The organism is Streptomyces megasporus (assembly GCF_000718985.1).
Classification (GTDB): Bacteria; Actinomycetota; Actinomycetes; order Streptomycetales; family Streptomycetaceae; genus Streptomyces; species Streptomyces megasporus.
This window is the reverse complement of the sequence record NZ_JODL01000001.1, coordinates 228,280-343,622: the sequence shown is the minus strand read 5'-3', so window position 1 is coordinate 343,622 and position 115,343 is coordinate 228,280. Positions and strand designations below refer to the sequence as shown.

The following is a 115,343-nucleotide window of genomic DNA, read 5'->3' as shown; positions in this document are numbered from 1 at the left end:
CGACCCGGTGCGCGCCCTGCTGCACCGGCACCGGGAACTGTGTGAACGGGCCGTGGACCCGTTGGAGATCGCCGCGGCCCTGGAGGCACATGGGATCACCGACCGCACCGCGGCGCGCTACCGGCACCGGGACGTCTTCTCGCTCGCCGAGGAGCTGTACGCCAGGACGCCCCGTGCCGACGAGCCCCCGACCGCCCCTCCCGCACCCTCTCCGAACCCCTCCCGGGAGCCCTCCCGGGGTCGGCGGGCGGAGCGGGCACGGACGGTACTGCTGCCCCTCCTGCCCGCCGGGGCGTGCGCCGCGACGCTGGGCGCCGTGACCCACACCCCGGACGCCCCGCACTCCGTCCGGCTCGCCGTCGTGGCGGCGGGGGCGCTGTCGGTGGCGGTGTCGGTGTGGCTGTGTCTGCGCCTGTGCCTGCGCCTGCGCCCGGGGCCGAGGGGAGCGGCCCTGCCCCGGAGCGCCGTGTGGGGAGGCTGCTGGCTGGCCGGCTACGCCCTCGTCGGCGACCGGCTGCTGGCCGAGGTCCTGGGCGGCGGGACGCCCACCGCCGCGCCGCTCGCCGAACGGTGCGTGCCGCTCGGCCTGACCGCGGCCGTCGCACCCGCCGTGTGGTGCGCCCGCTGGTTCGCCGCGCGGGCACGGCGACGGCTCCGCGCCGGCCGCAGTCTGGAGGAGTTCGCGACCCGGACGCGCCCGCTGGTCGTCGGGGTCGTCGCGGTCTTCGCCGCCCTCCTGCTCGCCGTCCTCACCGCCGCCCACGTCACCGTGGACGGCGGCACCGTGGCGGACGCGGTCGGCGTGCCCGCCGCCGCCACGACCGCGCTCGGGGCGCTGTTGTTCACCGCGGTGCTGCTGGCCGCCCACGGCTTCCCGACCGCCGCCGCCGGCGGCGTCGTCGCGGCCTGCGCGCTGGAGGCCGCGGCCCTCGCCGCCGCGGCGGTCGAGCGGATCGGCCCCGTCCACCCGGCCCGTCTCGTGGAGGCGGCCGTGACCGCCTGGGGACCGGCCGGCATCCCCGCCCTGGCCTGCGCCGCCGCGGCCCTCGCCCTGCTGGCCTTCGCCGGCGGCGCCCTCACGGGCGTCTCAGCCCACCACCGGGACGGACCGTGACCCCACACCGACCCGTCCCCTCACGCCCCGCGCCGGCGCACCGTCCGTGCCCGTCGCGCACCACCGATGAAGGAGCACACCCCATGACCGTTCCGCGCGCCACAGGCGTCACCGCACCAGCGCGGGAGGACGCCCGATGAGAGTGCTGCTGATCGGAGCCAACGGATACCTCGGCCGCCACGTCGCCGACCGTCTGCTCGCCGACCCCGCCGTCCAGCTCACCGCGCTCGGCCGGGGCGACGACGCCGACGTCCGCTTCGACCTGTCCACCGGCAGCCCGGGGGCGCTCACCCGCTTCCTGGACGCGGTGCACCCCGGCGTCGTCATCAACTGCGCGGGCACCACTCGCGGCGCCGCCCGGGAACTCATCCGGCACAACACCGTGGCCACCGCCACCATCTGCGAGTCCCTGCGCCGCAGCGGCTGCGGGGCCCGGCTGGTCCACCTCGGCTGCGCCGCCGAGTACGGCCCCTCCCCGGCCGGCTCCTCGACCGGCGAGGACGCCGTGCCACGCCCAGGCAGCCCGTACGGCGTGAGCAAGCTCGCCGCCAGCGAACTGGTCCTGGGCTCCGGCCTGGACGCCATCGTGCTGCGCGTGTTCTCGCCGACCGGCCCCGGCACCCCCACCGGCTCGCCGCTGGGGCGGCTGGCCGAGGCCATGCGCCGGGTGATGCAGCAGGGGGAGGGCGAACTGAGGCTCGCCGGACTCGGGGTCCAGCGCGACTTCGTGGACGTGCGGGACGTGGCGCGCGCCGTGCACGCCGCCGCGCTCTCGGCCGCCCAGGGCGTGGTCAACATCGGCACCGGACGCGCGGTGCGGCTGCGGGAGGTGATCTCCGTGCTGACCCGCGTCGCCGGATACACCGGGGCGGTGTACGAGCCGGACGAGACGCACCCGATGGGCGGCGGCGCGCAGTTGCCCCCGCCGTACCCCGACGGCTGCGGCCCCTGGCAGCAGGCGGACGTCCGCAGCGCGCGCGACCGGCTCGGGTGGCGACCCCGGATCGGTCTGGAGGAGTCGCTGGCGGACATCTGGATGGAGGCGGCGTGCCGTATCTGACCAGCTCCGGCAGACGCCGCCCGGCCGCCGGGGCCCCCGGACGGCTCGGCGTCGGGGCCCCCGGTCACGCGCACCCGTTGGTGGCCCCCGGCGAGTGGGCCGCGCTGGCCCGTCCGGGGGCCCCGGTCCACTGGGCGGTGCTCGACGTGTCGGACGGGCCGGGGACGTGCCCCGACCCGCACTGCGTGGCCGCGGCGTCCTCCCTGCACACGGCCGGGATCCGGGTGCTCGGCCGGCTGGACCTGCGGTACGGCGTCCGCGACTTCGGGCCGCTCGTCTGCGAAGCGCGCCGCTTCCTCGACTGGTACGGGGTGGACGGCTTCTACCTGGACCGCTGCCCCGGCGACCGCGCGACCCTGCCGGAGGTGGGCCGGGTGGCGATCACGCTGCGTGCCCTGCGCGACGACGCCCACCTCGTCCTCGGCCACGGCGCGCACCCCTTCCCCGGCTACGCGGAGGTGGGCGACCAGCTCGTGACGTTCTCCGGGCCGTGGACGGACTACCGCTGGTCACAGGCGGCGGAGTGGACGGCGGACCACACGCCGGACCGCTTCTGCCACCTGGTCCACGGCGTGCCGCGCACGCATCTGGAGGAGGCGGTCCGCATCGCCCGCTGGCAGGGGGCGGGCACGGTGTGGTTCACGGACCGTACACACCGCGGACGGCGCGGGGAGGCCGTGGACCCCTGGGAGGCGATGCCCGGGTACTGGGATGAAATCGTCTCGCGCCTCGGACCTGGAGTCTCGGAATGAGACCGGGCGTGGCAGTGTTACGAGAGGAACAACCGTCCACCGACCAACCCTGTTGAGGTCTCCGTGTCGCTGCCACCCCTGGTCGAACCGGCCTCCGAACTCACCGTCGACGAGGTCCGCAGATACTCCCGCCACCTGATCATCCCGGATGTCGGGATGGACGGGCAGAAGCGGTTGAAGAACGCCAAGGTCCTCAGCGTGGGCGCGGGCGGTCTCGGCTCGCCCACCCTGATGTACCTGGCCGCGGCGGGTGTGGGCACTCTGGGCATCATCGACTTCGACGAGGTCGACGAGTCCAACCTCCAGCGCCAGGTCATCCACAGCCAGGCCGACATCGGTCGTTCCAAGGCCGAGTCCGCGCAGGAGACGGTGCTCGGGATCAACCCGTACGTGAAGGTCAACCTCCACAAGGAGCGGCTGGACTCCTCCAACGCCCTGGAGATCTTCGCCCAGTACGACCTGATCGTGGACGGCACCGACAACTTCGCCACCCGCTACCTGGTCAACGACGCGTGCGTGCTGCTGAACAAGCCGTACGTGTGGGGCTCGATCTACCGGTTCGACGGCCAGGCGTCGGTCTTCTGGAGCGAGCACGGTCCGTGCTACCGCTGCCTGTACCCGGAGCCCCCGCCGCCCGGCATGGTCCCGAGCTGCGCCGAGGGCGGCGTGCTGGGCGTGCTGTGCGCGTCCGTCGGGTCGATCCAGACCACCGAGGCGATCAAGCTCCTGGCAGGCGTCGGCGACCCGCTGGTCGGCCGCCTGATGATCTACGACGCCCTGGAGATGTCCTACCGCCAGGTCAAGGTCCGCAAGGACCCGGAGTGCGCGGTCTGCGGCAAGAACCCGACGGTCACCGAACTGATCGACTACGAGGCGTTCTGCGGTGTGGTCTCCGACGAGGCCCAGGAGGCGGCGATGGGCTCGACCATCACCCCGCAGCAGCTCAAGGAGTGGATCGACGAGGGCGAGAACCTCGACATCATCGACGTCCGCGAGCCCAACGAGCACGAGATCGTCGCGATCCCGGGCGCCCGTCTGATCCCGAAGGACGAGTTCCTTATGGGCAACGCCCTGGAGAAGCTGACGCAGGACAAGCGGATCGTCCTGCACTGCAAGACGGGTGTCCGCAGTGCGGAAGTGCTCGCGGTCCTGAAGAACGCGGGCTTCGCCGACGCGGTCCACGTCGGCGGCGGCGTCATCGGCTGGGTCAACCAGATCGAGCCGGAGAAGCCGGTCTACTGAGCCGGCGGGCGGTGTTCCACCGCGCCGGCGCGCGAGTACACGCCGGACACGGCCCCGGAGGTTCGCCTCCGGGGCCGTGTCCGCATGCCGTGGTCGGGGTGCCGAGGGGCGTCGGGGGTGTGTCACCGGGCGTGTCCCAGCCACCGGCCGCGCAGGGCGACCAGGACGGCCGCCGCCACGACGAGGAGCAGCAGGGAGACCGAGGTCGCGGCCGACGGGTCCCGCTGGAGGAGCAGGTACACCTGGAGCGGCAGGGTCTGGGTGACCCCCGGCAGGTTGCCCGCGAAGGTGATCGTCGCGCCGAACTCGCCCAGCGCCCGCGCCCAGCACAGCGCGGCGCCCGAGGCCAGGGACGGCATCACCATGGGCAGGGTGACGTACCGCAGCGTCTGGGGAAGGGTGGCGCCCATGGTGGCGGCGGCCTCCTCGTAGCGCGGGTGGATTCCGTTCAGGGCGCCCTCCAGGCTGATCACCAGGAACGGCATCGCCACGAAGACGGCGGCGACCACCGCGCCCGCCGTGGAGAACGGCAGCGTCACCCCGAGCGCCTCCAGCGGCCCGCCCAGCAGCCCGTTCCGTCCGAAGCCGCGCAGCAGGGCGGTGCCGGCGACGGTCGGCGGCAGCACCATCGGCAGCAGCACCAGGGCGCGCACCAGCGCCTTGCCGGGGAAGTCCACCCGGGCGAGCAGCCAGGCCAGCGGCACGCCCACGGCGAGCGAGACCAGCAGGGCCCACCCGGAGACCAGCAGGGACAGGCCCAGGGCTTGGGCCACGGCGGGGGAGGAGAGCTGTCCGGCGAGGTCCGGCCAGGGCGTGTGGGCCAGCACCCCGGCCAGGGGCACGGCCAGGAAGACCGCCGCGAGCACGGCGGGCAGCGCGAGCGCGGCGGGCGGGCGCGTACGACGACGGTGATGACGGTCGGCGCGGCCGGGGACGCCGCCGGGGGCGGGGGTCACGGCAGCGAGAAGCCGGCGTCGCGCAGGATGCGGCGGGCCGGCTCGGAGCCCAGCCACGCGATGACGTCCTCGGCCTCCTCGGGGTGCGGGGCGTCCCTCAGCGGGGCGGCGGGGTAGCGCACGGCGGCGCCTCTCTCGTCGGGGAGGGGCACGGTGTGGACCGCGTCCCCGGCCGCGGCGGCGTCGGTGACGTACACCAGCCCCGCGTCGGCCTCGCCCAGCTCCACCTTGCTCAGCACGGCGCGGACGCTCGGCTCCCGCGAGACCGGCCGCACGGTGACGCCCCGCCTCTCCAGGAGGCTCTGCCCGTACCGGCCGGCGGGGACCTCGGAGTCGGCGAGCACGACCTTCACGTCCGCGCGGGCGAGGTCGTCGAGCGAGTCGACGCCCAAGGGGTTGCCGGGGGCGGTGGCGATGGCGAGCCGGTTGTGGGCGACCACGGTGGCCGGGCCGGTCACGTCCCGCAGGGCGTCCATGGTGACGGTGTCGGCGGTGACGATCAGGTCGGCGGGCATGCCCTGGCGGACCTGTGCGGCGAGTTCCTGGGAACCGGCGAAGGAGAAGCGGAGTCGGACGTCGGGGTGCTCCTCCTCGTAGACGCCGCCGGCCTCGGTGAGGACGTCGGTGAGGGAGGAGGCCGCCAGCACCGTCACGGTCGTCCGCTCGCCGCCGGCCGGGCCCGCGAGCGCGCCGCCCCCGCAGGCGGACACCAGGAGGGACACCAGGAGGACCGACAGCGCCGACAGCAGGACCGGGAAGGCCCGCAGGGCGGTGGCGAGCCGGGCCCGAGGACGCGCGGCGGACGGGGCGGGAAGGACCACGGGCCGCCTCACACCCGGTCGACGTGCACGTTGGTGGCCTTCACCCGTGCCACGGCCTCCACACCGACCTCCAGCCCCAGCTCCTCCACGGCCTCCCGGGTGAGCAGGGAGACCAACCGGTGGGGCCCGGCCTGGATCTCGACCTGGGCGGCGACGTCGCCGAGGGTGACGGCGGTGACGATTCCGGGGAAGGCGTTGCGGGCGCTGGTGCGGGGCTCGGCGTCCCCTCCGCCGCCTGCTCCGTCCGCGGCGAGCGCGACGGCGAAGGCGGCGAGGTCCGCTCCCGCCACGAGCCGTTTGCCGGTGTCGTCCCGGCGCGTCGGCAGTCGCCCGGAGTCGGCCCAGCGGCGCACCGTGTCGGCGCTGACCCCGAGCAACCGGGCCGCCCGGCCCATGGAGTAGGAAGGCATGTGCAAGACGTTAGGGCATATGGACCGGCAGGAGCAAGGCGATACCGGTCGCTCGCCTGGCATCCGCGAGCCGGGAGCGGACCGTTCCCGTGCCGTGCGTCGCGGTACGGCTCAGAGCGCTTCCTTGCGGGTCAGGTGGGTGAAGGAGAGCCAGCCGGGAAGGACGGGCAGCCAGAAGGTCATCAGTCGGAAGAGCAGGACCGCCGGGGTGGCGATCTCCTTCTCCAGGCCGAAGGCGATCAGGCCCGCGATCAGGGCCGCCTCCACCGCGCCCAGACCGCCCGGGGTGGGCGCGGCGGACCCCAGCGCGTTGCCGGCGAGGAAGACGACGGCGATGCTCGCATAGCTCAGCTCGCCGCCGAAGGCCCGGATCGAGACGTCCAGGCACATCACGAACGAGACCGTCAACAGCAGCATCCCGCCGATGCCGCTGAGCAGTTTCTGCGGGCGCTGGACGACGTCCAGCATCCGCGGGACGACCCCCGCGAACAGCGCCCGCACCCGCTCGACGACGAACTTCCGCAACACCGGGACCGCCGCCACGACCAGGGCCAGCACGGCCGCCGTCAGCAGCCCCGCGATGACCGCGCGGGACGGGGAGAGGGTCGGGGTGTGCTCCGTGCCCGTCAGGTAGCCGAAGACCAGCAGCAGGATGATGTGGCAGCCCAGGCCGAAGAGTTGGGAGGCGCCGACGCTGGCGACCGCGTGGCCGGGACGGACCCCGGCGCGCTGCAGGAACCGCGTGTTGAGCGCGACGCCGCCGACCGCCGCCGGCGCGACCAGCTTGACGAAGGAGCCCGCCACCTGGGCGATCACCGTGCGGACGAACGGGACCCGCTCCGGCACGAAGCCGAGCAGGCTCAACGCCGCCGCGATGTACGTCAGCGCGGCGAAGAACAGCGCGGCGGCCACCCACGCCCAGTTCGCCCCGCCGACGACCTGCCGGGGGTCCACGTGGGTGAGCTGCGAGAGCAGGAAGTACGCGGCGAAGCCGCCCGCGACGAAACTGACCACGGTGCGCGGCCTGACCCGTTCCAGACGGGCCGGCTGGATCGGCGCCTGCGGACGGACGAGCAGCACCTGCCGGCGGATCTGCGCCAGGAGATCCTCCTCGCGGACCTCCTCCAGCGCCTCCGTGACGGCCTGCTTCTCGGCCCGCTCGGCGTGCTTCTCCGCCCGCGGGGACCTGCCGCCGGCGGCCTCCAGCTCCCCGGCCTGCGCCTCCCGGCCGGCGCGGGACGCCTCGATGGCCGCCTCCCGCTCGCGCTGGGCGCGCTCCTTGGCCAGCCGGCGCAGGGTGGCGCGGGTGTTGCGGTTGAGGGCGATGGGCTGGAGCAGCGGGAGGCTGTCGGCCACCGCGTCCGGGCCCAGCACCGCGACCGCCGCCGCGACCGAGCGCTCGGCGCCGACCCGCAGACCGAAGGTGGTCAGCAACTGCGCGACGTCCATCCGCAGCACGAGGTCGCCGGCCGCGATCTCGCCGCCGCTGAAGTCCGTGAGGAAGACCGTGCCGGAGCGGTCCACCAACACCGCGTCGTCCTCCAGCCGCCGGTGGGCGATCCGCCGTGACTGGAGCGCTTTGACCTGCCGCCACACCGCGCACATCAGCTCGTCGGTGATCTCCTCGTCCGGCAGGGCGTTCAATCCGCGACCGTCGATGTGCTCGTAGACGAGCATCACCGCGTCGGGTCCCAGCTCGGAGGTGGCGATCAGACGGGGGGCGTTGGCTCCGGCGGCGATGGCCGCGTACGCCAGCAGGGCCTCCTGCTCCAGGGCCTGGCGCAGCGACTGGAGGCTGCGGCGCTGAGTGATGCCGCGCAGCGCGAAACGGCGCCAGGCGCGGTAGTAGAAGCCGTGCGCCTGCTGCTCGCGGTCCACGAGGGTGACGTCGAGCGGCGGGCCGTCCTCCAGGGTGACCAGATAGCGGCGTCCCCGGTCGTTCTGGTCGGCGCGGTCGGCGTCCGGCGGGTCCTCGCGCAGCGCTTTGACCGGTTTGAAGCCGACGCGCCGCAGCCCGCCCAGCAGTTGTCGGGCGGTGGGGCGGACGTTGGGGGAGCCGACCGTGTAGAGCGTGCCGTAGGCGACGGTCCACCCGATCAGCACGGTGACCAGGATCGAGAACGGCGTGGTGTAGCCGCCGACCAGCACCGCGAAGGAGTCCAGCAGCAGCACCGCCCACAGCAGGACGCGCCACCGGGGGCGCCGCGCCATGCCGACGGCCGTCATGTAGGCGATGACGGGGGCGAGGTAGCCGTGCACCGGGTCGGTGAGCCCGCCGCCCGGGGCCGGCTCGGTCAGAGCGTTCTGGATGGACACCGGGGCCTGCTCGGCCACCCACAGGTCGGTGGCGAGGGAGACGCCGTGCGCCAGGACGGCGGCGAGCACGCCGTCGGCGATCCGCAGCCCGTCCCGTTTGATCAGCCGCTCGACGGCGAAGGCGACCGGCACGATGAGCACCGCGACGCTGGAGGCGAACCCGGCGAAGCTGATCAGCAGCGGCGGGGCCTGACCCGCGCCCTTCTCGATGTCCTGCTCCAGACCCGCGGTGGTGCCGTGGGCGAAGGCCGCGACGATCAGCACGATCGCGATGCCGAGGATGCCGAGCAGCAGCCGCAGCAGGTCCGAGGGGCGGTGCACCCGGGCGGGGAGGATCGGCTCGTGACCCTCCAGGTGGTCCTGGGACGCCTCGTCCTGCCCGGTGGCCTCCCCACCCGGTTTCCGCACGGCGGAATCGGAGCGGGGCCCTTCCCGCGGAGGGGGCTCGCTCTGGTGCTCTTCGGTCTCTTTTTGCTCGCGTATCACCTGTCACCGCCGGGACGAATGGTGGCACGAGGGGGGAGGGGGAGGACGCACGAGGTCTCTTTTCTCCACCGAAGGCGGATTTTGCGTGTGTCGTGACGGACTCCGTACCCCGCCCGCGGCACCGGGACGCCCGGGCCCGACAGCGGAACCGGCACGGGCCGTCGGTGGCATGGGGCACCATGGCCGCCATGGACGGACCCGTCGGCGAGCTGCCGGAGTACGCGGAGAGGGTGCTGGCCGTGGTGGAGAGCATCCCGCCCGGCCGGGTGATGACGTACGGCGACATCGCCGAGTGGCTGGGGGAGGGCGGGCCGCGGCAGGTGGGGCGGGTGATGGCGCTCTACGGCGGAGCGGTGCCCTGGTGGCGCGTCGTCCGGGCCGGCGGGGCGCCGCCCGTCTGTCACGAGGGACGGGCGCTGGCCCACTACCGCGAGGAGGGCACTCCGCTGCGCACGGGGGCCGGCGGCGCGCCGGAACGCGACCCGGCGGCCGTACGGATCGACATGCGCCGTGCCCGTTGGGACGGAGGCGTGGACGACTTCGCCGCCGGCGACGACGGGGCCGGACTCTGACACCTCCCGCATAGGACTCCTCACACGTACCAGCTTCCGTCATGGCGTCGCCGTCCAGGGGGCGAGCCGTCCGAACGTGGTACGAACGAGACAAGCCGCGCCCCAGGGGGCGACCGGTGTACCGTCCGCACCATCCAGCACAGCGACCAGGACCGGCGATCCACGTGAGTTCCTCCCACACGTCCACCACGTACCGTCTGGTGCGCACTCCGCCCGGCGCGACGAGCCCCCCTGCCTTGGACGCACGGCAGCGCGCGGTGGTTGACCACGCCGGCGGACCGCTGCTCGTCCTGGCCGGTCCCGGCACCGGCAAGACCACCACCCTGGTGGAGTCCGTCGCCGAGAGGCTGCGGCGCGGCGGCGACCCGGAACGCGTCCTGGTGCTGACCTTCAGCCGCAAGGCGGCGGTCGAGCTGAGGGACCGGATGGCGACCCGGATGCGGGGCGTCACCCCCCAGGCGACGACGTTCCACTCGTACTGCTACGCGCTGGTCCGGGCCCATCAGGACGCCGATCTGTTCGCCGAACCGCTGCGCCTGCTCTCCGGCCCCGAGCAGGATCTGCGCATCCGCGAGCTGCTGGCGGGACAGGCCGAACTGGAGGACGCCGGTCGGGACCGGGCCGGGTGGCCCGACGAGCTGCGCGCCTGCCTGACCACGCGCGGTTTCGCGGACGAGCTGCGCGCGGTGCTGGCCCGCAGCCGGGAGCTGGGCCTGGGCCCGGACGCCCTGGACGACTTCGCCCGCCGCGCCGGCCGTCCCGACTGGCGGGCCGCGGCGGCCTTCATGGCCGAGTACCTCGACGTGCTGGACCTGCAGGGCGTGCTCGACTACGCGGAGCTGGTGCACCGCGCGGTGCTGCTCGCCGAGCGGGACGAGGTCGGCGCGCGGCTGGCCGCCCGGTACGACGCGATCTACGTCGACGAGTACCAGGACACCGACCCGGCGCAGGTGAGGCTGTTGCGTGCGCTGGCCGGGGACGGCCGCACCCTGGTCGCCTTCGGCGACCCCGACCAGTCGATCTACGCCTTCCGCGGGTCCGACGTGAACGGCATCCTCGACTTCCCGCGGATCTTCCGGCGGCGCGACGGCGCCCCGGCCCCGGTCCGGGTGCTGCGCGTCAACCGCCGCTCGGGCTCGACGCTGTTGGAGGCCACCCGACGGCTCGCCCGCCGCATGCCGCTCACCCGGCTGCCCGTCGAGGCCGTCCGCGCGCACCGCGAGCAGACCGCCGTGCGGGAGGGCGGCCGGGTGGAGGTCCTCACCCACCCCACCCCGGGCGCCGAGTTGGACAACATCGCCGACCTGCTGCGCCGCGCCCACCTGGAGGAGGGCGTCCCGTGGCGGGAGATGGCCGTGCTGGTCCGCGCCGGACACCGCACCCTCCCCTCCGTGCGGCGCGCGCTGACCTCCGCCGGCGTCCCGGTGGAGATGGACGGCGACGAGGTCCCGCTGAGCCGGGAGCCCGCCGTCGTGCCGCTGCTGACCGCGCTGCGCGTGGCGGCTCGGGCCGCCGTGTCCGACGCGGCGGGCACCGGCACCCCGCGGCGGTGGATCGACGTGGAGACCGCGCTCACCCTGCTGACCTCCCCGCTCGGCGGCATGGACGGCGCCGACCTGCGCCGCCTGGGCCGCGCGCTGCGGGAGGAGGAGCGGGTCGCGGGCCGTGCCGTGCCTCGCCCCTCGGACGAGCTGCTGGCCGAGGCGCTGGCCGAGCCCGAGCGGCTGGTCGTCCACGACCCGTCCCACGCGCACGGCGCCCGGCGGCTCGGGCTGCTGCTGCGCGCCGCGCGCGAGGCGCTGGCGAAGGGAGCCACGGCGGAGGAGGCGCTCTGGGGACTGTGGGACGGCACCCCGTGGCCGGACCGGCTGGAGCGGGCCGCCCTGCGCGGGGGCCCCGCCGGCCGCAACGCCGACCGCGACCTGGACGCCGTCTGCGCCCTGTTCGCCGCCGCGGCCCGCGCCGAGGAGCGCGTCGGCGGGCGTGGCGCGCTCAACTTCCTGGAGGAGCTGGACGCCCAGGACATCGCCGGCGACACCATCGCCCCCCGCGCGTTGCGCCCCGACGCGGTACGGCTGATGACCGCGCACCGCTCCAAGGGCCTGCAGTGGCGGCTGGTGGTCGTCGCCGGCGTGCAGGAAGGACTCTGGCCCGACCTGCGGCGCCGCGGCTCCCTCCTGGAACCCGACCGGATAGGCCGCGACGGACTGGCCGAACCGCTCACGCCCGGCGCGATGCTGGCCGAGGAGCGCCGGCTGTTCTACGTGGCGGCCACCCGAGCCGCCGACCGCCTGGTCGTCACCGCCGTCAAGGCCGCCGCGGAGGACGGCGACCAGCCCTCCCGCTTCCTGACCGAACTCGGCGTCGAGCCCAGGGACGTCACAACCCGTCCCAAGCGTCCGCTGTCCGTCTCCGCGCTGGTGGCCGAACTGCGCGCCGCCACCGTCGACCCCAAGTCCTCCCCCGCGCTGCGCGAGGCGGCCGCACGGCGACTGGCGAAGCTGGCGGCGCTGCGCGACGACGACGGCAGCGCCCTCGTCCCCGCCGCGCACCCGCACCGCTGGTGGGGCCTGTACGAGCCGACCCGCTCGCGGGTGCCGCTGCGCGACCGCGACAAACCGGTCGTCCTCTCGGGCAGCGCCCTGCACCAACTGGCCGACACCTGCGCCCTCCAGTGGTTCCTGGGGCGCGAGGTGAAGGCCGAGCCGCCCGCCACCGCCGCCCAGGGGTTCGGCAACGTGCTGCACGTCCTGGCCGACGAGGTCGCCTCCGGCGGCACCCCCGCCGATCTGTCCGTGCTGCTGGAACGGCTGGACTCGGTGTGGGACTCGCTCGCCTTCGAGGCCCCCTGGAAGTCGCGGCAGGAGAAGGAGAACGCCCGCGCCGCGCTGGAGCGCTTCCTGCGCTGGCACGTCATGGAACGGGACCTCGGGCGCGAGACGGTCGCCACCGAGCACCGCTTCGACGTGACGCTGGAGGCGGGCGGCCGGCAGGTCCGCGTCCGCGGCACCATGGACCGCGTCGAGCGCGGCCCGGACGGCCGGGCGTACGTCGTCGACTTCAAGACGGGGAAGAGCAAGCCGACCGCCGCCGAGGTCGAACACCACCCCCAACTGGCCGTCTACCAGCTCGCGGTGCGCGAGGGCGCCCTCGACGACGTCGGCGAGCGGATGGAGCCGGGCGGCGCGGAACTGGTCCAACTGCGGATCGGCGCGCCGAAGAAGGAGGGCGGCGACGAGTTCCCAGCCGTCCAGCGACAGCGGGCCCTGTCGTCGTACGGCGAGGACGGGGACGGGGACGGGGACTGGATCGGCGACCTGCTGGCCGACGCCGCCGGCCGCGTCCTGGACGAGCGGTTCACGCCCTCTCCCGGACGGCACTGTGACACCTGCTCCTTCAAGGCCGCGTGCAGCGCCCGGGCGGAGGGCCGGCACGTGGTGGACTGACCCCGGTGCGTCCGATATCGGTGCGGTGTGCTCCCAGATGGGGAAAGTGCGAGGCATGCGAGGAGAGGGGGCGCGACCGTGGCGGCCAAGAGGAGAATCCCGACGGCGACGGCGGTGCCGGCCCTGACCCCGGGAGCCGCGGGCTGTTCGAGCGAGGACAGCGGGGCAGGGTCGGACGCATCGGACAACGGCGCCGAAAGGGTCGCCACGGAACTGGAGAAGAGCTCTCCCCGCGAGACGGCCGACCGGGCGGTCAAGGCGACGAAGGCGGCCGATTCGCTGCGCGTCGAGGCCGAGATCACCACCGACGAGGGCAGGCTCGACATGAACAGGGGGCTCGCCAGGGACGGCAGGTGCACCGGATCGGTGACGGTGGACGGCGCCACCGCCGACGTCATCGGCGTCGGCGTCGGCGAGTTCCGCGACCTCGAAGCGCTGCCGGACGACATGGACTCGGGCGACCTCGACATCGCCGACAAGGGCGAGGTGACCGACCTCGACGGTCGGCCGGTCATCCCGCTGACCGACGAGGGGGACGGCGGCACCGCCACGGTCCACGTCGCCAACGACGACGACAAGCCCTACATCCTCCGGGCGAAGAACGAGGGCGGCGACGAGCCGGGCGTGATGGACTTCACCGACTACGACAAGCCGCTCGTCATCGAGGAGCCGGACCCGGACGAGGTCGTCGACACGAGCGAACTCCAGCGCAGGTAGAGGGAGTTGGCCGCCGGACGCGCGCACGTTTGGCGGTCGGCGCCCGTCCGCTCGGTCCACCGCGCCGCCACGGGCGTCGGCGAAGGGCGCTAGCGTCTTGCGGGTGCCCGTTCAGCTCACCGACCCCGACGACCTCAGGCGGCTGCTCGACATCCCCTTCACCGCCGAGCAGGTGGAGTGCATCACCGCCCCGCCCGCCCCGCAGGTCATCGTGGCCGGAGCCGGGTCGGGCAAGACGACGGTGATGGCCGCCCGCGTGGTCTGGCTGGTGGGCACCGGGCAGGTCGCGCCCGACCAGGTGCTCGGCCTGACCTTCACCAACAAGGCGGCCGGTGAACTGACCGACCGCGTGCGCAAGGCCCTGACCAGGGCCGGGGTGCTCGACCCGGACCCGGCCGACCCCGACCAGGCGCCCGGCGAGCCGCGGATCTCCACCTACCACGCCTTCGCCGGACAACTGCTGACCGAGCACGGCCTGCGGCTGGGCATCGAGCCGTCCGCCCGGCTGCTGGCCGACGCCACGCGCTACCAGCTCGCCGCCTCGGTGCTGCGCACCGCGCCCGGCCCCTTCACGGCGCTCACCAAGTCCGTCGGCGAACTCGTCCGCGACCTGCTCGCGCTCGACGCCGAACTCTCCGAGCACCTGGTGGAACCCGAGAGGCTGCGGGAGTACGACACCGAACTGCTGGCCCTGCTCACCGGCGGCGAGGTGAAGCTCACCAACGCCGCCCTGCGCAAGGTGCCCGAGACGGCGCGGGGCCGCCTGGAGCTGCTGGAGCTCGTCGAGGAGTACCGCCGACGCAAGCGGGAGCGCGAACTGCTCGACTTCGGCGACCAGATGGCCCTGTCGGCCAGGCTGGCGCGCGACGCCCCCGAGGTCGGGCGGATCCTCCGCGAGGAGTACGCGGTGGTGCTGCTGGACGAGTACCAGGACACCTCCGTCGCCCAACGCGTCCTGCTGTCCGGCTTGTTCGGGTCGGGCACCGGCCACGCCGTCACCGCCGTCGGCGACCCCTGCCAGGCGATCTACGGCTGGCGCGGCGCGTCCGTGGCCAACCTCGACGACTTCCCCGAGCACTTCCCCCACGCCGACGGCACCCCCGCCCGCCGGTACGCCCTGAGCGAGAACCGTCGCAGCGGCGGACGGCTGCTCCACCTGGCCAACACCCTGGCCGCGCCGCTGCGCGCCCGCCACGCCGGAGTGGAGGCGCTGCGCCCCGCCCCCGGAGCCGAACACGACGGACTGGTGCGCTGCGCCCTGCTGCGCACCCACGCCGAGGAGATCGACTGGCTGGCCGACTCCATCGCCCACCTGGTGAACACCGGCACCCGGCCCGGCGAGATTGCCGTGCTGTGCCGCACCGCCGGCGACTTCGCCGAGATCCAGGGCGCGCTGGTGGCCCGCGACGTCCCCGTCGAGGTCGTCGGCCTGTCGGGGCTGCTGCACCTGCCGGAGATCGCCGATCTGGTCGCCATGTGCGAGGTCCTCCAGGACCCGACCGCCAACGCCTCCCTGGTGCGGCTGCTCACCGGGCCGCGCTGGCGCATCGGCCCGCGCGACCTGGCGCTGCTGGGCCGGCGCGCCCGACTGCTGGTCCCCGGCGGGCCGCGCACGGAGGACGGCGAGGTGGACGTCGAGAGGCGGCTGGCCGCCGCGGTGGAGGGCACCGACCCGGCCGAGGTGATCTCGTTGGCCGACGCGCTCGACACCTTCCTGGACCCCGGCGGCCACGAGGACGAGCTGCCCTTCTCGCCCGAGGCGCGGGTGCGCTTCGCACGGCTGGCCGCCGAGATCAGGGAGTTGCGGCGCTCCCTGGCCGACCCGCTGATGGACGTCCTCCACCGGGTGCTGTCCGTCACCGGCCTGGAGGTCGAACTCTCCGCCTCGCCACACGCGCTGGCCGCCCGTCGCCGGGAGACGCTGGGCACCTTCCTGGACATCGCGGCCGGATTCGCGTCGTTGGACGGCCAGTCCACCCTCCAGGCGTTCCTGGGCTTCCTGCGCGCGGCCGTCGAGTACGAGAAGGGGCTGGACGGTTCGCTGCCCGGCGGCGAGAACACCGTGAAGGTGCTCACCGCGCACAAGTCCAAGGGACTGGAGTGGGACGTGGTGGCCGTCCCCGGACTGGTGCGGAAGAACTTCCCCAGCGAACAGGCCCGCGAGTCGTGGCTCAGCCGTCCCAGGGTGCTGCCGCCCGCCCTGCGCGGCGACGCGGCCACCCTGCCCGAGTTGAAGGGGTGGACGGCCAAGGACCGAAAGGACTACGACGAGGCGGTCAAGGAGCACCAGTACACCGAGGAACTGCGCCTGGGCTACGTCACCTTCACCCGACCGCGTTCCCTGCTGCTCGGCTCGGGCCACTGGTGGGGGCCGAGCCAGAAGACGCCGCGCGGCCCCTCGTCGTTCCTGGAGGCCCTGCGCGAGCACTGCGAGGCCGACCCGTGGCACGGCGAGGTCGAGCACTGGGCCGAGGAGCCGGAGGAGGGCGAGGAGAACCCGGCCCTGGCGGAGGCGGCCGAGGAGCGGGCGTGGCCCCTGCCGCTGGACGAGGACGCCCTGGCGCGCCGCCGTGCCGCCGCCGACCTGGTCACGGCCCATCTGGACGGGTACCGGAACGGGCCCTTGGAAGGGAAGGAAGGGGAGCGGGCACCGGACGGACCGGACGCGCGGCCGGCGGACCGGAGGCTGCCCCGACCCCGGACGGCCTCGGCGGACGAGACGGACGGCCCGGACGGCACGGAGGGCACAGCGGGCACGGAACCGGCGGAGCCGGATTCGGAGAGGCCGGAGCCGGAGGGACTGGACCCGGATGACGCGCGGACCGTCGCCTCCTGGGACCGGGACCTGGACGCGCTCGTCGCGGAACTGCGCCGGGCGCGGTCGGGGGTGCGCGAGGTGCCGCTGCCCGCCTCGCTGTCCGCGACCCAGCTCGTGCGTCTCGCCGCCGACCCCGAGGGCTTCGCGAAGGACCTGATCCGGCCCATGCCGAGCCCGCCGCGGCCCGCCGCCGCCCGACGCGGCACCCGGTTCCACGCCTGGGTGCAGTCCCGCTTCGAGGAGCTGGAACTGCCTCTGCTCGGCCCCGAGGAGCTGCCGGGCGGCGAGGAGGACGAGGGGGCCCACGGCTCCGGCACCCCCACGGAGATCGCCGACGAACAGGACCTGGCCGCGCTCAAGGAGGCGTTCGCCCGCACCCCCTACGCCCACCGCACTCCGTACCGGGTCGAGGTGCCCTTCCGGATCGTGCTCGCCGGGCGGGTGATCCGAGGCCGGATCGACGCGGTCTACCGGGACGAGGACGGTCGGGGCTTCGAGATCGTCGACTGGAAGACCGGGCACTCCCGGACGGCCGACCCCCTCCAGCTCGCCGTCTACCGCCTCGCCTGGGCCGAGCGGCGCGGGCTGCCGCTTCGGGCCGTGCGCGCCGCCTTCCTGTACGTGCGCACCGGTGAACTGGTCCACCCCGCCCACCTGCCGGACAGGGCGGAACTGGAACGGTTGCTGCTGCACGGGCCGCAGGAGCACGCTCCGGACAGAGGTGCCGAAGGCAGGGAGACAAGGGAGACAAGGGAGAACAGGGGCGAAGGGGGCGGAAGCGGCGGGAACGGCGGTGCGGTCGTGAGCGAGAGCGGGGAGCCCGACGCCCGGGAGGGCACGGCGGCCGATTCCAGGACGGGTGGGACGGCCGGATAGGCTCGGAGCATGAGCTCCGCCCCGGCCGCTCGCGGACACCGCGGTCCGAGAGCACACCACAGGCCGGTACCCCGTCCGCGGGGTGCGCGGGCGCCCTGCTCTCCCCACGGTCGGGCACCGGCCCGTCGCAGCACGTACACGAACCACCGCTCACGCCGCAGGGGAAGTTGGAAGCAGCCGTGATCACCTGGCCCGACCGCGCCGCAGCTCACCGTCCGATCACGCTCACCGCCACCGGCGGCATCGACCGCGCCGTGCACCACCGCATGGACGAGGCCTGGCTCGCGGCGGCCTGGAGTCACCCCACGACCCGCTGCTTCGTGGTCTCCGGCGGACGGGTGCTGATCGAGGACACCGGCGACGGCGGGGCCGAGCTGGTGACCATGCCCTCCTTCGACGCCCCGCTGACCGAGGCGCACCGCTACTTCCTCGGCGTCGACGAGGACGGCGTGCGCTACTTCGCGCTCCAGAAGGACTCCCTGCCGGGCCGGATGGACGACGCGGCCCGCCCCGCGGGACTGCGGGAGGCGGGCGCGCTGCTCTCCGAGCGCGACGCGCGCCTGATGGTGCACGCGGTGGCCCTGGAGAACTGGCAGCGGATGCACCGCTTCTGCTCGCGCTGCGGCGAGCGCACCGTCATCGCCGCGGCCGGCCACGTCCGCCGCTGCCCGGCCTGCGGGGCCGAGCACTACCCGCGTACCGACCCCGCCGTGATCATGCTGGTGACGGACGCCGACGACCGCGCGCTGCTGGGCCGCCAGGTGCACTGGCCCAGAGGCCGGTTCTCCACGCTCGCGGGCTTCGTGGAGCCGGGGGAGTCCATCGAACAGGCGGTCGTGCGGGAGGCGGGCGAGGAGGTCGGCGTCGAGATCGGCGAGGTGGAGTACGTCGCCAGCCAGCCGTGGCCCTTCCCCTCCAGCCTGATGCTGGGCTTCGTGGCGCGCGCCACCTCCACCGAGATCCGGGTGGACGGCGAGGAGATCGAGGAGGCCCGCTGGTTCTCGCGGGAGGAACTGCGCGCCGCGTTCGCCTCCGGCGAGGTCCTGCCGCCGTCCGGCATCTCCATCGCGGCCCGTCTGATCGAGCTGTGGTACGGCGAGCCGCTGCCGTGACGGCCGCGTGGCGGCGACGCGCCACGGGGCGGCCGTCACGGCCGGCAGGGCCGTGGCGACCGCCGCGTGGCGGAAACCTCGCTCCGCTCAGGCGCCGACCTTCTGCTTGACCTGCGCGATCGACGGGTTGGGGAGGGCCGAGCCGTCGGGGAAGAGCACGGTCGGGACGAGCTGGTTGCCGTTGTTGACCTTCTCGACGAAGGCCGCGGCCTCCGGGTCCTGCTCGATGTTGACCTCGGTGTACGCGATTCCCTCGCGGTCCATCTGGCCCTTGAGCCGTCGGCAGTAACCACACCAGGTGGTGCTGTACATCGTCACCGTTCCCGCCATGGGTCCTCGCGCTCCTTCGTCTCGACGTCTTGGCATCGTTGGAACGTTCAACCGCCCGGGACCATTCCCGGACCGGGCCGATCATCGCCGTGAGGCGCGTCTCCCCCGCGCCCTCCGGGGCCCCTCGCGCACCCTCGAACCCCACGCGGGCACCGGTACGACGAACTCCCACCGCCTGTGGACGACGGTTATGGACGCCCTCGGCGACCTGGCAGCATGGCGGGGTGACAGCAGCAACGCCCTCCCCTCTGTTCCCAGCCGTCCCCGACTCGCCGGACGCGGTGCTCGATGGGCTCGACCCCGAGCAGCGCGAGGTGGCCACGGCGTTGCACGGCCCGGTGTGCGTGCTGGCGGGGGCGGGCACGGGCAAGACCCGGGCCATCACGCACCGGATCGCGTACGGGGTGCGGGCCGGGGTGTACCAGCCGGCGAGCGTGCTGGCCGTCACCTTCACCAACCGCGCCGCGGGGGAGATGCGCGGGCGGCTGCGCGGGCTCGGCGCCAATGGCGTCCAGGCGCGCACCTTCCACTCCGCCGCGCTGCGACAGTTGCAGTTCTTCTGGCCCAAGGCGGTCGGCGGCGAACTGCCGCGCCTGGTGGAGCGCAAGGTGCAGCTCGTCGCGGAGGCCGCGGCCCGCTGCCGCGTCCGGCTCGACCGCAACGAGCTGCGCGACGTGACGGCGGAGATCGAGTGGGCCAAGGTCACGCAGACCGTGCCGGAGGACTACCCGGCCGCGGTGGCCAAGTCCGCCCGCGAGGCCCCGCGGGACGCGGCCGAGATCGGCCGGATCTACGGGCTCTACGAGCAGCTCAAGCGCGACCGCGCGGTGATCGACTTCGAGGACGTGCTGCTGCTCACGGTCGGCATCCTGGAGGAGCGCCCCGACATCGCGGACACCGTGCGGCGGCAGTACCGGCACTTCGTCGTGGACGAGTACCAGGACGTCAGCCCGCTCCAGCAGCGACTGCTGGAACTGTGGCTGGGGGACCGGGACTCGATCTGCGTGGTCGGCGACGCCTCCCAGACGATCTACTCCTTCGCCGGCGCCACCCCCGACCACCTGCTGAACTTCCGCACCCGACACCCCCACGCCACGGTGGTGAAACTGGTGCGCGACTACCGCTCCACGCCCCAGGTGGTGCACCTGGCCAACGGGCTGCTGGCCCAGGCGCGGGGCCGGGCCGCCGAGCACCGGCTCGAACTGGTCTCCCAGCGCGAGGTCGGGCCGGAGCCCGTCTACACCGAGTACGCCGACGAGCCCGCCGAGGCCGAGGGCGTCGCCCGCCGCATCCGGGAACTGTTGGACGCCGGGGTCCCCGCGAGCGAGATCGCGGTGCTCTACCGCGTCAACGCCCAGTCCGAGATCTACGAACAGGCCCTCGCCGACGCGTCGGTTCCCTACCAGTTGCGTGGCGCCGAGCGGTTCTTCGAGCGGCCCGAGGTGCGCGAGGCGGGCCTCGCCCTGCGCGGCGCCGCGCGCGCCGGGGGGAACGACACGCTGCTGACCGACGCCGTCGACCTCCCCTCCCAGGTCCGGGCGGTGCTCGGCGGCATCGGCTGGACGCCCGATCCCCCCGCCGGATCGGGCGCGGTGCGCGATCGCTGGGAGTCGCTGGCCGCCCTGGTGCGGCTCGCCGAGGAGTTCGCCCGGGCCCGGTCGGGGGCGACCCTGGCCGACTTCGTGGCCGAGTTGGACGAGCGGGCGAACGCCCAGCACGCCCCCACCGTCGAGGGCGTCACCCTCGCCTCGCTGCACGCCGCCAAGGGCCTGGAGTGGGACGCGGTCTTCCTGGTCGGGTTGACGGACGGAACGGTGCCGATCACCTACGCCAGGACCGACGAGCAGATCGAGGAGGAGCGCCGACTGCTCTACGTCGGCGTCACCCGCGCCCGGCGCCACCTGTCGCTGTCCTGGGCGCTGTCCCGCTCGCCGGGCGGTCGGGGAGGGCGCCGCCCGAGCCGGTTCCTGGAGGGGTTGCGCCCCGGTTCCCCGACGGGGGGCGGCCGTACGGGTGGAGGCGGCGGCGTCGAGCGCGCCGGCGCCGGGCGGACGCGCAGGCGGCGCGGTCCGGTGCGGTGCCGGGTCTGTGGGCGTACCCTCACCGACCCGGGCGAGATGAAGCTGATGCGCTGCGAGGGGTGCCCCTCGGACCTGGACGAGGAGCTGTACGAGCGGCTGCGGGAGTGGCGTTCGATCCGGGCCCGGGAACTGGGGCAGCCCGCGTACTGCGTGTTCACCGACAAGACGCTCATGGCGATCGCCGAGAACCTGCCCGACAGCGAGGCCGAACTGGCGCGGATCCCGGGCGTGGGCGGGCGCAAGCTCCAGCGGTTCGGCGCCGACGTGTTGGCCCTGTGCGCCGGTGAGGAGATCGGAGCGGACGACCGCGCGGACGCCGGGGAACACACACACGAACAAGCGGACGAAGATGTTCCGGAAAGTGTCACAGAGGCTGTTACGAACCTGCCCGAAAAATAGTTTGCGCGCGCCGTGTGAAGCCTCATAGCCTTCCGAGCGTGGATGAGGCGGGGCTGTTCGCTCCACCACATCCATGCTGTACTAACCCTTGAACGCCCGGATCGACACACCCGGTCGATCCCCCGAGACGCCGAGAGGAGGCGAGCTTCGATGACCACCCTGACGACCAAAGAGCTGACCGGTCTCGAGGCCATTGCCTCCTGCCTGCTCGGCTCCTGCCTGTCCGGCACCGGTGTCTCCGGTGTCACGGTCGCGCGTCCGGCGTCCCGTGTGGTCCTGCCGACCCGTGAGCGAGCCGCTGAGCGACCGATCCAGGCACTTGAGGCAGCGGTGGAGGCACAGGCGGATGCCTATGTCTTTACCAGCGTGGCCAATGGTGCCGAAAACGGACAGAAGCAGTCGCACCACCGCACGATGTGGGCCTTCCGTGGGCTCGAACCCTGGAGAGATCCAGCCTGATCGGCACGATCAGGTCGGCACCTTCCAGGGCCGCGGAACCCACACCGGGATCCGCGGCCCTTCTGTTTTCCCCAAGTGGCCCGGCCACCAGCCGGGGCGAAGAGACGACACAGACGAGGAACTTCACCGCCGTGCACATCCAGACGCACGCCCCGTCAGTACAGCCCGACCCGATCCGCCCGTCCGACTCCACGGAGGACTCCTTGACAGCCCTCACCACGCTCACCGAGCTCGACGACGCGATCGAGCGTCTCGGTGTGGCCGTGCCCTGCCGCAGCTACGACCCGGAGGTCTTCTTCGCCGAGTCGCCCGCCGACGTCGAGTACGCCAAGTCCCTCTGCCGGACCTGCCCGCTGCGCGAGGCCTGCCTCGCCGGCGCCAAGGACCGCCGGGAGCCCTGGGGCGTCTGGGGCGGCGAGCTGTTCGTCCAGGGTGTCGTGGTGCCCCGGAAGCGGCCGCGTGGTCGCCCCCGCAAGAACCCGGTCACGGCATGAACACCGCCGGCACGATCGACCGACCCGCGACGCACGATCCCGCGCTGCGTCCCTTCCCTGATTGGGAGCCCACGATGACCCTCAACGCCGAGAACCGCGCAAGCAAGCCCTCCGACGCGACCGCCTCCCACCAGAACAGGACCCGTGACATGCAACTCATCCCAGAAGCCATGGCCCGCGCCCATATGCACGAACGCATGCAGGAGGCCGAGTCCGAACAACGGGCTCACCGGCTGCTGGCCGCTCGCCGCATGCAGCGCCGCGCCGAACGGGCCTCCCTGCGGGCCCGCCGCGCGCTGGCCATGGCCGTGATGCAGTGACCGGCGACGGCCGCCACTGACCGCCGGTTCCGGTGACCGGCGCCGACAACCGATCACGGGGGACGGAGGGACCGGGGCGACACCGCCCCGGTCCCTCCCGTTGTCGGGCACTCGTCGGGTGCTTGTCGGGCGCCGACGTCTTGGGACGTCCCGGCGCCCACGGCGAGGACCGGACTCCGGGGCGGGCCGTTCAGGCGGAGGTCTCCGTCACCTCCGCTGCCTCCTGTTCTTCCTCGTCCGAGCCGTCGAAGTCCGCCTCGGCGTCCTCCTCCGGAAGGAGACCCGGCACCCACTCCTCCATCTCCTCGCGCATCCGGACCCGCGCGCCGAGCTGGCACAGCACTCCGATCGTGCTGAGCGTCACCCGGTGGATCAGCAGGTACGAGGGAGGCAGGTTGAGCTGCTTGCCCAACTGGTAGGCGGGGGACCGCGGATCGGCGAGCCGTGCCGCCTGCTCCCGCATCCAGTTCCGGGAGAAGGCGAACTCGTCCACCTGCGCGGGTTCGATGATGGGCAGGAGGTAGTCCAGCACCGCCTCGGGGTCCAGCTCGACCGTCGGCTTGACGAAGCCCTCGTCGCACAGCAGCTCGTACACCGTCTCGGCGTCGCCGTCGAGCGCCATCCGCAGCGCGACGCCGATCGTCGGCGGCAGACCCTCCGGAAGTCGGTCGACCGTGCCGAAGTCCATCACGCCCAGCCGCCACTTCTCCGGGGGGCCGTCGGGGGCGTCGTCGGTCAGCAGCCGGAAGTTCCCCGGATGCGGGTCGGCGTGGAGCAGCCCTGTCCGGGCCGTGCCCGAGAAGAGGAAACGCGCCAGGAGCTGCCCGGCCCGATCCCGCTCCTCCCGGCTGCCGTCACTGATCACCTGGGACAGGGGCACTCCGTCCATCCACTCGGTGATCAGGACCTGGTCGCACTGGTACACCACGTCCGGCACCCGCACGTCCGGATCGTCGGCGAACTCGGCCGCGTACGCCCGCTGCGCTCGGGCCTCCAGGTCGTAGTCCAACTCCTCGCTGATCCGGTCGCGCAGCTCGGAGACGAGCGGCTTGATGTCCACCCCGGGAATGAGCGGGCCCAACAGCCGGACGAAGCGCCCCAACTGGTTCAGGTCCGACAGCAGTGCCTCGCCCGCCCCCGGGTACTGCACCTTCACCGCCACCGAGCGCCCGTCGTGCCAGACGCCGCGGTGCACCTGTCCTATCGAGGCCGCCGCCGAGGGCTTGTCCTCGAACTCCTCGAACAGATCCCGCCAGTCCTCGCCCATCCGCTCGGCCAGCGCGGCGTGCACGGTGGACACGGGCATCGGCGGCGCGGCCTCCTGGAGCTTGGTCAGCGCCGCGCGGTACGGCTTGGCGACCTCTTCCGGGAGTGCCGACTCGAAGACCGACAGCGCCTGGCCGAACTTCATGGCACCCCCTTTCAACTCCCCGAGGACCTTGAACAACTGCTCGGCGGTGCGCTGCTGCAGCTCGCTTCCGACCAACTCCGCGGAGTAGCCGCCGATCCGCTTGCCCAGCCCCCAGGTCGCGCGTCCCGCCATCCCCAGCGGCAGCGCGGCCAGCTTGGCGGTACGGGTGACGGCCTTGCGTGGAAGATCCGACATGTGCCCCTCCAACTTCCCGACAGCACGACCAGGTGGCAGCGCCGAGGACAGCGGTCATGTGGCCATTGTGGACCTCCGACCCCCATCCGCCGAGAGCGGGCGGTCACCGGAGACGGAAGCCGCGCCGCACGGGCACCCCGCGTGGGCGGGCACCGGATCCGACTCGGAACGCAACTCCGGCAGAACCCACTGGCGGCGGGTGTTCGCCGCCCAGGTCTCGTCCCCGTCCAGGAATCCCAGGGCGCAGGAGGCGGTGGCCCCCGCGACCACCGTCGCCAGCGCCACGTCACAGGCGGGCACCCCCGACCGCCGTGCCGACCGCCACTGCGCCACCAGCAGCGGCCACGTCGGCTCCCGGTCCGAACGCCCGCGCACCAGGCACTCCGCACACGCGGTGGAGCCCGGCAGCACCAGTGGCCCCACGAAGCCGGTGCCCTCGACCACCCCGGCGTAGAGGTGGGGGTGACCACCGGCGACCAGTTCCTCGGCGGCGGCGGGATCGGGGGCGTAGGCGGAGAGTCCGTCGCGCGGTGCCAGAACGACCAGACCGAGACCCGCTTCGGGCTCCCCGGGGCCGGGGCGGGACGACCGCCCGCCCGCGGTCGCGCGCCGTACCGCCCTGGTCGCCGCCGAGGCCCGCCGTTCCCCGGTCCGCTCGGCCGCGATGCCGCCCGGCGCGGTGTCCCACGGCGCCACGCACCCCCCGTCCACCACGTCGACCTGCCCCACCCCGGCCGCCGACAGCAACGCCGCCACCGTCGCCCCGACGCGGCCCGCACCGCGCACCTGAACCCGGGCCGCCGCCCGGGCGGCCAACCGTCGCACTCCTCCGCCCGGCTCCGGGTGGAGCACCGAGAGCGACCCCAGATCCGGGCGCAGCCGATCCTCCACCCGGAACGCCGTCTGTCGGTGCGCGGTGGCGTCGTCCAGCAGTCCGGCGGCCGTCAGCCGCGCGACCATCCGCTCGGCCGTATCCGCCCCGAGCCCCATCGCCTCCGCCGCCTCCCGCAACCGCGGCAGACTGCGCGTGCCGTCGAACAGGTCCAGGAAGCTGCCGGTCGCGGTGTCCACCGGCCCCAGCAGCACCGCGTGCGCGGGGGTCACCCCGTACTGCACGGTGTGCCTGTCCCGCCACGCGCGCCGCAGCGCGGGCTTGATCATCGGATGCATGTCGGACCCTCTCGACCCCATGGACGCCGCGGACGGACCACCTCCGTGGCCCCCGTGATCGCCCACCGAACACCGGACGGGCCCAGCATGCGTCCCCGACCGTGATCGCCGCGGAGAGTTGTCCACAGCCGACGGCGTTCGTCATACCGCGTCTCCTGGACGTCATACCGGCCCGGCGCACGACCGGGGCCCGAGCGCCCCGGGGGCGCGAGGCGGCTCACATGGCGTGGCGCGGTGTGGCGGGGTGTGGTGTTTCCCGATGAAGCGTCCCGGAGGGGAGACTTCCGCCGACGCCGGCGGGTAACGTCGTGACGTGTCCGTCGACCCGCTGAACAGCGTCGAACCACCGCACCACGGAGCCGAGCCGAACGGTGCGGTGCCGAACGGTGCGGTAGCGGACGGCGCGGTGGCGGACGGGGTGGGCGCCGCGCCGGGCGAGGTGGAGGTCCGCCGCAGCTCACGCCGCCGACGCACGGTCTCCGCCTACCGCGAGGGCGGTCGCACCGTCGTCCTCATCCCGGCCCGGATGTCGAAGGACGAGGAGCGGCGCTGGGTGAGCGTCATGCTCGACAAGCTGGCCGCCCAGGAGAGCAGGAGGATGCTCGACGACGGCGAGCTGGCCCGGCGCGCGGACCGGCTCTCCCGGCAGTACCTCCAAGGGCGGGCCCGACCGGCCACGGTGCGCTGGGTCACCAACCAGAACACCCGCTGGGGCTCGTGCACCCCCGCCGAGGGCAGCATCCGCCTCTCGCACCGGCTGCAGGGCATGCCGGATTACGTTCTGGACTACGTCCTCCTGCACGAGTTGGCGCATCTGTTGGTTCCCGGCCACGGCCCGCGATTCTGGCGGCTGTTGGAGGCCTACCCGCGCACCGAAAGGGCCCGCGGATTCCTGGAGGGCGTGGTCGCCGCCGACAGGCTGCCGAATGTTCCCTCTCCCCGGGGCGAGTGAGCCGGCAGAGGGAGCGGTTAGCCTGGCGCAACGCACATCATCGCATCGGATGGGGGACGGTCGTTACGTATGGCCAGGGAATTCCAACGCGGCCACAAGGCCAAGATCAGCGATCTTACCGCGGGAACGGATCTGTATGTGGGAGTTCGGATCTCGGCTCCGGGACTGACCTTCGACATCAGTTGCTTCGGCCTCGACGCCGATGAACGGCTCTCGGACGACCGTTACTTCGTCTTTTTCAACCAGCCCAAGTCGCCCGAGGAGGCGATCCGACTCCTGGGCCCGCAGGCGGGCGACACCGAATCCTTCAGAGTGACGCTGGACCGCATTCCCGGGCACATCCAGAAGCTCTCCTTCACCGCGACGATCGACGGTGCCGGGCAGATGTCCCAACTCGACCCCGGTTATCTGCGGATCGTCGCCGGGGGCGAGGAAGTCGCCCGTTACGCGTTCGACGGCTCTGAGTTCACCACCGAGCGGGCCGTGATGCTCGGCGACATCTACCTCAAGGACGTCTGGCGTTTCGCGGCGGTCGGGCAGGGCTTCGACGGCGGGCTGGAGGCGCTGCTGAAGAACTTCGGCGGCGAGGTCCTGGAGGAGGAGCCCGCGCCCACGGCCCCCGCCCCCGCCCCCGGTCCCGCGCCGGGCTTCGCCCCGCCCGCGGGACCGGCGCCGGGCTTCGCCCCGCCCGCGGGACCGGCGCCGGGCTTCGCTCCACCCGCGGCCCCCGCGCCGCAGGCCCCCGCGCCCGCACCCGTCCCCCCTCCGGCACCGGCGACGCCTCCCGCACCGGCGACGCCTTCGGCTCCCGCCCCGGCCTTCGGACAGCCCACCCCGCCCCCCTACGGAGGCGGGCCGGGCATGCCCACCCAGCCGGGCTTCCCCGGGCAGGCGGCTCCGCCCGGCCCACCGCCGGCTCCCGCGCCGATGCCCCCGGCGCCCACCGTCCCCGGCCAACCCCTGCCCAACCCCTTCGGGCAGCCGCAGGCCCCGCAGCAGCCCTTCGGCCCACCCCACCAGCAGCCCTTCGGACAGATCCCCGGCCAGGCGGTGCCCCAGGGCCCCGCGGCCGGAATCGGCGTCGCGCTGCAGAAGTACCGGGAGGCGCCCACCGGCCAGCGCTGGACGCTGCAGAACGCCTCGCTCATCCGGGCCGACCTCGGCCACGACGGTCAACCCGTCCTCGCCCGTCAGGGCAGCATGGTGCTGTACCAGGGCAAGATCGACTTCTCCTACAAGGGCGCCGGGCTCGCCGGTCGGATCGTGGGCAACGCCACCGGCCAGGAGCTGCAACTGATGCGTTGCAGCGGTCGCGGCCAGGTGTTCTTCGCCGAGAACGCCGCCCACGTCCACCCCATCGAACTCCAGGGCGACGCCGTCTGCGTCTCCGCCGAGAACGTCCTGGCCTTCGACGAGACCCTCCAGTACGAGGTCCGCCGGATCGAGGGCCACGGCATTCCCGGCGGTGCGCTGTTCACCATGCAGTTCCAGGGCACCGGCACCGTCGTGGTCAAGACGCAGGGCACCCCGGTCGTCCTGCCCGTGACGCCGACCACCTTCGCCGACTGCCAGGCCGTCGTCGCCTGGTCCGCCGGCGCCCAGGTGATCATCTCCAGCCAGGTCCGACTGCGCCGCAACGCCTACCCGGGACACAGCGGCGAGACCGTGAACCTCCAGTTCCGCGGCGCGCCCGGAAACTTCATCGTCGTCCAGCCCTACGAGGTCTGAGGGAGCCCGCAATGAACCAGCCAGTGATCTCGGGCCACGCCCCGACCCCGCCCGCCGCCCGCATGGAGAACCATGGCGCGCACATGGTGAAGATCGCCATGGCCACCGGCCAGGACGTCTTCGCCCGCACGGGATCGATGATCGCCTACGAGGGATTCGTCCAGTACGAACCCAACCCGCCGGCCGTCCGTCAGATGGCCTCGCAGTGGCTCACCGGCGAGGGCGCCCCGCTGATGAGGTGCAGCGGCGACGGGCTGCTCTACCTCGCCGACTACGGGGCCGACGTCGTCTGCCTCAACCTCGACAACGAGGCCATCTCCGTCAACGGCACCAACCTCCTCGCCTTCGACGCCCACCTCCAGTGGGGCGTCGAGCGCGTCAAGGGGCTGGCGAAGTTCGCCGGACAGGGCCTGTTCAACGTCGGGATCTCCGGTACCGGCTGGGTCGCCCTCACCTCCCGCGGCACGCCCATCGTGGTGGACTGCGGACGCGGTGAGGACGAGACCTACGTCGACCCCGACGCCCTCGTCGCCTGGTCGACCGGTCTGAGGATGAAGAGCAAGCGGACCATGAAGGCGAGCGCGCTGATCGGCCGCGGCAGCGGAGAGGCGTACCAGATCGCCTTCTCCGGACAGGGGTTCGTCGTCGTACAGCCCAGCGAGGACAGCACCGACCGGCTGCGCGTCCGGGGCTGAGGGGGAAGGAAGACATGCAGAGTCCGCTCTTCGGCCACACCGAGGTCCAGACCCAGGACCGCTACGCCCTGCAGAACCCACAACTGCTGCGGGTCCGACTCGACGGCCAGGACGATGTGCTCGCCCGCAAGGGCGCGATGGTGGCCTACCAGGGGTTGCTGGAGTTCGACGGCGAGTACCAGTCGCGCGAACAGCGCCGCAGGCGCGCGAGGACCGGCGAGAACCTGGAGCTGATGCGCTGCTCCGGGCAGGGCACGGTCTACCTGGCGAACCTCGCCCAGTACGTCCACATCATGGACGTGGAGCCGGAAGGACTGACGGTCGACAGCTCCTACGTCCTGGCCCTCGACTCCTCCCTGCACTGGGAGGTGATCGCGGTGGACAGCCAGTTCGGCATCTCCGGCTCCGGCGCGTACAACCTCAACATCACCGGGCAGGGCAAGGTCGCCCTGATGACGTCCGGCCTGCCGCTGGCCCTCCAGGTCACCCCGGACAGGTACGTCAACGCCGACTCCGACGCGGTGGTCGCCTGGTCCGGCTCACTGCGGGTGCAGATGCAGGCCCAGACCAGCTCCCAGAGCGTGTTCCGGCGGCGCGGCACCACGGGAGAGGGCTGGGAGCTGAGCTTCATGGGCCAGGGGTACGCCCTCGTCCAGCCCAGTGAGCTGCTTCCCCCGCAGAACGCGGTGAGCGGTCAGGGGCTGCGCGCGCAGTACGGCGTGCACGGCCAGAACCAGAACAACCGCTGGGGCTGACCAGGGCGCGTGGGCCGCACCCACGCGCCCTGCCTCACAGCAGTGCGCGGGTGCGGTCCACCAGCCGTACGACGGAGTCGTCGGCCACGGACGCCACCTCGTCGTAGGCGAACCAGCCGAGCTCCAACGACTCCTCGCCGACGACCTCCGACACCCCCTCGGGCGCCAGGACGGCGTACTGCACGTCCAGGTGCCAGGCGCAGGGCGTCAGATGCCGGTCCAGCCGTACAGGGCCGCCCGGCAGCAGGGTGAGCCCGGCGATGCCCGACTCCTCGGTCGCCTCCCGCAGGGCGGCGCCGGCGAGCGTGGTGTCGCCGGGTTCGCAGTGTCCGCCCGTCTGGAGCCACATCCGCAGTTTGCGGTGGTGGGTGAGGAGCACCCGGCCGCGGCGAGGGTCCACCACGAGCGCGCTCGCGGTGACGTGGCCGTCCGCGCAGGACCTCCACATCCCGTCCGGACGGGCGGCCAGGTGATCGCCGTACGCCAGGCGCAGCGCGTTCTGCGCCTCGTCGGGCGCGGACCACTCCCGGAGGACCCGCACCGCGTCCCCGTGCAGGCTCACCGGGCGCCGCCGTCGCCGCCGTTCTCGTCCTCCGCGTCGGTGTTCCCCGAGTCGGCGTCCCCGCGGCCCTCTTCGCGCTTCTCGCCGTCCTCGCCCTTGCGGAGCAGCCCCTCCAGCTCCGAGAAGTCGAGCTGCTCGCGGTGGACGAAGCCGTCGGGGTCGTCGAGGTCCTGGGCGGTCGGCAGCATGTCCGGGTGGGCCCACAGCCCGTCGCGGCCGTCCAGCCCGCGGGCGTCGGTGAGCGAGGCCCACAGCCGGGAGGCGTCCCGCAGCCGCCGGGGCCGCAGCTCCAGGCCGATCAGCGTGGCGAAGGTCTGCTCGGCCGGCCCGCCGGAGGCACGGCGGCGGCGCAGCGTCTCGCGCAGCGCGGACGCGGACGGCAGGTGCGGTTCGGCGGCGGCGTGCACCACCGCGTCCACCCAGCCCTCGACCAGGGCGAGCGCCGTCTCCAGCCGGGCCAGGGCCGCCTTCTGCTCGGGGGTGTCCTCCGGCTGGAACATGCCGTGCTGCAGCGCCTCCTGAAGCTCCTCGGGGCGCGTCGGGTCGAGCTGCCCGACGAGGTCCTCCAGCCTGGCGGTGTCCACCTTGATGCCGCGGGCGTACCCCTCGACCGCGCCGAACAGGTGGGAGCGCAGCCACGGCACGTGGGCGAACAGCCGCTGGTGCGCCGCCTCGCGCAGCGCCAGGTACAGCCGCACCTCCTCCAGGGGGACGCCCAGGTCCTTGCCGAAGGCCGTGATGTTGATCGGCAGCAGCGCCGCCTTGCCCTTGGGGCCCAGCGGCAGGCCGACGTCGGTGGAACCGACGACCTCGCCGGCCAGCACGCCCAGCGCCTGCCCGATCTGGGTGCCGAACATCGCGCCGCCCATGGAACGCATCATCCCGAGCAGCGGGCCCGCCATGGAGCGCATCTCCTCGGGCAGCACGTCGCCCATGGCCGCCCCGACCCGCTCGGCGAGCGGGTCCACCAGGTCCTTCCACACCGGAAGGGTGGCCTCCACCCACTCGGCGCGGCTCCAGGCGACCGCCGAGCCGGCTCCGGAGGGCAGCGAGGTCACTCCGTCCAGCCAGAGGTCGGCCAGCCGCAGGGCCTCCTCCACCTCGCGGCGCTCCCGCGAGCCGACGCTGGCGTCCTTGACGCCGTCCTTGGTGCCCGCGGAGACGGTCTGCCGGGCGATCTCCTTGGCCATGTCCCAGTTGACCGGCCCGCCCTCGTAGCTGAGCATCCGGCCGATGCGCTGGAACGCGGCGCCCAAGTCGTTCGGGTCGAGGCCGCCGGGGCCGCCGAACGAACCGAACATCGCCGCGAACGGGTTCTCGGCGCCGCCCTGTCCGCCGCCGAACCCGAAGGGGTCCGGTCCCTGACCGCCCTTCTTCCGGCCGTCGTCGCCCTCCTCCGGCTCCTCGGGCGGAAGGCCGAATCCGAATGGGATGTCACTCACGGGGTTCCTCGGATCTGGTGGATGGGACGGTGGGATGGTGTGCGAAGTGGTGGGCTTTACGTCCAGCCTAGACACCTCTCGTGCAGGATGGACCCTGCGCACGTCGTACCAGAGACAACCGCGGGAGAAACCCGGTGAGTTCCCAGGAACCAAACGTTCGCGGTCCGCGTAACGGAGCCGCGCGGCCCACCGTCGCGGTCACCGGCGCCGCGTCCGGGGTGGGCGCGCTGCTCACCGAGCGGCTGGTGGCCTCGCCGGAGGTGGGCCGGGTGGTCGCCCTCGACGAGCGTCGCGGGGACGTGGAGGGCGCCCAGTGGCATGTCCTGGACGTACGGGACCCGGCCATCGCCGACCGGCTGCGCGGTGACGGCGACCCGGTGGACGTCGTGGTGCACCTCGCCCTCGACCTCGATCTGGAGACCGACCCCACCGCCCGTACCGCCTACAACGTGCGCGGCACCCAGACCGTGCTGACCGCGGCCGCCGCCGCGGGGGTCCGCCGGGTCGTGCTGTGCACCTCGGCGATGGTCTACGGCGCGCTGCCCGACAACGACGTGCCGCTGGCCGAGGACGCCGATCTGAGGGCGACCGCCGAGGCCACGGGCGTCGGCGATCTGCTGGAGATCGAACGGCTCGCCAAACGCGCCCCCCGCGCGCACCCCGGCCTGAACGTCACCGTGGTGCGCCCCACCGTCCTCGTCGGCGGTACGGACACCGCCCTGACCCGCTACTTCGAGTCACCGCGTCTGCTGGTCGTGGCCGGTTCCCGGCCGTGCTGGCAGTTCTGCCACGTCGAGGACCTGGCCAGTGCCCTGGAGTACGCGGCGCTGGAGAAGGTGGACGGCGAGCTGGCGGTCGGCTGCGACGGCTGGCTGGAGCAGGAGGAGGTCGAGGAGCTGTCCGGCATCCGCCGCATGGAGCTGCCCCCGTCCGTCGCGCTGGGCGCGGCCTCCCGACTGCACCGCCTGGGCCTCACGCCCTCCCCGGCCGGCGATCTGGCGTACACCATGCACCCCTGGGTGGTCAGCGGCTCCCGACTGCACGAGGCGGGCTGGCGGCCGAAGTGGACCAACGAGGAGGTGCTGGCCGAGCTGCTGGAGGAGGTCGCGGGCCGGCACACGGTCGCCGGACGCCGCCTGGGCCGCAAGGACGCCACCACCCTCGGGGCCGCGGGCGCGACCGTGGCCCTGGTGGGCACCGCCGCCCTGGTACGCCGAGCGCGCAAGGCACGCCGCCGCGTGTGACGCGGGACACGCCGTCGACGGGGTGGTGGCGAACCGTCCCTGCGAGGCCGGCTCCGTACGGCACCATGGCCTCATGGCACAGACGTACGACCACCCCGGTGAGCGGGCGGCGCCCGATCCGATCCGCCTCCTCGCGATCCGCGACACGCCGCTCTCCGTGGACGAGGTCTTCGCGGCCGTCGGCGACGCCGCCGCGGGCGGCACCGCACTGTTCGTCGGCACCGTGCGCGACCACGACGGCGGTGCCGACGTGGCCCGACTCGGCTACTCCTCGCACCCCACGGCCGAGGCCGAGCTGCGGCGCGTCGCCGAGAAGGTGGCCGCCGACTTCCCCGTACGGGCGCTCGCCGCGGTCCACCGTGTGGGGGACCTGGCGATCGGTGACCTGGCCGTGGTCGTCGCCGTCTCCTGCGCGCACCGGGCCGAGGCGTTCGACGCGTGTCGCCGCCTGATCGACGACCTGAAGCACCAGGTGCCGATCTGGAAGCACCAGACCTTCGCGGACGGCACCGAAGAATGGGTCGGCGCGTAGCGCCGTCCTTTCGGGGGTGGTGGTCGGGTGACGGGAGGGTGGGTCGGCGCGTAGCGCCGTCCTTTCGGGGGTGGTGGTCGGGTGACGGGAGGGCGGGTCGGCGCGTAGCGCCGTCCCACCGTCCGGGAGGAGTCCGGGGCGTTCGAGCGGGTGTGCCGTGTCCCGGTGGGGAATGCCGGGGCGGTTGTCGGGAACAGTCCACGCAAGGTCGGCGCCGAGGAGCGGACGTCCTCCGGTTGCGGAACCGCGTCCCGACCGGAACCGTTGGTCCTTCCGGGGTCCAGTCTGCTCATAGGCCGGTCTGGCGCATTCGAGGGATCGGGAGGTCACTGTGGCGGCACTCGCCTGGTTGCTGATTCCGTTCGCCGCCGCGGTGGGGGCGGCCGTGTGGGCCGTGTGGGTCTCACGGAAACCCAGCGGCTTCGGCGACGCCGAGGGCGTCGCGGGCTACGAGGCCTTCCGCGCCGCCATGGAACGCCCCCATGACCACGGGCGCGGGCGGCAGGAGGGGCAGGAGGCGGACGCCGACTCCCGGCCCGCCGCCGCCGCGCAGTGACGTGTGGGCCTCGGACGGACGGGCCCCACGGCCGACCGGGGCCCGGTTCCCGTACTGTCGTGGCATGCCACGCCGGACCGCGACGATGCTCACCTCCACCCTGCTGCTCATAGCCGTGCTCTGCGCCGGTGTCCTGATCAGGGTTCCGTACGCAGAGATGTCCCCGGGCCCCACCGTCAACACGCTCGGTGAACACAACGGCGAACCGGTGCTGAACATCGAGGGCAGAAAGACGTACGAGGCTTCCGGCAACCTCAACATGACTACCGTCCGGGTCACCGGCGCCGACTACCGGATGAACCTGGTGGAGGCCCTCTACGGCTGGCTGGCGGACGACAGCGCCGTCGTCCCGCACGCCACCCTGTACCCGGACGACAAGTCCGCGGAGGAGGTGCGGGAGGAGAACGCCGAGGAGTTCAGCCAGTCCCTGGAGAGCGCCAAGGTCGCGGCCCTGAGGGAACTGGGGATTCCGGTCGGCGAGCGGGTGGTCGTCGCCTCCGTGATCAAGGGCGGGCCGGCCCAGGGCCGGCTCCACGCCGGGGACGTGATCGAGGCCGTGGACGGCGAGCCGGTGAAGGAACCGGGCGACGTCGCCCGGCTGGTGACCGAGCACGACCCCGGCGAGGACGTCGTCTTCACCGTCATCCCGGCCAAGCGGGCCGAGGCGGCCGAGAAGAGGGGCGAGGAGCCCACCGGAGGCCGTGAGGTCACCGTCCCGACGATCGCGGCCGACGACGACAAGCGGGCGATCGTCGGCATCCAGGCGGGGCTCGACCACACCTTCCCGTTCGAGATCGACATCAAGCTCGCCGACGTCGGCGGCCCCAGCGCCGGTCTGATGTTCGCCCTCGGCATCGTGGACAAGCTCACCGAGGGCGACCTCACCGGCGGCGAGTTCGTGGCCGGCACGGGCACCATCGACGGGGAGGGCGAGGTCGGGCCGATCGGCGGCATCCGGATGAAGACCATCGCCGCCCGCGACAAGGGCGCCGAGTACTTCCTCACCCCCGAGGCCAACTGCGCCGGCGCGCTCCGCGACGTTCCCGACGGCCTGACCCTGGTGAAGGTCGGCACGATCGACGACGCGCTGGCCGCCCTGGAGGACATCCGGGAGGGGAACGAGGCCGACCTGCCGCGCTGTACGGCAGGCTGACCCGTCCCGTCCTGTTCCGTCCGGTTGTGTATGCGGCCCGAGGCCGTCCGCCCGACCCTCCGCGGGCGCGGCCGGCGGGTGATCGGCCGGCGGCCGCGGTCGGCGACCGGCAGGTGAGCAGCCGACCACAGCCGGCGACCGGCCGGTGGTTCAGTCGGAGAAGGTGGCGGCGAGCGCCTCCGTGAGCCCCGGCACCAGGTCCGGGCCGGTCAGCACCTCGGTCGGCGAGTCCTTCTCGCGCAGCCGCAGCGCCGACTCGCGGGCGCCGTCCCGCAGCACCGCCACGGTCATCCGCACCTCCTGGCGGTCGGGGTGCTCGGCCACCCACCGCGCCAGTTTCTCCTCGGCACCCTCCTCCTGGAGGTCCTCGGGGACGGACGCCTCCGCCGACGGGGGCAGCATCAGCCGCTCCACCGTCATCGCGCACCCGGCGACCGCGTCGGGCCAGGCGACGGTGCCGAGGAACTCGTCGAGGGGGACTCCGGCGGGCAGCTCGTCCTGCTCGACCGGGGTGAGAGAGGCCGGGGCGGGGGCGTCGGCGCCCTCGCCGTCGAGTCCGAGCTGTTCGGCCAGGGCGGGCTCCTCGGCGCGCAGCCGGTCGGTGTCGACCAGGGCGAACAGGCGGGCGGGCTGGTCCCAGCCCAGGCCGGCGACGTACTCGTCGATCTCGAGCACGGCACGGGTCAGTGGGTTGGCGGCGAGAGGTGTGCCGTCGATGGGGAGGTTGTTCATCCTCATATCGTGCCGTCGAACACCCCGGGACCGGGAACTGGGTAAAGCTTGAGTAAGTTGCATGGGTGGGGCCCTAGCATTTCGGGTCCAGTTTCATCCGCTGCGAATCTTCGAGGTGCGCACCTTGGCTTTCCAGATGCCGGACCGGGGCTCAGGCGGGCCCACCGGACCACGGATCAGTGTCGGCAGGCCCTCCAGGCGCGCCAAGACCCTGCTCATGACAGCGGGCGTGCTCGCCGTTCTGGCCATGCTCTTCGTCATGTTCGCGGGGTTCTGGACCGACTGGCTGTGGTATCGATCGGTCCGCTATACCACCGTGTTCACCACCACCCTGTGGACCAGGATCGGCATGTTCGCCGTCTTCGGTCTGCTGATGGCCGCGGCCGTGGGCTTCAACATCTGGTTGGCCCACCGCCTCAGGCCTCCGCTCAGCGCGATGTCGCTGGAGCAACAGAGCCTGGACCGGTACCGGATGAGCATCGCGCCCTACAAGAAGTGGGTGCTTCTCGGGGTCACCGCGCTGGTCGGGCTGATCGCCGGCGCCTCCGCCGCCGGCCAGTGGCGCACCTGGCTGATGTGGGTGAACGGTGTCCCCTTCGGCACCACGGACCCCCAGTTCGGCAAGGACGTCTCGTTCTACGCGTTCGACCTCCCCTGGTACCGCTTCCTGTTGAGCTTCGGGTTCGCGGCCACCGTGCTCTCGCTGCTGGCCGCGGCGCTGGTGCACTACCTCTACGGAGGGCTGCGGGTCACCACCCCGGGTGCCCGGGCGACGTCCCAGGCCACCGGTCACCTCTCGGTGCTGTTCGGGATCTTCGTCGCGCTCAAGGCGGTGGCCTACTGGCTCGACCGCTACGGTCTGGCCGTGAAGTCCGGTGACTTCAAGGCGACCGAGAACTGGACGGGTCTGCGGTTCGTCGACGCCAACGCCTACCTCCCGGCGAAGACGATCCTGTTCTTCATCGCCGTCATCTGCGCGGTGCTCTTCTTCGCCACCCTGTGGCGGCGGACCTGGCAGCTTCCGGTGATCGGTTTCGGCCTGATGGTCCTCTCGGCGATCCTGATCGGCGGGCTCTATCCGGCGATCGTGCAGAACTTCCAGGTCAAGCCGAACGAGCAGGCCAAGGAAGCGCCGTACATCGAGAAGAACATCAAGGCGACCCGCGAGGCCTACGACATCGACGACGCCAAGGTCTCGAACTACTCGGGTGAGAGCGAGGCGAGCAACGAGGAGCTGCGGCAGGCGGCGAACACCACCGCCAGCATCCGCCTGCTCGACCCCAACGTCGTCTCGCCCAGCTACCAGCAGCTCCAGCAGGTGCGCAGCTACTACCAGTTCCCGGCCACCCTGGACGTGGACCGGTACACCAACGAGGACGGCGAGGAGCAGGACACCGTCGTCGGTCTGCGCGAGATCAACATCAACGGCATCACCGAGCGGAACTGGATCAACGACCACTTCAAGTACACCCACGGCTTCGGCATGGTGGCCGGCAAGGGCACCGAGGTGGCGTCGAACGGCGTGCCCGACTTCGTGGAGAAGGACCTCCCGCCGGAGGGAGAGCTCGGCGAGTACGAGCCGCGGGTCTACTACGGCGAGAAGACCACGCAGTACTCCATCGTCGGCGGTCCGCAGAAGGAACTGGACTACATCTCCGGCAACGAGGAGAAGACGTACAGCTACAAGGGCGACGGCGGGGTGAACCTGTCCAACCCGCTCAACCGCGCGGCGTACGCCGTGACCTTCAACGAGCCGCAGATCCTGTACTCGGGCGCGATCGGCGAGGGTTCGCAGATCCTGTACAACCGCACGCCCAAGGAGCGCGTCGAGGCGGTGGCCCCCTGGCTGACGATCGACGGCGACCCGTACCCGGCGGTGGTGGGCGACCGCATCCAGTGGATCGTCGACGCCTACACCACGACGAACCAGTACCCGTACTCGTCCCGCACGACCCTGGGCGAGACCACGGCCGACGCGCTGACCGACGGCCAGCGTTCGGTCATCGCCCAGCAGAACCGGGTCAACTACATCCGCAACTCGGTCAAGGCGACGGTGGACGCCTACTCGGGCGAGGTGAAGCTGTACCAGTGGGACACCAAGGACCCGGTGTTGAAGACCTGGATGAAGGCCTTCCCGGGGACGGTGGAGCCGAGGAGCGAGATCAGCGATGAGCTGATGGACCACCTCCGGTACCCGCAGGACCTGTTCAAGGTCCAGCGCGAGCTGCTGACGCGCTACCACGTCACCAGCGCGAGCCAGTTCTACAGCGGCAGTGAGCGCTGGCAGGTGCCGGACGACCCGACGCACAAGGGCAACGCGGTTCCGCCGTACTACCTCAGCATGAAGATGCCCGACCAGGAGGAGCAGACCTTCTCCCTGACGACGACCTTCAACCCCAGTGGTCGCGAGACGCTGGGCGCCTTCATGGCGGTCAACGCGGACACCCGCAGCGACGACTACGGGACGATCAGGATCCTCAAGCTGCCGTCCAACACCACGGTGTCCGGCCCGCAGCAGGTGCAGAGCCGGTTCAACTCCGACACCGAGATCGCGAACGAGATCAACATCCTCCAGCGCGGCGACTCGGAGATCGAGTACGGAAATCTGCTCACCGTGCCCCTGGAGGGCGGCCTGCTCTACGTCGAGCCGGTCTACGTCCGAGGCGCGGGCACCAACTACCCGCTGCTGCGGAAGGTGTTGGTCACCTACGGCGAGAAGACGGCGTTCGAGAACACCCTCGACGAGGCTCTGGACGCGGTCTTCGGAGTGGACGACGGCGCGTCGGAGGAGGAGCGCGGCGAGGAGCCGCCGGCCGAGGAGGACGCCACGACGCCGCCTCCGTCCGAGGACTCGACGGTGCAGGAGGCCCTGAGGGACGCCCAAGAGGCGTTCGAGGCGGGCCAGAAGGCGCTGAGCGAGCAGGACTGGCAGGCGTACGGGCAGGCCCAGGAGGACCTGGAGGACGCCCTGCGGCGGGCCGAGGACGCCGAACAGGCGGCGGGCGGCGACGGGAAGAACTCCGACGCCGGCGACAATGGCAACAGCAAGGGACGCAAGGAAGAGTGAACCGGTGGTGAGCGAGCACCTCCCGCGCCGTGCTAAGGTTGTGAACACAACGGCGCGGGGTGGAGCAGCTCGGTAGCTCGCTGGGCTCATAACCCAGAGGTCGCAGGTTCAAATCCTGTCCCCGCTACTAGGAGAAACGGGCCCGGAGTCACTGACTCCGGGCCCGTTTTTCGTATGTCAGGAGAGTGGGAACAGGGCGCATGACAGCGCTCCGTGTTTGGGTGGTAGCCGTATCGGGAAGTCGACAAAACGCCGAAGTGACTTCCCTGGCGGCTGTATACCAGGTGTACGCGGGGTACGGGTGGTGCGACGATGGGCCTCATGGGGGACAAGGCAAGGTTTGAGGGAGTGGGTGGTGGTGTGAGCGGAGCCGCCCCCCACGACATCGACGCCATCAGCGCGCTCGGCGCCCGGCTGCTGCGCCGGGGCGATCTGGAGGGCGCCGAACCGCACCTGCGCGCCGCCAGTGCCGCCGGGGACCGAGCCGCCGCGAACAACCTGGGCGTCCTGCTCCACCAGCGCGGCCGGGTCGAGGAGGCCGCGGGCTGGTGGCGCGTCGCCGCCGTCGCCGGATCGGCCGCGGCGGCCCACTCCCTGGGACGCCACCACCGCGAGCGCGGCGACGAGGCAGCCGCCGAGTACTGGCTGCGGCAGTCCGCGGAGTCGGGGCACCCCCTCGGTGCGTACGCCCTGGCCGACCTGCTGGAACACCGAGGTGAGGACGGGGCCGAGGAGTGGTTCCGCGCCGCCGCCGAGCGGGGGCACCGGGAGGCGGCCTACCGCGTCGCGCAGATTCTGATGAGGCGACGACCGCCGGCCACCGCCCAGGCCGAGCAGTGGTACCGCCAGGCCGCGGCGCGCGGTCACGGCCGCGCCGCGCTGCGTCTGGGCACGCTCCTGGAGGAGCGGGGCGAGACGCAGGAGGCGGCCCGTTGGTACCTGACGGCGGCCAAGGAGGGCGAGACGCGCGCCGCCTGCGCGCTGGGTTTCCTGCTGCGCGACGCGGGCGACACCGAGAGCGCCGCCGAGTGGTGGCGCCGCGCCGCCCAGGACGGTGACGGCAACGCGGCCAACGCGCTGGGCGCACTGCACGCCGAGCGCGGCGAGCGGCAGTCCGCCGAGCGCTGGTACCGCGTGGCGCTGGAGGCGGGCGACATCAACGGAGCCTTCAACCTCGGGCTGCTGTGCGCCGCCCAGGGGCGATCCGCGCAGGCGGAGCAGTGGTACCGGCGAGCCGCCTACGCGGGGCACCGGGAGGCGGCCAACGCGCTCGCCGTCCTGCTGCTCCAGCGCGGCGACGCGGAGGGCGCCGAGCCCTGGTTCTCCAAGGCCGCCGAGGTGGGGAGCGTGGACGCCGCGTTCAACCTCGGCATCATCCACGCGAGCCGCGGCGAGGAGGGAACCGCCCGACAGTGGTACGAGCAGGCCGCGGCGGCCGGCCACACCGAGGCCGCGCTCCAGGTGGGCATCGCCCTGCTGCGCGAGGGCGACACGCACACCGCCGAGCGGCACCTGCGCCGTGCGGCGGGCGGCGGCAGCGTGGAGGGCGCCTTCCACCTCGCGGCGCTGCTGGAGCGCCAGGCGCCGACGAGCACCGTCGACGCACACGGTCCGCCCGAGTACGAGGAGTGGTACGAGCGGGCCGCCGAACAGGGGCACCGGCGCGCGCAGGTCCGGCTGGGCATGTGCGCGGCGGCGCGTGGCGACGTGGTCCGGGCCGCGCACTGGTACCGGACGGCCGCGGAGGCGGGCAGCCGCAACGGAGCCTTCAACCTCGGGCTGCTGCTGGCCCGTGAGGGCAGCGAGCCGGAGGCCGCGCTGTGGTGGACCCGCGCCGCCGAGGCGGGCCACGGTCGCGCCGCCCTGCGCCTGGCGCTGCTGAGCGCCCGGCGCGGCGACCTGACGGCGGGCCGCCACTGGTGCGCCCGCGCGGTCGAGTTGGGGCCGCCGGAGGTCGCCGAGCGCGCGGCCCGGCTGAGCGAGGCCCTCCACGAGGAGCTGTCCGCCTGAGCGCGGCGGCTCCTCGCGCCCCGTTTGGCGGAGCCGGCATCCGGCCTGCTCCCGTGGGGTGGGCGGCACCCGTCCGCACTCGGAGGACACGATTTGCGCTGCTCGGGGGAGTGGGGTTACTGTTGAGCCACAACGACGCGGGGTGGAGCAGCTCGGTAGCTCGCTGGGCTCATAACCCAGAGGTCGCAGGTTCAAATCCTGTCCCCGCTACTGATACGGCGGTGGCCCGGATCCCAGGATCCGGGCCACCGCTGCTTTTGCGTTCACGGCTCCGTGACCGGCGCGCGGGGTGATCGGTCCGACGGCGATCGGTGTGATCTACCCGACATCCCCCGGACGTTCCATGTCCGGTGGGCGCGTCGAGATGGGCACGGGCGCCCCGTGCCCACGGGGTGCCCGTGCGCGAAGAGACAGAAGAGAGAGGCGGAGGGGCGCCGACGGGAACCGCCGACGCTTCGGGCGCGCGGCTCAGCCGGCGGACGCGCAGGAGGGGCAGATCCCCCGGTAGGTGACCGTGGCCTCGGAGAGGGTGAAACCGAAGCGCTCCTCTTCGGGGAGCAGGGCGAGCGGGTCGCCCGAGGGGCGGACGTCCCGGATCACGCCGCACCGCGAGCAGACCAGGTGCTGGTGGGTGTGGTGGGCGTTCGGGTCGTACCGCTTGGCCCGGCCGTCCGTGCTGACCTCGATGACCTCGCCGAGCGAGACCAGTTCGCCGAGGGTGTTGTAGACGGTGGCGCGGGAGATCTCCGGAAGCCGCTCGACCGCGCGCGCGTGCACCTCGTCCGCGGTGTAGTGGACATGCTCGCCGTCGAGGACCTCGGCGACGACTCGCCGTTGGGCGGTCAGACGCCAGCCACGATCCCGAAGACGTTGAAGCAGGTCACTCATGGTCCCACTTTAGCAAGTGCGTCTCCACGGCCGGATTCCGTACGGCCCTCAGTGTCTTCTTGACTTGGATAATGTCCAATGTAAGATCGCGTTCAGTCTGAGCCGCGAGGAGCAGGACGGCTCGGGGGAGGCGCACGTGAGCGTGCGGAGAGAGGCCGACGGGCCGTCGGGAACTCCCACCGGGCCGGCGAGACCACGGCAGGCGGCCAAAGGCCGCGATCAAGGCCCTGCGCGGCCGACGCCCCTGCCGTCGGCGGTGGGTGCCCCCACCGACCGCCGCGATCCCGGAGGGACCGGACGCCACTGGGCTCCGGTCCCTCCGGCGTGTCCGGGTGCGCCGGAGGGGGCGGAGCGGAGGGGACGTCAGGCCGCCGCGCCGGACGAGGCGGCCTCGCGCTCGTGTGCGGACGACCAGCAGCGGACGATGTCGCGGACCGACACCACTCCCACCGGTTCGCGGTCGTCGAGCACGATCAGGTGGCGGAAGCCGCCGTGCGTCATGGCCCGCGCGGCGTTCTCCAAGGTCCATTCGGGGGCGGCGAAGACCACGTCGGTGGTGGTGTGCAGGTGCGCCGGCTCCCGGTCGGGGTCCTGGCCGGCGCCCACGGCGTCGAGGACGTCGCGTTCGGTGAGGATGCCGATGCCGCAGGTGTCGGGGTCGAGGACGACGGCCGCGCCGACCCGACGGGCGGACATCAGCCGGGCGGCCTGGCGGAGGGTGTGGTCGGGGCCGATGGTGAGGATCACCGTGCTCATGGCGTCACGGACGAGGGTGGGCATGACGGCGGTGCCACCTCCTTGGAGGAATCCCCCCACGAGAAGGGATTCACAAGGTCACAAGCGGGGGGATTCTCATGTTCACATGCCGCCTGAACCCCAACAAGGGGCGTATGGAGCCAAGTTGGCCGAGCGGCGCCCACCGCGCCGGTCCTGCGGTGCGCCCGCGCACGGGCGCACCCGGCACCCCTACCCGCCCAGATAGGCGAGCAGATCCTCGTGCAGCAGCCCGTTGGAGGCCGCCGCGTCCCCGCTGTGCGGGCCCTCACGGCCGTCCAGGCCGGTGAAGGTGCCCCCGGCCTCCTGCACGATGACCGCGTTCGCCGCCATGTCCCACAGGGACAGCTCCGGCTCCGCGCACATGTCCACCGATCCCTCGGCGACCATCATGTACGACCAGAAGTCGCCGTAGCCGCGCGTCCGCCAGCAGTCCCGGGACAGGTCGAGGAAGCCGCCCAGCCTGCCGCGTTCCTCCCAGCCGGTGAGGGAGGAGTACGCGAACGACGCGTCCTGGACGCGGCTCACCCGCGAGACCGACAGCCGGGTCGCCGAGGACAGGCTGCGGCCGGTGTACGCGCCCAGCCCTGCCGCCGCCCACCAGCGCCGGTTCAGGGCGGGGGCCGACACCACGCCGACCACCGGACGGTCGCCGCCCTCGCCCCGCTCCATCAGGGCGATCAGCGTGGCCCAGACGGGCACGCCCCGCACGTAGTTCTTGGTGCCGTCGATCGGGTCCACCACCCAGCGACGCGGCCCGTGCCCCTCGCTGCCGAACTCCTCGCCCAGCACCGCGTCACGCGGCCGTGCTCGCTGCAGGGAGGTGCGGATCAACTCCTCGGCGGCCTTGTCCGCCTCGCTCACCGGCGTCATGTCGGGTTTGGTCTCGACCTTGAGGTCGAGGGCCTTGAACCGCTCCATCGTCGTGGCGTCCGCGGTGTCGGCCAGCACATGGGCGAGGCGCAGGTCATCGTGGTAGTCGGGCATGACGGAACAGTATCCAGCGGGCGCGGAGACCGGCCACAGGGGAGTGGCCAACCGAGTGGCCGCCCGCCGTACCGGTGGGTTCCGCGCCGGTCAGTCCCCCTCGTGGCGCTCCCGCGTGGCCAGCAGGCGGCGTAGGGAGTGCAGGCGCGCGGGATCGGCGTGGCCGTCGGCGACCCAGTCGTCCAGGGCGCAGTCCGGTTCGTCGTGGCCGCAGGCGCGCGGACAGTCCACCGTGCCCGGCTCCAGATCGGGGAAGGCGTGGATCACCCGGGACGGGTCGATGTGGTTCAGACCGAAGGACCGCACGCCCGGGGTGTCGATCACCCACCCCCCGTCCTCCGGCGGCGGGAACGACGCCTCCCCGGGCAACGGCAGGGCCAGGGCCGAGGTGGTGGTGTGGCGGCCGCGTCCGGTCACCGCGTTGACCTGCCCCGTGGCCCGCCGGTGCTCCGGGACGAGCGCGTTGACCAGGGTGGTCTTGCCGACGCCGGAGTGGCCCACGAAGGCGGTGATCCGCCCCAGCAGCATCGTGCGGACCCGCTCGGCGCCGCCGTCGGCCAGCTCCTCGCGGCTGGTCACCACGTGGCGCACCCCGAGCGGGGCGTACGTCTCCAGCAGCGGATCGGCCGGGGCCAGGTCGGCCTTGGTGAGCACCAACAGCGGTTCCAGACCCGCGTCGTAGGCGGCGACCAGGCAGCGGTCGATCAACCGGGGACGCGGCTCGGGGTCGGCGAGCGCGGTGACGATGGCGAGCTGGTCGGCGTTGGCGACGACGACCCGCTCGTAGGGGTCGTTGTCGTCGGCCGTGCGGCGCAGCACCGAGGAGCGCTCCTCGACCCGCACGATCCGCGCCAGGGTGTCCTTCGCCCCCGACAGATCGCCGACGAGTGCCACCCGGTCGCCGACCACCACGCCCTTGCGTCCCAGCTCACGGGCCTTCATGGCGATGATCGTGCGGTCCTCGACCAGACAGGTGATCCGCCCCCGGTCGACGGTGAGGACGAAGCCCTCGGCAGCGTCCTCGTGCTTGGGACGGATGTGGGTGCGCGGCCTGCTGCCCCGGCGGCTGGGGCGGACCCTGACATCGTCCTCGTCGGTGTGCTTGCCGTAGCGACGCATGACGGCCGGCCTCTTACGCTCTCTCCCCGGAGCCTTCGAGCATGGCACTCCACAGGTCGGGGAAGTCGGGGAGCGTCTTGGCGGTGGTCGCGACGTTCTCGACCTCCACTCCCTCGACCACGAGGCCGAGCACCGCGCCCGCGGTGGCCAGCCGGTGGTCCTCGTAGGTGTGGAAGATCCCGCCGTGCAGTGGACGCGGGCGGATGATCAGGCCGTCCTCGGTCTCGGTGACGTCGCCGCCGAGACCGTTGATCTCCTTGGTCAGCGCGGCCAGCCGGTCGGTCTCGTGCAGCCGCAGGTGCGCCACGCCCCGCAGCCTCGACTCGGACTCGGCCAGCGCCGCGACCGCCGCGATGCCCGGGGTCAGCTCGCCCACGTCGCTCAGGTCCACGTCGATGCCGTGGATCCGGCCGGTGCCGGTGAGGGTCAGACCGCGCTCGTCCAGCTCGCACCGGCCGCCCATCTCGGTGAAGATCTCCCGCAGCGCGTCACCGGGCTGCGTGGTGTGCGCCGGCCAGTCGGGGATGGTCACCCGGCCGCCGGTGATCAGGGCGGCGGCGAGGAAGGGCTGGGCGTTGGACAGGTCGGGCTCGACGACCAGGTCCCGGCCGAGCAGCGCGCCGGCCGTGACGCGCCAGACGTTGGGCTCGCCGCCGGACTCGGGGGTGTCCACCCGGGCACCCGCGGCGCGCAGCATGTCGACCGTCATCCTGATGTGCGGCATGGACGGCAGGGGGCCGCCGACATGGCGGACCTCGACGCCCTGGTTGAAGCGGGCGCCGGAGAGCAGCAGCGCGCTGACGAACTGGGAGGAGGACGAGGCGTCGATCTCCACCGTGCCGCCGGTGAGGGAGCCGTTGCCGTGCACGGTCAGCGGCAGGCTGCCGCGTCCTTCGTCGTCGACGCGGGCGCCGAGCGCGCGCAGCGCGTCGATCACCCCGTGCAGCGGACGCTCGTGGGACCGCTTGTCGCCGTCGAAGTGGATCGGTCCGTCGGCGAGGGTGGCCACGGGCGGCAGGAAGCGCATCACGGTGCCCGCGTTCCCGACGTCCACGGTGGCGGGACCGTGCAGTCCGGCGGGGATGACGCGCCACGCCTCGCCGGTGCCGACGGGGGCGCCGGGGACGGAGGCGGAGCTGGACGAGACCGTCTCCTCGATGCCCACTCCCATGGCGCGCAGCCCCTCGGCCATCAGCAGGGTGTCGCGCGAGCGCAGCGGCCGGCGCAGCCAGCCCGGCTCGGAGGCCAGGGCGGCGAGCACCAGACCGCGGTTGGTGACCGACTTCGATCCGGGCACGGTGACGGTCGCGTCGACGGCGCCGGAGGCGAGGGGAGCGGGCCAGAGAGCGGTGTTGTCGGTCATGGCCCCAACTTTAGTGGTTCGCTCGGCGAGGCCGGCATGGGCGACGGCGGAGGGGAGGCCGACGGACGCGGAGGCGCTCCGGGGAGAGGCAGGGGAGGACCGGGAGGGAGGAGTTCGAACCGGGCGGGGGACGCGGGGCGCCGGTCGCCCGGGCGCTGCGGAGCCGGTGGGAGCCGGTGGGAGCCGGTGGCCTCAGAGCCCCAGCAACCACCGTCCGCCACCGGTCAGCGAGCACAGCGCGACGGCGTGGAAGAGCGCCAGCCACAGCACCGCGGGCGCGTTCGTCAGCCGTGCGAGCTGGTCGGCGTCGGAGTCCGGCGCCTCGCCCCGGCGCCGCTTGCCCTGGAGCTCGAAGACGGGCCGCACCCCGCCCAGCAGCAGGAACCACACCACCCCGTACGCGAACGCCGCCTGCACCTCGGTCCCGGCGAACCACGACACCAGGAAGAACACCGCGCCGGTGACGACGACGGACAGGACCCCGTAGGCGTTGCGCACCATCGGCAGCATCGCCAGCAGCAGCGCCGTGGCCCCCCACAGCAGCGCGGTGACGTGTCCGTCGGCCAGCAACCACGCCCCGGCCAGCCCGAGCAGCGAGGGCGCCGTGTACCCGGCGGCGGCGGTCAGGATCATCCCGACCCCGGTCGGTCTCCCCCGTGAGACCGTCAGGCCGGAGGTGTCCGAGTGCAGGCGTATGCCCTCCAGTCGGCGCCCGGTCAGCAGCGCGACGAGCCCGTGTCCGCCCTCGTGGGCGATGGTCACCGCGTTCCGCGCCACCCGCCAGGGCCTCCGCGCCGCGACCACGGCCAGGGCCACGAGGCCGGTGGCCACGACGACCGCCGTCGGCGGGTCGGGTTGCGTTCCGACGACGCGGTCCCACACCTCGGCGATGCTGTCCGTCCCCATGCCCCAACGGCCTCCTCTCGTGTCGCCCCCGTCGCCCGGCCCGTCTCCCCCGGCCTCTCGCCCCGCTCCCGCCGAGACGGTGCCTCGCAGTGTGTCACGGCCGCCCCGACGCCCCGGCGGCTCGTCCGCCCCGAGCGGTTCCGCCCCGATCGGGGCGGTCACCGTGCCGGTCGCCGGGGGAACGTGGCAGGGTGGCAGACATGTGCGGACGGTTTGCGGCGAGCCGCGGAGCAGAGGAACTGGTCGAGCTGTTCGGCGTGGAGCGGTGGGATCCGGCCGAGACCCTGGCCCCCGACTGGAACGTGGCCCCGACCAAGCAGGTGTACGCGGTCCTCGACCGACCGCTGAAGGACGGCGACGACCCGCGGCCCGTGCGGCAGCTCAGGGTGCTGCGCTGGGGGCTGGTGCCCTCCTGGGCGAAGTCCCCGGACACGGCCTCCAAGATGTTCAACGCGCGGGCCGAGACGGTGCACGAGAAGCCCTCCTACCGCCGCGCGTTCGCCGCGCGACGCTGCCTGCTGCCCGCCGACGGCTACTACGAGTGGGTCACCGGCAGGGACGAGCGGCAGGAGGAGGAGAAGGGGAAGCGGAAGCGGCCCCGCAAGCAGCCGTACTTCGTGACGCCGGCCGACGGCTCGGTGATGGCGCTGGCCGGGCTCTACGAGTTCTGGCGGGACAGGACGCTGCCCGACGACCACCCCGAGGCGTGGTGGGTGACCTGCTCGGTGATCACCACCGAGGCGGAGACCGAGCCGTTCGCGGGCGCCGACGGGAAGGCCGGGGACGAGGGCGGTCCGAGGTCGCTCGCCGACATCCACCCGCGGATGCCGCTCGTGCTCACCCCCGACCGCTGGGACGCCTGGCTCGACCCGGCCCGCACCGATACGGAGCAGGTGCGCGGACTGTTGGCCCCGCCGCCCGCCGGGGCCCTGCGGGCCTACCCGGTGGGCAGCGGGGTCAGCAACGTGCGCAACAACGGCCCCGAACTGCTCGCGGAGCTCGACGGTCCCGAGGCCGGGACGCTGTTCTGACGCCATGGACACCAGGGACGGCATGATCGACGGCGCGGTGGTCGACGGCGCGGCGATCGACGACGCGGTGGTCGGCGACGGAGACACGGCCTCGACGGCATCGGGGACGCAGACGGTCGAGACGGTGGACACCCCGGCCGGTCCGGCGCGCGTCACCTGGCACCGCGCGGCGCGTCCACGCCTGGTCCTGGCGCTCGGACACGGGGCGGGCGGGATCGAGGCGCGGGACCTGCGGGCCCTGGCCGCGGAGCTGCCCGGGCACGGGGTCACCGTCGCCCTGGTGGAGCAGCCGTGGCGAGTGGCGGGGAAGAAGGTGGCCCCGGCCCCCCGGACCCTGGACGCGGGATGGCGGGAGGTGTGGCCCACCTTGGCGGGGGAAGGGCCGCCCGTCGTCTCCGGCGGACGCAGCGCCGGGGCGCGCGTGGCCTGCCGGACGGCGGGCGAACTCGGGGCGCACGCCGTGCTCGCTCTCGCCTTCCCCCTCCACCCCCCGGGCAGGCCGGAGCGGTCCCGGGCCGACGAACTGCTCGGCGCCGGGGTGCGGACGCTGGTCGTCCAGGGCGGACGCGACCCCTTCGGACGGCCCGACGAGTTCCCGGAGGGCACGGAGGTCGTCGAGGTGCCCGGAGGCGACCACGGCTTCGCCGTGCCGAGGAGGGGCGCGGACCCGGGCGCACAGGAGGCCGCGCTCGCCGTGATCACCGAATCCGTACGGACGTGGCTGGGACGGGAATGATTTCCGAGGCGGGTGTGTTGCCGCCTGTACGGAACACGTACAGGCCACACACGCGCGAGGAGAGGGAGTCCACCCACCATGGGTTCGATCGCATGTCCGTCCCGCCCTGTGGGTACACCGACGACCGCGGCGGAGACGGACTGGGCGACGGCGAAGCTCGCGGGACCCGTCGGGGAGGATCCCTTCGGAGCGGCGCGGGGAACGGATCGTCGTCTATTCTCCGATTCGAGTGGATCCGCCGCTGGGTCCGCAGCAGCCGCATCGGAGGAGGTGGGTCCGGTCACCGGGACCGACGACGCCGCGCACCAGAAGCCCGTGGAGACCGAGGCCGAACGGAACGCGCGCTTCGAACGGGATGCTCTGGCCTTCCTGGACCAGATGTACTCCGCGGCGCTGCGCATGACGCGCAACCCCGCCGACGCGGAGGACCTGGTCCAAGAGACCTACGCCAAGGCGTACGCGTCCTTCCACCAGTTCCGCGAGGGCACCAACCTCAAGGCGTGGCTGTACCGCATTCTGACCAACACCTTCATCAACTCGTACCGCAAGAAGCAGCGTGAACCCCAGCGCAGCGCGGCCGAGGAGATCGAGGACTGGCAGCTCGCCCGCGCCGAGTCGCACATGTCGACCGGGCTGCGCTCGGCCGAGGCACAGGCGCTGGACCACCTGCCGGACTCGGACGTGAAGGAGGCACTCCAGGCCATCCCCGAGGAGTTCCGGATAGCGGTCTACCTCGCGGACGTCGAGGGGTTTGCGTACAAGGAGATCGCGGACATCATGGGGACACCCATCGGCACGGTGATGTCCCGTCTGCACCGCGGTCGCCGTCAGCTACGCGACTTGCTGGAGGGCTACGCCCGCGAGCGCGGACTGGTCCCGGCGGGCGCGAACGGCGCCGCCGCGCCCGACGAGTCGCACGACCGGAAAGGCTCGGGCTCATGAGTTGCGGAGAGCCGCACGAGACGGACTGCTCTGAGGTCCTGGACCACCTCTACGAGTATCTGGACCGGGAGATGCCCGACGGGGACCGCACGAAGTTCGAGCAGCACTTCGACGAGTGCGCCCCCTGCCTGGAGAAGTACGGTCTGGAGCAGGCCGTGAAGAAGCTGGTCAAACGGTGCTGCGGTCATGACGACGTCCCGACCGACCTCCGCTCCAAGGTGATGGGCCGCATCGAGCTGATCCGCTCCGGCCAGGCCGTGCCGGAGCAGCCAGTGGTGGATCCCGCCGCGGGCCGGGCCGCCTCTCCCGTCCGGGCCCGGGACGACGCCGGCGAGAGCGCCGTCTGAACACGTCCGGCGGCCGGCCGGTCCCGCCCGGTGACGTCCGGCGCCTTCCGAGGTGACCCGATACGGCGTCCCCGCCCGTCGCACGTCACCCGAAGGGGCCGGCCCACTCGGCTTTCACCGGCCGTGACGCGGGAAGCGTCCGCCGTGTCCGGACGGCGGCGCGCCACGACCGCTCCTCCGGCTCTCCCGCCGTCGAGCCGCCGCCTCGCTCGCCCGCGCCACCGAACTCACCGCGCCGGCGTACGCCGCCTCTCTTGCCGGCGGGCGGTTTCTCCTGCGGGAACCGCCCGCCGGCGCATGGCGTGAAGGGGAGCGCGGCTTCCCGTTCCGAACCGGTCCAAGACCCCACGACCGATGGGTAATGAGCGCGCACCGGGGTGGGCATGGTTGGATGCGAACCGGGAACCGCGGCAGGGAGAAGATCGCGGTGGACACACCGCGGCGGGGACCGCGACGGAACGGCCGCCCGGCGCGGCCGGGAGCAGCAGGCGGGAGTCAGGCGGGAACATCGTGAGGATCTTCGGCAAGGCACGGAACCGGCCATCCGCCGACTGGCGGCTGGCCACCGACCGCGCGTTCACGCTCATCGACGACGGGCGCTACGAGGACGCCGGCGAGCTGCTCACCCGTGCCGCCGACCTGGAGCCGTGGCTGTCGGAGTCCTGGTTCAACCTCGCCCTGCTGCACAAGTTCCGGCGCGACTGGGAGCAGGCGCGCGCCGCCGGACTGCGCGCGGTCGCCCTCCTGGACCGGGCCACCGGGGCGCCCGACTGGTGGAACGTCGGCATCGCCGCCACCGCCCTGCAGGACTGGCCGCTGGCCCGACGCGCCTGGCAGGCGTACGGGCTGCGGGTGCCGGACGCGGCCCCGACCGACCGGGCCGCCGGCGACGACGGCCGTACGGGCCCGCCGACCGGCATGGAGCTGGGCAGCGCCGCCGTGCGCCTGTCACCCGAGGGCGAGGCGGAGGTGGTGTGGGGACGGCGTCTGGACCCGGCCCGCATCGAGGTGCAGAACATCCCCCTGCCGTCCTCCGGGCGCCGCTGGGGCGAGGTGGTGCTGCACGACGGCGTGCCGCACGGGGAGCGGACCACCGCCTCGGGGCACACCTATCCGGTCTTCGACGAGATAGAGCTGTGGGCGCCCTCCCCCGTGCCGACCTGGGTGGTGCTGTTGGAGGCGGCGACCGAGGCCGACCGGGACGCGCTGGAGCGGCTGGCGGCGGACGCGGGCTACGCCGCCGAGGACTGGTCGTCCTCGGTGCGGTTGCTGTGCCGCTCCTGCTCGGAGAGCCGGATGCCCAGCGACGAGGTCGAGGGCGCGCCCCGCCACGATCCGCACGACCACAGCGTGCCGGGGCATCCGGGGCCGCTGGGGCACATGACCTCCGGCGAGCTGTGGGTGCCCGAGCGCGAGTGCGGTCTGGCGGCTCCGGCGGGCCTGGTGCGCGGTCTGCTGGACGGCTGGGTCGCCGACAGCCCGGACACCCGGGAGTGGCGCGATCTGGAAGAGGTCTGCTGAGACCGGCGGGGCACGGGGCGCCCCGGGGCCCGTACTCTGTACGGGTCGTGGTGAAGGACTCAGGAAGGCACATGGCGAAGATGGCGGAGCACGAGACCGGTCAGCGGGTGGACGACGAGGGATTCATCGTCGACACGGAGGACTGCGAGGAGCGTGAGCGGGCCCACCGGGAGCGCGGCACCGCCCGTCCGATCACCGTCGTCGGCAACCCGGTGCTCCACCGGGAGTGCAAGGACGTCACCGAGTTCGACGACGAGCTGGCGAAGCTGGTCGACGACATGTTCGCCAGTCAGCGCGCGGCCGAGGGCGTCGGCCTGGCGGCCAACCAGATCGGCGTCGACCTGAAGGTCTTCGTCTACGACTGCCAGGACGACGAGGGCGTGCGGCACGTCGGTGTCGTCTGCAACCCGGTGCTGGAGGAACTGCCCGCCGGGCGCCGTGTGCTGGACGACTCCAACGAGGGTTGCCTGTCCGTGCCGGGCGCGTACGCCCCGCTCGCGCGCCCCGACTACGCCGTCGTGCGCGGGCAGGACACCCAGGGCAAGCCGATCAAGGTGCGGGGCACCGGCTACTTCGCCCGCTGCCTCCAGCACGAGACGGACCACCTCTACGGCCGTCTGTACATCGACCGGCTCTCCAAGCGCGAACGCAAGGACGTACTGCGGCAGATGGCCGAGGGCACGCCGCGCTACGAGACGGTGCCCAACGACTGACCCATGGGACCGGAGGGCTCCGACGCCGGGGCCCGGAGCAGCCGGTCGACGCGCCGACGGGCGGGCCTTTCATTGGCTCGCCCATTGGCGTTTCCGGGGGTGTTGACGCGAGTAGACCGTCTCCGCCAATCTCTCACGCGTCCCCACTTCCCCCCTACGGAGGCAGCATGCTCAGGGGTACCATCCGCCTTGTCCTCAGTATTGTCATGATCGCGGCAGCCGCACTGGTCGGCACGGTCTCCACGGCGGGCACCGCCCACGCGGACGCGTGCTACACCTGGAACCGCACCCTCTCCCAGGGCATGTCCGGCTCGGACGTCGCCGAACTCCAGATCCGCGTCTCCGGCTACCCCGGCTACGGCAACGTGCTGGCCATCGACGGCTCCTACGGGCCCGCCACCGCCGCCGCCGTCAAGCGCTTCCAGGCCGCGTACGGCCTGACCGCCGACGGCATCGCCGGCCCGCAGACCTTCAGCAAGATCTACGCCCTCCAGGACGCCGACTGCACCCCGATCCACTTCTCCTACAGCGAGCTCAACCAGTGCAACTCCACCTGGAGCGGCGGGGCGGTGAGCGCGGCGACGGCCAAGCGCAACGCCCTGATCTCCATGTGGAAGCTGGAGGCCATGCGGCACGCCCTGGGCGACGCGCCGATCCGCGTGACCAGCGGCTTCCGCTCCTACTCCTGCAACAGCGCGGTGGGCGGGGCCTCCAACAGCCGGCACCTCTACGGTGACGGCGTCGACCTGGGCGCCGGCTCGCACACCCTGTGCAGGATGGCGCAGCAGGCCCGCAACCACGGCTTCAACGGCATCCTCGGCCCGGGCTACCCCGGCCACAACGACCACACCCACGTCGACCACCGCTCCAGCCGCTACTGGTCGGCTCCGACCTGCGGCATCTGAGCCCCACGGGCTCTCCCCCCACCCCCTCCCCCACCACGGAGAGGTCACCCATGAAACCTCCCACCAAGAAGTCCCTGTGGCGCGCCGCGGTCGGCGTACCGGTGCTGTCCCTGGCGCTGCTCGCGCTGCCGGGAACGGCCCAGGCCACGACGGCGGTCCGGGCGGCGTCCGGGACGTCCGTCCAGGCCCCCGCCGCGGCCCTGGTCACCAAGTTGACGCACTCCCAGGCGACCAGTCGCTTCCGGGCGGCGGGCATCACCTGGTCCTCCAGCGGAGGCTGCTCCGACCGCAACAATCCCACCTGCACCTCGTTCGAGCAGATCAACCTGGCGACGGTGCAGGGAGCGGAGACGCTCAAGAGCGCCAGCGGCTGCGCCATCCACATCACGGGCGGCACGGAGACCGGCCACGCGAGCGGCACGTACAGCCACTGGAACGGCTACAAGCTCGACTACCGGCTCTCCACCTGCCTCGACAACTACATCACCAGCCGCTTCGCCTACATCGGCGGCAACAAGTACCAGTCGGGCTCGGGGAACATCTACTTCCGCGAGAGCAACCACTGGGACGTGACGTACTACAACTGCGGCGGCTGCTGACCCGGCCGTCCTTCCACCGGGTGCGCCCCCGGACCCACACCGGTCCGGGGGCGCACCCCCCCCGTTCCGTCCGCGTGACACCGAGCCACAGGGCCGGACCAGGGCCGGCCCAGGGTCAGGTCAAGGACAGCCCGAAGGTCAGCAGGGCGGGAAGCCCCGGCACCGGGGACCAGTCCCGCTCGGGGGTGCGGACGAAGCCCAGACGCTCGTACAGGCGGTGGGCGGCGTACATCCGGTCCTGACTGGAGAGCACCAGCCGTCGCAGCCCCAGGGCCCGGGCCCGCTCCAGGCACTCGCGCACCAGCGCCTCGCCCACCCCGCGTCCGCGCGCCGCCGGGTGCACGACCAACATCCGGAACTCGCCCTCGCCCGGCTCCGCGATGTCCGCGTACCTCCCGCCGCGCCCCACGAAGGTCACCGTGCCCAGCAGCTCGCCGCCGGCGTGCTCGGGCCGGGAGGGTTCCACGGCCACCAGCACCTCGGCGTGCTCGGCGCGGCCCCGCGCGTCGCGCAACACGGCGAGGTACGGGTCGTCCTCCCCGAAGTCCAGCAGGCCGCCGTCCAGATACACCCGGGCCGTCAACTCTCCGACGGCCGCCAACTCCTCGGGGCGGGCCGCCCTGATCGCGATGTCCATGGTCGTCATCATGAGGCACCCCGCCGACAGGGCCCGGTGGGATTCCGTCGACGGGGTGCGGGAGGGGGACGGGGCCCGGCTCAGTGCCGTATGCCGTAGAGCATGCCGACGGCCCGGCCGGCGAGCAGCGCCCAGCGGTGGAACCACCGGGTGAACAGACCGCCCACGATCGCGGGGAAGGTCTGCAGGATTCAGATGCCGCCCAGAAGCCGGAAGTTGATCGCCACCGTTTTGTCCATGCCCGGGACGAAGGCCGGCGCGCCGACCTTCACCGACAGCGAGGTGAGATCGGAGACCCGGGTCTCCTGGGCGGGGTGGCGTCCGGCTTGAGGAAGTCCTCGTAGATGTTCCGGGTGAACAGGTTGGCTGCCACGATCGACATGATGGCCGCCGGGACCAGGGCGCCGACTCGCCGCCGCCGACGCCCATCACGTCCAGCACCGCCCGGATGCCGACGAGTCGGGGCGCGATGCAGGGCATCGTGGCGAGGACGCCGGTCACGGCGACGGCCAAGTCCTTTGTCGCTTCTCGCCCCCGCCGGCTTCCCCGTCGCCGCCCGGCGGGCGGTCCGCTCGCGCCGGACCGACACGTGAGCGACGGCCGCCGTGCCCGTCCGTCCCCGTGCCCGTCCGTCCCGGTGCCCGTCGACGGGCACCGGGACGGGTCACCGTCCGCGGCCGGGGCGCTGGAGGCGGGCGACGAACTTGTAGCGGTCGCCGCGGTAGACCGAGCGCACCCACTCCACCGGCTCGCCGTCCGTGTCGCGCGAGTGCCGGGAGAGCATCAGCATCGGCAGGCCGACGTCCGTGCCCAACAGGCCCGCCTCGCGCGGGGTGGCGAGGGAGGTCTCGATGGTCTCCTCGGCCTCGGCGAGGTGGACGTCGTAGACCTCGGCCAGGGCCGTGTAGAGGGACGAGTACCGCACCAGGTTGCGGCGCAGCGCCGGGAAGCGCTTCTGCGACAGGTGGGTGGTCTCGATGGCCATCGGCTCGCCGCTGGCCAGTCGCAGCCGCTCGATGCGCAGGACGCGGCCTCCGGTGGGGATGTCCAGCAGTTCGGCGAGCCGGTCGTCGGCGGTGACGTACCCGATGTCCAGCAACTGGGAGGTGGGCTCCAGGCCCTGGGCGCGCATGTCCTCCGTGTACGAGGTGAGTTGGAGGGCCTGGGAGACCTTGGGCTTGGCCACGAAGGTGCCCTTGCCCTGGATGCGCTCCAACCGCCCCTCGACGACCAGCTCCTGGAGCGCCTGGCGCACGGTCGTGCGCGAGGTGTCGAACTCGCCGGCGAGCGTGCGCTCCGGGGGGACCGGCGTACCGGGAGGCATCGTCTCGGTCATCTCCAGCAAGTGGCGCTTGAGGCGGTAGTACTTGGGCACGCGCGCGGTGCGCCCGGCCGTGCCGCCGGCGGTCGTGCCCCTGTCGCCCTTGGGCGCATGTCTTCCCGACTCGTGTCGTGCAGTCACCGGCTTCCTCCGTACATAGCGGCTCACATCGTGGCACGGTCCCCGTCCCCGGTGGCGTCCCGGCTCAGGTGTCGGTCCGGTAACGGATGCGGCCGCGAGCTTTATACACCGTTGACAGCAGAAAAGGTCTAGGCCAAGCTGCGGGCGCTGGTCTACACCACTACAACCCGGCCCCACGGGAAGCACTCGTCGAATGCCGCCTCGAACACCGGTGCCCGCGCGGCACGGCACGACCGGCGCGGAGCATCGGCGGGAGTCGACCTCTCGGGCGGTGGGCGGGGGGATTTCAGGCATCCCGAAGGAGGGGACGTGAAGCGCAAGGGCATGGCGGCGATCGGCGTCGCGGCGATGATGACCGGTCTCGTGGCCTGCGGTTCCGGAGACGGCCGGACGGCCGACGGAGACAAGACGCTGACCGTGTGGGTCATGGACGGATCGGCTCCCAAGGAGTGGGTCGAGGAACTCAACAAGGAGTTCGAGGCCGAGCACGAGGGCGTCGAGGTCAAGATCGAGGAACAGCAGTGGAACGGGATCCAGGAGAAGATCACCACCGCGCTCTCCGAGGACGCCCCGCCGGACGTCATCGAGCTGGGTAACACCCAGACCGCCGGCTACGCGGTCACCGGCGGACTCGCCGACCTGACCGACCTCAAGGGCGAACTCGGCTACGACGGCTGGAACAAGGGCATGCTCCCGTCCGCCGAACTCGACGGGAAGCTCTACGCGGCCCCCTGGTACGCCGCCAACCGCGTGGTGGTCTACGACAAGAAGATCTACGAGAAGGCCGGCGTCGAGCCCCCGACCAACCGCGAGGAGTGGATCGAGGGCCTGGAGAAGATCCGCGAGTCCGACAAGGACGTCCAGCCGATCTACCTGCCCGGTCAGAGCTGGTACGTCTTCGCCGGGTTCCTGTGGGACGAGGGCGGCGACTTCGCGGTCCGGGACGGGGACGGTTGGAAGGGCGCGCTCGCCACGCCCGAGGCCGAGAAGGCGATCTCCTTCTACAAGGAGCTCCAGTCCTTCTCCAAGGCGCCCAAGGACACGGACGAGGCGACGCCGCAGCAGTCCACCGACGTGGTGCCCAAGGGGGACGTCGCCTCCTGGATCGGTCTGGGCTGGGAGGCCGCCGGCGCCGTCGCCGCCATCGAGGAGGCCGGCGGCGAGGCCGACTTCGGTTACTTCCCGATCCCGGGCAAGACCTCCGACAAGCCGGGCAGCGTCTTCTTCGGCGGCTCGAACCTCGCCGTCGCCGAGCGCTCCCCGAACAAGGAGCTCGCCCAGGAGTGGCTGAAGGCGGCGACCTCGGAGAAGTGGATGAAGAAGTACGCCGAGGCCACCGGGGGCGGCCTGCTGCCCAACACCCAGGCCGCGCAGGTGCAACCCGAGGCCGGTTCCTTCGCCGAGGCCATGGTCAAGGCCTCCGAGGTCGGGCACATCACCCCCGTCACCCCCGGCTGGGCCAACGTCGAGACCGAGCCCAACCCGATCAAGGAGTACATGACCAAGGTGCTCAAGGGGACGGACCCGACGAAGGCCGGCGAGGAAGCCGACAAGGCGATCGACGAGCGGATCAACAAGAGCTGACGCCACCGGGGGCGCCACGCGGTCCGATCCGCGGGCGCCCCCGCCCCTCAGGCAGGAAGTCAACCCGGTGGGGCCGCACGCCCGTGACCGCGAGGAAGTAGACATGACCGTGCACGCCAGGGGAGTGGCGCCCACCGCCGGAGGGCCGGTGGAGGACGCCCCCCGGGACACAGGAGAGGCCGGCGGCGTCCTGCCGCCCGGCGACCCGGCGCCGAGGAGCACCGCGCGGGGGGAGCGCGACGGGCGACCGCGGTCGTCGGGATGGCTGCCCTACGCGCTGATCGCCCCGGCGGCCGTCTCCCTGTTGGTGCTCCTGGGCTATCCGCTGGTCAGGAACGCGCTGCTCTCCTTCCAGCGGCTCGGCCGCATCGAGATGATCTCCCGGGCCACCGTGTGGACGGGGTTCGACAACTACACGGAACTGCTGGGCGACGAGGCCTTCTGGACGGTCGTCGTCCGGACGTTCGTCTTCACGGCGGTCAACGTGGTGCTGATCATGGGGCTCGGCACGCTGGTCGGGCTGCTGCTCAACGCCCTCGGCAAGAAGATGCGGCTCGTGCTCTCCCTGGCCCTGGTCATGGCCTGGGCCATGCCCGTCGTCGCGTCCGCCACCGTCTTCCGCTGGCTCTTCGACACCCAGTTCGGCGTGGTGAACTGGGCGATGCGCACCCTGGGGTTCGCCGGGTACGAGCAGCACAACTGGTTCGAGACCGGGTTCTCGACCCTGACCATCGTCACCCTGATGATCGTCTGGGCGTCGGTGCCGTTCGTCGCCCTCAACCTGTACGCGGGCCTGACCACCATCGGCGGGGAACTGTACGAGGCCGCCCGGGTGGACGGGGCCTCCAACGGGAGGATTTTCCGCTCGGTCGTCTTCCCGATCCTGAAGCCGTTCTTCCTGATCACCACCTTCCTGGAGATCATCTGGGTGTTCAAGGCGTTCGCCCAGATCGTCGCCCTCAACAACGGCGGACCCGACCGGGGCTCCGAGACCCTCCCGGTCTTCGCCTACATCGAGGGCATGGCCCAGATGAACTTCGGCGTCGCCGCGGCCGCCTCCGTGCTGACCATCCTGATCCTGCTGGTCGCCATGTCCTTCTACTTCCGCCTGATCCTCAAGCAGGAGGAGGAGCAGTGAGCAACACCACCCCGGCCGACCCGGTCGGCGCGCCTGTGGCGACCCCCCTGCGGCGGCCCTCGTCCGACGGAGCGGCCAAGGGAGCGGCCAAGAGGGCCAAACGGATGAAGAGCCTGCGCGGCGGTGCGCTGAACGCCGTGGCGCTCGTGCTGGCGGTCTTCTTCGTCTTCCCCGTCTACTGGATGCTCTCCACGTCCCTCAAACCGGCGTCCGAGGTCCTCACCGAGACCCCCACCCTTCTGTTCACCCCCACCTTCGAGCACTACGGCACCGCCACCGGCGTGGACATGTTCTGGACGTACGTCCGCAACAGCCTCACCGTCACCATCGGCGCCGTGCTGCTCGCCCTGGTCGTCGCGCTCGCGGCCGGCTTCGCGATCGTGCGCATGAGGTTCCGGGGCCGCAAGGGCCTGCTGCTCGCCGTGATGATGGCGCAGTTGGCCCCCTGGGAGGTCATGGTCATCGTGATGTACCTGATCGCGCGGGACGCCCGGATGCTCAACAGCATCGGCTTCCTGACGGTGATCTACTTCGTGATGGTCCTCCCCTTCACCATCTGGACGCTGCGGGGGTTCATCGCCGCGGTCCCCCGGGAGTTGGAGGAGGCCGCGATGATCGACGGCTGCAACCGGGCCCAGAGCTTCTTCCGGGTCGTCTTCCCGCTGCTCGCCCCCGGACTGATGTCCACCTCGCTCTTCGGCTTCATCACGGCCTGGAACGAGTTCGCCATGGTGCTGGTCCTCAACAAGGACTCCGAGGCGTACACCCTGCCCCTGTGGCTGACCCGGTTCCAGTCCGCCTTCGGCAACGACTGGGGCGCCACGATGGCCGCCTCGTCCCTGTTCGCCGTTCCCGTGCTGCTTCTGTTCCTCGTTCTCCAGCGACGTGCCGTCGGCGGCCTGACCTCCGGCGCAGTGAAGGGATAGCGCCTCCCATGACGACTCTCACCGGCGCCACCGACACCCTGACCCGCAACGCCCTCGCCGTCCTGCAGCCGGGCTTCACCGGCACCTCGGCCCCCGACTGGCTGCTGCGCCGGCTCGACGAGGGACTTCTCTCCGTGGGCCTGTTCGGCCGCAACATCGAGTCCCCCGCGCAGTTGGCCGCGCTCACCGCCCAACTGCGCGGTGTCCAACCCGAGGTGCTGGTGGCCGTCGACGAGGAGGGCGGCGACGTCACCCGCCTGGAGGCGAGGACCGGGTCGTCCTTCCCGGGCAACCTCGCCCTCGGCGCGGTCGACGACACCGACCTGACCCGCGCCGTCGCCCGCGAGCTGGGGCGCCGGCTGGCCGAGTGCGGGGTCAACCTCGACTGGGCGCCCTCGGCCGACGTCAACTCCAACCCCGACAACCCGGTCATCGGCGTCCGCTCCTTCGGCGACACCCCGGACCTGGTGGCCCGGCACACCGCCGCCTGGATCGAGGGGTTGCAGTCCGCCGGGGTCGCCGCCTGCACCAAGCACTTCCCCGGACACGGCGACACGGCCGTCGACTCCCACCACGCCCTTCCCCGCATCGACGCCGACCTGGACACCCTCGTCGAGCGCGAACTCGTCCCGTTCCGGGCGGCCGTCGCCGCGGGCAGCAAGTGCGTGATGAGCGCCCACATCCTGCTGCCCGCCCTCGACCCCTCGCTCCCGGGCACGCTCAGTCCGGCCGTCCTGACCGACCTGCTGCGCGCGCCCGAGAGCGAGGGCGGGCTCGGCTTCCGGGGACTGATCGTCACCGACGGCATGGAGATGCGGGCCGTCGCGGCGACCTACGGCATCGAGCGCGGCAGTGTGCTGGCCGTCGCCGCGGGCGCCGACGCCATCTGCGTCGGCGGGGGACTGGCCGACGAGGACACCGTGCTGCGCCTGCGCGACGCACTGGTGAAGGCCGTGACGGACGGGGAACTGTCCGAGGAACGGCTCGCCGACGCGGCGGACCGGGTCCGCGCGCTCGCCCGCTGGGCGGCCGGGGCGTCCGCCCGCGGAGCGGAGGCCGCTCCGCCCGCCCCGGAGATCGGGCTGACCGCCGCCCGTCGCGCCCTGAAGGTCACCGGCGCGGAGGGTTACACGCCTCCGGACGGACCGCTGTACGTCGCCGCCCTCACCCCCGTGGCCAACATCGCCGTCGGGGACGAGACGCCCTGGGGACTCGGGGCCGAACTGGCGGACCTGTGCCCGGGCACCACGACCGGCTCCTGGAGCCGCGAGCAGGCCGAGGAGGCGGGAGCGTCCGCCTTGGTCGAGCGGATGCTCGACGAGGCGGCGGACCGTAAGATCGTCGCGGTGGTACGCGACGTCCATCGGCACCCCTGGATGGCCGACGCTCTGGACACGCTGCTCGCCACCCGGCCGGACACGGTCGTGGTCGAGATGGGGCTGCCCCAGGCACCGCCCTCCGGAGCACTCCACATCGCGACCCACGGCGCCGCCCGCGTCTGCGGACGGGCCGCCGCGGAGGTCGTCGTCGGCCGGAGAACCGACGGCTGAACCCCCGCGAACCGCACGCACCACAGACAACGGGAGGTCCTCAGCATGTCCGCCACCACTCCGGCACCGCACGGCGACCGTCCGGGTCGGATCATGGCCGGTGAGATGGCAGAACAGCCCGCCGTACTACGGCGGATCCTGGGCGAGGGCGCGCCGAGGATCCGGGAGGTCGCCGAGCGCATCGCGGCCCGCGACCCCCGCTTCGTCCTGCTCACCGCCCGAGGCACCTCCGACAACGCCGCCCTCTACGCGAAGTACCTGTCGGAGATCCTGCTGGGCAAGCCCTGCGGGCTGACCTCCATGTCCACCACCACCGCCTACGGGGCACGGCAGGACCTCACCGACTGTCTGGTCGTCACCGTCAGTCAGTCCGGCGGCTCCCCGGATCTGGTCGCCTCCACCCGGGCCGCCCGCGAGGCCGGTGCCGTCACCCTGGCGGTGACCAACAATCCCGACTCGCCACTGGCCGAGGTCAGCGAGTTCCACATCGACATCCTGGCCGGCCCGGAGAAGGCCCTCCCGGCGACCAAGACCTACACCGCCGAACTGCTGTCCCTCTCCCTTCTGGTCGACGGTCTCCGCGGTGGCGAGGGGGGCGCCTTCGGCACCGCGGCCAAGGTGCTGCCGGACCTGGCCGAGTCGATCCTGGCCCGCCAGGACGAGGTCAGGCGCCTCGCGGCCCGCTACCGCTTCGCCGAGCGCATGGTCGTCACCTCCCGCGGTTACGGCTATCCCACGGCCAAGGAGGCCGCGCTGAAGCTGATGGAGACCAGCTACATCCCGACACTGTCCTACTCCGGTGCCGACCTGCTGCACGGACCGCTGGCGATGGTCGACCACCTCACCCCGGTGATCGCCATCGTCACCGACGGCAAGGGAGGCAGGGCGCTACAGCCCGTCCTCGACCGGGTGAGGGAACGCGGTGCCGACCTCGTCGTCGTCGGCCCCGAGCAGCAGGTGGCCGAAGCCGCCGCGGGCTTCGTCCTGCCGACCGAGAACGTGCCGGAGGAACTCCAGCCCATCCTGGAGATCCTCCCGCTGCAGATGCTGGCCTACGAGGTGGCCATCGCCCGAGGCCAGGACCCGGACGTGCCCCGCGCCCTGGCCAAGGTCACCGAGACCCGCTGAACCCGAGCGCCACCGCCCCCGAACCTCCGCCCCGTGTACGGGGCCCGGGGGTGGTGGCGGCCTACAGCAGCGCGCCGCCCGTGGCGTCCAGCCACTGGCCGGTGATCCAGCGGCTGTCGTCGGAGGCGAGGAAGGCCACCACGTCGGCTATGTCCCGCGGTTCGCCGACCCGCCCCAGGGCGCTCTGCGCAGCGGTCTGCCGCCGCGCCTCGTCGTTCCCGCGCAGCCAGTCCGCGTTCATATCGGTGTCCACCGCACCCGGAGCCACGGCGTTGACCGTGATCCGGCGTGGACCGAGCTCTCTGGCGAGGGTCAGGGTGAAGGCGTCGAGAGCACCCTTGGACATCGCGTAGGAGATCAACGCCGGCACGGTGTTGCCGCGGGTCAGGTTGGTGGAGACGTTGACGATCCGCCCACCGTCCCGCAGCCGTTCCAGGGCGAGCCGGGTGATGAAGAACGGCGCCTTGGTGTTGACGGCGAAGACCCGGTCGAAGTCCTCCGGCGTCATCCCGGACAGCGGTTCGCGTTTTCCGGTGATCCCGGCGTTGTTGACCAACACGTCCAGCCCGTCGGCCTCCCGGTCGAAGGCCGCCCACAGCTCCTCCGCGTCGCCGGGCACCCCCAGCTCCGCCCGGATGGCGAAGGCCGATCCGCCGGCGGCCTCGATCGCGGACACCGTCTCCTTCGCGGCCCTCTCGTCGCGGCCGTAGTGCACCCCGACGCGGGCGCCCTCCCGGCCCAGCCGCTCGGCCACGGCCCGCCCGATCCCCCTGCTGCCCCCGGTGACCAGGGCCGTTCTGCCCACGAGCCGCGAGCCCTCCGTCGTCCTCGTCCGCTCCTCGAGTGCGGGCACGTCGATTCCCCCTTCATTCTTTAGCGGTCGCTACAGAAGAACCGTAGCACGCTTTCTTGAGCGACCGCTATAAAATCGGTGCCATGACGACCAGGCACCGCGGACGACCCCGCTCCTTCGACCGCGACACGGCCTTGGAGAAGGCCCTGCGCGCCTTCTGGGAACACGGCTACGAGACGACCTCGATCGCCGACCTCACCCGCGCCATGGGCATCGCCGCACCCAGCCTGTACGCGGCCTTCGGCGACAAGAAGACGCTGTTCGAGGAGGTCGTGGAGGTCTACGTCCGCCGGTACGGCGGCTTCATCGGGCGCGCCCTGGCCGAGGAGCCCACGGCGCGGAGCGCCGTCGGACGCGTCCTGCGCGAGGCCGCCGTGGAGTACACCGAACCGGGGCGTCCGCCCGGCTGCCTGGTGATCAACGCCGCCGTCAACGCCGCGCCCGCCTCCGCCGAGGTGACCGAGGCCCTGCGAGGGATGCGCGAGGAGAACGTCCACGCGCTCACCTCCCGCATACGGGCCGGTGTCGAGGCCGGGGAACTGCCCGAGGAGACCGACGCCGCCGCGCTCGCCCGGTTCGTCGGGGCCGTGTTGCAGGGCATGTCCCAGCAGGCGCGCGACGGCGCCGGTCGCGAGGAGTTGGAAGCGGTGGCGGCCACCGCGATGCGGGCCTGGCCGGGGGAAGGTCCCGAGAACACCCTCTGAAGGCACCCATGGGGGAAGCCACGAACGCCACGGAGGACAAGCGGAGAGCCGGCGGGCCCGGGGACACCCACGGGCCGCGGCGCCGGGACGGGACCCTCAACCCGTCCGGCACCGCAGCCCGGAGCGATCGGAGACCCGGCGCAGTCAGGGCAGAGAGCACCCGGTCTCGTTCCACCCTCCTGTGCGGGGAGGGCAGAAGTCCTCGGCCATTCTGGACTGGACCAGGCGAACGTGTCCATGCCTTGAACACATCTCCGGCCGGTCGGAGCGGCTGTCGTCAATTCTTGCTTACACGAGCGCGTATGGACAGACGTACGACACGACCGGTCGCCGGTTAGGCTCGCACCGTGCCCTCCATGAACGACCTCGTACGCCAGCACACCCTCCTCGGCGACTCCGACCTGGAGTGGTTGCACCTGCTGGTCTCCGAGTGGCAGTTGCTGTCCGACCTCTCCTTCGCCGACCTGGTGCTGTGGGTCCCCACCAGCGACGGGACGCGCTACGTCTCCGTCGCGCAGATGCGCCCCAACACCGGACCCACCTCCTACCAGGACGACATGGTCGGCCACTTCGTGCCGCGCGGACGCCGCCCGCTGCTGGACATCGCCCTGGACGAGGGGCGGATCGTGCGGGAGGGCGACCCCGAGTGGCGCGAGGAGGTGCCGGTCCGGGTCGAGTCCATCCCCGTGCGCCGCGAGGGGCGAGTCCTCGGGGTCGTCGCCCGCAACACGAACCTGCTGACCGTGCGGACGCCGAGCCGGTTGGAGCTGACCTACCTGCAGAGCGCCTCCGACCTCGCGCAGATGATCGCCGCAGGATCGTTTCCCTTTCCCGATCAGCAGGTCGACATGGACGCCTCCCCACGGGTCGGGGACGGACTGATCCGGCTCGACGCCGAGGGCGTCGTCCAGTACGCCAGCCCCAACGCGCTCTCCGCCTACCACCGACTCGGCCTGGCCGCCGATCTGGTGGGGCTGCACCTGGGGCAGACCACCGACGAACTGGCGCCCTCCCGCGGCCCGACGGACGAGTCCCTGGTCAAGCTCGCCAGTGGCTGGGCGCCGCGCGAGACGGAGATCGAGGGCAACGGCTGCGTGGTCCAACTCCGGGCCATCCCGCTCAAACCCAAGGGCGTCCGGATCGGTTCGCTCATCCTGCTGCGCGACGTCACCGAACTCCGGCGCAGGGAGAGGGAGCTGATCACCAAGGACGCCACCATCCGGGAGATCCACCACCGGGTGAAGAACAACCTCCAGACCGTCGCCGCCCTGCTGCGGCTCCAGGCCCGACGCATCGGCGAGGGCAGCGGCGACACCGCGCGGGAGGCGTTGGAGGAGGCCGTCCGCAGGGTCGGGTCGATCGCCATCGTCCACGAGACGCTCTCGCAGAACCTGGACGAGCGCGTGGAGTTCGACGAGATCGCCGACCGGGTGCTGGCGATGGTCGCCGAGATCTCCCCGGGGCTGGTCACCGGACGCCGCACGGGCCGTTTCGGCGTGCTGGCCGCCGAAGTGGCCACCCCCCTGGCCATGGTGCTCACCGAGGTGCTGCAGAACGCCCTGGAGCACGGCTTCAAGCCGGGGGAGAAGGGGCTGGTCGAGGTCGCCGCCGTCCGGAGCGCGGGGACGCGCCGGGAGGAGGGACGGCTGCTGGTCACCGTGCAGGACAACGGCCGCGGTCTGCCCGAGGACTTCGACGCCCACACGGCGGGGAACCTGGGGCTCCAGATCGTACGGACGCTGGTGGAGGGGGAATTGGGCGGCGGCTTCGACATGATGCCGGCGCCTGGGGGCGGTGCCCGGGTGGTCCTCGACATCCCGGTGAGGGAGGAGAGGCGTTAGGGCCGGGACGGGCGCCCCCGTCGCACGTCAGGCCCGGGCGGAGGACGTCCTCACCGGGACGCCCCCACCGGAACGTCCCCGTGGAGCGCCCGACCCGGTGGAGCGGGCCCCGTGCGCCCCCTGTACGACACCGAGCCCCGGACCGCGGCGGGGGCCGTACGGTCCGGGGCTCGACGTCGTCGTTGCGGTGCGCACTGCGGGCACTGCGCGCTGCGGTTCGGGGGCAGCGGGTGGCGGGGTGGGCGTCAGGCGGTGGCCTTGCGCGCCCGGTTGCGGGCGGCGCGGCGCTTCATGGCGCGGCGCTCGTCCTCGCTGAGGCCACCCCAGACACCGGAGTCCTGGCCGGTCTCCAGAGCCCACTGCAGGCACTGCTCCATCACGGGGCAGCGACGGCAGACGGCCTTGGCTTCCTCGATCTGCAGCAGCGCAGGACCGGTGTTGCCGATCGGGAAGAAGAGCTCGGGGTCTTCCTCGCGGCAAACGGCGTTGTGACGCCAGTCCATGGCTGCTCCATCTCCTACGCGTTGCGGTAATTGCTTGTGAATGTGAACGCTTTCACGAATCCCTCCACAAGGGAAGGGGCATCGCCCAGGCTTCCTGGGTGTGTCCCTAAGGATGAGGAGGTGGATTCGGGGCTCTCATGGGGTCGATGATTCGACCGTCCCGATCGCCATGAAGAGACTCGCAAACCTCGGCGGCGGATACAACCCCTTCCGGAAAGTTTTTTTTGATTCCTTGGTGTCGACTAGGTCACAGCCGTACTTCCAGGGGGTGGATCCTGGCCTAAACGTTCGACTGAAAGGACTTTCACCAGATCCACTTACACAATCACACGCAGTGCACGACGTACGCCTGTGAACGTCACGTTCGTGCGCAGTCCCAGGTGGTCACCGTCCATCTGAAACGGCAGTGGCACCTGTGATTCCAAGGTGAAGTCGGTGAGGTCGTGCAGTGAGACCGCGTGCCTGCCGCGTGGGCCGCGTTCGGGCGAGGACGTCAGCAACTGGGTTCCGTAGCGGGTCACCGCGGACGGTGTGAGCCGGGTGAGACCGAGCACGTCGAGGGCGGTGTCGAAGGAGGCCCGAGGGGCCGCGTACACCGGACGGTTGCCCAGGTAGGTCCAGGGGGCGGTGTTGCAGACTATCGACAGGGCCAGGTCGCGGACGGGCTCCTCGCCCGGCCGCCGGAGCGTGATCGTCCCCTGGCGGCGGTGGGTGTCCCCCAGGAACTGCCGCAGCACCTGACGCACGTAGAGGGCGTGCGTCGAGCGCTTGCCGCGCTCCCGCTTCTGTTCGACCCGGCCCACCACGCCCGCGTCGAAGCCGAGCCCCGCGCAGAAGGTGAACCAGCGGGCGGGCACCTCCGCGTCGTCCGTCCCCGGAGTGCCGGCCGCCAGGCCCAGGCCCACCGTGCGCTCGCTGCCCGAGTGCAGCGCGTCCAGAAGGGCGCCGGTGGCCTCCACCGCGTCGTTGGGCAGGCCGAGCGCGCGGGCGAAGACGTTGGTCGAGCCGCCGGGCACGACCGCCAGCCGGGGGAGGGCGTCGGGAGCGGGCCCCTCGTGCAGCAGCCCGTTGACGACCTCGTTGACCGTGCCGTCGCCACCGAGCACGATGACCAGCTCGATCTCCCCGCGCTGGACCGCCTGCCGCCCGAGGTCCCGGGCGTGCCCCCGGTACTCGGTGGTGGCGACCTCCAGCTTGAGGTCGCTGGCCAGGGCGTGGATGAGCACGTCGCGGGTCCGCGCACTGGTGGTGGTGGCTGCCGGGTTGACCACGAGGAGCGCGCGCATGGAGTGCAGAGTACCCATCCGTCGGCGGAGCGGCCCAAACCCGGGGTGGGCGGCGACCGTCCCGTGAACGCCCCGTTACCCTGGCGGGGTGAGCACGGACGCACCCTCCACCGACAGCCCCCGGCCTCCCGCATCCTCCCGCCCGGCCCGTCTCGCCGTCGCGGCCGTGCTGGTGGCGGCGCAGGGGCTGGTGGTGGCGGGCCTGGGGATCTCCATGCTGGTCATGCTCCTGACCGGACGCCACGCCGACGACACCGTCCAGGCCCTCACGGGAGCCGTGACGGTACTGGCCCTGGCCGTCCTGCCGCTGGCAGCCGCGCGGGGGCTGTGGCTGCTGCGCCGGTGGAGCCGCGGACCGGCCATGATCGTGCAGCTCATGGCCGTCCCGGCGGGCTGGCAGATGGCGCAGAACGGCGGTGTGTGGCTCGCGCTCGGGGTGACCATCGCCCTCATCGGACTGGCGGTGCTGGTCTGCGTGCTGAGCCCGACCGCCACCGAGGCGTTGGGCATCGGCCCGCGCGAGCCGCGGGACGGCTGACCGCCGTACCGCCGCCGCTCCGCCCGCCCCCGGACGTCTACTCCTCGACCAGCAGCCGGTCGCGCAACTGCGCCAGGGTGCGGGCCAGCAGGCGTGAGACGTGCATCTGGGAGATGCCGACCTCCTGGGCGATCTGGGATTGGGTCATGTTCCCGAAGAACCGCAGCAGCAGGATCTTCTTCTCCCGCGGCGGCAGCTCCTCGAGCAGCGGCTTGAGGGACTCGCGGTACTCCACGCCCTCCAGGGCGTCGTCCTCCGCGCCGAGGGTGTCCGCGACGGCCGGGGACTCGTCGTCGGTGTCCGGGACGTCGAGGGAGAGCGTGCTGTAGGCGTTCGCCGACTCCAGGCCCTCCAGGACCTCCTCCTCGGAGATCGACAGCCGCTCGGCCAACTCGTGGACGGTCGGGGCGCGCCCGTGCTGCTGGGACAGCTCCGCGGTCGCCGTGGTCAGGGAGAGCCGCAGCTCCTGGAGCCGACGCGGCACCCGCACCGCCCAGCCCTTGTCGCGGAAGTGCCGCTTGATCTCGCCGACGACCGTCGGGGTGGCGTAGGTGGAGAACTCCACACCGCGCTCCGGGTCGAAGCGGTCCACCGACTTGATCAGGCCGATCGTGGCCACCTGCGTCAGGTCGTCCAGCGGCTCCCCGCGGTTGCGGAAGCGCCGCGCCAGGTGCTCGACCAGGGGCAGGTGCATCCGTACCAGGGCGTCGCGGAGCTCCGCCCGCTCCGGAGAGCCCTCCGGAAGGCCGCGCAATCTGACGAAGAGGTCCCGTGCCCCGCCGCGATCCTGCGAACCGGGCCGCCGGCGACCGTCCGCGCCGTCCACGCGCCCGCCGTGCTGCTGGTCTTCCATGGCACCCGCTCGCTCCGCACGCTCCGCTCGCCGATGGGATTCGGCCGGATGAGGCCGGGCGTGCTGCTCGGGGATGACCGGACCGGCAGCCTTCTCGTGGCGGCCCGTCCGTGTTTCACGCTCCAGGTCGTTCACAGCGACCCCCTTGTCCCGTACCGGCCCATGTGCGTCGGTCACGACGCCCCTGGGCCGGCGCCGCGCTTCTTGTGCAGGCTGATGCTGACCGTGCGATCCTCGGCCACGGAGGAGTCGACCTCGCCGGCCAGTGCGGACAGCACCGTCCAGGCGAACGTGTCGCGCTCGGGCGCGCGGCCGTCTGTGGTGGGCGCCGAGACGGTCACCCACAGGGAGTCCCCGACGAGCTTGAAGACGCAGGTCAACACTCCGCCGGGAACGGCTTGCTGGAGCAGGATGGCGCACGCCTCGTCGACGGCGATGCGCAGATCCTCGATCTCGTCGAGGGTGAAGTCCAAACGGGCCGCGAGACCGGCGGTGGCGGTACGCAGCACCGACAGGTAGGCGCCCTCGGCGGGCAGCCGGACCTCGACGAAGTCCTGCGTCCCGGGCTCGCCTGCGATCTGGGACACCCTCACCTCCAAGGTGGCACGAGCTGATGACTGCGAACGCCGGTCCGGCGCCCCGTGTAGGAGGGGGAACGGCCCGGCGCGGCAGAGCGTTCGTCTGCGACGCTATCGCGATCCGAGGCGTGCTGTCGCCCGGTCTCGAACGGCACCTTTCCCGTTGGCGTCACTCATGGTAAACACATGGGTACTGTCCGTGGCTAGGGGTCTGCGGTGCCGAATCCGTTTCGGTCACGCCGCGTTCACAGCGTTCGAGAGCCTCCGGATGTTCCCGGCGCCGCGGATTCCCCGGTGTTCCCGGGCGCTTCGGCGCCGGCGGCGAGGGCCCGCAGCGGTTCGCCGGAGAGGCGGAAGACCGTCCACTCGTCCATCGGCTCGGCGCCGAGCGCCTTGTAGAAGCCGATGCCGGGCTCGTTCCAGTTCAGTACCCACCACTGGAAACGTTCGTAACCCCGCTCGACGCAGACGCGGGCGAGTTCGGCCAGCAGCGCCTTGCCGTGACCGTCGCCGCGTGCGTGGGGGCGGACGTACAGGTCCTCCAGGTACACCCCGTGGGTGCCGGTCCAGGTCGAGTAGTTCAGGAACCACAGGGCGAAGCCGACGGGCTCTCCGCCGGCGTCGTCCTCGGCGACCAGCGCGAAGACGGCGGGGTTCTCGCGGAAGAGGGCGTCGCGCAGTTGTTCCTCGGTGGCCCTGGCGTGCTCCAGCGCGCGCTCGTACTCCGCCAGTTCGCGGATCATGGCGTGGATCACGGGGACGTCTTCGGGGGTCGCTGTTCGAATCACGTGGTGAGGCTAACCGGTCACCACGGCGGCCACCGTCGTCCCCGGGGGGAAGGCGCCCTCCCCGACCAGGGTGGTCAGGCCGTACAACGCCTTGGCGACATAGGTGCGGTCCAGCTCCGGCAGCCCGTGCCGGTCCGCGAAGTCCCGGGCGAACGCCTCCAGATCGGGGGTGGTGCGGGCGAACCCGCCACAGTGGAAGCGGTCCTCCACCGTCCAGGAGCCGCGGCGGCGGCCGAAGGCGTCGTGCTGGAGCCGCTCGACCTCGCCGGTGAGGAAGCCGCCCCGCAGGACGGAGAAACCGACGGCGTACTGCCCCTCGGCCAGTCCGGCGGCGAGTCCGGCGAGTGTGCCGCCCGTGCCGCACGCGACGGCCGCCACGTCGGCGGCGCCGCGCAGCTCCCGGCCCAGTTCGGCGGCGCCCCGCACGGCCGCCGCGTTGCTGCCGCCCTCCGGGACGAGGAGGAACGGACCGAAGAGATCGTGCAGGCGGTCGACCCACGCCGGGTCGTTCCTGCGGCGGTACTCGGCCCGCGCCACGAAGTGCAGCCGCATGCCGTCGGCGACGCAGCGGGACAGGGAGTCGTTGAGCGGTCGGTCGGCCAGTTCCTCGCCCCGCACCACCCCGATCGTGGACAGGCCCAGCAGACGTCCGGCGGCGGCCGTGGCGCGCAGGTGGTTGGAGTACGCGCCGCCGAAGGTCAGCAGCGTGTCCCGGCCGTCGCGCAGGGCGGCGCGCAGATTGGGGACGAGCTTGCGCCACTTGTTGCCGACGAGGTCTGGGTGTATCAGGTCGTCGCGCTTGAGGAGCAGGCGGACGCCGCGGCGCGCGAAGCGCTCGTCGGCCACCTCCGTCAGCGGGGAGGGCAGACGCGGGGCGAGGGCCGCCAGGGCCGCCTCGGGGCCGGACGGCGGGGAGGAGCCAAGGGGACGGCCGGGGATCGCGCTGCTCACCGTGCCATTGTCCCGCCGGCGTGTCACTCCGTGTCACGCCCGGTCCGTCCCGGAAGCCGCGGACGGAGCCGGAGCCGGAGTCGGGACCGGACGTCGTTCCGGCCGCGAAGATCCCGTGTGGTCGTCGTCGGATCCCGCCGATCCCTTGAAGAAAGGCATTACGGCCGGTGAACGGGGAAGGAGACAGGTGCCCCGTACGCCTTTGCGAACGCCGACAGCGCGTCCGTATGAAAGCGTTTTTCCGGGGCACATGGAGTACGCCCCGACCCGTGGAAGCCCGTCGCCGCGCCCCCGGGATCAGGGCTTACACGAGGTGGCTGCAGTGCACTGAGTCTGCTGTTGTCAAGTTTTCTTGGCGTAGGCTATATAGGTGTATGGAGGGCATTGCACTCAGTGCCGTGCCGGCTGCCCAGGGCAGACCGGAACAGCGAGCGACGGCCCGTGCAGACCACCTCGCCGGTACCGGCAGTACGGAAGGGGAGATGGACATGCGGTGGAACGAGTTCGTGACGAAGGTGCGTGAGCGGGGGCAGTACCCGACGACCAGAGAGGCCGAGCGTGTCTCGCGGATCGTGCTCTCGGCCCTGGGGGGCCACCTCACCGGGCCGGAGCGGACGGAGTTGGCCGTCCGCCTCCCGGAGGAGGGGATGCGCGTGCTGACCGATCAGCTCAGCGTCACCAAGCCCCTGAGCGGTGCGCAGTTCGTCGACAGCGTCGCGGCGCGCATCGAGGGAGCCACTCCGGCGACCGCGCGCTGGGACGTCAGTTCGGTGCTGAGCGTCGTCGCCGAGATCGCCGGCGACGATCTGCTGGACCGCATCATCGATCGGCTCCCGCCGGGCTACGCCCTGCTCTTCGGGCGTGCCCAGCTCGCCCAGCTCGTCTGAGCGCGAACGGACGGTCGGGCCAGCGGCCCGCAGCGGCCACCATCGCTGCGGGCCGCTGGCCTGTTTTCACTCGGTTTTCATTCGGCTCGCCGCGCGGCCGGGTCTGTCGGGCGACGGCCCCCACGTCCGTGCCTCGGCGTGGGCGCTCTGTGACGCTCGGTCCTGGTACCGGCCCGTGGTGGACGGCCGCTCGGTACAGACGACCGCACCCGGTCCGCGACGGGCTCGGTGACGGAGCCCTGCAGACCGGGTGCGGAAGGGGAAGATTCCCGTGTGGAGGGCGCCGCCGGTCGGGCGGCGCGGCTCCGGGTCAGGCCTTCTTGGTCTCCCAGAAGATCTTGTCGATCTCGGCGATGAGGTCCAGCAGCTTCTGGCCCGTCGCCGGGTCGGTGGAGGCCTTGGCGGCCGAGGCGGCCTTGAGGGCGTCGTTCACAAGCTGGTGCAACTGGGGGTACTTCTCAAAGTGCGGAGCCTTGAAGTAGTCGCTCCACAGCACGGAGATGTGGTGCTTGGCGAGCTCGGCCCGCTGCTCCTTGATGTAGGTCGCACGGGCCCGGTAGTGCGGGTCGTCGTTGGCCTGGTACTTCTCCTGAATGGCCTTGACCGACTCCGCCTCGATGCGGGCCTGGGCGGGGTCGTAGACACCGCAGGGAAGGTCGCAGTGAGCGCTGACCTTGACCTTCGGGGCGAACAGGCGGGAGAGCATGAAGCCATCCTTCCTCGTGATCGTCTTCTCACATGTGAGATTACTCCGTGAGGAACGCCTTTTCGCGTGTGCCCCCACCTGCCTAGGACAAAAGTCCCAACGGGACGGGGAGGACGGGGAAGGGGCACGGGTACAGGGACGAGGACCGGAGGTGCCGCGGATGCCGGAGCGGGTGGACGAGGAAGAGGGCCGCGGGCTGCTGCGGATCGGGCTGGCCGAGGTCTACAACCCGTCGATGGAGCCCACGCTGCTCCCCGGGGACCTGCTGGTGGTGCGCTACGGGGGCGCGGTGCGTCCCGGACACGTGGTGGTGGTGCGACACCCCTTCCAGCACGACCTGCTGATCGTCAAGCGCGCCGTGGCGCGGCGCTCGGGTGGTTGGTGGGTGCAGGGCGACAACCCGTCCGTGCGCAACGACAGTCGCGAGTTCGGGGTGGTGCCCGACGAACTCGTGGTGGCGCGCGCGTGGGCGCGGTTGCGGCCCCTGCGCCGGGTTCAGCGAAGGCCCGGCGCGTTGTTGGTCTGGCTCTTCTCGGCGGTGCGCCCGCTGTTCTCCAGGCGTTTGCGGGCGCGGTAGGCGGCGACGTTGGCGCGGGTCGCGCAGCGGTCCGAGCAGTAGCGCCGCGAGCGGTTGGTCGAGGTGTCCAGGTAGGCGTTGCGGCAGGGGTCGGCCTGGCAGATGCCCAGCCGGTCCACGCCCAGCTCGGTGAGGTGGAAGGCCAGGCCCATGCAGGCGGTGGCGGCGTACCCGGCCGTGGCGTTGGCGGGGTGGTCGGCCAGGTGCATGTGCCAGCGTGGGCGTCCCTTGTCGTCCAGGTAGTCGTGACCGGAGATCTGGGGGCTGGCGGGGAACTCCATCAGCAGGGCGTTGAGGAGGTCCACGGCCCTGGCCTCGTCCCCCTCCGAGGCCGCCGTGAAGACCGCGCGCAGCCGTGCCCGTACGCCGCGCAACCTGGTCACGTCGGCCTCCGTGGCGCGGCGCGCGGCGGCCCGGTTGGGGCCGAAGAGGTCGCGCACGGCCTCGACCGAGGTGAGCGTGTCCTCGCCGCGCCGGGGCTGCTCGGTGTTGACCAGCCGCACGGCGAAGTCCGAGTAATAGTTGAGTTCCACTTGTGGTCCTTACGGATGCGTTCTATGGTCGTGGATGGACGGAGTAAGGGGTGTTATCCGTTCCAGGCTATTACTTTCCGGAGTGCAGGGAGTTTGCCATGACCGAGACGGACACGACCGCGCACGTGGACTGGCGACACTGGCAGGCCACCTGGGACCGCCAGCAGGAGTGGTACCTGCCCGACCGCGAGGAACGGTTCACGGTGATGCTCGACGCGGTCGAGGCACTGGTCGGCCCCGAGCCGAAGGTACTGGACCTGGCGTGCGGCACGGGCAGCGTCTCCGACCGCCTGCTGCGTCGGTTCCCCAAGGCGACCGCCACCGGAGTCGACCTCGACCCGGCCCTGTTGACCATCGCGCGCGGATACTTCGCCGCCGACTCCCGGGTGGAGTTCGTCCGGGCCGATCTGCGCGATCCCCGGTGGCGTGACGCGCTGCCGCACCGCGAGTACGACGCCGTGCTCACCTCCACCGCGCTGCACTGGCTGCCCGAGGACGACCTGCGGACGCTGTACGGGCAGATCGCGGACGTGGTGCGGGACGGCGGGATCCTCCTCAACGCCGACCACATGCCCGACGAGTCCACGCCCCGGATCAACGAGGCCGTGAACGCCTTCCAGCAGGCGCGCCGCGAGCGCGAGAAGGCCGCGGGCGCGCAGGACTGGGCGGAGTGGTGGGCGGCGGCCGCGGCGGACCCGGTGCTGGCGGAACCGACCGCCGAGCGCTTCCGCATCTTCGGCAACCCGGCGGAGGGGGACCACGCCGACGATCAGGCGAAGCCCGCCGCCTGGCACGCCGAGGCGCTGCGGGCGGCCGGCTTCGCCGAGGCTCGGACGGTGTGGGCCTCGCCGACCGACGCGATGGTGCTCGCGCTGAAGTGACATCGGCTCCCGGCGCCGGCTTCCGGCACCGGGAGCCGACGGACAACGGCCGCGGGGGTGGTGCGAACCGGTGCACCGGTTCGCACCACCCCCGCGGCCGTTCTGGGCCGTTGTGGGCCGGTCGGCGCCGGTCAGCGCCGGGCGACGCCCTCGGCGCGGGCGGCGGCGGCGACGGCGGCGGTGACCGCCGGGGCGACCCGCTCGTCGAACGGCGAGGGGATCACCTTCTCCGCGCTCAGCTCGTCGGCGACCACCGAGGCCAGGGCGTCGGCCGCGGCCAGCTTCATGCCCTCGGTGATCCGCGAGGCCCGCACCTGGAGGGCGCCCGCGAAGATGCCCGGGAAGGCGAGGACGTTGTTGATCTGGTTCGGGTAGTCGCTTCGGCCGGTGGCGACGACCGAGGCGTACTTGCGCGCCACGTCCGGGTGGATCTCCGGCGTGGGGTTGGCCATGGCGAAGACGAACGCGTCCTTGGCCATCTTCGCGACGGCCTCCTCGGGGACCGTGCCGCCGCTGACGCCGACGAAGACGTCGGCGCCCTCCATCGCCGTCTCCAGCGATCCGGTCAGGCCCGCCTTGTTGGTGAAGCCCGCCAGCTCGCGCTTGACGGCGGTGAGGTCCGTGCGGTCGGGAGAGACGATGCCCTTGCGGTCGCAGACCGTCACATCGCCGATCCCCGCCTCGACCAGGATGCGGGCGATGGCGACGCCGGCCGCCCCCGCCCCGGAGATGACGGCGCGCAGCTCGCCGAGCTCGACGCCGCGCAGCCGGGCGGCGTTGCGCAGGGCGGCGAGCGTGACCACGGCCGTGCCGTGCTGGTCGTCGTGGAAGACCGGGATGTCCAGGCGCTCCTGGAGCCTGCGCTCGATCTCGAAGCAGCGGGGCGCGGAGATGTCCTCCAGGTTGACGCCTCCGAAGGAGGGCGCCATGCGGACGATGGTCTCCACGATCTCGTCCACGTCCGTGCAGGACAGCGCGATCGGGATCGCGTCGACACCGCCGAACTGCTTGAAGAGGATGGCCTTGCCCTCCATCACCGGAAGGGACGCCTCCGGTCCGATGTCGCCCAGGCCCAGCACCGCGGTGCCGTCCGTGACGACCGCCACGACCTGGGACTTCCACGTGTAGTCGTGGACCAGTTCCGGCTGTTCCGCGATGGCGCTGCACACCTTGGCCACACCGGGCGTGTAGGCCAGGGACAGGTCGTCCGCGTCCCGCACCGGCACGGTCGCCCGAACCGCCATCTTGCCGCCGCGGTGCAGAGCGAACGCCGGATCGATGGCCGGATCGACGTCGTTCTCCAGTTCGCTCCCGGAATTGACGATCTCCGCTGCCACTGTTCTAACCCCTTTGTCGAAAATTTCTGCGAGGGTGGCCGCTGCCTGGTCGAGGAGCGGGCGGGCACCACGCCCGCGGCCTGTTCGATGGATGGGGCCACCGTCGAGGGAGTCACGGACGCCGGGCGCGCCGCACACACGCCCTGGTCCCCGGGTGAGGGGTGTAACTGCTCTTTCTACCGGATACCGAACGCGGCATACGAGTGGCTTCCATCTCGTGGACGGCTCCGGGACGCCCCCGTACCTGGGACGACAGGGACAAAACCCCTGGGCAGAGGCCGGAGTGACGCTCCGGCGACGGGAGGTCAGGGGACGTGAGGAGTGACGAAACTCTCCTTCTGTTAGGGTCGCCGCTCATACGAGCGGCGGGTTACCTGCCGTAACCGACGTCCGATGATCGATCCTGCCATCCCGTTATCCGATTTTGACCTGGTGACCATCCTGGCCTCCAGGGGCCGGATGGCAAGATTCCCTTCATCGCAGAGGGCCGCGCCACACACGTGGAGGTGTGCTCGGCCGATCGGCTGCTCCACTCACCCCGCAGGAGGACCACCCATGACCGCTCGCACGACCCGCCCCCTGCCCACGGGTACCTCCCGTTCCTCCGCGCGGCGGCGCCTCGCCGCGGTCGGAGCCCTCGCGGTCGCGGGCTCCCTGCTGCTGACGGCGTGCGGCGACCAGACCGACGGCGGTGGTGAGAAGGGTGGTGGCGACACCAAGGCCAAGACGTCCCAGGCCCCGCTCTTCGACAAGCTCCCCGAGAAGATCCGGTCCGCGGGCGTCATCAAGGTCGGCTCGGACATCGCCTACGCGCCGGTCGAGTTCTACGACGAGAACGACCAGGTCGCCGGCATCGACCCCGACCTGGCCGACGCCCTGGAGAAGCAGCTCGGTGTCGAGTTCGAGTTCACCAACGGAACCTTCGACCAGCTCGTCCTCGGCATGAATTCCGGCCGCTTCGACATCGTGATGTCGGCCATGACCGACACCAAGGAGCGCCAGCAGGGCGCGAGCGAGGACGCCCAGGGCGGCGCGGACTTCGTCGACTACTTCCGGGCCGGCTCCGCGATCCTGGTCAAGAAGGGCAACCCCGAGGGCATCACGTCCCTGGACGACCTCTGCGGCAGGACCGTCGCCCTCCAGCGCGGCACGGCGAACGAGGACCTCGCCGAGGCGCAGAACAAGAAGTGCGACAAGCCGATCAAGATCCTCGCCTTTGAGAAGGACACCGAGGCGCTGCTCCAGGTGAAGCAGGGACGCGCGGTCGCGGACATCAACGACTACCCGGTCGCGGCGTACAACGCCAAGACCTCCGGCGGGGGCAAGGACTTCGAGGTCGTCGGCGAACAGATCGACGCCGCCCCCTACGGCATCGCCGTGAGCAAGAAGAACACCGAACTCCGCGACGCCATCAAGGCCGCCCTCGACGCGATCATCGACAACGGCGAGTACCAGAAGGTCCTGGAGAAGTGGGACGTCACCGACGCCGGAGTCGAAGAGGCCGTCGTCAACGGCGGCAAGTGAGCAGTACCGGACCACACGGTCCCGCCGCACCCTCACAGCAAAGGTAACCATCCGTGTCCGACCCTGAAGAAAAGGTGCCGGCCCCGACGGTGTCCATCACCAAGGACTCCGGCGGGGCGGGCGGGACGGGGCCGGTGGCCAAGAGCTCCCCGGTTCCGCCCGAGGCCGTCAAAGCCATTCCGGTACGCCACTACGGCCGGTGGATCAGCGCCGTGGTCGTGCTGGTCGTGTTGGCCATGCTGGTGTCGGCGTTCGCGAACGCCCAGATCGGCTGGTCGACGGTGGGCGACTACCTCGACCACGAGACGATCATCGCGGGTGCCATCAACACCCTGTGGATCACGCTGCTCGCGATGCTCCTGGGCGTCGTGCTCGGCACGATCCTCGCCGTGATGCGGCTGTCGAAGAACCCGGTGATGTCCTCCGTCGCCTGGGGGTACATCTGGGTCTTCCGCGGCACGCCCGTCCTGGTGCAGCTCCTGCTCTGGTACAACCTGGCGCTGATCTTCCCGGTCCTGGACCTGGGCTTCTACCGCGACGAGATGAACGACGTCATGACGCCGTTCCTCGCCGCGCTGCTGGGCCTCGGTCTGAACGAGGCCGCCTACATGGCCGAGATCAGCCGGGCCGGCATCCAGTCGGTGGACGAGGGCCAGACCGAGGCGGCGCACGCCCTGGGCATGACCCGCGCCCGCACCATGCGGCGGATCGTGCTGCCGCAGGCCATGCGGGTGATCATCCCGCCGACCGGCAACGAGTTCATCAACATGCTCAAGACCTCGTCGCTGGCCTATGCCATCCAGTACGGCGAGCTGCTCCTGTCGGCCACCAAGATCTCCTCGCGCAACCTCGCGGTGATGGAACTGCTGTTGGTGGCCACCATCTGGTACCTGCTGCTCACCTCGGTCTTCAGCGTCGGCCAGTACTACCTGGAGCGTCACTTCCAGCGCGGTTCGACCCGCAGCCTGCCGTCCACCCCATGGCAGAAGGTGAAGGCGAACCTGTTCTCGCTGCGTTCTCCGAGTCAGGGAGGGGTGTAGGCATGACCCCGATGGTGAAGGCGGAGGGCGTCCACAAGTCCTTCGGGCACGCCCACATCCTCAAGGGCATCGACCTGGAGGTGGCCCAGGGCGAGGTGTTCTGCCTGGTCGGCCCGTCCGGCTCCGGCAAGTCCACTTTCCTGCGCTGCATCAACCACCTGGAGAAGATCAGCGCCGGACGGCTGTGGGTCGACGGTGACCTCGTCGGCTACCGGCAGAAGGGCGACAAGCTCTACGAGCTCAAGGAGCGCGAGGTCGCGGCCCAGCGCCGCGACATCGGCATGGTCTTCCAGCGTTTCAACCTCTTCCCCCACATGACGGCGGTGGAGAACGTCATGGAGGCGCCGGTCCAGGTCAAGGGCGAGACCAGGGCGGTGGCCCGGGAGCGGGCGCTGAAGCTGCTGGACCGCGTCGGCCTCGGCGAGCGGACCGACCACTACCCCTCCCAGCTCTCCGGTGGCCAGCAGCAGCGGGTGGCCATCGCCCGGGCGCTGGCGATGGAACCCAAGCTGATGCTCTTCGACGAGCCCACCTCGGCGCTCGACCCGGAGTTGGTCGGCGAGGTGCTGGACGTCATGCGCGACCTGGCCGAGGACGGCATGACGATGATCGTCGTCACCCACGAGATGGGCTTCGCCCGCGAGGTCGGCGACTCGCTGGTCTTCATGGACGACGGTGTGGTCGTCGAGTCCGGCCACCCGCGCGAGGTGCTGACCAACCCGCGGCACGAGCGGACGAAGGCGTTCCTGTCGAAGGTCCTGTAAGGGGCCATGGGGCCGACCCGGCGGATCGGGCGGCGCGGAACCCCGCACGGGGTTCCGCGCCGCCCGATTCCGTCCCGCGGGTCGCGGCGCGCGTCACACCGGTGTCCGGTTCCCCCGCGCCGTCGAGCGGCCTAGGGTTCGGATCATGTTTGCTGCCTATGCCGCGCGCATCGACCGTGACCAGCCGCTGAACGGACTCGAACTGGGCGACCGTCCGGAACCGGACGTGCCCGTGGGCTGGACGACCATCGACGTCAAGGCCGCCTCCCTCAACCACCACGACCTGTGGTCCCTGCGCGGGGTGGGTCTCGGCGAGGAATCCCTGCCGATGATCCTCGGCTGCGACGCGGCCGGGGTGGACGCCGACGGCAACGAGGTGGTGCTCCACTCGGTGATCGGCGCGACCGGCCACGGGGTCGGGCCGCGTGAGAGGCCCTCGATCCTGACCGAGAAGTACCAGGGCACGTTCGCCGAGCGGGTCGCCGTGCCGCAGTGGAACGTCCTGCCCAAGCCCAAGGAACTCTCCTTCGAGGAGGCCGCCTGCCTGCCGACGGCGTGGCTGACCGCCTACCGGATGCTGTTCACAAACGCCGGTGTGCGTCCCGGGGACTCCGTCCTGGTCCAGGGTGCGGGCGGCGGTGTCGCCACGGCGGCCATCGTGCTGGGCGCCGCGGCGGGCCTGCGGGTCTTCGCCACCAGCCGCGACGAGGGCAAGCGCAAGCGTGCCGAGGAGCTGGGCGCCGAGGCCGCGTTCGAGAGCGGAGCCCGACTGCCGCACCGGGTGGACGCGGTGATCGAGACGGTGGGCGCCGCCACCTGGTCCCACTCGGTGAAGTCGCTCAAGCCCGGCGGAACGCTGGTGATCTCGGGTGCGACCAGCGGCCCGAACCCGCCCGCCACGGAGTTGAACCGGATCTTCTTCCTGGAGCTGAAGGTCGTCGGTTCCACGATGGGCAGCAAGGAGGAGCTGGCCTCGCTGCTGAACTTCTGCACCGTCAAGGGCGTCCGCCCGGTGATCGACACCGTCCTGCCGCTGGACCGGGCCCGCGAGGGCTTCGAGAAGATGGCGACGGGCGACCTCTTCGGCAAGGTCGTCCTGACGGTCTGACAGCCCGACGGCCCGACCGGCCGACGGCTCGGTCGGGACTCTTCGCGCGGCGGCGGCCGACCGTCGGTCGGTGGCCGCCGCGCGGCGGTGCTAATCCGGGCGCCGGGAGTGCAGCAGGGCGACGATGTGGGCCGCCGCCGCGGACAGGTGGCGGCGGGCCTCGCGCACCTGCTCCTCGCCGACCCCGTGGTCGCGGGCCGCGTCCCGCACATCGTCGCGGAAGCGGTCCAACAACCGCTCCAGGTCGCGCTGTGGGTCACCGGTGGGGGCAACCTCCTCGGCCCACTCCGGCGTCGGTGTGTCGGCGGTGTCGTCGGTGGTGTCGGCGGCGTCGGCGCGAGCCTCGCCCCGGGGGTCGGTCCGCTCCTCCGAGCGGGCGTCCGAGGCGAAGTAGGGCGGCCAAGGTGTGGTGTGGCCGGTGATTCGCCCCAGATTGCCCATCTGCCGGGCCAGTTCCGACACGCCCAGCCGCACCGCGCCCTGCCAGTCGCCCTGTTGGGCCCGGGCCTGCACCGACTGGACCTGTTCCTGGATCTGACGGGCGATCCGCTCGGCCTCCTCCCGGGCGGCGTCCCGCGCCTGGCGGGCCTTGCGCGCCTGGACCCTGGCCTGCTGCGCCTCCTGCCGGGCCCGACGGGCCTGCTCCTTCAACTGCTCCCCGGCCCGGCGCATCTCCTCCTTCGCCGTCCGCAGTGCCTCCTTGTCCGCCCAGGGACCTTGGAAGGCGGCCTCCCAGGCCGCTTCCCAGCCGGGGAAGGACTCCTCGCCCTCGGCGCTGCGGTTGCGCCGCGCCTCCTCGCGCACCTCGCGGCGCAGATCGCCGGCCGCGTCGCCGACGTCCTCGCGTATGTCGGCGGCCAGGGCCGCCAGCGACTCGTGGATCTCCCGTTCCAGTTCGGTCAACTCGCCCTGCCGACCGGAGAGTTCGGCATGCCCGGCGTCGGTGAGGGAGTAGACCTTGCGGCCCCCCTCGGTGGTGTGGCTGATCAGGCCCTCGGCCTCCAGCTTGGCCAGGCGCGGGTAGACCGTGCCGGCGGAGGGCGCGTAGAGCCCCTGGAAGCGCTCCTCCAACAGCCGGATCACCTCGTATCCGTGGCGCGGCGCCTCGTCGAGGAGCTTGAGCAGGTACAGGCGGAGTCGGCCGTGGGCGAAGACGGGGGGCATGTCACACGTCCTTACGGAGGGAGGGCTCGGTCGGCGGGGTCGTGCCGTCGGGGGAGGCGGAGGCGCCGAAGTCCTCGAAGGCGCCGTCGTCCGCCGGTGGGCGGCGCAGCAGGGCGATCGAGCCGGAGACGGTGGAGGCCCGCAGCCGCCCGTTGCCCGCCCCGAGGGTGCCCGTGATCCGCTTGGCCCCCCACTGCCCGGAGACCCGCAAGTCCTCGAAGGCGCAGGAGACGGAGCCGCCGGCGGTGTTCGCGTCGACCACGGTGTCGGCCGGATGCGGCAGCCGAATGGCGATCTCGCCCGCGAGAGAGGTGAGCCGGACGTCCGTGCCCCGGTCCTTCCGTACCGGGTCGAGGTCCAGCACGATGTCGCCGTCGACCGTGTCGGCCCGCACCGACGAACCGCCGCCGTCGACCACCGTCAGATCGCCGGAGACGGAGCCGAACCGCAGGTCGCCGACCACCCCCTGCGCCTCGACGTTCCCGGAGACCGTGTCGACCCGCGCCGGGCCCGTCAGGCCCACCAGTGTGACGCCGCCGGTGATCCCGCGCACGTCGGCGCGGCCCTCGACGCCGGTGACGACCGCGTCGGCGCCGACCACCCCGATCTCGACCCGGACGCCCGCCGGCACGGCGAGCGACACGTCGGCGCGGCGCCGCGGACCCGTGCGGTCGAACAGGCCGAGGAAGCCCTTCCAGGGCAGGTCGTCGTACGCGACGGTGAGGACGCCGTCCTCCACGGTGACGGTCAGCGGAGGGCCGTCGAGGGCACCGACCTCCAACCGGGTGGTCGGCTCGTCGGTGCCCACGACGTTGACCGTGCCGTTCACGACACGGACGCGCAGAGTGTGAAGGGCCTCGTCGACGTCGAGCCTGCGCGGCTCGCCCACGGACCACTCGGACCGACCTGACACGGTGGCCTCCCCCTGTCTCGGCACGCGACGACATATCGCGTCTCTGAAGACACACGATATATCGTGGTGCCGAGAAGTCAAGAAAACGCTCCGCCCCGTTCGCGGCACGGAATCCGGAACGGGGCGGAACGGAGAAGCGGCGAAGAAGCGGTGGAACAGAGGCGGGTACGGAGACGGAACAGAAACGGAGGCGGGGCGGGCGCCGGACGGCCGCCGTCAGTCGTCCTCGTCGTCCAGCCGGGCCAGCCAGGTCGCGAGCCGCTCGACGGGCACCTCGAAGTCCGGATTGAGGTCGACGAAGGTCCGTAGCTGTTCGGAGAGCCACCCGAAGGTGATCTCCTCGTCGCCACGCCGCTGTTCCAGCTCCTCGATGCCGCGGTCGGTGAAGTACATCGGTGCTCCCGTGTGCAGGGGTGTTTCTCCACGGGCCAGCGTAAGCGGGCGCGGAAGCGGCCCGTACCGGCGGTGGTCGCGGGGTCGCCCGTCCCCACGCCGCGCCGGTAGCCTGGCGGGACGGCCGGCGGGGAACGCCCGCGGGTCGGTCGCCGACGTCGGGGGACGGGGGAGCGGTGGAGCGGAGGGTCCAGGAGATCGAACTGCCCGGCGGGGAGAAGGTCCTCGCCCGGATCGGAGTCCTCGACGCGGAGGAGGTCGGCGCCCTCGGGGAGGAGGAGTTCGCCTTCCGGGACGTCGGGGTGGTCGACCGCCTCGCCGGCCGGGTCGGTCGGCTGGGCGAACTCATCGGCGGCATGGGCACGGCGGTGCTCGACGCGGCCCGGGCCGCCCGCCCCGACGAGGTCTCCGCCACCTTCGGCGTCGAACTCGTGGCGAAGGCGGGCAGGACGGTCGCCGTGCTCGCCGACGGAGAGGCCAAGGCGTCCCTGAGCGTCACCCTCACCTGGCGGGCGGAGCACCCGACGGGCGTCGACGGGACGTCCGCCGGTGCGGGGGCGTGAACCCGGCGTCCCCACGCCCACTCCCGCCCGTCGCACGGGGGCACTAGCCTCTTCCCGTACGTTTCGCGTACGGGGGACGGGGTGCGTATGACGGACATTCCCACAGTCGTTCTCACCGGGCCGTGTTCCGGTGTGTCGCCGTGCGCCCCGTGTGCCCGATGAACTCCCTCGAAAGCGCCGTCCGCGGTGCCGTGGTGCGCATCGGGCCGTCCGGCGACGGGTATGACGGACGCAGCGCCCGGTTCTGGGGCAGCGGCTTCTTCGTCGCCCCCGGTTGGGTGTTGACGTGCGCCCATGTCGTCGGCAAGGGGGCGGGTGCGGTGTTGAGGGGAGAGAGCGGCATCGGCGTCACGGTGTCGAGCGGTGAGTCGCTCACCGCGGAACTCGTGCGCTGCCTGCCCCGACCGGCCCGGCCCGACGCGCCGCCGGCCCCCTGGCCCGCACCCGACCTGGCGCTCCTGCGCGTACCGGAGTCCGAGGACGCCGACTGCCTCTGGCTCAGCGACCGCACGGCCCTCACCCCCGCCGAGGTGGGCGTGTACGGCTGGACGAACGCCCCCGGCGGGGGACAGGAGTACCTCGGCAGCACCGGCCGGGCGTTCGGCGGCCGGCACGGGCCCGTCGTCCTCCGGGGCGTCCTCCTCGTGCCCGGCTGCTCCGGCGCCCCGGTCGTCGACCTGGAACGGGGCGCCGCCATCGGCGTCTGCAAGGGCTCGGGCAGCGGCGGTTTCGGCCAGGCGACCCCCGTCACCGCGCTCCGCGCCCTGTGCGACGAGGGCGGAGGCGGCGACAGGCTGTTCCACGAGGTGCTGCGCGCCCACGACGCCCACCACCACCGTCGGGTCGCCTCCCCCCACTTCTCCTGGCCGCGCCTCCACCGCGAACTGGACCAGCGGGCGCTCGCCTTCACCGGCCGGCCCCGGGCCCGGCTGTACGACCTGTTCGCCCGGCTGCCGCCGCCCGGCGGGGCGGGACAGGTCCTGGAGGCGGTCAACGAGGTCCGCCGCCACGTCCTGCGACCTCCCCACACCCCCGAGGCCCACCCCCCGCGCGGCTGGCGCGAGGGGGCCGGACTGCTCTACGGCGGCCCGCTGGAACTGGAGGCGGCGGTGCTGTACGCCGCGAAGGTCCACGCCGTGCTGACCCGGCACGGCGGAGCCGAGCGGCGGGTACTGGCCGAACTGCGCGACTGGATCGAGGACAGCCGCTTCTCCCTCCCCAACGACGTCATACGGAACGAGACGGTCCCCTCCGTCCTGACCGACACCGGCACGCCCGAGGCCGCCGCGGACCGCGCGGACGTCCTGGTGGAGATCGGCCCGGACCTCTACGGGAACCACCACTGGCGGATCGCGCACGTCCTCCCCGACGGCCGGCTCACACCGATCCACCAGGACGACGTGGGCGTGCCCCGGGCCCGGCTGAGACAGGCCATCCGCGGCGCGCTCGCCGCCGCCGTCGACGCCGGGGACGTCGACGAGCACCTGGCGGCCGTCGAGTTCGTGCTGCCGCGCTCCCTGTTCGACGAACCGGTGGACGAGTGGCGGCTGTGCGACCCCGACCCCCAGGACCCCTTCAACCCGCGCGCCCTGCCGATCGGCCGCCGTCGCATCGTCGTCCTGCGGGACGGACAGCGGCACACCCAGGGCGTCACCCCGGAGTGGCGCGCCCGCTGGAAGGGCGTGCGCGAAGGGCCCCTCGAAGCGGTCCCGCTCCACGCCGAACTCCCCGTCCCCGGGCACGACGCACCCTGGCGGGAGAGCCCGCACGCCGGCTACGCGCGGCTGCACGCGGCCCCGGCGGGAGCCGTGCCCGTCTCCTGCGCCCGGGGCGGCGCCGACCCCGGGGCCCCGGCCCTGGCCGCCGCGCTCAGCGCCGGACACGCCGTGGCGCTGTGGCGGAGGTACGACGTCGAGGGGCACACGGACTGCGCGGACTTCCACAAGCGCGTCGCGGACCTGCTGGAGGAGGCCGGCACCGCCGACAACCTGCCCGGACACGTCCGCGTCCTGCGCAGCCGCAACGCCGACCACGGAACGAATGACCAGGAAGCGGTCTGGGCGCGCCATATGGTCCTGCTCTACGATCCGCCGCACAGGCCACCGCTCCCCGGCGGGCCCCTCCAGGTCCCGCCGTCGGCGCCCCCGACACCGACAGCGTGAGGAGCCCGCAGTGAGTGACTGGCGCATCTACCGGGGAGCGGGCCTCCCGCACGACGGCGTGCGGCGGCTGCCCGACCCGCCGCCCTGGCGGGACTTCGCCGGTGCCGGTGCCGGCGACGGCGACGGAAACGGCGACGGGGGTGGCGACACCGCGCGCCGGCTCGGCGTCCGACGCCGCCTCGTGGAGAACCTGCACCCGCGGCCCGAGGAGGTCGAGGCGGTCAACGCCGCGCTCTACCTGCGCCGTCCGCTCCTGGTCACCGGAAACCCCGGCACCGGCAAGTCCACGCTCGCCCACGCCGTCGCCCACGAACTCGGGCTGGGGCGGGTGTTGCGCTGGCCCGTGGTCAGCCGCACCACGCTCCAGGACGGGCTCTACCACTACGACGCCATCGGCAGGCTCCAGGACGTCCAACTGGAGCGGGCCGTCGCGTCGGGAACCGTGGAGCGTCCGCCCATCGGCTCCTACATCCGCCTCGGCCCGCTGGGGACGGCCCTGCTGCCCTCCGCGGACGGGCTGCCACGGGCACTGCTCGTCGACGAACTGGACAAGAGCGACATCGACCTCCCCAACGACCTGCTCAACGTCCTGGAGGAGGGCGAGTTCACCATCCGGGAACTGGAGCGCGCCGCCGAGCGGGAACCGGAGGCACAGGTGCTCACCGACGACGGCACCACCGCGACCGTCCGCGGCGGCAGGGTGCGCTGCACCGTCTTCCCGTTCATCGTCCTGACCTCCAACGGCGAACGCGACTTCCCCGCGGCCCTGCTGCGCCGCTGCATCCAACTCGAACTCAAACCCCCCGGGGAGAAGCAGCTCGCCGCCATGGTGGCCGCCCACCTCGGCGAGGAGGCCCTCGCCGAGGGAGGCGAACTCGTCGAGCGCTTCCTGCGGCGGGAGCCGGGCCGGGTGGTCGCCACCGACCAACTGCTCAACGCCCTGTACCTCACGCAGCGCGCGGCCGGGGCCGAGCGGATCACCCTCAACCGGCTCGCCGAGATGCTGATGCGACCGCTGGACCGTCCGGGGTGATGGGCCGATGACGACCCCCGACCGGCGGCTGGCGGAACTCGTCGCGCGGCTGCGCGGCGTCGGGATGGATCCGACGGCGGAGGAGATCGCCGAGGCCGTGTGGTTGGCCCTCCGGCTCGTCCCCGCCACGGACGGCACCGGAGAGCCGCCGCGGGACCCGGACCCCGCGGCGGACCCACCGACCGCCCCGGCACCGCCCACCGGGGACCCCGCGCCCCACCTCCCCTCCGGCACCGGAGGGGGGACGTCCCCCGACACCGCGGAGCGGACCGGCGCCGTCTCGCTGTACGCCCCGGCCCGGCACGGCACCGGCCACGCCCATGCCTTCCCCGTGCGCGCCCCCTCGGCCAAGGCGGCGTCCGGAGTGCCGGCGCTCCAGCGCGCCCTGCGCCCGCTGCACGGCTACCGCCCACCGCCGCCCCACCCGCCCGGGAGGACGCTGGACGAGGAGGCCACCGCCGAACGCGTCGCGCGCGAGGGCGTGGTGCGGCCCGTCTTCCGCCCCGCCGCGCGGCAGGAGCGCGAGATCCGGCTGTTGATGGACGCCACGCCGACCACCTCGGTCTGGCAGTCCACCCTCGACCGGCTGCGGCAGGCCTGCGAGCAACTCGGGGTGTTCCGCGACGTCCGGGTGCACTACCTGCACCCGGCGCGGGACGGCACCCCCCTCATCGGCACCGGGCCGGATCCGGCGCACGCCCGGCCGCGCGCCGCCGACCGGTACCGCGACACCACCGGCCGCCGGCTGACCCTGGTCGTCAGCGACTGCGTCGGCCCGCTGTGGCAGTCCGGCGGCGCCCAGCGGCTGCTGCACCGCTGGTCGGCGGGGGCGCCGCTGGCCGTCGTCCAGCCGCTGCCGCCGAGGCTGTGGCGGCACACCGCGCTGCCCGCCGAACCCGGGGCGCTGGTCCGTGAGACCGGCGGCGCCGGCGGGGTGTCCCTCGGGTTCGTGCCCGACGGATACGGGCCCGTTCCCCCGCCGGGCGCGCGTTCCGTCCCCGTCCTGCCGCCGACCCCGCAGGCGCTGGGCAGTTGGGCGCGGCTGCTCGGCGCAGGCGGCCCGCACACGGTGCGCGGCGCGGCGGCCTGGGTGCTGCCCCACCACCCGGCCCGGCCCGTGTCTCCTCCCGACCCCGGCGCGCGCACCCCGGAGGCGAGGCTGCGCGCCTTCCGGGCCGGCGCCTCGCCCGGCGCCCTCGAACTGGCGGTGCACCTGGCGGCGGTGCCGCTGGTGCTGCCGGTCATCCGGCTGGTGCAGGAGACGATGCTGCCCCACACCGGGCCGACGGAGCTGGCCGAGGTGCTCCTCGGCGGCCTGCTGGAACGCCTGTCCGACCTGGAGCGGTCGCCGGGCCCGCGCTACGCCTTCGCGCCCGGTGTGCGGGAGCGCCTGCTGCCGATGCTGGACCGGGACGTGGCGGTGCTGCTGCTCAAACACGTCTCGGAGTACGTCGCCCAGCGCTTCGGCCAGGGGACGCGGAACTTCCCCGCGCTCGCCGTGGCCCGACTCACCGGCCGGGCCCCGCTGGAGGGGACGCCGATCGACGTCCCCGACCCCGACGGACCGTTCGGAGACGACGCCGGGGAGGCGGCGGAGCCGGGGGACGAACTGTTCGCCGAGGTGCCGGCCCGTGTGGTCCGCTGGTACCAGCCGGTGCGTCCCGTCCCCGACCTGCTGGACGAGGCGGAGCGCCTGCTGGTCCAGTGGCGGTCCCAGCGCGACCGGGAACCCCTGCGTCAGGCGCGGGCCCTGGCGGAGTCGGCCCTGGACGCCGGCGGCGGGGAGCGGGCACGGCTGCTGCTGGGCCGGACCCTGCGCGCCCTGGCCCAGTCCGGCGACCTCGGACGCGACCTCGACCACCACCGCCGACTGCTGCGCCGGGCGGTCGGACTGCTGACCGGGAGCGGCGTGGAGACGGCGCTGGAGCGCGCCGCCGCCCAGTACGGGCTGTGGCTGGTGGAACGGGACCCGGAGCGCCTGCTGGAGGCCGAGGAGACCCTGCGCGCCGTCACCGGGGAGGACGGTCCGCCCCCGCCGGAGATCGAACGGACCAGGCGGCTGCGGCTCGGCCGGGTGCTGCTCGAACTGGCCCGTGTGCGGGGCGGTGCGAGCCGGGAGGCCGCCGAGGCCGCCCGCGAGCTGCGGGCCGCCTGCGACCTGCTCGACGCCGCGGGCGCCGCCGGCGGGCGCCGCTGCGCCGCCCTCCTCGATCTCGTGGCCGCCCTGCGGCTGAACGGCGAGCGAGGCGGCGGTCTCCCGGACCTCCAAGAGCTCTTGGAGCTCCTGGACCGGGCCGAGGCGGCGGCGGACGGCGACGACGCACTGCTGCTGCGCTGCCTGCGCGCACGGGCCGCCGTCCACCACGACGCCGGCGACTGGGAGGCGGCCGACCGCGCCTACGCCGAGGCCGAGTCCCGGGCCGACCCCGACAGCCCGGAGCGCTGCGAACTGCTCCTGGAGTGGGGCGGGATGCTGCTGGACGAGGCCGGCCGGCCGGACCGCGCCGAGGGACTGCTGCGGGAGGCGCTCACCAACGCGCCCGACGACGCCTCCCTCCAGAGCCGGCTGCACCTCCTCCTGGGGCGCGCCCTGGTGGGGCGGTACCGACGCGAACGCTTCCTGCCCGACCTGTACGAGGGCTGCCACCTGCTGGAGCGGGCGGCCCGGAAGGCGCCCGAGGCCGCCTGGCGGGCCGAGGCGTGGCTCGCGCTCGGCGAGGCGCGGGCGGACTTCCCCGAACCGGCCTCGCGGGACGACTCCTCGCCGGCGGAGGCCGCCTGGAACGCCGCGCTGCGCGAGGCGCGCGAGGCGGCCGGCACACGCGCCTCGGCCACGGCCGCCCGTGCCCTGCGCGGACGGGGATTCCTCTACGAACGGCTGGGCCGTCCCCGTGCCGCGCTCGCCGACCACCGCGCGGCCGAGGCGGAGTGGCGGAGGCTGGCCGAGGAGGGCACCGAACCTCCCGAGGCCGAGGTCCGGGAGGTGCGCGCACGGGTGGCGGAAAGGGAAACCGAATGATCGGCGCCACGTATCGAACGGGTTTCCGTGTCAAGGCGCTCGGGAAAGAACACTGCTCCGACGGTGGCGCCTACGGGGGTGCGTCAGGGGAGGAGAAGACCGTGCCGCGACAGCGCGACCCAGCGTCCGCCGGGACGGCCCGGCGGCCTTCCTGCCCACCGCCGTTGCCCGACCTCACCGGCGTGGACCTGCGCACCCTGTCCATCCTGGACGACCCCGCCCTGACCGACGCGGTCGACCACGTGCTGCGCAACCCGGCGGACTTCACCGAGAGCTGGAGGGACGACGGGTCCGCGGGCGGGTAGGGGCGCGACCGCGCCGACCGCCCCGACCGTGCCACGGCACGGTGTGTGTATCGGCCATTCCACACGTCGGGACGACGGGGGAGACGGGGGAGGGGACAGGTGGGAGCCGTGCCGACCGCGTTCGTGGTGCCCTCGGTGACGGTGGCCCGCGTGGCCCGCACCCGCCCGGTGGCCGAGGACGGCGCGCTGCTGCGGGCCGTCCTCCACAGCCGCCGCCTGGTCCTGCTCAGAGCCCTGCTGGACCGGCTCTCCCACGCCGACACGCGGCCCGACGAGAAGGAGGCCGTCGCCGGGCACCGGCGGCTGCTCGAACAGGCCGACCGCCACCACCCCTCGGCCGTGCGGACGGCCCTGGGCCACCCCTTCGTCGGCGTCCACCTCGTGGCGGCGCTCAACGCCCCCGCCCACACGGGCCCCGACGAGTTGGCGGCGCACCTCGGCGCGGTCGCGGTCGCCGCCGCCCTCCACGCGCGGATCGGGTTCCGGACCACCGTGCGCACCCGGGACGGCCTGCTGGCGCTCCCCGGCGTCGGCGCGTACCGCGCGGGCACGCCGCGGGTGCGGCTGGTCGCCGGACCGCACAGCCTCCGACTGACCCCCGAGGGCCGGCGCACCGTCACGGTGTGGCCCCGCTCACGCACCGGGACGGCTCCGGCGGGCTGGTGGGAGCCGTGGGCCCTGCCGGGCGGCGGCGCCCGGCTGGAGGACGCCTGCCTGGACCGGGCCACGGCGGCGGCCGTCGGCCTGCCGGCGCCGCGCCCGCACCCGTGGGGGCCGCGCGCCCCGCGGCCGTGGCCGGCGCGCTGGCGGGCCGCGCTGACACTGCTGACCTCGGCCGACCCCCCGCGCGCGGCCGAGGTCGCCGCGCAGGTCCGTTCGCTGGTTCCGCTGCCCCCGGCGGCGGGGGAGGCGTCGAGCGCCACGCTGCGGGCGGCGCCCTGGGCGGTGTTCACCTTCCTCCCGGAGACCGCGTCGCGGATGGCGGAGGTGCTGGTCCACGAACTCCAGCACAGCAAGCTCGCGGTGCTCGGCGAGGCGGTCGCGCTCCACCGGTCCGGCGGCGGCGCCGTTCACCGGGTGCCCTGGCGTCGCGATCCCCGCCCGCTGGGAGGCGTGCTCCAGGGCGCGTTCGCACACCTCGCGCTCGCCGATCTGTGGCACCGGCTCGCCGAGCGTCCCGGTGCCACGCCCACCGCCCGGAAGGCGGCCCGCGTCCGCGGCGAGGACTACCGGGCACAGGTCGCCGAGGCACTGCCGATCCTGCGGGAATCGGACCGACTCACGCCCGCGGGAAGGGAGTTCGCGGCGGGACTGGAGCGACACCACGCGGAGTTGGGGCGGCACGGTGCCGCGCCGTCCCGGCCCGTTCCCCTGTGACCTTTCCATTACGTTCGGTAACATTCTTCCGCGTGGTCAAGAGGCGACGCGGGCCGGCAACGAGGGAGACGCGCGCATGGGCGCTCAGCGGCACCCCGCCGAGAGCGGTGCACCGGAGCGGGGAGCACAGCACATCCTGGTGGCCTTCCCCGGCCACCACCGATCGTGGGCCACCTGGATCGCCCACCGGCTGGAGGCCCACGGCCACCGCGTCACCCTCCACCGCTGGGACCCTCCCCGCGAGCAGCGACTGGAGCACGCGCTGGGCGACCTGCTGCTCGCCAGCGGACGGGTGCTCCTGGTGCTCGGCGACTGGTTCTTCCAGCTCGGTCCCCGCCCCGAAGGGGAGTGGAACGAGGTGCTGCGCGGCTTCGTCGCCGACAACGCCGAACGCTTCGCCGCCGTCAACCTGACCAGCCGCCCCCTGCTCCCCGCGACCGCCGTGCTGGAACCGGTCGACCTGTGGGACGTCGGCGAGGACGAGGCCGAGCGCAGGCTGCTGGCCCGGCTCTCCCTCACCCCCGCCACCCCCTGGCCGGCGGCGGTCGGCACCGGCTCCCGATACCCCAACGACCCGCCCGCCATCTGGGGCGAGGTGCCCCGCCGGAACAGGCGGTTCACCGGGCGCGACGATCTCCTCAACGAACTCCAGCAGCGGCTGATGGACTCGGCGCGGGGGACGGCCGCCTGCGCGCTCGTCGGCATGTCCGGCATCGGCAAGACGCAGCTCGCCGCCGAGTACGCGCACCGCTTCAGCTCCGACTACGACGTGGTGTGGTGGGTCAACTCCGACCAGCGCGGCACCCAGCGCGACCGGTTCGGCGAACTGGCCGTCGAGTTCGGACTGCACGTCGGTTCGGAGCCGGGCGGACGGATCAGGGCGGTCCGCGAGGCCCTGCGCCGTGGCGAGCCGCACGGACGCTGGCTGCTGGTCTTCGACGGCTGGGAGGACATCGAGGACGCCGCCCGAGTGCTCCCCCAGGGAGGCTCCGGCCACGTGCTGGTCACCGCCCGCAACCGCGGCTGGCGCGAGGTCATGGACGTCGTGGAGGTGCCCGCCTTCCGGCGGAACGAGTCCACCGGCTACCTGATGCGCCGGGCGCCGCACGTCTCCGCCGAGGAGGCCGACCAGGTCGCCGCCGAGTTCCAGGACCTGCCGCTGCAACTGGCACACGCCGCAGCCTGGTTGGGCGAGTCGCACATGGAGGTGTCCGAGTACCTGCGCAGGGTGCGCTCGGGCGAGCTCAGCCCCCTGGACCAGACGGCCGCGCCGGGGGAGTATCCACGCTCCCTGCTCACCTCGTGGTCGATGCTGATCAACAAGCTCCGCCAGTCCGAACCCCGGGCGGTGGAACTGCTGATGCTGTGCACCTCCTTCACCCCCGGCAGGATCCCGCTCGGCCTGGTCCGCGGCCTTCCCGAGAACGACCTGCCGGAACACCTCAGGTGGATCGCGGCCGACCTGCCCGACTGGCCCCGCGCGCTGGACTCCCTGGCCAACTACTCCATCCTCGTACGGGACTCGCGCAGCCTCTCCGTCTCCTCCGGCCCCGAGCCGAGGGACCAGCAGGAATCCGTGCTCATGCACCGCGTCGTGCACAACATCGTCAGCCGGCTCACCGCCGGCGAGGACCGCGACACCTACCGGGACGTGGTGCGCCGGGTGCTCGCCGCGGCCGACCCGGGCGATCCGATGGACAGCAGGCAGTGGCCCCGCTACGCGGAGCTGATGCCCCACCTGGAGACGTCGGGGGCGCTGGACGACACGGAACCCCGCACCCAGACCCTGGTCCTGAACTGCCTGCGGTACTGCTTCGCCAGCGGCGAGTACGGCGTCGGCGCCGACCTGGCCGAGCAGGTCCGCGAGCGGTGGACGGCGCTGCTGGCCCCGGACGATCAGGCGATGCTCAACCTGACGACCCAACAGGGCAACATCCTGCGCGCCGCCGGCCGGTTCCAGGAGGCCTACGAACTGGACCGCACGCGCCTGAAGCGGTTGCGCGCCGCGGCGGAGTCGGACGAGTTGGCGCTGGTGACGGCCTTTAGCTGTCTCGCCGCCGACCAGCGCTACCTGGGTCGGTACGCCGAGTCCCTGCGCATGCAGGAGGAAGTGGTCGAGAAGGCCCACCGGCTCCTCGGTCCCGAGGAGTGGGTCACGCTCAACGCCCAACACAACCTGGGAGTCTCGCTGCGGCTGATGGGCCGTTACCGCGAGGCGTACGAGATGGACCAGGACACCCTCGGCAAGCGCGAGGCCGTGCTGCGGGCCCGGCACCCCGCCACGCTCAACTCGGGCAACGCCTGCGTCCGCGACCTGCGGCTGATGGGCCGGTACCAGGAGGCGCTGGCACGGCAGGAGCGCGGAGTGCGGCTGCACGTCCAGGTCCTGGGCGAGCAGCATCCGCAGACCTTGTCCGCCCGGCACAGCCTCCTGATGTGCCGGCGCCGGGCGGGCGGCGGCCACCCGGACCTGGGAGCGGAGCTGGCCGAACTGCTGGAGCAGCGCGAGAGGGTCTCCGGCCGGGGCCACCACCACACGCTCGCCCTGATCACCGACTACGGCAACCACCTCCGCGAGTACGGGGACGTCTACCAGGCCCGCGATCTGATCGCCGAGGCCGAGGACGGCTACCGCGCGCTGGTCGGCCAGGCCCACCCGGTCCCCACCGCGATGCAGTCCAACGTCGGTCTGGTGATGCAGGCCGAGGGCGACCGGGCCGGGGCGCTCAACATGTTCGAGCAGGCGCTGATCGGGATGCGCACCCTGCTCGGCGACGACCACCCGGCCACCCTGGGGTGCGCGCTGAACACCACCGCCGGCCGGAGCTTCATCGGCCGGCTGGAGGAGGCCGCGGAGCTCGGCCGGGACACCCTGCGCCGCGCCCACCGGGTGCTGGGCGAGGACCATCCCCTCACCCTCTCCTGCATGGTCGCGCTCGCCTGGGACCTGCGCTCCCTGCGGGAGAGCGAGGAGGCGGGCAAGCTGGAGGAGGACGCCCTCCAGCGGCTGACCCGCACCCTGGGCGCGCAGCACCCCCACACCCTCTCCGCCCGCCGGCGGGCGCGGCCGTACTGGGACCACGAGCCCTACCTGGGCTGAGGGGGAAGGACGCAGACGGCGGGGCCCACCGTACGCACCGTACGGTGGGCCCCGCCGCTTCTGTCCGACGGACCGTCAACCGGTCCGACCGGCCGAGAGGTTCTCATCGGCCCCTCAGGGGTCGGCCCCTCAGAGGTCGAAGACCTCGTTGATGAGCTGCTGCTGCTCGGCCTGGTGACGCTTGGCCGAACCGACCGCCGGGGAGGAGGACGACGGGCGCGAGACCCGGCGCAGCCGGTACGCGCTCGGCGCCTTGCCGGCCCCGATGAACACGTCCAGGTGGTCCACCAGGTTGAGCGCGATGAACGGCCAGGCACCCTGGTTCGCCGGCTCCTCCTGGGCCCAGACGATCTTCGAGGCGTTGCCGTAGCGCGCCATCTCCTCCTGGATCTCCTTGCCGGGCAGCGGGTAGAGCCGCTCCAGCCGGATGATCGCGGTGTCGGTCACGCCCCGCTTCCTGCGCTCGGCGTCGAGGTCGTAGTAGATCTTGCCGGAGCAGAAGACGACCTTGTTGACCTGCGCCGGGTCGACCGAGGAGTCGCCGATGACCGGCCGGAAGCCGCCGGAGGTGAACTCCGACGCCTTGGAGGTCGCCGCCTTGAGCCGGAGCATCGACTTCGGGGTGAAGACGATCAGCGGCTTGTGGTGCGGGTTGTGGACCTGCCAGCGCAGCAGGTGGAAGTAGTTCGACGGCAGGGTCGGCATCGCGACCGTCATGCTGTTCTGCGCGCACAGTTGGAGGAAGCGCTCGATCCGGCCCGAGGAGTGGTCCGGTCCCTGGCCCTCGTAGCCGTGCGGCAGCAGCAGCGTGACGCCGGAGGTCTGGCCCCACTTCTGCTCGGCCGAGGAGATGAACTCGTCGACCACCGTCTGGGCGCCGTTGGCGAAGTCGCCGAACTGCGCCTCCCACATCACCAGCGCCTCGGGACGGGCCAGGGAGTAGCCGTACTCGAAGCCCATCGCCGCGTACTCGCTCAGCAGCGAGTCGTAGACGTTGAAGCGGGCCTGGTCCTCCGACAGGTACAGCAGCGGGGTGTAGTCCTCGCCGGTGTTCTGGTCGATGAGGACGGCGTGGCGCTGGCCGAAGGTGCCGCGGCGGGAGTCCTGTCCGGCGAGCCGGACGGGGATGCCCTCCATCAGCAGCGAGCCGATGGCCAGAGTCTCGCCCATGCCCCAGTCGATCTTGCCCTCCTCCACCATCGCCACGCGGCGCTGGAGCTGCGGCAGCAGCCTGGGGTGGACGGTGATCCGCTCGGGGATGTTGACCTGGGACTCGGCGATCCGCTTGAGGACCTCCTCGCCGACACCCGTCTCCACCGCCACCGGGAACTCCGGCTGCGGCGCCTCGGGCTCCATCGGGAGCGGGGTGGTGGTCGCCTCCCGGACCTCGGTGAAGACCTTCTCCAACTGGCCCTGGAAGTCCTGGAGCGCCTGCTCCGCCTCCTCCAGGGTGATGTCGCCCCGGCCGATCAGCGACTCGGTGTAGAGCTTGCGCACCGAGCGCTTCTTGTCGATCAGGTCGTACATCAGCGGCTGGGTGAAGGACGGGTTGTCCGTCTCGTTGTGGCCGCGACGGCGGTAGCAGATGAGGTCGATCACCACGTCCTTGTTGAACGCCTGGCGGAACTCGAAGGCCAGGCGCGCCACGCGGACGCAGGCCTCCGGGTCGTCGCCGTTGACGTGGAAGATCGGCGCCTCGATCATCCGCGCCACGTCGGTGGCGTACATCGAGGAGCGCGCCGACTCGGGAGGAGCGGTGAAGCCGACCTGGTTGTTGATGACCACGTGCACGGTGCCGCCGGTGCGGTAGCCGCGCAGTTGCGACATGTTGAGGGTCTCGGCCACCACGCCCTGGCCCGCGAAGGCCGCGTCGCCGTGGAGCAGGACGGGCAGGACGGTGAAGTCGGTGCCGCCCTTGCCGATGATGTCCTGCTTGGCGCGGGCCACGCCCTCCAGCACCGGGTCGACGGCCTCCAGGTGGGAGGGGTTGGCGGTCAGCGAGACCTTGATCTGGTCGCCGTCCAGGCCGGTGAAGGTGCCCTCGGCGCCCAGGTGGTACTTCACGTCGCCGGAGCCGTGCATCGACTTCGGATCGAGGTTGCCCTCGAACTCGCGGAAGATCTGGGCGTAGGACTTGCCCACGATGTTGGCCAGCACGTTCAGCCGGCCGCGGTGGGCCATGCCGATGACGACCTCGTCCAGCCGCGCCTCGGCGGCGGCGTCGAGCACCGCGTCCAGCAGCGGGATGACGGACTCGCCGCCCTCCAGCGAGAACCGCTTCTGGCCGACGTACTTGGTCTGGAGGAAGACCTCGAAGGCCTCGGCGGCGTTCAGCCGGCGCAGGATGCGCAACTGCTCGTCACGGTCGAACGAGGAGTGCGGACGCTCGACGCGGTCCTGGATCCACTTGCGCTGCTTGGGGTCCTGGATGTGCATGTACTCGATGCCGGTGGTGCGGCAGTACGAGTCGCGGAGCACGCCCAGGATGTCGCGCAGCTTCATCACCGACTTGCCGGCGAAGCCGCCGACCGCGAACTCCCGCTCCAGGTCCCACAGGGTGAGTCCGTGTTCGGTGATGTCGAGGTCGGGGTGCTTGCGCTGCTTGTACTCCAGCGGGTCGGTGTCGGCCATGACGTGGCCGCGGACCCGGTAGGAGTGGATCAGGTCGAAGACGCGGGCGGCCTTGGTGACGTCGTCGTCGTGGCTGGTGTCGATGTCCTTGAGCCAGCGGACCGGCTCGTAGGGGATGCGCAGCGCCTCGAAGATCTCGTCGTAGAAGCCGTCCTCGCCGAGCAGGAGCTGGTGGATGATCCGCAGGAACTCGCCGGAGGCGGCGCCCTGGATCACCCGGTGGTCGTACGTGCTGGTCAGCGTCATGACCTTGGAGATGCCCAGCTTGTTCAGGGTGTCCTGCGAGGTGCCCTGGAACTCGGCCGGGTACTCCATCGCGCCGACGCCCAGGATCACGCCCTGACCGGGCATCAGGCGCGGCACCGAGTGGACGGTGCCGATGCCGCCGGGGTTGGTCAACGAGGCGGTGACGCCGGAGAAGTCCTCCATCGTCAGCTTGCCCGCGCGGGCGCGGCGGACGATGTCCTCGTAGGCCTGCCAGAACTCGAAGAAGGTCAGCGTCTCGGCCTTCTTGATGGCGGCCACGACGAGCTGGCGGTCGCCGCCCCGCTTCACCAGGTCGATGGCCAGACCGAGGTTGACGTGGTCCGGCTTGACGAGGGTCGGCTTGCCGTCCTTCTCGGTGTACGAGTGGTTCATCGACGGCATCGCCTTGAGCGCCTTCACCATGGCGTAGCCGATCAGGTGCGTGAAGGACACCTTGCCGCCGCGGGCGCGCTTGAGGTGGTTGTTGATGACGATGCGGTTGTCGATCAACAGCTTCACCGGGACCGCGCGCACCGAGGTGGCGGTGGGCAGCTCCAGCGAGGCGTTCATGTTGCGGGCGACCGCGGCGGACGGACCGCGCAGCGGCACGTACTCCGGCCCGGCCTCCTGCCCCTGCTCGGGCTTGGCCTGGGCCTTGCCGGCCGGCTCACGCTTCTCCGGCTCGGCCTGTGCCGCGGGCTTGGCGGCGGGCTCGGCGGGCTTCTTCTCCGGAGCCGGAGCCGGGGCCGGAGCCGGGGCGGAAGCCGCCGGCGCGGCGGGGGGCGCGGACCGTGCCGGGGTCTGCTGAGCCTGGGGTGGCCGGGGAGCTTGAGGCTGGGCCGGAGGCTTCGAGGCAGTGGGGGCCGCGGCTCCTCCGGCGGCCTGTCCCGGCTTGTAGTCGGCGAAGAAGTCCCACCAGGCCCGGTCGACCGAGTTCGGGTCCTGGAGGTACTGCTGGTAGATCTCGTCGACGAGCCACTCGTTGGCACCGAAGCCGGCGGCGGGAGTCTTTCCCTGTCCGTCCTGCTCGGTGGTAGGGGAGCTCGAAGTCTTGGGGGCCTGTGGCGACACGGCGGCAACCGCCCTCTTCCGCTTACCTGTGTTGGTGGACAGCAGAAATAAAGGCTACGCCCCTTGCGCCGTTCGGTGGAGTCGGCATGGGGTTGGCGTCGCCTAAGTCACATCCTGCGACATGTTTCGGCGTGTTCCGTGGTGGGAAACACACTCGGTTCTGCGGTTTCAGGGATGGAGAGGCCCGCGGAGCGGGTGTCCCACCCGATCCGCCGTGGCCTGTCCCTTGGGAAGCCTACGTCAACTCCGGTCTTGACGTATCACCTGGAAGTGTGACAAGGATCCGGCAACCGCGTGGGGATTCGGCCACCCTGATCCGCCCGCCGTGGAGGTCCACCGCCCAGCGCGCGATGGCCAGTCCCAGCCCCGTGCCACCGTCGCCGCTCTTGGCCGAGGCCGAGCGGTCGAAGCGTTCGAAGACCCGCTCGCGGTCCGCCTCGGGGATGCCCGGACCCTCGTCCAGGACCTCCAGCTCCAGGCTCAGCGGAGCCCGTCCGGGCCGCGCGCGCACGGTCACCCGGCCATGGGGAGGGCTGTGCTTGACGGCGTTGTCGATGAGGTTGGCGACCACCTGGTGCAGTCGCTCGGTGTCGGCGTGGGCGACCAGGCCCGAGGGGGAGACGTCCAGGTGCAGGTGGACGTCCGTGCGGGAGTGCCCCTGGCCCTTGGTCATGTTGGCCTCCTTGAGCACCCCCGACAGGTACGGCCACACCTCGAAGCGCCGGGTGTGCAGCGGCACCACGCCGTTGTCGAGCCGGGACAGGTCCAGCAGGTGCTCCACGAGGCGGCCCAGCCGCTCGGTCTGCCTCAGCGCGGTGTCCATGGTCACCGGGTCGGCCTCCGAGACCCCGTCGACCACGTTCTCCAGCACCGCGCGCAGCGCCGCGATCGGGGTGCGCAACTCGTGGGAGACGTTGGCCACCAGCTCCTTGCGGTGCCGGTCGGCGGACTCCAGGTCGGCGGCCATGCGGTTGAAGGTGTCGGCCAGCTCGCCCAGTTCGTCCCGGCGTTCGACGCGGACCCGCCGGCTGTAGTCGCCGCGGGCCATCGAGCGGGCCGCGTCCGTCATCTCGTCCAGCGGCTCGGCCAGGCCGTGCGCCACGAACTGGGTGACCACCAGCGAGGCGATCACCGCGAGCAGGGCGATCACCCGCAGCTCGATCGCCGAGTAGAACGCGACGATGGTCAGCACCGTGGTGATCGCCACGGTGACGATCACCAGCGCGCCCAGCGCGGCCTTGACCGAGCGTCTGGGGTCCACGGGCCGCAGGCCCTCCCAGAACCGACCCCACAGGGACCGCAGGCGGCTCGGGTCCGTCTTGCGCACGCCCGGCCCGCTCAGGCCCAGTCGGAGGCCGGCGCGGGGGCCTCCAGGGCGTAACCGACACCGTGGACGGTGCGTATCCGCTCCGCGCCTATCTTCCGGCGCAGTGCCTTGATGTGGCTGTCGACCGTGCGCGTGCCCGAGGCGTCCGCCCAGTCCCACACCTCGGCCAGGAGCTGCTCGCGCGAGAGCACCGCGCGCGGCGAGTTGGCCAGGCAGACCAGCAGGTCGAACTCGGTCGGGGTGAGGTGGACGTCCCGGCCCGAGACCCGCACCCGACGCTGGGCGTGGTCGATCTCCAGCTCGCCCAGCCGCAGGGTGCCCGAGCGCGGCGAGGTCGCGGCGAGCGTGGCCCGCTCGACGCGGCGCAGCAGCACGTGGACCCGGGCGACCAGTTCCCGCATGGAGAAGGGCTTGGTCATGTAGTCGTCCGCGCCGACCCCGAGGCCGACCAGCATGTCGGTCTCGTCGTCGCGGGCGGTGAGCATCAGCACCGGCACCGGCCGCTGGGCCTGCACCCGGCGGCACACCTCCAGGCCGTCGAAGCCCGGCAGCATCACGTCCAGCACCAGCAGGTCGGGCTGCCACGCCTCGGCCGCCTCCACCGCGGCCGGGCCGTCCCCGGCCGTCCTGACCTGGAAGCCCTCGGCGCGCAACCGCGCCGCGAGCGCCTCGGTGATCGTCGGGTCGTCCTCCACGACCAGAACCCTGCGCTGGGCACCCGGGGTGGCCGCCGTGGGGGTGCCGCTGCCGTGCGTCTGCGTCGTGTTCCTGTGGTCCATGCGCGCCTCAGCCCTGCTGTTCGGTTTCTGGGAGCAGCGTAGAGGGCCGCCGTGAGGCGCGCTACGCCGGTCGGGTGGCGAGGTGGACCACGTCCGGGACGCCTCGGGCGACGGGTATCTCTTCGGTGCGCACCCGGACGAAACCGGCATCGCGCAGGGCGTCCTCGAACGCCGGGGACGGTTGCGCGGACCACACGGCGAGCACCCCGCCCGGGGTGAGCCGTCGGGCGCAGGCGGCGAGTCCGGCGGGGGAGTAGAGCGAGTCGTTGTCCTCGGTGACGGTCCAGTCGGGGCCGTTGTCGACGTCCAGGCACAGCGCGTCGTAGGGCTCGTCGTCCGCCGCCAGGTGCGCCGCCAGGTCGGCGTGGAGGATCTCCACGCGCGGGTCGGCCGACGCCCCGGCGGAGACGGCGGCCAGCGGTCCGTCGCGGTGCCAGTCGATGACGGCCTCCTCCCGCTCGACCACGGTGATCCGTCCCCAGCGCGGCTCGTCCACCGCCTCGGCGAGGGAGAAACCGACGCCGAGCCCGCCGATCAGCACACCGGGCGCGGGGCGGACGCCGGAGGCGTCCAGCTCCTCCAGCGCGGCGCGGACCAGCAGCCGCTCGGAGCGGCCGTCGGAGGTGTCCATCAGGAAGCAGCCGTTGGCGATGATCTGGAGCAGCTTCCCGTGTCGCCGCAGCACCACCTCGCCGTGGGGACCCTCGCGGCGGTCCAGGACCCGGGGGAGTTCCGCTGTCTCGTGGAGGAACGACATGCGCCCATCCTGCCGGTGACGTGGGAGGAAGGGAAACGAGGGGCGTCGGGGGCGCCGGAGGGCGCTGCCGGCGTCCGGTGCGCCCGGTGCGCCCGGTGCGGCGGATGTGTCGAACGGGGCGATCGCTCAGGGCGAACGTGTGCGCGGGAACACACGCCCGCGGCCGGGCATTGACAAGACATTGAGTCCTCTTAGCTCAATTTGCCTGCCGAGGGAGAGATCATGGCTCTGTCGCCCACAACGCTCACCCTGCCCGTGCTGCCGCTGGACAACGAGGTGGTGCTGCCCGGCATGGTGGTGCCGCTGGACCTGTCCGACTCCGAGGTGCGGGCCGCGGTGGAGGCCGCCCAGTCCGCCCTGGGGAGGGACGGCGAGAGCGCGGCGGCGGGAACGACTGGAACGACGGGAACGACGGGAAACGGTGAGCGTCCGGAGAAGACCCCCGAGAAGGGGGCGAAGCCGCGGGTGCTGCTGGTGCCGCGCGTGGACGGCACCTACGCGGGCATCGGCGTGCTCGGCCGGGTGGAACAGGTCGGACGGCTCGCCGACGGCGATCCCGGAGCGCTGATCCGCGGCCTGAGCCGGGTGCGGATCGGCGCCGGCACCACCGGGCCGGGCGCCGCGCTGTGGGTGGAGGGCACCGAGATCGAGGAGGTCCCCGGCGGCCCCGACGGCCCGGCCCCCGCCCCCGGCGCGGTCGCCGAGCTGGTCAGGGAGTACAAGGCGCTGGCCACCACCTGGCTGCGCAAGCGCGGCGCCTGGCAGGTCGTGGACCGCGTCCAGCAGATCGACGACGCCGGGCAGCTCGCCGACAACTCCGGTTACAGCCCGTTCCTGGGCACCGAGCAGCGGGTGAGGCTGCTGGAGACCCTCGACCCGGTGGAGCGGCTGAGACTGGCGACGGGCTGGCTCAGGGACCACCTCGCCGAGCAGGACGTCGCCGAGGCCATCGCCAAGGACGTCCAGGAGGGCGTGGACAAGCAGCAGCGCGAGTTCCTGCTCCGCCGCCAACTGGAGGCCGTCCGCAAGGAGTTGGCCGAGCTGAACGGCGAGAGCGGCGACGAGAGCGACGACTACCGGGCCCGGGTGGAGGCCGCGAACCTCCCCGGGAAGGTCCGCGAGGCCGCGCTCAAGGAGGTCGACCGGCTGGAGCGCGCCTCCGACCAGAGCCCGGAGAGCGGCTGGATCCGCACCTGGCTGGACACCGTCCTGGAGATGCCCTGGAACGAGCGGACCGAGGACGCCTACGACATCGCCGGCGCGCGCGCCGTCCTGGACGCCGACCACGCCGGGCTGGAGGAGGTCAAGGAGCGCATCGTCGAGTACCTGGCCGTCCGCAAGCGCCGCGCCGAGCGGGGGACGGCCCCGTCGGGCCGGGACGGCGACGCCGGGGAGCGGGCCGGCGGACGGCGGGCCGGCGGCGCGGTGCTCGCCCTGGTCGGCCCGCCCGGCGTCGGCAAGACCTCCCTCGGGGAGAGCGTGGCCCGCGCCATGGGGCGGAGGTTCGCGCGGGTGGCGCTCGGCGGCGTCCGCGACGAGGCCGAGATCCGCGGCCACCGGCGCACCTACGTCGGCGCGCTGCCGGGGCGGATCGTGCGGGCGGTCAAGGAGGCCGGCTCGATGAACCCGGTCGTCCTCCTCGACGAGATCGACAAGGTGGGCAGCGACTTCCGGGGCGACCCGGCCGCCGCCCTGCTGGAGGTCCTCGACCCCGCCCAGAACCACACCTTCCGGGACCACTACCTGGAGGTGGAGCTCGACCTGTCCGACGTCGTCTTCCTCGCCACCGCCAACGTCCTGGAGGCCATCCCGCAGCCGCTGCTGGACCGCATGGAGCTGGTGCGGCTCGACGGCTACACCGAGGACGAGAAGGTCGTCATCGCCCGCGACCACCTGGTGCCCCGCCAGCGGGAACTCGCCGGGTTGACGGCGGACGAGGTGACGATCGAGGAGGCCGCGCTGCGCAAGCTGGCGGGGGAGTACACCCGCGAGGCCGGCGTGCGCGACCTGGAGCGGTCCGTCGCCCGGGTGCTGCGCAAGGTCGCCACCCGGCACGAGCTGGGGGAGCGCGACCTGCCGTACGCCGTCGGCGTGGACGACCTGCGCCCGCTGATCGGCCGCCCGCACCACACCCCCGAGTCCGCCCAGGACCCCTCCGAGCGGCGCACGGCGGTGCCGGGCGTGGCCACCGGACTGGCGGTCACCGGCGCGGGCGGCGACGTGCTGTACGTCGAGGCGTCGCTGGCGGACCCGGAGACGGGCGGCTCGGGGCTGACGCTGACCGGGCAGCTCGGCGACGTGATGAAGGAGTCCGCGCACATCGCGCTCTCCTACCTGCGCTCGCGCGGCGCCGAACTGGAGCTGCCGGTCGGCGACCTGAAGGAGCGCGGCGTCCACCTGCACGTGCCGGCGGGCGCGGTGCCCAAGGACGGCCCGAGCGCGGGCATCACCATGACCACCGCGCTGGCCTCGCTGCTGTCGGGCCGTCAGGTCCGCCCGGACGTGGCGATGACCGGCGAGGTCTCGCTGACCGGACGGGTGCTGCCGATCGGCGGGGTGAAGCAGAAGCTGCTGGCCGCGCACCGGGCGGGGATCACCACGGTGATCATCCCCAAGCGGAACGAGCCGGATCTGGACGACGTGCCCGAGGAGGTGCTGCGGAAGCTGGACGTGCGCCCGGTCTCCGACGTCCGCCAGGTCCTGGAGCTGGCCCTGACCCCGGCCGAGGCGGAGCTGCCCGTCGCGGCCTGAGCGCCGTGCCGATCCGTCGCCGGCGGCCCCGCACCCCGTGGGGCCGCCGGCCGTCGGGGACGGTCAGAACTCCACCAGCACCGCCGTCGCGTCGTCGTGGACCTTGCCGCGCGGGAAGGTCGCCCCGTCGCGGTCGGCGGACTCGGCGGCGCGCACCCGCGCGACGAGCGACCGCGGTCCCTCCGCGCGGAGCACCGCCATCAGCGCGGCCCAGTCGCCCAGGCGGAAGATCTCCGTCCAGCGGCCGGCGCCGTCGCTCAGCGCGGCCAGCGCGCGCACCTCCTCCCGCGGCACGGTGCCGGTCACGGCGCGGTGGGCCACCGAGGGGTCGGCGGCGGCCGTGAAGAAGCCGCCCTCCGCGTTGCGCAGACCCTCCAGGTACGCGACACGCTCCACCGGCGGCAGTGCCCGCGCGGCGGGCCACAGCCGGTCCAGTCGGGGGTCGAGCACGGGGGTCACCGAGCCGTCCGTGCCCTCCACCAGCAGCGCGGAGTCGGAGAGCACCAGGTACTCGACGGCCGACTCGTCCCAGCGCGCCAGCACCACGGTCGCCTGCGGGGTGCGGGCGTGAGAAAGGTCACAGCGCGGACCGTGTGCGCGGGCCGTCCGCTCGATGGCCTCCGCGAGGCACTGGGACGGTGTCAGATCCCTTCGCGAACCGGACAGTTCGAGCAGCGCTCCGCCGAGCCGGGTCACGTACCAGGGCACGTCGTGCTCGCAGCCGACGTCCTCCGGGGGCGGGGTCACCCCGTCCAGCACCACCAGCGCCCCACCGCGCCCCGCCGCAGGTAGGGCTACCGAGGCGTAGTCCTCGTTGGGGACGCGCGGGCTGCCGGGCTCGCTCGCCATCTCGATCCGCATGCCCGTCAGTCTGCCGGAGGGAGGACGCGGGACGGCGGAGGGAGTCGAACGCGGACGCGCCGCCGCAGTGGTCCGCGGCCCCGCGCGAGATCCACCGGAATGGGAGCTTCCGCGAAAAGACGGACGGGCATCCTGCCAAAACCCCCGTGGAATTTCCATCCCTTGCCCGGCGTGTGGTCAAATCCCCGTCAGAACCGAAGTTGTTCGGCAACTCCCTGGTGATGTTCACTCCTTCGAGTGGCCCGGCACAGGGAACCGCTCCACCCCCACGGCGGCGCTGAAAAGGTCGGTCGCCGCAGGTGGGCGCGGACGGACACGGTACGGTCCCTTGCCGCACACGTTGGACTGTCGCCTTCCGGTCGGGTCCGGGACGGCGGAACGAGATTGTGAGCGCGGGTGGGGAAGAAGCGACTCCGGGGCAGCCGGCAGAACCAGCAGGACACCACGGTCTCCACGGCGACCTCCACGGTTTCCACGTCCGCGCGCAGGGCGAGGGTGCGCAACCGACTGCTCGTGTCGGTCACCCTGTGCGCCGTCGCCGTCCTCGCCGCGGGCGCGCCCGGAGTGGCCGGCGCCTCCCGTGATCTGACGGAGGCCCAGCGTCTGGTCGACCGCGCCGACCTGGGCCGACGCGCCGTCTCCCTCTCCCACGCCCTCGCCGACGAACGCGACGCGGTCATCCGCGGTGCCGCCGCCGCGGGAGCCGCGGACGCCGCGGACACTCCCGAGGTCGGGGCCGTCGGCGACGAGGGACTCGGCGAGAACGGGCTCGGCGGCGAGGGACTCGCCGACCCGGGGCCGGCGGGCGAGGAGCCCGCCGACGAGAAGCCGGCCGACCAGGGGCTCTCCAAGACGGAACGCGCCCGTGTGGACAGCCGGATCAAGGAACTGCGCGCCGACGCGCCCGCCGGCGTACGGCGGCTGCTGGACGAGCTCCCCGAGATCCGCGAACGGGCCCTGACCGGGCGGAGCGACGCCACCGAGACCCACGAGGCGTACAGCCGGGTCATCCGGTCCCTCGGCGGCATCACCGCAGCCACCACCCGTGCCCTCCCCGGCCGGGCCGAGAACGCGACGGCCGACGCCCTTCCCGACCTCGGACGCGCCGTCGAGCAGGCGTCCGCGACCCGCGGACTGCTGCTGGCCGCCCTCGCCGCCGGGGGCGCGCAGCCGGAGCTGACCGCGGCGGGTCAGCAGGCGCACCTGCGCGAACAGGCCGCCCTCGCCGACTTCGAGCAGACCGCCCGAGCCGCCGACCGCGACGCCTACGACAAGACCGTGACCGGCGCCGACGTCACCCTGGCCGAGCGCTACCTCGCCCGCCTCACCGACCAGCCGCGGCTGGACTCCCGCGACCTGTCCCTGAACCGCGCCCGCGTCGAGACCGCGCTGACCGCCCGCGTGGACCGCATGCGCAGCATGGAGTCCTCACTGGCCGTCACCGAGGTGGAGCGGCTGAGGAAGCTGCGCGACGACGACCTCACCGCCCTGGAACTGCGCATCGCCCTGCTCGGGGTCTGCCTGCTGCTGACGGTCGGCATCAGCGTGCAGACCGCCCGCTCGATGACCCGACCGCTGGCCGTCCTCCGGCGCGGCGGCGAACGGGTGGCCGCCGACCCGGTGGCCGAGGAGCCGGTGGCGTACAAGGGGCGCAACGACGAGTTCGCCGATGTCGTACGCGCCGTGAACCGGATGCGGGAGGCCGCCGTCGCGCTGCACGAGCGTGCCGGCGAGGCCGAGACCAAGGCCGTCGAACTCGCCGCCGAACGCAAGCGGCTGCTGCGCGAAATCGAGTCCCTCAAGCAGGGGGCGGAGAGCGGGCACGGCGTCTCGAACGGCACGTTCATCCACCTCGCGCTGCGCACCCTGGGCCTGGTGGAGCGGCAGCTCGCCGTCATCGAGGCCATGGAGAACGAGGAGAAGGAGCCGGAGCGGCTCGCCACCCTCTTCAAGCTCGACCACCTCGCCACCCGGATGCGCCGCCACAGCGAGAACCTGCTGCTCCTGGCCGGCGCCGAGCACGCCACCGGCCAGGTGGAGCCGGTGCCGCTGCTGGACGTGCTGCGCGCCGCGATCAGCGAGATCGACCGCTACGAGCGGGTGGAGCTGACCGGGCTGCCGCCGCACGCCCAGGTCGCCGGACCCGCCGCCGACGACGTCAGCCACCTGATCGCCGAACTCGTCGACAACGCCATGGCCTTCTCCCCGCCGGAGGTCCAGGTACGGCTCTCCGGTCGGAAGTCGGAGAACGGCGAGATCATGCTCTCCGTCCAGGACGAGGGCATCGGCGTCACCCCCGAACGGCTGGCCGAGCTCAACGCCCAGCTCGCCGGGGCGTGCCCGAGCGAGCCGGAGGACGACAGCACGCTGGGCATGGGGCTGTACGTGGTGGCCCGGCTCGCCGCGCGGCACGGGATCAAGGTCGAGCTGCGTGCGCAGAAGCAGGGGGGCATCGCCGCGGTCGCCGTCCTGCCGCGCGCCCTGCTGCCGGACCGTCCGATGCCGGGCGCGACCAAGAAGGCCACCGCGGGCACGGCGCCGACCCTGCCGGGCACGGTCGCCGAGGCCAACGACAACACGCTGCCGTCCCGCGAGGGCCGGTCGGGGAAGACGGCCGACGAGCCGGACACGCCGGAGTCGGCGGCCGGTGCGGACGCCGAGCCCGAGGAGACGGCCGAGGCGGAGGAGGTCCCCGAGGGGAGCGGGACCGCCGAGTCCGCAGCGTCCGCCGACTCCGGCGAGCCCGCCGAGCACGGTCGGACCGAGGACGAGGCCCCGACGTCGGACCCCGTCGCGGAGGAGGAGCCCGCACCGGAGACCGCCCCCGCCGGGCGGCCCCTCACCGCCAAGGGGCTCCCCAAGCGCACGCCCCGGAACGTGCCCACCGGCGTCGGAGTGCCCCGCCCCCGCACGGGCGGCCTGAAGGCCGAGGAACTGCGGCGGAGGTTCGGCGGCTTCCAGCAGGGCGCCCGGGAGGGTCTGCGCGCGGCGGAGGCCCAGATCGCCGAGGAGGAGAGCGACCGGGAGAAGACGACCGGCACCGGGGGCACCGTTGAGGAGGCACGGAAGTGAACGCGCCCACCACCGCACACACGCCCAGCAAGGAAGCACGCAACCTGCACTGGCTGCTGGCCAAGTTGGTCGACGAGGTCCCCGGCGTACGGTCCGTCGCCGTGGTGTCCTCCGACGGGCTGCTCCTGCTGTCCTACGACCCGGACGGAACCGCTGAGTCCGAAGGGGACCGGTCCCACGAGGGAGGCGGGAAGCGGGCGGAGAACGGCCCCCGGGGCTCCAGCGCCGACCTGGCGACCATCGTCTCCGGAGTGGGCTCCCTGACCCAGGGCGCCGCGAAGCTGATGGACGGCGGCCCCGTCAAGCAGACCATGGTCGCGATGGACGAGGGCAGCCTGTTCGTGATGTCGATCAGTGACGGCTCGCTGCTCGGCGTCCACGCCGCGCCCGACTGCGACATGAGCGTCGTCGCCTACCACATGGCCCTCTTCGTCGGCCGGGCCGGGCACGTCCTCACCCCCGAGCTCCGCACCGAACTGCGCGCGTCGATGGAGGAGAAGGGCCAGTGACTTCCGGCAGCTCCCTGCCCGTGCGCAAACCCGCGCGGGTACGCCCGTACTCCCTGACCGGCGGGCGCACCCGCTTCGGTCACGTCCTGCTGGTGGAGACCCTCGTCGGCGCCATCGAGGCGCCCGAGGAGCACCGCGAGCCGGCCTCGGGGGGCCTGCGCGACCGCGTGATGCCCGAGATGAGGGCCATCGTCGAACTGTGCCGCAGGATCCGGTCGGTCGCCGAGATCGCCGCCCGGCTGCGGATGCCGCTGGGCGTGGTGCGCGTGCTGCTCAGCGACCTCGCCGACCAGGGACGCATCCGGGTCTACGGCACCGGATACGACAACGACCGTCCCGACCGTGCACTGCTGGAAAGGGTGTTGGGTGGACTTCGCAGGCTCTGACACCACGGGAGACACCACCGTGAAAGGCCCCGGGAGGAACGCCGGGGAGAACGCCGAAGAGACCGCCGAGGGGGTGTTCCTCCCACGGGGGGAACGCGGCCGTGCCCCGATCTCCGTCAAGATCGTGGTGGCGGGGGGCTTCGGCGTGGGCAAGACGACCTTCGTCGGCTCGGTCTCCGAGATCGAACCGCTGACCACCGAAGCGGTGATGACCCAGGCGAGCGAGGGGACCGACGACCTCACCGCCACCCCGGAGAAGACCACGACCACGGTCGCCATGGACTTCGGCCGCATCACCCTCGACACCGACCTGGTGCTCTACCTGTTCGGCACCCCCGGCCAGCGGCGGTTCTGGTTCATGTGGGACGACCTGGTGCGCGGCGCGATCGGCGCCGTGGTCATGGCCGACACCCGACGGCTGGAGGACTGCTTCCCGGCGCTCGACTACTTCGAGAGCTGCGGCCTGCCGTACATCGTCGCCGTCAACCACTTCGAGGGGACGACGTACTACGAGCCGAAGGACGTGCGCGAGGCGCTGTCCGTCCCGGCCCGGGTGCCCGTCCTCGTCATGGACGCACGCAAGAGGGACACGGTCGTGGACTCGCTGACGGCGCTCGTCGGCCACGCGCTGGACCTCACGCCCGCCTGACCAGAAGGCCCGCCCCCGGCCGGGGAACCGGCCGGGGGCGGGCCTTCTGGTCGGACCCGTTCCACCACACCCAGGCACCCCAGGGGAGATCCGCCATGCGGAAGATACTCATCGTCGGAGCCGGCCAGTCCGGCCTCCAGCTCGCGCTCGGCCTCCAGGCGCACGGCTACGAGGTCACCGTGATGTCCAACCGCACGGCGGACGAGATTCGCGGCGGCCGGGTCATGTCCACCCAGTGCATGTTCGACCAGGCCCTCCAGCACGAGCGCGACCTGGGCATCAACTTCTGGGAGAACCAGAGCCCGCGGACCGAGGGGCTGGGCGTCTCGGTGGCGGGCCCCGACGGTTCGCGCGTCGTCGACTGGCTGGGCCGGCTCGACGGCCACGCGCAGTCCATCGACCAGCGCCTGAAGATGGCGGGGTGGCTGGAGACCTTCGCCCAGCGCGGCGGCCAACTGGTCGTCCACGGCGCGACGGTCTCCGACCTGGACTTCTTCGCCCGCACCTACGACCTGGTGCTCGTCGCGGCGGGCAAGGGCGAGCTGGTGTCGATGTTCGAGCGCGACGCCGCGCGCTCCCCGTACGACAAGCCGCAGCGCGCGCTGGCGGTGTCCTACGTGCACGGCCTGGAGCGCCGCCCGGAGCACCCCGACACCCTGGCGGTCCGCTTCAACCTGGTGCCGGGCGTCGGCGAGCTGTTCATGATCCCCGGCTACACCATGTCCGGGGCCTGCGACATCCTGTTCTGGGAAGGCGTCCCCGGCGGTCCGCTGGACGTCTTCCAGGGAGTCAAGGACCCCGCCGAGCACCTGGCCCTCACGCTGGAGCTGATGAAGCGCTTCACGCCCTGGGAGTACGAGCGGGCCCGCAAGGTCGAGCTGACCGACGCGGGCGGCACGCTCGCCGGCCGCTACCCGCCGACCGTCCGCAAGCCGATCGGGCGGCTGCCCTCGGGCGGCGCGGTCCTGGGCGTGGCCGACGTGGTGGTGGCCAACGACCCGATCACGGGGCAGGGCTCCAACACCGCCTCCAAGTGCGCCGCCATCTACCTGGACTCGATCCTGGAGCGCGGCGACGGGCCGTTCGACGAGGAGTGGATGCAGGCCACGTTCGACCTCTTCTGGGAGAAGGCGGCCCGGCACGTCACCATGTGGTCGAACGGACTGCTGGCGCCGCCGCCGGAGCACGTCCTGAAGCTGATCGGCGCGGGCATGGAGCACCAGGAGCTGGCGGACCGCTTCGCCAACTGCTTCAGCGACCCGTCCGACCTGGAGAACTGGTTCTTCGACCCGGAGAAGGCGGAGGCATACCTGGCGAGTCTCACCGCCTCCGCCTGAGCGCGCCCGAGCGGGCGGAGACGCCTGCGGCGGCCTGAGCGTCACGAGCCGCCGGGCGGTCCCGGCGCCGGCGCCCGCTCCGGACGGCGCAGGCGGTCCAACTCCTCGTCGGGGAGCGAGACGAGCAGCCGCTGGACCTCCGCCAGCCGCCGCCCGGCGGTGTTCCGCTGCCGCTCGTACCGGGCGGTGAGCGTCCGCTGCCGGTCCAGGGCGCCGCGCGCCCGGACCGCCAGGGCGGCCAGCCGCTTCTCCTCGGCGGCCAACCGCTCGGCCAGGGCGTGTTGGCGTGCCGCCATCCTCTCCAGGGCCCGCCCGTACTCGAACGCCGTCCGCACGTCCCGCGCGTCGCGGCCGAGCAGCAGGCGCAGGTGGGGCGGGAAGGTCCCGGCGCCCCGGTACTGCTGCCGGGCGACCCTTCCGGCCTCGTCCCGCGCCTCGTCCAGCCGGACGCGGGTGTCGGCCAGCCGGTTCTGGAAGCGGGTGACGCGGGCCCGTTGCGCCGTCAGCTCCCGCTCGGTCGAGCGGTACGCCGCGGTCGCCGCCTCGCTGCGCCGGTGCGCCTCCCGCAGTCGGAGGAGGAGCTCGCCGACGGGTTCCCCGACGGATGCCCCCGGGGAGACGGCGCCGGCGGGCGACCGCGGCGCGGCGGAGACCGTCGTGGCGAGCAGCACGGCGGCCACGGCGAGCACCGTCGTCCGTGGGAGCCGCGCACGGCCCCGTGCTCCGGACACGCCGTCTCACCTCCACCTCCGTGCCGTTCGCGGGGGTACCCGGCGATCGTGGCACGCGGGGCCGTCCGCGGCCTCCCGGCCGGCGTCCCGGTTGCGGCGATCGCGGCAACCGGCACGCCGGCCGGGTGATCCGGTCCTTCCGCGCGGTCCCGTCAGGAGGGCCGCTTGAGCGTGACGGTCAGCGCCCAGTCGGAGGGCCGTTCGGTGTACATCACCGCACCCGCCAGGTCGCTCTCCCGGGTGGGGGTGACGTCGTCGTAGGGGAAGGCGTAGCCGCGGCCGTCGGCCACCAGCTCGTGGACCAGGCGCGCGTACTCGTGCCGGGGGCCGTGGACGTAGAAGTCCCCGGAGGTGGCGTCGGGCTGGGAGGGGTTGCTCACCAGCGTGGTCCGGCAGAACGCGGCGCCCAGCACCGCGGCGATGCGGCCCTGCTGGGTGGCGTTGATCCCGTGGAGGGAGCCGTCGCAGCCGAAGATGTCGGCCTCGGCGGTGGAACCGGCCGTGCCGGGCTTGGGGAAGGAGTCCGGGGAGCCGTCGGTGATGCCCTGGAAGACCAGCCGGTCGCCGTGGGTCCGGCCGACCACGGTCTTCCCCGGCCAGACGTCGCCGAGTTCGACGCGCAGGTCCGTCCCGCCGTCGGCGCGGTACTTGTGCCACACCTCGTCGACGTAGGAGCGGTAGTGCCCGGCGAACACCTCCGTGCCCAGGCCCGGGAGCTTGGCCGGGCTGGAGACCCGCACCAGTCGGTCGCCGTCGTACAGCGCGCACCTGCCCCAGTCGCCGCCGGCCTGCTTCAGCCGCGCCGCCAGGGTGGCGGTGCCGCCCACGGGCATGCCGCCGACGTGCTGCGTCGCGCCGCTGCCGGGGACGAGGGTGAGGGCGATCGGGAGGGCGACACCGTCCACGCAGGTGATGTTCCCCCAGATCCCGCTCGGGTTGTAGGTGAACTCGCAGTAGTCCCAGACCGTGCGGTACGAGGGGTCGGAGGGGTTGGCGGCCGAGGGCTGGACGAGGGCGCCCGCGGCGCCTCCCGCGTTGGGGTTGGCGTAGAAGACCACGCTCTCGCCGAGCGAGAAGTACACCCGCGCGCCGGTGAGGTGGGTGTTCAGCCGGATCTCCTGGCCGAGCGGCAGCCGGCGTGAGGCGAGGAAGTCGCCCAGGTCGTGCATCCGCTCGGACGGGTTGGGGATCGGGTCCAGTCGGCCCGTGGCGGGGTTGAGGAAGCCCTGACCGCCGTCGGGGTGGTCGGCGTGGAGGTAGGCGAACACGGTCGACTGGCCGGTGTCGTTGACCAGGCGCAGGGTCGGGGCCGTGTCGGCCGTGTCGGAGGCGAAGCCGGTGGAGGTCGCGGCGTGGCCGATGACGGGGGCGGAGAGGGCTGCGGCGGACAGGCCGATGAACCTTCTGCGGGACACCACGGTGGGGATCTCCTGTGGGGGACGTGGCTAGTGACGTGAGCACGACAAGGCGGGCCGTGCATCCGATCGCCGCCCGAAAGGGGGGGGGGTGGGGATCGGATGTCGCCACTGTGGTCAGAGGGCGCGCAAAGGTCAAGACCTTTAGCGGAGAGCGCTCTCATTTAAGGTTCGCTTACAACTCCTGAAAGACTCCGGCGAGTTGACGGCAGTACACGGTCACCACCCGAAGGAACGCCGCCCGTTCCCACGCGCGAGCCCCGCGCCGGGACGGGCCGCCCCGGACTCAGCGGCCGGTGGCCCCCCGACCGCCACCGCCCTTGCCGCCCCGGCCCCACGGCCACTTCGGACCGCTCCTCGGCCTGCCCTCCGGCAGGTACGCGTACCGCCAGCCGCGCGGCAGGGCCAACCGTCCGGCCCCGGCGACCGCCTCCAACCGGTAGACGTGCACCACCGGCTCGCCCCCGCGCGGATCGGGGACGGGGATCTCGTAGTACTTGGGCGGCCGCCCCGTGGGGCCCACCAGCACGGGCAGCACCCGCCCGTCCAACGGCCCGCCGACGAACGCCGTCTCCTCGCTCCTCACCGTTCCCGCCTCGCGATCCTCACATCAGGTGGACGGCGTCGCCGACCACCGGGGCGACGCGCCGGGCCAGCCGGCCCACCGGACCGTCGGGGCGCTCCAACGCCAGCGCGGCACGGGTGACCTCCGCCGTCTGCGGGTCGACGGAGGCGGTGGCGGCCAACAGGGCGACGAAGTGGTCCACCAGCCAGTCGCGCAGCTCCTCCAGAGGTGGTTGCTTGTCCTCGTCGAGCCAGATCAGCGAGGCGGCCTCGACCGCCGCGATCCAGGTGCGCACCATCATCCGCAGCCGCGGGCCGGGTTCCCGCGCGCCGAGGTGGAGCAGGATCTGCTCGGCCGCGGCCCGCCGCACCCCGTCCACGATCGCGTCCGTCCGGGACGTCTCGGCGACGCTGCCGCCCTGGAGGAGCGCGGCGAACCCCGCGTCGTGCCCGTCGACGAAGGCCAGGTAGCGGTCCAGGGCCCGGGAGAGCCGGCGGCTGAGCGGCCCGGTCTGCGGCTCGGCGAAGCACTGCCGCAACTCGTCGGCGGCACTGCCCAGCGCCGCCTCGTACAACTGCTGTTTGCCGCCGGGGAAGTAGCGGTAGACCAACGGACGCGAGACGCCCGCGGCGGCGGCGACGTCGTCGAGGGAGACGTCCTCGGGCGCGTTGTGCGCGAAGAGGACGAGCGCCGTGGTGATGAGCTGGCCGCGCCGCTCCTCCACGGTGAGCCTGCGGTACGCCGGGGCGGTCATACCCGCAGCGTACCGCCGCCGCCCCGGCGGACCCGGCGCGGTCAGGGAGCCAGCAGGCCCGAACTCACCCAGAGTCTGCGGCCGACACCGCGCAGCACCCCGATCTCGTCCAGGAACTCCGTCAGCCTCCCGGCCGCCGTTCGCATCACCTCGCGACGGTGCGGGCTGGCCTTCGCCTGGGCGATCGCCTCGCGGCGGTCGAGCCCGACATCGGTGTAGACCCGCGGGTTGACGAAGGACAGGGACATCGTCCGAGCGGACTCGCCGGAGCCGAGGCGGGTCAGCTCCGCCTCCCAGCGCGGGCAGCTCGCCATCTGGCGGCGGAGCTCCTCGCGTGCGTAGCGCACGTGCCGGGCCTCCTCCACGACGTGGATGCGGGTGATGCCGCGCACCAGCGGCTGGACCCGCTCGTCGGGGAAGGTCAGCCGCTGCATCCAGTCCAGGATCTCCTCGCCCAGGAGCGTCGCGGCGAACGAGCCGGGCGTGGTGGAGACCGTCTTGAGCACCCGCGCGAGGTTGTGGTGCAGCCGTGTGACCGGGTACGTCGGCGTGCCCGCCTTCTGGATGAAGCGGGCGAACATCTTCGAATGACGGCACTCGTCCTCGATCTCGGTGAGGGCGTAGCGCACGTGCGCGCTGGTCAGCGGCTTGTCGTAGATGTGCCGCACCAATAGCTGCATCAGGATGATCTCGAACCAGATGCCGAGCGAGGCGAGCGAGGCGGCCTCGTGGCGGGCCAGGTCCATCCGCTGCTCCTGTGACATCCGCCGCCACAGGGGGGTGTCGTAGAGGGAGACCAGCTCCGGAGGCCAGAACCACTTGCCCTCTTCGAAGGGGGCGTCCCAGTCCAGCTCCCGATCGGGGTCGAAGGAGTGCTTGGCCGATGATTCGAGGAGGCGCCCGGCCACCTGTTCGCGGTCCCTGAGCGGGCCGAGGGCGTCGTGGAACCGTCCGGCTTCGGGCGCGGTCGTCATGGCACG

Annotated in this window: 100 protein-coding genes, 2 tRNA genes and 1 pseudogene (1 of these 103 running past the window's edge); 61 read left to right on the top strand and 42 right to left on the bottom strand. The window is 72.6% G+C overall.

Features of this window, described 5'->3' with window-relative positions; translation table 11 throughout:
* The 4 genes from IF47_RS0101505 to moeZ form a co-directional block, all read left to right on the top strand.
* Positions 1-1,114 carry the 3' portion of a hypothetical protein gene (locus tag IF47_RS0101505; RefSeq protein WP_051716762.1) on the top strand. It extends 32 nt beyond the left edge of the window, so the window shows 1,114 of its 1,146 coding nt (coding positions 33-1,146); its start codon lies beyond the left edge, outside the window; its stop codon occupies positions 1,112-1,114.
* Between the two features lie 136 nt (positions 1,115-1,250).
* A complete protein-coding gene (locus tag IF47_RS0101500; protein ID WP_031506051.1) occupies positions 1,251-2,174 on the top strand; it encodes an NAD-dependent epimerase/dehydratase family protein in 924 nt (307 codons plus the stop codon).
* The gene (locus tag IF47_RS0101495; RefSeq protein WP_031506050.1) at positions 2,162-2,926 is read left to right on the top strand and encodes a spherulation-specific family 4 protein; all 765 of its coding nucleotides are present in this window, start codon (positions 2,162-2,164) and stop codon (positions 2,924-2,926) included. Before IF47_RS0101500 ends, IF47_RS0101495 begins: the two co-directional genes overlap by 13 nt.
* A gap of 63 nt (positions 2,927-2,989) precedes the next feature.
* Positions 2,990-4,168, top strand: coding sequence for an adenylyltransferase/sulfurtransferase MoeZ (gene moeZ / locus IF47_RS0101490; protein ID WP_031506049.1), 1,179 nt, complete (start codon positions 2,990-2,992; stop codon positions 4,166-4,168).
* A 122-nt stretch (positions 4,169-4,290) separates the two neighbouring features.
* Here moeZ and IF47_RS0101485 read toward each other — a convergent pair whose 3' ends face one another.
* The 4 genes from IF47_RS0101485 to IF47_RS0101470 form a co-directional block, all read right to left on the bottom strand.
* Positions 4,291-5,124 carry an ABC transporter permease gene (locus IF47_RS0101485; protein WP_078591476.1) on the bottom strand — a complete coding sequence of 278 codons (834 nt, stop codon included), beginning with the start codon at positions 5,122-5,124 and terminating at the stop codon, positions 4,291-4,293.
* Positions 5,121-5,891, bottom strand: a complete 771-nt coding sequence (modA, locus tag IF47_RS0101480; protein WP_031506046.1) for a molybdate ABC transporter substrate-binding protein — start codon at positions 5,889-5,891, stop codon at positions 5,121-5,123. The genes IF47_RS0101485 and modA overlap by 4 nt, the downstream gene beginning before the upstream one ends.
* Positions 5,892-5,953: 62 nt before the next feature.
* Positions 5,954-6,355 (bottom strand): TOBE domain-containing protein, encoded by a 402-nt coding sequence (locus tag IF47_RS0101475; protein WP_031506045.1) that lies wholly within the window; start codon positions 6,353-6,355, stop codon positions 5,954-5,956.
* Between the two features lie 111 nt (positions 6,356-6,466).
* Entirely contained in the window at positions 6,467-9,079 is a 2,613-nt protein-coding gene (locus IF47_RS0101470; RefSeq protein WP_245640946.1) for a lysylphosphatidylglycerol synthase transmembrane domain-containing protein, read from the bottom strand.
* A gap of 266 nt (positions 9,080-9,345) precedes the next feature.
* Here IF47_RS0101470 and IF47_RS0101465 point away from each other — a divergent pair, with 266 nt between their 5' ends.
* The 5 genes from IF47_RS0101465 to nudC all read left to right on the top strand — a co-directional run bounded on the left by IF47_RS0101465 (position 9,346) and on the right by nudC (position 18,698).
* The gene (locus IF47_RS0101465; protein WP_281179438.1) at positions 9,346-9,729 is read left to right on the top strand and encodes an MGMT family protein; all 384 of its coding nucleotides are present in this window, start codon (positions 9,346-9,348) and stop codon (positions 9,727-9,729) included.
* Positions 9,730-9,893: 164 nt separating this feature from the next.
* A complete protein-coding gene (locus tag IF47_RS0101460) occupies positions 9,894-13,175 on the top strand; it encodes an ATP-dependent helicase (protein WP_245640945.1) in 3,282 nt (1,093 codons plus the stop codon).
* A gap of 78 nt (positions 13,176-13,253) precedes the next feature.
* Positions 13,254-13,892 carry a hypothetical protein gene (locus tag IF47_RS28515; RefSeq protein WP_157839906.1) on the top strand — a complete coding sequence of 213 codons (639 nt, stop codon included), beginning with the start codon at positions 13,254-13,256 and terminating at the stop codon, positions 13,890-13,892.
* A 103-nt stretch (positions 13,893-13,995) separates the two neighbouring features.
* Positions 13,996-17,586, top strand: coding sequence for an ATP-dependent helicase (locus tag IF47_RS0101450; RefSeq protein ID WP_031506038.1), 3,591 nt, complete (start codon positions 13,996-13,998; stop codon positions 17,584-17,586).
* 179 nt (positions 17,587-17,765) lie between these two features.
* Positions 17,766-18,698: an NAD(+) diphosphatase gene (gene nudC, locus IF47_RS0101445; RefSeq protein ID WP_031506037.1), complete on the top strand. Its 933-nt coding sequence runs from the start codon at positions 17,766-17,768 to the stop codon at positions 18,696-18,698.
* Between the two features lie 87 nt (positions 18,699-18,785).
* Here nudC and IF47_RS0101440 read toward each other — a convergent pair whose 3' ends face one another.
* Positions 18,786-19,028, bottom strand: a complete 243-nt coding sequence (locus IF47_RS0101440) for a mycoredoxin (protein WP_031506036.1) — start codon at positions 19,026-19,028, stop codon at positions 18,786-18,788.
* A 224-nt stretch (positions 19,029-19,252) separates the two neighbouring features.
* Here IF47_RS0101440 and IF47_RS0101435 point away from each other — a divergent pair, with 224 nt between their 5' ends.
* From IF47_RS0101435 to IF47_RS0101420, 4 genes are all read left to right on the top strand, one after another.
* Entirely contained in the window at positions 19,253-21,508 is a 2,256-nt protein-coding gene (locus tag IF47_RS0101435; protein WP_051716759.1) for an ATP-dependent DNA helicase UvrD2, read from the top strand.
* Positions 21,509-21,658: 150 nt separating this feature from the next.
* Positions 21,659-21,967: a hypothetical protein gene (locus IF47_RS0101430; RefSeq protein ID WP_031506032.1), complete on the top strand. Its 309-nt coding sequence runs from the start codon at positions 21,659-21,661 to the stop codon at positions 21,965-21,967.
* Positions 21,968-22,098: 131 nt separating this feature from the next.
* Positions 22,099-22,461, top strand: a complete 363-nt coding sequence (locus IF47_RS0101425; protein ID WP_031506031.1) for a WhiB family transcriptional regulator — start codon at positions 22,099-22,101, stop codon at positions 22,459-22,461.
* Positions 22,458-22,781, top strand: coding sequence for a hypothetical protein (locus IF47_RS0101420; protein WP_031506030.1), 324 nt, complete (start codon positions 22,458-22,460; stop codon positions 22,779-22,781). The genes IF47_RS0101425 and IF47_RS0101420 overlap by 4 nt, the downstream gene beginning before the upstream one ends.
* 190 nt (positions 22,782-22,971) lie before the next feature.
* Here IF47_RS0101420 and IF47_RS0101415 read toward each other — a convergent pair whose 3' ends face one another.
* Together IF47_RS0101415 and IF47_RS0101410 are read right to left on the bottom strand one after the other, a co-directional pair.
* On the bottom strand, positions 22,972-24,387 hold the full coding sequence (locus IF47_RS0101415; protein WP_031506028.1) for an ABC1 kinase family protein: 1,416 nt from the start codon (positions 24,385-24,387) through the stop codon (positions 22,972-22,974).
* Between the two features lie 54 nt (positions 24,388-24,441).
* On the bottom strand, positions 24,442-25,557 hold the full coding sequence (locus IF47_RS0101410) for a ThiF family adenylyltransferase (RefSeq protein ID WP_031506027.1): 1,116 nt from the start codon (positions 25,555-25,557) through the stop codon (positions 24,442-24,444).
* A 406-nt stretch (positions 25,558-25,963) separates the two neighbouring features.
* Between IF47_RS0101410 and IF47_RS0101405 the strand changes: the two genes are divergently transcribed.
* From IF47_RS0101405 to IF47_RS0101390, 4 genes are all read left to right on the top strand, one after another.
* Positions 25,964-26,509, top strand: a complete 546-nt coding sequence (locus IF47_RS0101405) for a M48 metallopeptidase family protein (protein ID WP_031506026.1) — start codon at positions 25,964-25,966, stop codon at positions 26,507-26,509.
* 69 nt (positions 26,510-26,578) lie between these two features.
* The gene (locus tag IF47_RS0101400; RefSeq protein WP_031506024.1) at positions 26,579-28,237 is read left to right on the top strand and encodes a TerD family protein; all 1,659 of its coding nucleotides are present in this window, start codon (positions 26,579-26,581) and stop codon (positions 28,235-28,237) included.
* A gap of 11 nt (positions 28,238-28,248) precedes the next feature.
* The gene (locus IF47_RS0101395) at positions 28,249-28,932 is read left to right on the top strand and encodes an AIM24 family protein (protein ID WP_031506023.1); all 684 of its coding nucleotides are present in this window, start codon (positions 28,249-28,251) and stop codon (positions 28,930-28,932) included.
* Positions 28,933-28,946: 14 nt separating this feature from the next.
* Positions 28,947-29,687, top strand: coding sequence for an AIM24 family protein (locus IF47_RS0101390; protein ID WP_031506022.1), 741 nt, complete (start codon positions 28,947-28,949; stop codon positions 29,685-29,687).
* 34 nt (positions 29,688-29,721) lie between these two features.
* On the opposite strand, the gene IF47_RS0101385 is transcribed toward IF47_RS0101390, so the two are convergent.
* Positions 29,722-30,249 (bottom strand): NUDIX hydrolase, encoded by a 528-nt coding sequence (locus IF47_RS0101385; protein WP_031506020.1) that lies wholly within the window; start codon positions 30,247-30,249, stop codon positions 29,722-29,724.
* The gene (locus tag IF47_RS0101380) at positions 30,246-31,691 is read right to left on the bottom strand and encodes a zinc-dependent metalloprotease (RefSeq protein ID WP_031506019.1); all 1,446 of its coding nucleotides are present in this window, start codon (positions 31,689-31,691) and stop codon (positions 30,246-30,248) included. Before IF47_RS0101380 ends, IF47_RS0101385 begins: the two co-directional genes overlap by 4 nt.
* Positions 31,692-31,825: 134 nt before the next feature.
* Between IF47_RS0101380 and IF47_RS0101375 the strand changes: the two genes are divergently transcribed.
* From IF47_RS0101375 to IF47_RS0101360, 4 genes are all read left to right on the top strand, one after another.
* Complete coding sequence (locus IF47_RS0101375) at positions 31,826-32,935, top strand: SDR family oxidoreductase (RefSeq protein WP_031506018.1); 1,110 nt, start codon at positions 31,826-31,828, stop codon at positions 32,933-32,935.
* A 73-nt stretch (positions 32,936-33,008) separates the two neighbouring features.
* On the top strand, positions 33,009-33,467 hold the full coding sequence (locus IF47_RS0101370) for a molybdenum cofactor biosynthesis protein MoaE (RefSeq protein ID WP_031506017.1): 459 nt from the start codon (positions 33,009-33,011) through the stop codon (positions 33,465-33,467).
* A 331-nt stretch (positions 33,468-33,798) separates the two neighbouring features.
* The gene (locus IF47_RS0101365; RefSeq protein ID WP_031506016.1) at positions 33,799-34,023 is read left to right on the top strand and encodes a hypothetical protein; all 225 of its coding nucleotides are present in this window, start codon (positions 33,799-33,801) and stop codon (positions 34,021-34,023) included.
* 64 nt (positions 34,024-34,087) lie between these two features.
* A complete protein-coding gene (locus IF47_RS0101360) occupies positions 34,088-35,176 on the top strand; it encodes a YlbL family protein (RefSeq protein ID WP_037731689.1) in 1,089 nt (362 codons plus the stop codon).
* A gap of 150 nt (positions 35,177-35,326) precedes the next feature.
* Here the strand turns inward: IF47_RS0101360 and IF47_RS0101355 are convergent, their stop codons facing one another.
* Positions 35,327-35,908 (bottom strand): PPA1309 family protein, encoded by a 582-nt coding sequence (locus tag IF47_RS0101355; RefSeq protein ID WP_031506014.1) that lies wholly within the window; start codon positions 35,906-35,908, stop codon positions 35,327-35,329.
* 136 nt (positions 35,909-36,044) lie between these two features.
* Between IF47_RS0101355 and IF47_RS0101350 the strand changes: the two genes are divergently transcribed.
* The 4 genes from IF47_RS0101350 (at position 36,045) to IF47_RS0101335 (ending at position 41,195) form a co-directional block, all read left to right on the top strand.
* A complete protein-coding gene (locus IF47_RS0101350) occupies positions 36,045-38,975 on the top strand; it encodes a UPF0182 family membrane protein (RefSeq protein ID WP_031506012.1) in 2,931 nt (976 codons plus the stop codon).
* A 53-nt stretch (positions 38,976-39,028) separates the two neighbouring features.
* Positions 39,029-39,102 (top strand) — tRNA-Met (locus IF47_RS0101345).
* Between the two features lie 194 nt (positions 39,103-39,296).
* Complete coding sequence (locus IF47_RS0101340; RefSeq protein ID WP_051716815.1) at positions 39,297-40,985, top strand: SEL1-like repeat protein; 1,689 nt, start codon at positions 39,297-39,299, stop codon at positions 40,983-40,985.
* A 136-nt stretch (positions 40,986-41,121) separates the two neighbouring features.
* Positions 41,122-41,195 (top strand) — tRNA-Met (locus tag IF47_RS0101335).
* A 258-nt stretch (positions 41,196-41,453) separates the two neighbouring features.
* Here the strand turns inward: IF47_RS0101335 and IF47_RS0101330 are convergent.
* The 6 genes from IF47_RS0101330 to IF47_RS0101305 form a co-directional block, all read right to left on the bottom strand.
* Positions 41,454-41,873, bottom strand: coding sequence for a Fur family transcriptional regulator (locus tag IF47_RS0101330; protein WP_031506009.1), 420 nt, complete (start codon positions 41,871-41,873; stop codon positions 41,454-41,456).
* A 363-nt stretch (positions 41,874-42,236) separates the two neighbouring features.
* Complete coding sequence (locus IF47_RS0101325) at positions 42,237-42,653, bottom strand: CBS domain-containing protein (protein ID WP_031506007.1); 417 nt, start codon at positions 42,651-42,653, stop codon at positions 42,237-42,239.
* Between the two features lie 186 nt (positions 42,654-42,839).
* Positions 42,840-43,634 (bottom strand): histidinol-phosphatase, encoded by a 795-nt coding sequence (gene hisN, locus IF47_RS0101320; RefSeq protein ID WP_031506006.1) that lies wholly within the window; start codon positions 43,632-43,634, stop codon positions 42,840-42,842.
* 90 nt (positions 43,635-43,724) lie between these two features.
* Positions 43,725-44,753: a ribosome small subunit-dependent GTPase A gene (gene rsgA, locus IF47_RS0101315; RefSeq protein WP_031506004.1), complete on the bottom strand. Its 1,029-nt coding sequence runs from the start codon at positions 44,751-44,753 to the stop codon at positions 43,725-43,727.
* A gap of 13 nt (positions 44,754-44,766) precedes the next feature.
* Positions 44,767-46,116: a 3-phosphoshikimate 1-carboxyvinyltransferase gene (aroA, locus tag IF47_RS0101310; protein ID WP_031506002.1), complete on the bottom strand. Its 1,350-nt coding sequence runs from the start codon at positions 46,114-46,116 to the stop codon at positions 44,767-44,769.
* Positions 46,117-46,308: 192 nt separating this feature from the next.
* Positions 46,309-47,022 carry a M50 family metallopeptidase gene (locus tag IF47_RS0101305; RefSeq protein WP_031506001.1) on the bottom strand — a complete coding sequence of 238 codons (714 nt, stop codon included), beginning with the start codon at positions 47,020-47,022 and terminating at the stop codon, positions 46,309-46,311.
* 200 nt (positions 47,023-47,222) lie between these two features.
* On the opposite strand from IF47_RS0101305, the gene IF47_RS0101300 reads away from it, so the two are divergent.
* From IF47_RS0101300 to IF47_RS0101265, 8 genes are all read left to right on the top strand, one after another.
* Complete coding sequence (locus tag IF47_RS0101300) at positions 47,223-48,053, top strand: SOS response-associated peptidase (RefSeq protein WP_031506000.1); 831 nt, start codon at positions 47,223-47,225, stop codon at positions 48,051-48,053.
* Between the two features lie 4 nt (positions 48,054-48,057).
* The gene (locus IF47_RS0101295) at positions 48,058-48,789 is read left to right on the top strand and encodes an alpha/beta hydrolase family protein (protein ID WP_245640944.1); all 732 of its coding nucleotides are present in this window, start codon (positions 48,058-48,060) and stop codon (positions 48,787-48,789) included.
* Positions 48,790-49,059: 270 nt separating this feature from the next.
* Positions 49,060-49,731 carry a sigma-70 family RNA polymerase sigma factor gene (locus IF47_RS0101290; protein ID WP_031505997.1) on the top strand — a complete coding sequence of 224 codons (672 nt, stop codon included), beginning with the start codon at positions 49,060-49,062 and terminating at the stop codon, positions 49,729-49,731.
* Positions 49,728-50,078 (top strand): mycothiol system anti-sigma-R factor, encoded by a 351-nt coding sequence (rsrA, locus tag IF47_RS0101285; RefSeq protein ID WP_037731687.1) that lies wholly within the window; start codon positions 49,728-49,730, stop codon positions 50,076-50,078. Before IF47_RS0101290 ends, rsrA begins: the two co-directional genes overlap by 4 nt.
* Positions 50,079-50,588: 510 nt before the next feature.
* On the top strand, positions 50,589-51,599 hold the full coding sequence (locus IF47_RS0101280) for a tetratricopeptide repeat protein (RefSeq protein WP_031505994.1): 1,011 nt from the start codon (positions 50,589-50,591) through the stop codon (positions 51,597-51,599).
* Between the two features lie 80 nt (positions 51,600-51,679).
* A complete protein-coding gene (gene def / locus IF47_RS0101275; protein WP_031505993.1) occupies positions 51,680-52,312 on the top strand; it encodes a peptide deformylase in 633 nt (210 codons plus the stop codon).
* A gap of 167 nt (positions 52,313-52,479) precedes the next feature.
* Positions 52,480-53,217, top strand: a complete 738-nt coding sequence (locus IF47_RS0101270; RefSeq protein ID WP_031505992.1) for a D-Ala-D-Ala carboxypeptidase family metallohydrolase — start codon at positions 52,480-52,482, stop codon at positions 53,215-53,217.
* Positions 53,218-53,267: 50 nt separating this feature from the next.
* The gene (locus tag IF47_RS0101265) at positions 53,268-53,816 is read left to right on the top strand and encodes a hypothetical protein (RefSeq protein ID WP_051716757.1); all 549 of its coding nucleotides are present in this window, start codon (positions 53,268-53,270) and stop codon (positions 53,814-53,816) included.
* 115 nt (positions 53,817-53,931) lie between these two features.
* On the opposite strand, the gene IF47_RS0101260 is transcribed toward IF47_RS0101265, so the two are convergent.
* The 3 genes and pseudogenes from IF47_RS0101260 to IF47_RS0101245 all read right to left on the bottom strand — a co-directional run bounded on the left by IF47_RS0101260 (position 53,932) and on the right by IF47_RS0101245 (position 55,915).
* Positions 53,932-54,453, bottom strand: a complete 522-nt coding sequence (locus IF47_RS0101260; RefSeq protein ID WP_031505988.1) for a GNAT family N-acetyltransferase — start codon at positions 54,451-54,453, stop codon at positions 53,932-53,934.
* Between the two features lie 92 nt (positions 54,454-54,545).
* Positions 54,546-54,862: pseudogene (locus tag IF47_RS29090) on the bottom strand (sodium:solute symporter); the annotation flags it as partial.
* 255 nt (positions 54,863-55,117) lie between these two features.
* Positions 55,118-55,915 (bottom strand): GntR family transcriptional regulator, encoded by a 798-nt coding sequence (locus IF47_RS0101245; protein WP_031505987.1) that lies wholly within the window; start codon positions 55,913-55,915, stop codon positions 55,118-55,120.
* Between the two features lie 309 nt (positions 55,916-56,224).
* Between IF47_RS0101245 and IF47_RS0101240 the strand changes: the two genes are divergently transcribed.
* The 5 genes from IF47_RS0101240 to IF47_RS0101220 all read left to right on the top strand — a co-directional run bounded on the left by IF47_RS0101240 (position 56,225) and on the right by IF47_RS0101220 (position 62,241).
* Entirely contained in the window at positions 56,225-57,499 is a 1,275-nt protein-coding gene (locus IF47_RS0101240; RefSeq protein ID WP_031505986.1) for an extracellular solute-binding protein, read from the top strand.
* Between the two features lie 103 nt (positions 57,500-57,602).
* Positions 57,603-58,637 carry a carbohydrate ABC transporter permease gene (locus IF47_RS0101235; RefSeq protein ID WP_031505984.1) on the top strand — a complete coding sequence of 345 codons (1,035 nt, stop codon included), beginning with the start codon at positions 57,603-57,605 and terminating at the stop codon, positions 58,635-58,637.
* 104 nt (positions 58,638-58,741) lie between these two features.
* Positions 58,742-59,563, top strand: coding sequence for a carbohydrate ABC transporter permease (locus tag IF47_RS0101230; RefSeq protein WP_031505983.1), 822 nt, complete (start codon positions 58,742-58,744; stop codon positions 59,561-59,563).
* An 8-nt stretch (positions 59,564-59,571) separates the two neighbouring features.
* Positions 59,572-61,113, top strand: a complete 1,542-nt coding sequence (locus IF47_RS0101225) for a glycoside hydrolase family 3 protein (protein ID WP_031505982.1) — start codon at positions 59,572-59,574, stop codon at positions 61,111-61,113.
* Between the two features lie 45 nt (positions 61,114-61,158).
* Positions 61,159-62,241 carry an SIS domain-containing protein gene (locus IF47_RS0101220; RefSeq protein ID WP_031505980.1) on the top strand — a complete coding sequence of 361 codons (1,083 nt, stop codon included), beginning with the start codon at positions 61,159-61,161 and terminating at the stop codon, positions 62,239-62,241.
* 61 nt (positions 62,242-62,302) lie between these two features.
* On the opposite strand, the gene IF47_RS0101215 is transcribed toward IF47_RS0101220, so the two are convergent.
* Positions 62,303-63,094 (bottom strand): glucose 1-dehydrogenase, encoded by a 792-nt coding sequence (locus IF47_RS0101215; RefSeq protein WP_051716753.1) that lies wholly within the window; start codon positions 63,092-63,094, stop codon positions 62,303-62,305.
* An 83-nt stretch (positions 63,095-63,177) separates the two neighbouring features.
* On the opposite strand from IF47_RS0101215, the gene IF47_RS0101210 reads away from it, so the two are divergent.
* Both IF47_RS0101210 and IF47_RS0101205 read left to right on the top strand, forming a co-directional pair.
* Entirely contained in the window at positions 63,178-63,798 is a 621-nt protein-coding gene (locus tag IF47_RS0101210; protein ID WP_037731685.1) for a TetR/AcrR family transcriptional regulator, read from the top strand.
* Between the two features lie 347 nt (positions 63,799-64,145).
* Entirely contained in the window at positions 64,146-65,639 is a 1,494-nt protein-coding gene (locus IF47_RS0101205; protein WP_211257147.1) for a PAS domain-containing sensor histidine kinase, read from the top strand.
* Positions 65,640-65,884: 245 nt separating this feature from the next.
* Here IF47_RS0101205 and IF47_RS0101200 read toward each other — a convergent pair whose 3' ends face one another.
* Both IF47_RS0101200 and IF47_RS0101195 read right to left on the bottom strand, forming a co-directional pair.
* Positions 65,885-66,142, bottom strand: coding sequence for a WhiB family transcriptional regulator (locus IF47_RS0101200; protein WP_031505974.1), 258 nt, complete (start codon positions 66,140-66,142; stop codon positions 65,885-65,887).
* Positions 66,143-66,459: 317 nt separating this feature from the next.
* On the bottom strand, positions 66,460-67,428 hold the full coding sequence (locus IF47_RS0101195; protein ID WP_031505973.1) for a diacylglycerol/lipid kinase family protein: 969 nt from the start codon (positions 67,426-67,428) through the stop codon (positions 66,460-66,462).
* Between the two features lie 88 nt (positions 67,429-67,516).
* On the opposite strand from IF47_RS0101195, the gene IF47_RS0101190 reads away from it, so the two are divergent.
* Positions 67,517-67,966, top strand: a complete 450-nt coding sequence (locus IF47_RS0101190) for a hypothetical protein (RefSeq protein ID WP_031505971.1) — start codon at positions 67,517-67,519, stop codon at positions 67,964-67,966.
* 37 nt (positions 67,967-68,003) lie between these two features.
* On the opposite strand, the gene IF47_RS0101185 is transcribed toward IF47_RS0101190, so the two are convergent.
* The 4 genes from IF47_RS0101185 to IF47_RS0101170 all read right to left on the bottom strand — a co-directional run bounded on the left by IF47_RS0101185 (position 68,004) and on the right by IF47_RS0101170 (position 71,124).
* The gene (locus IF47_RS0101185) at positions 68,004-68,996 is read right to left on the bottom strand and encodes an RNA polymerase sigma factor SigF (RefSeq protein WP_425423541.1); all 993 of its coding nucleotides are present in this window, start codon (positions 68,994-68,996) and stop codon (positions 68,004-68,006) included.
* A complete protein-coding gene (locus IF47_RS0101180) occupies positions 68,993-69,406 on the bottom strand; it encodes an ATP-binding protein (RefSeq protein WP_031505968.1) in 414 nt (137 codons plus the stop codon). The genes IF47_RS0101185 and IF47_RS0101180 overlap by 4 nt, the downstream gene beginning before the upstream one ends.
* Before the next feature lie 236 nt (positions 69,407-69,642).
* On the bottom strand, positions 69,643-70,185 hold the full coding sequence (locus tag IF47_RS0101175; protein ID WP_037731683.1) for a GNAT family N-acetyltransferase: 543 nt from the start codon (positions 70,183-70,185) through the stop codon (positions 69,643-69,645).
* A gap of 9 nt (positions 70,186-70,194) precedes the next feature.
* Complete coding sequence (locus IF47_RS0101170) at positions 70,195-71,124, bottom strand: 1-aminocyclopropane-1-carboxylate deaminase/D-cysteine desulfhydrase (protein ID WP_051716809.1); 930 nt, start codon at positions 71,122-71,124, stop codon at positions 70,195-70,197.
* Between the two features lie 500 nt (positions 71,125-71,624).
* On the opposite strand from IF47_RS0101170, the gene IF47_RS0101165 reads away from it, so the two are divergent.
* The gene (locus tag IF47_RS0101165; RefSeq protein WP_342667209.1) at positions 71,625-72,023 is read left to right on the top strand and encodes a DUF2267 domain-containing protein; all 399 of its coding nucleotides are present in this window, start codon (positions 71,625-71,627) and stop codon (positions 72,021-72,023) included.
* A gap of 310 nt (positions 72,024-72,333) precedes the next feature.
* Here IF47_RS0101165 and sodN read toward each other — a convergent pair whose 3' ends face one another.
* The gene (gene sodN, locus IF47_RS0101160) at positions 72,334-72,729 is read right to left on the bottom strand and encodes a superoxide dismutase, Ni (RefSeq protein WP_031505963.1); all 396 of its coding nucleotides are present in this window, start codon (positions 72,727-72,729) and stop codon (positions 72,334-72,336) included.
* 160 nt (positions 72,730-72,889) lie between these two features.
* Between sodN and sodX the strand changes: the two genes are divergently transcribed.
* On the top strand, positions 72,890-73,306 hold the full coding sequence (gene sodX / locus IF47_RS0101155; protein ID WP_031505962.1) for a nickel-type superoxide dismutase maturation protease: 417 nt from the start codon (positions 72,890-72,892) through the stop codon (positions 73,304-73,306).
* On the opposite strand, the gene IF47_RS0101150 is transcribed toward sodX, so the two are convergent.
* Positions 73,225-73,839, bottom strand: coding sequence for a CGNR zinc finger domain-containing protein (locus tag IF47_RS0101150; RefSeq protein ID WP_031505961.1), 615 nt, complete (start codon positions 73,837-73,839; stop codon positions 73,225-73,227). The two genes, sodX and IF47_RS0101150, sit on opposite strands and share 82 nt — an antisense overlap.
* Positions 73,840-73,937: 98 nt before the next feature.
* Between IF47_RS0101150 and IF47_RS0101145 the strand changes: the two genes are divergently transcribed.
* On the top strand, positions 73,938-74,720 hold the full coding sequence (locus tag IF47_RS0101145; protein ID WP_031505960.1) for a class I SAM-dependent methyltransferase: 783 nt from the start codon (positions 73,938-73,940) through the stop codon (positions 74,718-74,720).
* Positions 74,721-74,851: 131 nt separating this feature from the next.
* On the opposite strand, the gene IF47_RS0101140 is transcribed toward IF47_RS0101145, so the two are convergent.
* A complete protein-coding gene (locus IF47_RS0101140; RefSeq protein ID WP_031505959.1) occupies positions 74,852-76,057 on the bottom strand; it encodes an NAD(P)-dependent malic enzyme in 1,206 nt (401 codons plus the stop codon).
* Between the two features lie 555 nt (positions 76,058-76,612).
* Between IF47_RS0101140 and IF47_RS0101135 the strand changes: the two genes are divergently transcribed.
* From IF47_RS0101135 to IF47_RS0101120, 4 genes are all read left to right on the top strand, one after another.
* On the top strand, positions 76,613-77,581 hold the full coding sequence (locus IF47_RS0101135; protein WP_031505957.1) for an ABC transporter substrate-binding protein: 969 nt from the start codon (positions 76,613-76,615) through the stop codon (positions 77,579-77,581).
* A 53-nt stretch (positions 77,582-77,634) separates the two neighbouring features.
* On the top strand, positions 77,635-78,621 hold the full coding sequence (locus tag IF47_RS0101130) for an amino acid ABC transporter permease (RefSeq protein WP_078591469.1): 987 nt from the start codon (positions 77,635-77,637) through the stop codon (positions 78,619-78,621).
* A gap of 11 nt (positions 78,622-78,632) precedes the next feature.
* Positions 78,633-79,385, top strand: a complete 753-nt coding sequence (locus IF47_RS0101125; RefSeq protein WP_031505955.1) for an amino acid ABC transporter ATP-binding protein — start codon at positions 78,633-78,635, stop codon at positions 79,383-79,385.
* 145 nt (positions 79,386-79,530) lie between these two features.
* A complete protein-coding gene (locus IF47_RS0101120) occupies positions 79,531-80,493 on the top strand; it encodes a zinc-binding dehydrogenase (protein ID WP_031505954.1) in 963 nt (320 codons plus the stop codon).
* A gap of 90 nt (positions 80,494-80,583) precedes the next feature.
* Here the strand turns inward: IF47_RS0101120 and IF47_RS0101115 are convergent, their stop codons facing one another.
* From IF47_RS0101115 to IF47_RS30990, 3 genes are all read right to left on the bottom strand, one after another.
* Positions 80,584-81,657: a helix-turn-helix transcriptional regulator gene (locus IF47_RS0101115; RefSeq protein WP_031505953.1), complete on the bottom strand. Its 1,074-nt coding sequence runs from the start codon at positions 81,655-81,657 to the stop codon at positions 80,584-80,586.
* A gap of 1 nt (position 81,658) precedes the next feature.
* Positions 81,659-82,570: a DUF4097 family beta strand repeat-containing protein gene (locus IF47_RS0101110; RefSeq protein ID WP_031505952.1), complete on the bottom strand. Its 912-nt coding sequence runs from the start codon at positions 82,568-82,570 to the stop codon at positions 81,659-81,661.
* Between the two features lie 216 nt (positions 82,571-82,786).
* Entirely contained in the window at positions 82,787-82,963 is a 177-nt protein-coding gene (locus IF47_RS30990) for a DUF6104 family protein (protein WP_169745188.1), read from the bottom strand.
* A gap of 176 nt (positions 82,964-83,139) precedes the next feature.
* Between IF47_RS30990 and IF47_RS0101100 the strand changes: the two genes are divergently transcribed.
* From IF47_RS0101100 to fxsT, 7 genes are all read left to right on the top strand, one after another.
* On the top strand, positions 83,140-83,526 hold the full coding sequence (locus IF47_RS0101100) for a CU044_2847 family protein (RefSeq protein WP_031505951.1): 387 nt from the start codon (positions 83,140-83,142) through the stop codon (positions 83,524-83,526).
* A gap of 158 nt (positions 83,527-83,684) precedes the next feature.
* A complete protein-coding gene (locus IF47_RS0101095) occupies positions 83,685-85,688 on the top strand; it encodes a VMAP-C domain-containing protein (protein ID WP_037731735.1) in 2,004 nt (667 codons plus the stop codon).
* 10 nt (positions 85,689-85,698) lie between these two features.
* Positions 85,699-86,721: an AAA family ATPase gene (locus IF47_RS0101090; protein WP_031505948.1), complete on the top strand. Its 1,023-nt coding sequence runs from the start codon at positions 85,699-85,701 to the stop codon at positions 86,719-86,721.
* A 7-nt stretch (positions 86,722-86,728) separates the two neighbouring features.
* Positions 86,729-89,740, top strand: a complete 3,012-nt coding sequence (locus tag IF47_RS0101085; protein WP_051716748.1) for a tetratricopeptide repeat protein — start codon at positions 86,729-86,731, stop codon at positions 89,738-89,740.
* 101 nt (positions 89,741-89,841) lie between these two features.
* On the top strand, positions 89,842-90,045 hold the full coding sequence (locus IF47_RS30540) for a hypothetical protein (protein WP_157839905.1): 204 nt from the start codon (positions 89,842-89,844) through the stop codon (positions 90,043-90,045).
* 108 nt (positions 90,046-90,153) lie between these two features.
* Entirely contained in the window at positions 90,154-91,422 is a 1,269-nt protein-coding gene (locus IF47_RS0101075; protein WP_157839904.1) for an aKG-HExxH-type peptide beta-hydroxylase, read from the top strand.
* 76 nt (positions 91,423-91,498) lie between these two features.
* Positions 91,499-94,522: an FxSxx-COOH system tetratricopeptide repeat protein gene (gene fxsT / locus IF47_RS0101070; RefSeq protein WP_031505945.1), complete on the top strand. Its 3,024-nt coding sequence runs from the start codon at positions 91,499-91,501 to the stop codon at positions 94,520-94,522.
* A gap of 129 nt (positions 94,523-94,651) precedes the next feature.
* Here the strand turns inward: fxsT and IF47_RS0101065 are convergent, their stop codons facing one another.
* From IF47_RS0101065 to IF47_RS0101050, 4 genes are all read right to left on the bottom strand, one after another.
* On the bottom strand, positions 94,652-98,470 hold the full coding sequence (locus IF47_RS0101065) for a multifunctional oxoglutarate decarboxylase/oxoglutarate dehydrogenase thiamine pyrophosphate-binding subunit/dihydrolipoyllysine-residue succinyltransferase subunit (RefSeq protein WP_031505944.1): 3,819 nt from the start codon (positions 98,468-98,470) through the stop codon (positions 94,652-94,654).
* A 235-nt stretch (positions 98,471-98,705) separates the two neighbouring features.
* On the bottom strand, positions 98,706-99,797 hold the full coding sequence (locus IF47_RS0101060; RefSeq protein ID WP_037731679.1) for a HAMP domain-containing sensor histidine kinase: 1,092 nt from the start codon (positions 99,795-99,797) through the stop codon (positions 98,706-98,708).
* Between the two features lie 11 nt (positions 99,798-99,808).
* The gene (locus tag IF47_RS0101055; protein WP_031505941.1) at positions 99,809-100,576 is read right to left on the bottom strand and encodes a response regulator transcription factor; all 768 of its coding nucleotides are present in this window, start codon (positions 100,574-100,576) and stop codon (positions 99,809-99,811) included.
* A 61-nt stretch (positions 100,577-100,637) separates the two neighbouring features.
* Complete coding sequence (locus tag IF47_RS0101050; protein WP_031505939.1) at positions 100,638-101,333, bottom strand: spermidine synthase family protein; 696 nt, start codon at positions 101,331-101,333, stop codon at positions 100,638-100,640.
* 222 nt (positions 101,334-101,555) lie between these two features.
* Between IF47_RS0101050 and lon the strand changes: the two genes are divergently transcribed.
* Positions 101,556-104,084 (top strand): endopeptidase La, encoded by a 2,529-nt coding sequence (gene lon, locus IF47_RS0101045; protein ID WP_031505937.1) that lies wholly within the window; start codon positions 101,556-101,558, stop codon positions 104,082-104,084.
* Between the two features lie 63 nt (positions 104,085-104,147).
* Here lon and IF47_RS0101040 read toward each other — a convergent pair whose 3' ends face one another.
* A complete protein-coding gene (locus IF47_RS0101040; protein WP_031505936.1) occupies positions 104,148-104,945 on the bottom strand; it encodes a protein phosphatase 2C domain-containing protein in 798 nt (265 codons plus the stop codon).
* A 396-nt stretch (positions 104,946-105,341) separates the two neighbouring features.
* On the opposite strand from IF47_RS0101040, the gene IF47_RS0101035 reads away from it, so the two are divergent.
* From IF47_RS0101035 to IF47_RS0101015, 5 genes are all read left to right on the top strand, one after another.
* Positions 105,342-108,017, top strand: coding sequence for a sensor histidine kinase (locus tag IF47_RS0101035; protein WP_051716742.1), 2,676 nt, complete (start codon positions 105,342-105,344; stop codon positions 108,015-108,017).
* Positions 108,014-108,526 carry a roadblock/LC7 domain-containing protein gene (locus IF47_RS0101030; protein ID WP_031505933.1) on the top strand — a complete coding sequence of 171 codons (513 nt, stop codon included), beginning with the start codon at positions 108,014-108,016 and terminating at the stop codon, positions 108,524-108,526. Before IF47_RS0101035 ends, IF47_RS0101030 begins: the two co-directional genes overlap by 4 nt.
* A complete protein-coding gene (locus IF47_RS0101025; protein ID WP_031505932.1) occupies positions 108,523-108,912 on the top strand; it encodes a DUF742 domain-containing protein in 390 nt (129 codons plus the stop codon). Before IF47_RS0101030 ends, IF47_RS0101025 begins: the two co-directional genes overlap by 4 nt.
* A gap of 73 nt (positions 108,913-108,985) precedes the next feature.
* Complete coding sequence (locus tag IF47_RS0101020) at positions 108,986-109,561, top strand: GTP-binding protein (RefSeq protein ID WP_051716807.1); 576 nt, start codon at positions 108,986-108,988, stop codon at positions 109,559-109,561.
* 95 nt (positions 109,562-109,656) lie between these two features.
* Positions 109,657-110,898, top strand: a complete 1,242-nt coding sequence (locus tag IF47_RS0101015) for a styrene monooxygenase/indole monooxygenase family protein (RefSeq protein WP_031505929.1) — start codon at positions 109,657-109,659, stop codon at positions 110,896-110,898.
* A gap of 41 nt (positions 110,899-110,939) precedes the next feature.
* Here the strand turns inward: IF47_RS0101015 and IF47_RS27360 are convergent, their stop codons facing one another.
* From IF47_RS27360 to IF47_RS0100990, 5 genes are all read right to left on the bottom strand, one after another.
* Entirely contained in the window at positions 110,940-111,629 is a 690-nt protein-coding gene (locus IF47_RS27360; protein ID WP_157839903.1) for a coiled-coil domain-containing protein, read from the bottom strand.
* 152 nt (positions 111,630-111,781) lie between these two features.
* Positions 111,782-113,047, bottom strand: a complete 1,266-nt coding sequence (locus IF47_RS0101005; protein ID WP_031505926.1) for a glycoside hydrolase family 64 protein — start codon at positions 113,045-113,047, stop codon at positions 111,782-111,784.
* A 283-nt stretch (positions 113,048-113,330) separates the two neighbouring features.
* Positions 113,331-113,630 carry a hypothetical protein gene (locus tag IF47_RS0101000; protein WP_031505925.1) on the bottom strand — a complete coding sequence of 100 codons (300 nt, stop codon included), beginning with the start codon at positions 113,628-113,630 and terminating at the stop codon, positions 113,331-113,333.
* Between the two features lie 19 nt (positions 113,631-113,649).
* Entirely contained in the window at positions 113,650-114,363 is a 714-nt protein-coding gene (locus tag IF47_RS0100995) for a TetR/AcrR family transcriptional regulator (protein ID WP_031505924.1), read from the bottom strand.
* 41 nt (positions 114,364-114,404) lie between these two features.
* Positions 114,405-115,337 carry an AurF N-oxygenase family protein gene (locus tag IF47_RS0100990; protein WP_031505922.1) on the bottom strand — a complete coding sequence of 311 codons (933 nt, stop codon included), beginning with the start codon at positions 115,335-115,337 and terminating at the stop codon, positions 114,405-114,407.
* Positions 115,338-115,343: the final 6 nt, after the last annotated feature.

Bases quoted from the DNA above. Each gene is read 5' to 3' on its own strand.
- IF47_RS0101500 (WP_031506051.1), top strand. From the start codon at position 1,251: ATGAGAGTGCTGCTGATCGGAGCCAACGGATACCTCGGCCGCCACGTC.
- IF47_RS0101475 (WP_031506045.1), bottom strand. From the start codon at position 6,355: ATGCCTTCCTACTCCATGGGCCGGGCGGCCCGGTTGCTCGGGGTCAGC.
- IF47_RS0101465 (WP_281179438.1), top strand. From the start codon at position 9,346: ATGGACGGACCCGTCGGCGAGCTGCCGGAGTACGCGGAGAGGGTGCTG.
- IF47_RS0101440 (WP_031506036.1), bottom strand. From the start codon at position 19,028: ATGGCGGGAACGGTGACGATGTACAGCACCACCTGGTGTGGTTACTGC.
- IF47_RS0101430 (WP_031506032.1), top strand. From the start codon at position 21,659: ATGACCACCCTGACGACCAAAGAGCTGACCGGTCTCGAGGCCATTGCC.
- IF47_RS0101420 (WP_031506030.1), top strand. From the start codon at position 22,458: ATGAACACCGCCGGCACGATCGACCGACCCGCGACGCACGATCCCGCG.
- IF47_RS0101415 (WP_031506028.1), bottom strand. From the start codon at position 24,387: ATGTCGGATCTTCCACGCAAGGCCGTCACCCGTACCGCCAAGCTGGCC.
- IF47_RS0101410 (WP_031506027.1), bottom strand. From the start codon at position 25,557: ATGCATCCGATGATCAAGCCCGCGCTGCGGCGCGCGTGGCGGGACAGG.
- IF47_RS0101400 (WP_031506024.1), top strand. From the start codon at position 26,579: ATGGCCAGGGAATTCCAACGCGGCCACAAGGCCAAGATCAGCGATCTT.
- IF47_RS0101395 (WP_031506023.1), top strand. From the start codon at position 28,249: ATGAACCAGCCAGTGATCTCGGGCCACGCCCCGACCCCGCCCGCCGCC.
- IF47_RS0101390 (WP_031506022.1), top strand. From the start codon at position 28,947: ATGCAGAGTCCGCTCTTCGGCCACACCGAGGTCCAGACCCAGGACCGC.
- IF47_RS0101370 (WP_031506017.1), top strand. From the start codon at position 33,009: ATGGCACAGACGTACGACCACCCCGGTGAGCGGGCGGCGCCCGATCCG.
- IF47_RS0101360 (WP_037731689.1), top strand. From the start codon at position 34,088: ATGCCACGCCGGACCGCGACGATGCTCACCTCCACCCTGCTGCTCATA.
- IF47_RS0101355 (WP_031506014.1), bottom strand. From the start codon at position 35,908: ATGAACAACCTCCCCATCGACGGCACACCTCTCGCCGCCAACCCACTG.
- IF47_RS0101350 (WP_031506012.1), top strand. From the start codon at position 36,045: ATGCCGGACCGGGGCTCAGGCGGGCCCACCGGACCACGGATCAGTGTC.
- IF47_RS0101340 (WP_051716815.1), top strand. From the start codon at position 39,297: ATGGGGGACAAGGCAAGGTTTGAGGGAGTGGGTGGTGGTGTGAGCGGA.
- IF47_RS0101330 (WP_031506009.1), bottom strand. From the start codon at position 41,873: ATGAGTGACCTGCTTCAACGTCTTCGGGATCGTGGCTGGCGTCTGACC.
- IF47_RS0101325 (WP_031506007.1), bottom strand. From the start codon at position 42,653: ATGCCCACCCTCGTCCGTGACGCCATGAGCACGGTGATCCTCACCATC.
- hisN (WP_031506006.1), bottom strand. From the start codon at position 43,634: ATGCCCGACTACCACGATGACCTGCGCCTCGCCCATGTGCTGGCCGAC.
- rsgA (WP_031506004.1), bottom strand. From the start codon at position 44,753: ATGCGTCGCTACGGCAAGCACACCGACGAGGACGATGTCAGGGTCCGC.
- aroA (WP_031506002.1), bottom strand. From the start codon at position 46,116: ATGACCGACAACACCGCTCTCTGGCCCGCTCCCCTCGCCTCCGGCGCC.
- IF47_RS0101305 (WP_031506001.1), bottom strand. From the start codon at position 47,022: ATGGGGACGGACAGCATCGCCGAGGTGTGGGACCGCGTCGTCGGAACG.
- IF47_RS0101300 (WP_031506000.1), top strand. From the start codon at position 47,223: ATGTGCGGACGGTTTGCGGCGAGCCGCGGAGCAGAGGAACTGGTCGAG.
- IF47_RS0101295 (WP_245640944.1), top strand. From the start codon at position 48,058: ATGGACACCAGGGACGGCATGATCGACGGCGCGGTGGTCGACGGCGCG.
- rsrA (WP_037731687.1), top strand. From the start codon at position 49,728: ATGAGTTGCGGAGAGCCGCACGAGACGGACTGCTCTGAGGTCCTGGAC.
- def (WP_031505993.1), top strand. From the start codon at position 51,680: ATGGCGGAGCACGAGACCGGTCAGCGGGTGGACGACGAGGGATTCATC.
- IF47_RS0101270 (WP_031505992.1), top strand. From the start codon at position 52,480: ATGCTCAGGGGTACCATCCGCCTTGTCCTCAGTATTGTCATGATCGCG.
- IF47_RS0101265 (WP_051716757.1), top strand. From the start codon at position 53,268: ATGAAACCTCCCACCAAGAAGTCCCTGTGGCGCGCCGCGGTCGGCGTA.
- IF47_RS0101260 (WP_031505988.1), bottom strand. From the start codon at position 54,453: ATGGACATCGCGATCAGGGCGGCCCGCCCCGAGGAGTTGGCGGCCGTC.
- IF47_RS0101235 (WP_031505984.1), top strand. From the start codon at position 57,603: ATGACCGTGCACGCCAGGGGAGTGGCGCCCACCGCCGGAGGGCCGGTG.
- IF47_RS0101230 (WP_031505983.1), top strand. From the start codon at position 58,742: ATGAAGAGCCTGCGCGGCGGTGCGCTGAACGCCGTGGCGCTCGTGCTG.
- IF47_RS0101225 (WP_031505982.1), top strand. From the start codon at position 59,572: ATGACGACTCTCACCGGCGCCACCGACACCCTGACCCGCAACGCCCTC.
- IF47_RS0101220 (WP_031505980.1), top strand. From the start codon at position 61,159: ATGTCCGCCACCACTCCGGCACCGCACGGCGACCGTCCGGGTCGGATC.
- IF47_RS0101210 (WP_037731685.1), top strand. From the start codon at position 63,178: ATGACGACCAGGCACCGCGGACGACCCCGCTCCTTCGACCGCGACACG.
- IF47_RS0101200 (WP_031505974.1), bottom strand. From the start codon at position 66,142: ATGGACTGGCGTCACAACGCCGTTTGCCGCGAGGAAGACCCCGAGCTC.
- IF47_RS0101195 (WP_031505973.1), bottom strand. From the start codon at position 67,428: ATGCGCGCGCTCCTCGTGGTCAACCCGGCAGCCACCACCACCAGTGCG.
- IF47_RS0101165 (WP_342667209.1), top strand. From the start codon at position 71,625: ATGCGGTGGAACGAGTTCGTGACGAAGGTGCGTGAGCGGGGGCAGTAC.
- sodN (WP_031505963.1), bottom strand. From the start codon at position 72,729: ATGCTCTCCCGCCTGTTCGCCCCGAAGGTCAAGGTCAGCGCTCACTGC.
- sodX (WP_031505962.1), top strand. From the start codon at position 72,890: ATGCCGGAGCGGGTGGACGAGGAAGAGGGCCGCGGGCTGCTGCGGATC.
- IF47_RS0101145 (WP_031505960.1), top strand. From the start codon at position 73,938: ATGACCGAGACGGACACGACCGCGCACGTGGACTGGCGACACTGGCAG.
- IF47_RS0101135 (WP_031505957.1), top strand. From the start codon at position 76,613: ATGACCGCTCGCACGACCCGCCCCCTGCCCACGGGTACCTCCCGTTCC.
- IF47_RS0101125 (WP_031505955.1), top strand. From the start codon at position 78,633: ATGGTGAAGGCGGAGGGCGTCCACAAGTCCTTCGGGCACGCCCACATC.
- IF47_RS0101120 (WP_031505954.1), top strand. From the start codon at position 79,531: ATGTTTGCTGCCTATGCCGCGCGCATCGACCGTGACCAGCCGCTGAAC.
- IF47_RS0101115 (WP_031505953.1), bottom strand. From the start codon at position 81,657: ATGCCCCCCGTCTTCGCCCACGGCCGACTCCGCCTGTACCTGCTCAAG.
- IF47_RS30990 (WP_169745188.1), bottom strand. From the start codon at position 82,963: ATGTACTTCACCGACCGCGGCATCGAGGAGCTGGAACAGCGGCGTGGC.
- IF47_RS0101095 (WP_037731735.1), top strand. From the start codon at position 83,685: ATGAACTCCCTCGAAAGCGCCGTCCGCGGTGCCGTGGTGCGCATCGGG.
- IF47_RS0101085 (WP_051716748.1), top strand. From the start codon at position 86,729: ATGACGACCCCCGACCGGCGGCTGGCGGAACTCGTCGCGCGGCTGCGC.
- fxsT (WP_031505945.1), top strand. From the start codon at position 91,499: ATGGGCGCTCAGCGGCACCCCGCCGAGAGCGGTGCACCGGAGCGGGGA.
- IF47_RS0101055 (WP_031505941.1), bottom strand. From the start codon at position 100,576: ATGGACCACAGGAACACGACGCAGACGCACGGCAGCGGCACCCCCACG.
- IF47_RS0101050 (WP_031505939.1), bottom strand. From the start codon at position 101,333: ATGTCGTTCCTCCACGAGACAGCGGAACTCCCCCGGGTCCTGGACCGC.
- lon (WP_031505937.1), top strand. From the start codon at position 101,556: ATGGCTCTGTCGCCCACAACGCTCACCCTGCCCGTGCTGCCGCTGGAC.
- IF47_RS0101040 (WP_031505936.1), bottom strand. From the start codon at position 104,945: ATGCGGATCGAGATGGCGAGCGAGCCCGGCAGCCCGCGCGTCCCCAAC.
- IF47_RS0101015 (WP_031505929.1), top strand. From the start codon at position 109,657: ATGCGGAAGATACTCATCGTCGGAGCCGGCCAGTCCGGCCTCCAGCTC.
- IF47_RS0100995 (WP_031505924.1), bottom strand. From the start codon at position 114,363: ATGACCGCCCCGGCGTACCGCAGGCTCACCGTGGAGGAGCGGCGCGGC.
- IF47_RS0100990 (WP_031505922.1), bottom strand. From the start codon at position 115,337: ATGACGACCGCGCCCGAAGCCGGACGGTTCCACGACGCCCTCGGCCCG.